Genomic DNA, 115,343 nt, shown 5'->3' on the forward strand with positions numbered 1-115,343 from the left:
ACCGCCTCGACCTCGGCCCGGAACGCACCGCCCGCCTGCTGCGCGACGCGGCCCGCGAGGCGGTGCACGAGGCGGCCCGCGGGAGGCCGGCGTGACAGGCGGCCGGGGCGGATTCATGAGACATGTCCGCAGGGACATGTCTTATGAACCTCGTGCGTTCGACGGGCGTGACGGGCGCGAGGAGCGAGATGTCCGAAAGGACATGTTGAAGAAACAGTTCCACGAGGCCACAGGCGGCCCGGCGAAGCGAGATGTGCGAAGGGACATGTCGATGGCGCAGCCCCGTCGAGTCACGGGCGGCCTGGCGGAGCTGGATGTCCGACGGGACATGTCGATGAGTCCGCATCGCCGAGCCACGGGCCTGGGCTCGAAGTCTCCGCGTCGAGACCGGCGCGCTCGCCCCCTTGTCGCTAAACCTGTCCATATGGACATGTTCGTGGGGACGGCGTGAGCGAGACGGTCGACCTGCGCCAGCTGCTGGCGATCGACATCGAGGCCGAGCTGCGCAAGCTGGCGACGGCGCAGTTGCAGGGGCCGTGGCAGCTGCCGGCGGAGCTGGTGCGGCGGTCGCTGTCGGCGGGGGCGCGCACGGTCGAGGTCGAGCTCGGGCGGGCCTCGGTGCGGGTGCGCGACGACGGGGCGGCGATCGGGCGCGAGCTGCTGCTGGCGCTCGCCGACCTGCTCGACGCCAGCGTCCAGGCCGAGCGGCGGCACCGGGCCCTGCTCGCGCTCGAGGAGGCCGGCGCGCTGGCGCTGCTGGCCCTGCCCGCGCTGCGCCCGGGGAAGGTCGAGATCGTCGCGCGCTCGCACGGCCTGGCGCGGCGCCTGGAGTACGGCGGGCAGGGTCGAGCGAACCTGTCCGAAGGGGCAGATCCGTCCGGCGGCCGCGGGACCGAGTTCGTGGTCCGCGGCGCGGAGATCGATCCGGCTCGCGCGCGCACCTACCTGGCCGACGTCGCCCGCTTCGCGCCCGCGGCGGTCCGCGTCGACGGGGCGGCGATCAGCGACGGGCTGCGCCGCTTCCTCGCGCGCGCCGACCTCGAGCTGCCGCAGTTCAAGCTGCGCGGCAGCGTGGCCCTGGCCCACCGCGGCGAGCCGGCGCGGATCTGGCTGCTGGTCCACGGGGTGGTGTCGACCCACGTGGGGGTCACGCGCGCGCCGTGCTTCGAGGCGGTGGTCGAGCTGGCCGACAAGTTCGGGGCCGGCGAGCTGACCCCCGCCGCCACCGCGGCCGACCTGCGCGAGGCGATCGCGCCCGCGCTCGAGGCGATCGTCGACGCCGGCGTGCAGCTGATGCTGGCCACCGGGGCGCGCTCGGCCAGCCTGCCGGCGACCAGCCAGGCGCGGGTGCTGCACCTGCTCCTGCAAGCGCTGCGGTCCCGTCGACGCGCGGCCGAGGTGCTGGCGCTGCCGATCGTGCCGGCGCTGGTGAGCCGCGACGAGCGACGGTACCTGCCGATCGAGAGCCTGCCGGCGCTCGCCCGGCCCGAGCCGGCCTTCGCCCTCGACCCCGAGCAGAACCCGGAGGAGTTCGCCCTGCCCGGGCCGCCCGTCCTGCTGCTCGGCACCGCCGACCGCGGGATCCTCGCCGAGCTGTTGCACCTGCGGTTCCGCTCGCCCCCGCCGCGCGGAAACGAGCACTTACCGGTCGCGGCCAACCTCTCTCGCGGCTGGCGGCGCTTCTGGCAGGCGTTCGGCGGGGCGCGGCGGCCCTTGCCGGAGTCGGCGCTGTCCCCGACCGAGCGGCAATTCCTGGCGGCCCTGCGCGCGGCCGTCCGCGGCGGCGCTGGGGCGCCCGAGCGGGTCGAGCTGTGCGCCGGCGCCGGATCGCCGCGGGTGGCCGGCGAGCCGGAGACCCTGTACCTCGGCCGCGAGCATCCCGACGTCTGGGCGGCGATCGCCGCGGCCGAGACCGGCGAGGCCTGGGTGTTCCCGGCCTGCATCGCCCTGCTTGCCGGAGTCGGCATGCCGGGAACGGCAAGTCGCGCGACGTGGGTCCGGACGTGGCATCGGCTGTTACAAGGCCGGGGATGACCCCGGTCCGCGTCGACGATCCCGACGACCCGCGCCTCGCCGACTACCGCGCGCTGGAGGCGCTCGGGCACCGGCCCGACCCGCACCACTTCATCGCCGAGAGCGAGCTGGTGGTCGAGCGCCTGCTGCGGAGCACCTGGCCGGTGGCCTCGGTGCTGACGACCGCGAGCCACTGCGAGCGCCTGGTCCCGGCCCTGGCGACCCGGCCCGAGGTGCCGGTCTACGTCGCCGACCAGGCGGTGCTGCGCGCGGCCGTCGGCTTCAACTTCCACCGCGGCGTCGCGGCCATCGGTCTGCGGCCGCCGGTCCTGCGCTGGAACGACATGTCCCCAGGGACATCTTTAAAAAATGTCCCGGAGGACATGTTGTCGGAGCCGTGCGCGCGGCCGACGTACACCGTCCTGCTCGCGCAGGGTCTGAGCGATCCGGCCAACGTCGGCGCGATCGTCCGCGCCGCCCGGGCCTTCGGCGTCGACCTGCTGCTGCTCGACCGGGCCGGGGCCGACCCCCTCAGTCGGCGGGCGATCCGCGCCGCGGCCGGGAACGTGTTCGCGCAGGCGAGCGCCGGCGTGGGGGACCTGGTCGCGGCGGTCGAGCGGCTGCGGCGGGCCGGCGCCACGGTGTACGCGGCGACCCCCGGTCCGCGGTCGCGGCCCCTCGGTGCGGTCGTGCGACCGGCGCGGTGCGTGATCCTGGTCGGCAGCGAGGGCCAGGGCCTGCCGGCGACGTTGCGCGCGGTCAGCGACGAGGAGGTCGCGATCCCGATGCGCCCGGGCGTCGACTCGCTGGGGGTCGCGGCCGCCACCGCGATCCTGCTCTACGCCCTCGCCGGGGCGCAGGGCCCGGGGTTATGATGGGCCCAGGCGAACGACATGGACGTCATTCTCAGCGCCTCCCTCGGGCTCCTGTTTTTGGTCGTCGGCACGGCTGCCGTGTTCCTGATGTACTACCTCTGGGGCTTTCCGTTCGACAAGGCCACGCGCACGAGCGCCGCGCCGCCGTCGTTGATGCGGCTCCACCGGCAGCTCGGGTGGTTCTACATCTCGATCTACATCGTCTTGATGTTCGAGATGGTGCCGCGGATGTGGAACTACCAGGTCGAGTGGCCGGCGCGGACGGTCGCGCACATGTGCCTCGGCATGGGCGTGGGCTTCATCCTGCTGGTCAAGGTGGTGATCTTGCGGTTCTTCCGCCACCTCGAGGAGTGGATGCCGGCGCTCGGGACGTCGCTGCTGGCGTGCACCGTCATGCTCGCGGGGCTGTCGATGCCGCACGCGTTCCGCGAGATGGCGCTCGCCAGCGAGATGGGCGACGTCTACGGCGACGAGAACCGCGAGCGGGTGAAGAAGCTGCTGCAGGCCGCCGAGCTGCCGAGCGAGGCGCCGGTCGACGAGCTCGCCTCGGCCGCCTCGCTGCGCGCCGGCCGGCAGGTGCTGCTCAAGAAGTGCGTCGCCTGCCATGACCTCAAGACGATCCTCGACCGCCCGCGCTCGCCGCTCGACTGGGTCGGCACGGTCGACCGCATGGTCATCAAGCCCAGCTTCAACGAGCCGATCTCCGAGTTCGAGGGCTGGCAGGTCACCGCCTATCTGATCGCCATCTCGCGCGACCTGCAGCGCTCGCTCAAGGAGCGCCGCGCCGCCGAGGAGCAGCGCGAGCAGGCCGACGCGGTCCTGGCCGCGCCGCCGCCCGGGGCCGCACCGCCGGTCGCCACCGAGCCGGCCCCGGCGCCGGCGATCGACGCCGCGGCCGCGCGCAAGACCTACGAGAGCGTGTGCAGCCAGTGCCACGAGCTGTCGGAGGTCGAGAAGGCGCCGCCCACCAGCGAGGCCGAGGTCATCGAGGTCATCCGCCGCATGGTCGACGACAACGAGATGAAGGCCACGCCGGAGCAGGTCACCCACATCGAGTTCCACATGATCAAGGTGTTCGTCCACCGCGGCTGACCGTTCGGACAGCCAAGAGACAAGGAAGGATCTCAGCACATGCAGCGCGATCTCGAGGGGCTCACCATCGTCGTCACCGGAGGCGCCGGCGCGCTCGGCGGCGCAGTCGTACAGGAGCTGGCCGACGCCGGCGCCGCGGTCGTGGTGCCGGCGATCGACGACGGCCCGGCCGAACGCGTCGCCGGCGTGCGCTACGTGCCGCGCGTCGACCTGTCCCAGGAGGCAGCCGTGGCGGCCGTCTACGACGCGCTGCCGTCGCTGTGGGCCTCGGTCCACGTGGCCGGCGGCTTCACCTGGGCCAAGGTCGAGGACACCACGCTCGCCACGCTGCAGGGCCAGTGGACGCTCAACGCGGTGACCGCGTTCCTGTGCAGCCGCGCCGCGGTGGCGAAGATCCGCGCGACCGGCAAGCAGGGCGGCCGCATCGTCAACACGGTCGCCCGCGCGGTCGCCCAGCCGGCCGCCGGCCTGTCCGCCTACACGATGTCCAAGGCGGCCGTGGCCGCGCTGACCGCCCAGCTCGCCGAGGAGCTGCGCCAGGAGGGCATCACCGTCAACGCGATCGCCCCGGGCCTCATCGACACGCCCGTCAACCGCAGGGACATGCCCGACGCCGACTTCTCGCGCTGGACGAAGCCGGCCGAGATCGCCCGCACCATCCACGCGCTGGTCTCGCCGGGGCTCGGGGTGACGAGCGGCGCGATCGTGCCGGTCTACGGTCGGTCCTGAGGGACCAGGCCTGTCGCGAAGGACAGGTCGTAAAGGACAGGCGCTCGCGCCGGTTCGTCGGCGCAGCAGAGCGCGCCGGCGGTGTTCGCCGGCGCGAGCCAGCAGTCGCCGAACCACGCCTCGTCGGTGGCCTCGGGGCCACGGCGCAGCCCGTCGCAGGTGTTGCGTCGTCCTCGATCAGGAACGAGAGCGCCAGCGCGCCCATGTTCTTGCGGCCGATGTTGAACACTGCGTCAGGCATGCTGGCGCGGAGCGGGTACTCGGCGTGGCTCGCGTGCCCGAAGGGCGGCGATGTGTTCGCCGCGGACCGCCGCGGCGACGATGCCGGCGGTCCTCGTGGTGCACTGTGGCGGGACCATGTCGACGAGCAGGCCCGAGAGGTCGACCGCGTCCGGCAACAGCTGCGGCACGCGTTCGCCGGGGCGTGGCTCGCAGGCCGCGAGCCCGGCGAGCGCAGGGGGCCGTCCTCGCAGGCGCGCGCGTGCTCGCTCGCGCAAGCGGCGAGCGCGGCCAGGAGGGCGATCCACTTCGAGCGGATGAGGCGTGCGTCCCTCGTGTCGATGCTCGCGCCGACCTCGGCCTGGCGCTCGGTCGCAGATCATTGTTTCGCGGGCATGCATGCGGATCGGTGCGCGCACGTGCGCCCACACTGTCTCTTCAGACATGTCATTCGTGCATCGTTTCCGAGCGGGCGCCCGCGTTGCGGACGTCGAACCCGGCTGCTAGCGTTCGCGCGGCTATTGGCGTCGTTTCAGCTGCAAGGAGTTCGCGACAATGGGATGGTTCAGCTCGCTCAAGGACAAGCTCAATTCGGTCATCGTGGGGACAGCCGCCGGCGAATGGGCCGTCACGGCCATGGCGGTGATGGTATTCGCCGACGGTGAAGTGGAGGCGGCCGAGATCGAGAAGGCCAAGGTGATCGCGCTGACCAACCCGGTGGTCAAGAACTCGATCGGCAGCGCCCGCGGCGAGCAGCTGTTCAAGGACGCGGTCGAGACGATCAAGATGGAGCCGGGCTCGATGATCCAGACCTATCTGGCCAAGCTCGACGCGCTGGCCCGCAAGATCGGCAGCCAGGAGGACAAGAACTTCGCGCTCGCCGGCGTGATCGCGGTCGCCTCGGCCGACGGCGAGGTCGAGCGCCCCGAGTACGACCTGCTGGTCCGCTTCAAGGCGATCCTCGGCGCCACCCTCGATCTGCCCGCCGCCAAGTGACGCTCGCGGGTCGGTCGATGCACGGACGGCCCCGGTTCGCCGGGGCCGTCGTCGTTTGGTCGAGCGAAACGCGAAACGGCCCCGGTTCGCCGAACCGGGGCCGCCTTCGTCCGCATTGTCTGCGGTTCAGTCGCGCAGCTGGACGTACTCGAACTCGACCGGCTGGCCCTCGATGCCGCGGGTGGGCGGGGCGATCCAGTTGGCGAACTTGCCCGGCTCGTGCGAGGCCTTCATGATCGACAGCAGGTAGTCGTTGTCGTTCTGGGTCAGCAGCCACTCGGGGCGGCGCTTCTCGAAGGCGTCCTTGCCGATCAGGTTGCCGCTCGGGTCGAAGGCGTGGTCGGCGTAGATGCCCTGGTGGCGGTGGAAGCGGCGGCTCGGCAGGGACAGCCGCGTGGGCGAGCCGGCCTCCTCGAGGGTGCGGTTCCACTTGCGGAGCGCGCGCTCGCAGTCGTGGACGTAGGCGTCGCGCAGGACCTCGTTCATGGCGTTGCGCATCGGCACGTCGCGCTCGGTGAGGCGGCCGTCCTCGACGACGGGCAGGCGGTAGGTGCCCTCGAGGGCGCGGTGCTCCTCGTACTTGTCCTCGCGGTAGCGGCCCTTGAGGCCGGTGGCGAAGAAGTCGGCGGCGTTGCTCGAGATCTCGCCGCCGAACAGGTCGAGCGAGTAGGTGTACCAGTAGTTGATCGTGCGCTGGATGAGGTCGAAGTCGATGCCGCCCTGGTGGCGCACGTCGCCGTTGGGGTCGAGGCGCTGCAGCTCGGCCGAGCGCTTGACGATGCGGTCCATGCCGGTCTCGCCGACGAACAGGTGGTGCGCCTCTTCGGTGAGCATGAACTCGGTGGTGCGGGCCAGCGGGTCGAAGCCGCTCTGGGCCAGCGCCGCGAGCTGGTACTTGCCGTCGCGGTCCGTGAACATGGTGAACGCGAAGAAGCTCAGCCAGTGGTCGCACGGCTGGTTGAAGGCGCCGAGGATCCGCGGCTTGTCGGGGTCGCCGCTGCGGCGCTCGAGCAGCATGTCGGCCTCGTCACGCCCGTCGCGGCCGAAGTACTTGTGCAGCAGGTAGACCATCGCCCACAGGTGCCGGCCCTCCTCGACGTTGACCTGGAACAGGTTGCGCATGTCGTAGAGGCTGGGCGCGGTGTGGCCGAGCAGGCGCTGCTGCTCGACGCTGGCCGGCTCGGTGTCGGCCTGGGTGACGATGATGCGGCGCAGCGCGTTGCGGTGCTCGCCGGGGACCTCGTGCCACGCGGCCTTGCCGGCGTCGTCGCCGCAGCGGATCAGCGACTCCTCCTGGCGCGGGTTGAGGAAGATGCCCCAGCGGTAGTCCGGCATCTTGACGTAGTCGTAGTGGGCCCAGCCGTCGTTGTCGACCGACACGGCGGTGCGGAGGTAGACGTTCTTCTGGGCGAAGTCCGACGGGCCCATGTCGTTCCACCACTCGAGGTAGTTGGGCAGCCACCTCTCGAGCGCGCGCTGCAGCTTCACGTCGTCGGACAGCCCGACGTTGTTGGGGATCTTGGCGTTGAGGTCGACGTTGTTGCTGACCATGGGATCCGTGTGCTCCAAAAACGATCGGGGGGGTACTTACACGCGGTTGAGGTCGAAGTGCGGGCGCTGGGGCTTGCCGTACAGGCTGAGCGCGCCCTCCGGTCCGGTGGCGTTGGGCCGGATGAAGATCCAATTCTGCCAGGCCGAGAGGCGAGCGAAGATCTTGCTGGTGTCGTTCTCGGCGCCGACGAAGCGCAGGTTGGCCTCCATGCCGGTGAGCGCGTCGGGCGACATGCTGGCGCGCTCCTCGATGGCGACGCGGGTGTCGTCGTCCCAGTCGATCTTGTCGAGCCGCACCGTGACGAGGCCGGCGTCGTCGGCGTCCTCGGGGCCCAGCAGCTCCTGCCGCTCGCGCAGCTCGTTCACCTTGGACGGGTCGGCGGCTAGCCTTACGGACAGGCGCGAAGGGCCATGGCTCATCGGCAATGCCCCGAAGTTCAGGGGGCCGAGGCCGACCCGCACGTCCTCGTCGTCGAGCAGGTAGAAGCGGTCGGCGGCCAGCGCCAGCTCGAGCAGGCAGCCGGCGAAGGCCGAGTCGGTGGCGTCGCCGAGGGCGAAGAACGAGCGGCTGGTGAGGTCGAGGCGGCGCAGGACGCGGGCCATGTGCAGCAGGACCTCGCTGGCGAACCAGTGGTCGCGGGCGGCGAACAGCGCCCGGTCGTGGGCGAGGACGCGGGCCGCGTCGCCCTCGGTGCGCAGGAGCACGAGGCCGGTGTCGAGCAGGTTGAAGCGCAGCCACAGCAGCGCGTCGTCGAGCTCGCGGAAGGCCCGGAGCGCCCACAGCTGGTCGCCCGCGGCGTGGATGGCGGCGCCGCCCTTCTCGACGAGCGCCACGTCCTCGGCGCTCGGGCCCTTGACGGTGACGGTGGCGGTGCGCGCGGCCGGGTCCCAGCTCAGGGTGACGTGGCGGTAGCTGCGGCGGTTCTCGCCGCGGTCCGGGGTGATCGCGCCGAGCTTGACGCCGACGTGCTCGCCGGGCCGCAGGTCGACCTTGCGCTCGGCCGAGGCCTTGGCCTTCTTGGCGACCTCCTGCTCGAACCGGCTGCGCGAGAACACCGCGTCGACGAGGCCCCACTGCAGGGCACGCTTGCCGCGCACGCCCTCGGCGGTGGTGCAGAAGATGTCGGCGCGGTCGCGCCGGACCTTGCGCTTGTCGACCACGCGGGTGAGGCCGCCGGTGCCGGGCAGCACGCCGAGCAGCGGCACCTCGGGCAGGCTGACGGCGGAGTTGCCGTCGTCCTGCAGGTAGATCTCGGCGCACGCCAGCGCGAGCTCGTAGCCGCCGCCGGCGCAGGTGCCGTTGAGCGCGGCGAGGTAGACCTGGTCGCTGTTGGCGGTCGCGTCCTCGATCTCGCAGCGCGTCTCGTTGGTGAACTTGCAGAAGTTGACCTTCCACGCGTGCGTCGAGCTGCCGAGCATGAAGATGTTGGCGCCGGCGCAGAACACGTTGTCGTGGCCCGAGGTGACGATGACGGTGCGCACCTCGGGGTGCTCGAAGCGCATGCGCCGGACGACGTCGGCCAGCTCGATGTCGACGCCGAGGTCGTAGCTGTTGAGCTTGAGCTCGTAGCCGGGGCGCAGACCGGCGGCGGCGTCGACTCGCATCAGCACCTTTGCGATCGCGCCGTCGTACTGCACCTGCCAGTGCCGATAACGCGAGGGATCGGTCTCGAATTCGACGGGGGGGTGTTGCTGCGGCGAAGCGTCCATCGCAGACAAAAAATTACATGGGCTCGTCGCTTCGTGTGCCGCACTTCGAAGTGTGCTCTCGCACGGTTCGCGAGGGGCGTGCGGTGGGCCGGGGGAGTCTCGTGGCGATCGTCGCGCGCACCTCGACGTCCTCACGGATCGTCGCAGAACCGTGTGGACGCGCACGCGTGTGCGCTCGCACAGAACGCGGAATTTCGGGCTTCAACGGTGTTCTACAGCGACGTTTTACGACTTCCATCGACGCTCGACCGGCGGTGAATGACCTGTCCTCGAGGACAAGTCGTGTGCTGACTCGCCGCGCCGCATCACGAGGTCCGAAGACGCAGCGATCGTCGCAAGCATCGCGGTCGCGAAGATGACACGCACTTCACCGCGTGCATCGGCCGCCGTCTCGCGCTGCGACATAGCCGTGTGCATCCGCACGGCGATCTGTCCCATGGGCCTGGATCTCCTCTCAAGCGCGACTTCAAGCCGCTGCGAGTGCTAGACAGGCCTCGTGCTCCGCGGCGTTCTCTTCGACCTCGACGGTGTGCTGGTCGACTCGCTGGCTTCGATCGGCGCTTGCTTCAACCACGCGTTGCAGGCGCTCGGTCGCCCGCCGCTGCCCGCGGCCTCGCTCCGGCCGCTGATCGGCCCGCCGCTCGAAGAGAGCGCGCAGTCGGTGATCGGCGACGATCCGCAGCTGCTCGCCCGCTTCATCCACGTCTATCGCGAGCGCTACGCGGCGACCGCCGTCGACGAGACGCGACCGGCCGCCGGCCTGGTCGAGGTGGTGACGGAGCTGGCGGCGCGCGTGCCCCTGGCGGTGGCGACCAGCAAGCCCGAGGTGTTCGCGCGACCGATCCTCGCCGGCCTCGGCGTGGCGCAGCACTTCGTTGCGATCTGCGGCCGCTCGCTCGCCCTCGACTCCGAACCGAAGGCGGCCGTGATCGCCCGCGCGTTGCAGTCGTTCGCCGGCCGCGCCGAGGGGCTCGTGATGGTCGGTGATCGCCGGCACGATGTGAGCGGCGCCGCGACCCACGGCATCCCGACGATCGGCGTGCTCCACGGTATGGGCAGCGAAGAGGAGCTCCGCGCGGCCGGCGCCCGCTGGCTGGCCGCCGATCTGCGCGCGCTGCCCGGGCTGCTGCGCGAGATCGAAGACCAGCTGTGAAGGATGGGACATGCCCGTAAGGGCATGTCCGGAAGAGCACGTTTGCTCGGACCCGGGGCGGGGTTTCGGGGAAAAGCGAGCTCAGCAGTACCGGTGGCGATCGGTCGTCCGCCTTCGCGGGCGTCGCGGGATCTGCCCATCGGAGCGACGAGCCGGGCCGTCATTCGCTGGCATGGGGCTGCTGTCTCTCGGGACAGCCGTGACCAGCTCGAGGCGCGAGGCCGGGGCAACGTGTCGTAGGTGGCGTCGGCCACCGGCTTGCGATCAGCGCGCGAGCTGCACGTTCAATCTGTCTCTCGGGACAGCCGCGACCAGCACGAGGCACGAGGCGGGGGCAACGTGTCGTAGGCGGCGTCGGCCACCGGCTTGCGATCGGCGCGCGAGCTGCACGCTCAATCTGTCTCTCGGGACAGCCACGCGACCAGCTCGAGGTGCGGGGTGTGGGGCAGCGTGTCGTAGGCGCGGAGGCGGCGGAGGACGTAGCCGCTGGCCTGGAGGACGGCGAGGTCGCGGACCAGCGCCTCGGCGCTGCAGCTCATGATCTGCAGGCGCGGGGCCGCCAGCCGGGCCAGCGCGGCGGACACCGCGGGGCCCATGCCGCCGCGCGGCGGGTTGGCGACCACCAGCTCGGGGACGCGACCTGCTGCCTGCTGGCGGGCGAGGAAGGCCTCGGCCGACTCGGCCGGCACGCCCAGGGCCGCGGCGCTCTCGGGGTAGGCCTCGCAGGGGACGACCTCGGCGAACTCGCGGCGCAGCAGCGCGGTGGTCACCCCGGCGCCGGCGTAGAGGTCGAAGGCGAGGGCGCCGCGGTGCGGCGCGCCGGCCTCGTCGGCGACCAGGTCGCGGTAGGCGAGCTCGGCGACGCGCGGGTTGGGCTGCAGGAAGCCGAGCGGGCCGACCTCGACGGGCACGTCGGCGAGTCTGACCGAAAGGACAGATTGTCCGCGCAACAGCACCGGCGGGTCGCCGCGCACCGCGTTGCCGCGACCGGCCTGCACGCTCCAGGCGACCCCCGCCGGGAGCTTCAAGGCGCCCGGCAGGAGCTCCGCGGCCCGGCTCGGGCGCGCGGCGGTGATGAGCGTCAGCAGGACGTCGCGGCCGTCGGTCTTGAACCAGGCGTAGCGCAGGTCGCCGGCGCCGGTCGCCTCGTCGTAGGGCTCGATCGCCAGGGCCGAGGCGGCGGCCTGCAGCTCGCGCGCGGCCGCGGCGATGCTCGGGTGGTCGACGCGGCAGTCGTCCATCGCCGCCGGCGCGTGCGAGCCGCGGTGGTAGCTGCCCACGAGGACATGTCCCGAAGCTCCGGTGACGACGCGCTTGCTCGACCACCGGTAGCCCCATTCGTCGGGGCTCGCGACCAGGGGGCCGGGGTCGAGGCCGTGGCGGTCGACCAGCGCGGCGCGCTTGAGCTCGCGCTGGGCGGCGACGTCCAGCGCCTGCAGGGGGCAGCCCGAGCACGCGCCCGCCCGCGGGGCCGCGCCGGCGTCGCTGTGCGGGCACGGCGGCGCGCGGCGGGCCGGGTGGGCCTGCAGCAGCGAGACGAGCCGCGCGTGGGCCCGCGGGGCCTGGCGCGAGGCGTGCTCGACGCGGGCCTCCACGCGCTCGCCGGGGTAGCCCCCGGGGACATGTACGAAAGTACCTGCACTTTCAGACAGCCCGTCGCCCTCGGGCGCGAGCCGCTCGAGGTCGAGGGTCAGGAGGTCGCCGGCGCGCACGCTCACTCGACCATGCCGAGGCCGGCGAGGACCTCGAAGTACTTCGGGAAGGTCTTGGCGACGCAGCCGGGGTCGCGGATCGTGACGCGGCCGGCGAGGCTGAAGGCCATGGCGACGCGGTGGTCGCGGTAGGTGTCGATCGCCGCGCCCTCGGCGATCTGCGCCGGCGGGGTGATGTCGAGGCCGTCGTCGTGCTCGACGACCTCGGCGCCGAGCTTGCGCAGCTCGGTGGCGGCGGCGGCGATCCGGTCGCTCTCGTGGTGGCGGAGCACGTCGACGCCGCGGATCCGCGTCGGCCCCGCGGCGTGCAGCGCCAGCACCGCGGCGGTCAGCGTGGTGTCGGGCATGTCCGACAGGTCGAGGTCGACGCCGTGCAGCGCACCTGTCCCGCGGACCAGGGTGATCTCCGGCCCCTGCAGCACGTTCGCGCCCATGCGCCCGAGGACGTCGCAGAAGCGGGCGTCGCCCTGCTGGCTGGTGCGGCCGAGGCCGGGCACGCGCACCTCGCCGCCGTAGATCGCCGCCAGCGACAGGAGGTAGGTGGCGGCCGAGGCGTCGGGCTCGACGTGATAGTCGCGGCCGCGCAGGGTGGTCGGGCTGACCTCGAGGACATCTTGCGCGACCCACCGCGCGTCGGCCCCGAAGTCGCGCAGGCAGGCGAGCGTCATGTCGACGTAGGGCCGCGCGGGGGTGCCCTGCTCGAGGACGACGCGCAGCGGGGCCTCGGCCAGCGGGGCGGCGAGCAGCAGGGCGGAGATAAACTGCGAGCTCGGCGGGCGGGCCAGGCGGACCTCGCCGCCGCGCAGGCGGGCGCCGACGATCTCGCACGGCAACATGTCGTCGGCGCCGCGGCAGCGGATGTCGGCGCCCTGGGCCCGCAGGGCCTGCAGGAGGCCCTCCATCGGCCGCTCGCGCATGCGCGCGCTGCCGTCGACGACGCAGGCGATCGGCGAGGCGGCGAACACCGCGGCGAGGAAGCGCGCGGCGGTCCCGGCGGTGGCGACGTCGATCGGCCGCTCCGGGTCGTCGACCCGCGGCAGCGGGCCGCCGACGCCGACCACCCGGACCTCGCTGGCGTCCTCGCTGGCCTCGCAGACGACGCCGCAGCGGGCCAGGGCGGCGCGCATGACCTGGGTGTCCTCCGAGTCGAGGCAGCCGCGCAGCACGGATGTCCCTTCGGACATGGCCGCAAGGACAAGCGCGCGGTTGGTCAGGCTCTTCGAGCCGGGCGGGGTGAGGGCGGCCACGATCGGGCCGGGCGGGGGGCGGACGCGGACTTCGCTCGTCATTTTATGACCTCGAATTCGACGCGACCCACCAGCTGGTCGTCCTCGGTGACGACGTCGATGCTCCACGGGCCGGTGCGGTCGGAGGGGATGTGGAACGAGCGCAGGGTCGAGCGCAGGCGGACGCTGCCGGGCGGCGGGTCGACGGCCGGCTCGCTGGCGCCGCGCTGGACCTCGAGGCCGCGGTGGCGCCACACGTGCAGCAGGTTGTCGCCGCGGCCGCCGGGGGTGACGACGTCGGTGAGCGCGTGCATCTCCTGGATGAGCGACTCGTGCAGGGCGCTGACGTGCATGCTGAGGCGACCGTCGGGCAAGAGCGTCGGCCCGACGGCGCCGACCGAGACGTACATCGGCACCGGCGGGATGCCGCGCCGGCCGGCGTAGGCGGCGAACACCGCCACGCCGACCGCGGCCATCAGGGCGAAGAACCACGCCGGCTTGAGCAGGTTCTTGACCGGCACGTGCATGGTGAAGAACACCACCGTCGCCAGCGCCGCCGCGGCGAGCAGGGTGACGAGCGTGCGCGTGTCGGGGAAGATCGCCGGCAGCACCAGGTTGAGGCAGGCGAACAGGATGAACAGGTAGACGACCGAGGCCGGGGCCTTGTAGCGCATCAGGACCTGGTCGAACACGACGTCGACGGTCGACAGCAGCGCCAGCAGGCCGAGCAGGTAGAGGAAGAAGCGGTTGTCGGCGTCGAGCGTGGCGGCCTTCCAGTAGAAGGGCACCAGGAAGAACAGCATGCTCTGGTAGAGGTTCTTCAGCGCCGTGGTCATCACGTAGAAGCGCAGCTTCGACTTGGCGTCGGTGACCTTGTCCTTCTGCCCGCGGCCCTGGCCGAAGTGGCGGAAGAACATCACGATCACCAGCCAGCCGGCGCACAGCAGCACGACCATCCAGCGCGCGCGCTCGTAGCCCTCGGCGGCGTACATCATGACGAACGCGCCGAAGGTCATGGCGTAGGCCGAGTGCAGCCACCACAGCAGGTGGCCGTGCTTGGCGAAGAAGGCGCGGAGCTTGGCGAAGCGCTTGACGGTGGCGATGTCGCCGACGGACATGTCCTTCGGGACATCCATCGGCACGCCCGCGTCCTCGCCGACCTGCGCCAGCTCGGCGGCGGCGAGCTGCAGCTCGGGGCTCAGCTCGGCGGTCGGCGTGGCCGCTTCGCTCGCGGGCGGGACGGCGTTCGCGTCGGTCGGCTCGGAGTTCGGTTGCTGCGGCGTCTCGGCCATCCGACTCGAGAGGATGCGCGATTCACTGGCCGGTGCCAACCGTCGGCCCCACCGTCGGCCCGGCCGTGGCGGCAGTTGCTTCGCCGGTGGCGCTGGTGGTGGCCGCGGTGGTGCTCGTGCCGTCGGTCTCGCTCGCGCCGCCGGTCTCGGGCATCGGCTCGGGGCGGTCCGTGGCCCACTGCACCCGCTCGGCCGTGAAGTTGAAGTACATCCACACGCCCTGGCCGTAGAGGCCGTGGTTGTCGATGTCGCTGAAGGTGTTCATCGCGTCGACCTGACAGCCGGCGCCGCCGGCGAGCACGTTCCACGGGACGAAGCTGATGCCGTTGGCCTGCCCGGCCGCCAGCATCGCCGTGGCCGCGGGCATGAAGCCGCGCAGCGCGCCCTGGACGAGCTTCTGCGGCTCGCCGTCGACCGCGTAGGCGGCCGCGATCTCGACCTCGACGAGGTTGAGGTCGAGCGGCAACATGCCCGTCTGCGCCGCCAGCCGCACCGGGGTGCCGGGGATCGTCTCGCTGACGAGGCACGGCGCGGCCGGCTGCGGCGGCGCGTCGTAGCTCTGGTTGAGCGAGTTGGCCTCGGTGCCGCCGCAGGCGCCGACGTCGCGGTTGAAGGCGTCGGCGTCGACGGTGTGCGTGCCGGCGACCATGCGGTCGGTGCAGTTGGTCGGCTCGCCGGCGATGCACAGCGCGGACACGTACTGCAACTTGACGACCGCGCTCTTCGGGTCGAGCGGCCGCAGCACGAGGACGTTGCTGACGTCGTAGTCGGCGATGCCCTGGGCGATGAAGCCGTTGAGGGTCGCGGTCGAGTCGGTGCACACGCCGAGCACGGTGTCGAAGGTGTAGGTGTGCGGGTCGACGAGCTCGAGCGAGGTGATCCGGAACGCGACCGGGCTCTCGGGCGGCGGGTCGGGACACACGCCCGTGTTGGCGCACAGGCCGTCGAGGTACTCGTTGCTGTAACAGCCGCCGGCGAGGCCGACCGAGAACGCCAGCGCGGCGCGCGTCAGAGCGGCGATGAGGCGGCGACGGGCGACGAGCAAGGCGGCGCCATCATAGCGAAAATCCGCGCCGCCCGGCCGCTACCGCCGATGTGTGTTGCCGCCGCTCGGCGCCTGTCGCACCATCACGTCCATGAACTCGCTTATTCCGGCGCGCCGAGGCCCAGCAGCCTGGCCGCCGCGCGTCTTTGTCAGGAATTTGTCGGCCAGGAATTTGTTCGCGCCCGCGTTGCTCGTCGCCGGGATCGCCTGCCTCGCGGGCGCGTGCGAGCTCCGCGTCCACAACGAGACCGAGACGTCTTCCGCCAGTGACACGAGCAGCACCGGCGCGACCACCGAGGGCGGCGCCCCCGAGGTCTGCCTGCGCTACGTCGACTGCTTGAAGGAGATCGACGCCGAGGCCGGGGCCGAGGCCGAGGCGAGCCACGGCGCGAACGGCAGCTGCTGGTCGGGCGACGAGGCCGCCCAGGCCGATTGCCTGGCGCTATGCGACGCGCAGCTGCGCAACTACGCCTCGGCGTTCCCCGACGTGGCCGCGTGTGAGGACGAGGGCATCGTCTCGGACGTCGAGTTCGAGATCGGCGAGGCGGTGTTCGACCCGGTCGACCCGTTCCTCGATCCCGTCTACCGCAAGCTCGAGCCCGGCGGGACGATGGCGGTGGTCCGCGGCGGCCAGGGCTTGCTCATGCTGCCGTTCGCCCTCCGCGGCAAGAACTTCGTCATCACCGAGGACCCCAACGACTGGGACAACCCGAAGATGCCGCGCGTCGACATGTGGGTCGACATCGACGGCCACAACGTCGGCTTCGGCGGCCACTTCGCCCGCCTCAACAACTACTCGGTCGGCTTCTACCCGCTGGACGACGGCATGGGCACGCTCGAGCACATGTACATCGCCATCATCGTGCCCGACGCGATCGCCGACCCGCAGACCCTCACCGGCCAGCCGGGCATCGTCCACATCGAGCTCAACACGTTCGGCGAGCCGGCGGCCATCCACGAGCTCGAGTTCACGGTGGCGCCGGAGATCCAGGGGTTCTAAGAAGAACACGCCATGACCAGCCCGGCCCGCGAATTCATCCCCGTCCACGTCGCCGTGCTGACGGTCTCCGACACCCGCACCGTCGAGACCGACACGTCCGGCCGCCTCGCCGTCGACCGCCTCACCGAGGCCGGCCACCGCGTGATCCGCCGCGCCATCGTCCGCGACGACCGCGAGGCCATCCGCGCCGCCCTGCAGGCGTTCATCGACGACCCGGAGGTCGAGGTCGTCATCACCACCGGCGGCACCGGCGTGACCCCGCGCGACGTGACCCCCGAGGCGCTCGCGCCCCTGGTGACCAAGCCGATCCCCGGCTTCGGCGAGCTGTTCCGCTGGCTCAGCTTCGCGGAGATCGGCACGTCGACGATCCAGAGCCGCGCGGAGGCGGCCCTGTGCGGCACGACCTACGTGTTCCTGCTGCCCGGCTCGACCGGCGCGGTGCGCACCGCCTTCGACAAGATCCTCCTGCAGCAGCTCGACCACCGCCACCGGCCCTGCAACTTCGTCGAGCTGCTGCCGCGGATCCGCAACGAGCGCGAGGGCTGAGCGGATGTCTTGAATAACATGTCGTAAAGGACATGTCATTGCAGGACAGGCGATGATCGGCGCTTCGCGCCCGATGGCGGAGGTCAGGCTCGCGCAGGAGAGTCGCGGCGAGCGACGCCAGAGCCGTCGTGTGTGAGCTGCACGAGCATGTCTCGGTGGACATGCTCTTCGAGACATGCTTGAAAGCGCATGCTCGTCCGGGCATGCTCCTGCGAGCATGTGCCCGAAGAACTACAGCAGCTGCTGGCCGGCGACGAGGTCGTAGACGTGGCCGGGCAGGGCGATCCGGAAGCCTGCGGCCTCGACGCGGGGGCGGTAGAGCTCGAGGTTGTCCTCGTGGTGCATGATCACGAGCTTGCGCCGGACCGCCTCGGGCAGGGCCTCGAGCTTGTCGAAGAAGCCGTGGACCTGGCCGGGGTAGTCGATGAAGGTGCAGTCGTGGAAGTAGATGCTGGTGCGCGGCTCGATGCTGTGGAGGAAGGCGGCGTCGACGGTGCCGTCGCCCGACCACCAGGCGATCCGCGGGCTCGTCGGGCCCGCGTCCTCGCCGACGTGCAGCTCGAGCGCGCAGGACGGCTTGCCGGGCACGTGCTCGTTCTCGCGGGTGACCACGCGCAGGCCGTCGACCTCGAAGGTCTCGGAGTGGTTCCACGGGTTCTTGCGCGGCGGCTCGGTGGCGGCCGGCCCGATGACGTCGAAGAAGTGCTGCAGGGTGCCGCTGCGGAGGTTGCCGCGGCCGTCCTGCAGGTAGCGCAGCGACGGCGCCAGCGTCTCCCACACCTCGTCGCGCACGGCGCTGTGCGAGATGTACTTCGGCTGCGGCCCGCCGCGGCTCGAGGCCATCACCTCGGCGTGGGTCTCGAAGTAGCGGACGAACGCGAAGTCTTCGAGGCCGAAGACGTGGTCGCCGTGGCAGTGGGTGATGATCTGGCCGTGGATGTCGTGCCAGGCGTAGCCGGCCGCGTGCAGCTGGTCGGGCGCCTGGCGGCCGCAGTCGATCAGCCAGCGCTTGCCGTCGCGGAGGGTGACCATCGAGCAGGTCGTGCCGTAGCGGCGAGAGAACGCGCCGCCCGCCCCGAACAGGCGCAGCGTGATGGTTTGACTGCTGGCGGACACGACCTTGTGGTTGTAGTGAAGCGCTCGGATGGGGCGATGCAAGCCCTCGGGCCGCGGGGCCGCGGGGACGGGCTCAGAGGGTCCAGGTGGAGCGATCGACGCCGTCGCGGACGAGGACCCCGATCGAGCTTAACTCAGCTCGCAGGCGGTCCGCCTCTTTCCAGTCTTTTTTGACCCGCGCCTCGTCGCGGAGGGCGACCTTCCGCTCGACATCGTCCACGTCGAGGCCGAGCCGCGCGGCCTTGCGAGCCCGGCGCTCCAGCAGCCAGGCCTCCGGGTCGGCGGCGAACAGGCCCAGCATGCGCGAGACGGCCGGGAAGTCGGCGAGGAAGCGCCGCAGGGTGGCCGTGCGGCCCGCGGCGGCGCCCTTCTTCTTGGCCTCGAGCAGGCGGTTGATCTCGCGCAAGGGCTCGCTCAGGGCGGCCACGGCCGCGGCAGTGTTGAGGTCGTCCCGCAGGGCCGCCGTGAACGCCGTCAACATCCCGCCCACGGCCGCAGAAACGGCGTTCTCGGGCGCGTCCTCCGACTCGGCGAGGGCGCGGCGGGCGCGCGCGAGGGTGTCGTAGACGTAGGCGACCCGCTCGTCCGCCTCCTCCAGGCCGGGGAAGCGGATGTGGGCCCGCAGGCGCTCGCGGTCGAGCGCGGCGCCGCACCCCGGGCACTGGCTGGCCTGCTGCTCCTCCGTGGCGAGCACGCGCGCGCACGCGGGGCAGGGGACCTCGACGTCGAAGTTGATGCCCGAGCGGTAGTGGACCCCGAGCAGGAACCACCGCACGGCCTCGGGCGGGTAGAGCGCCGTGACCTCGCGGATGGTGAAGAAGTTGCCGAGGCTCTTCGACATCTTCTCGCCGGCGAAGTCGACGAAGCCGTTGTGCATCCAGTGGCGGGCGAAGGTCCCCGCCCCGCACGCGCCCTGCGACTGGGCGATCTCGTTCTCGTGGTGCGGGAAGATGAGATCGCGGCCGCCGGCGTGGAGGTCGAAGGTCTCGCCGAGGTGGACCTTGCTCATCGCCGAGCACTCGATGTGCCAGCCCGGCCGCCCGGGGCCCCACGGGCTCGGCCACGCCGGCTCGCCGGGCTTCTCCGCCTTCCACAGCGCGAAGTCGAGCGGGTTCTCCTTGAGCTCGCTGACCTCGACCCGCGCGCCGGCCTGCATGTCGTCGAGGCTGCGCTTGCTCAGCGCGCCGTAGGCCGAGTAGGCGGCGACGCGGAAGTACACGTCGCCACCTGACTCATAGGCCAGGCCGCGACCGATCAAGGCCTCGATGAGGGCGATGATCTCGGGGATCGTGCCAGTGACGCGCGGCTCGACGTCGGGGCGCAGGCAGCCGAGCGCGTCGAGGTCCTCGTGGTAGGCCGCGGTGTACTTGGCGGCGACCTCGCCGGCGCTGATGCCCTCGACCTGGGCCCGCTTGATGATCTTGTCGTCGATGTCGGTGACGTTGCGGACGAAGGTGACGCGCACGTCCTGCTCCCGCAGGAACCGCACCACAGTGTCGGCGCAGATGGCCGAGCGCGCGTGCCCGACGTGGCTCAGATCGTAGACGGTAGGGCCACACAGGTAGAGGCCGATGTGTCCCGGCTCGATCGGCTCGAGCGGGCGCTTGCTCCCGCTCATGGTGTCGTAAAGAAGCAGCGTGGGCGTCGTACTCATCTCGGACGAGGCAGTGTGCCTCATGCCCGTCGCGCGCGCCACCCGGCGACCAGGCCGGCGACGTTCCAGCCGACGACCAGCAGCACCAGGCACCACATCGCCACCTCGAGCCAGCGGTCGCGCGGGCGGACGCCGACGTCGATCACATAACCCTGCGGGTCGACGACGACGGGCCGGTCGAGGCGCACGGCCTTGATGTCGCCGGGATCGAGCAAGAGCCGGCCGCCCTGCAGCGGCCGCGGGACGAGCTTGCCGTCCTGGAGGTCGAAGCCCGGCTTGGCGTTGTCGCCGGGCACGAGGCTGAACTTGCCGCCCTCGACCGTGATGTCGCTCGCAGGCACGGGGTAGCTGGTGATCCACGGCAAGATCGCCGCGCCCACGCTCGGGTCGGCCGGCTTGGCGCCTTCCGGGATGATCGCCGCCGCCGACAGCTTGGCCTGCGCCGACTCACGCTCGCCCGCGGGCAGGCGCACGTAGAAGCTGTAGAAGCGGCCGTTGCTCTGCTCCGGCGGGGCGTAGTGCGGGACGCCGAGAGCGGCCACTGCGGCCTCCGCGGCCGCCTGCGAGTCGAAGCTGCTGCGGCCGAGCTGGACCTGCACGTCGGGTTGCTCGACCACCAGAGTGACTGTGGCCTTGGTGCCGAGAGTGATGCTCTGGCCGGCGGCGTCGACGACGGTGAGGGCGTCGCCCTGGCGCTTGCCGAGGGCGTCGAGCAGCGCGGCGGCGGTGGTGTCGCGCTCCTCGACGATGCGCTCGCCGTCGAAGTGCTGCTGGATGGCGGCGAAGTTGGGCGACTCGGACAGCCGGCGGATGCGGCCCTCGAACACGCCCTCGAACTGCTGCGGCGCCGCCTCGGTGGTCCGCGGGATGGCGGCGAACAGGCTGCCGCCGCCCTCGATGATGCGGAGGTAGCCGATCGTGCGACCGCCGCCGCCGCCCTTGGGCTCGATGCGGAGGCGGGCGGCGTGCTGGACGTCGGGGGTGCCGCGGAGGACGACGTAGGTGTCGTCGAGGTCCTCGGAGAGGCCCTTCTCGACGAAGGCGGCGGCGTCGCCGAGGTCGCGGGGCTCGCTGCCCTGGAGGAAGTAGCGGACGTCGCCGAACATCCAGTAGAGCAGGTAGCCGCCGAGCGCGACCACCGCGACGTCGATGATCGGAGAGCGGCGCCGACGCGGGGCGCCGGCCATGGAATCGGACCCGGAGGGCCGGGGAGAGTCGTCTGCTGGATCCGTCGCTTCGCTCACGACAACCTCGCAAATCCAGGGCCGGAGGCCCGTGCAGCTATATCACACGTGACGTGCGGCCTGTGGGACCGTCGTCGCGGGGGGAGGTTCCCCCGTCACTGACGAAATACCCAGACTTCGCGGGTCGCCTCGATGTCGTCGCCGTCGCGGGCGGTGATGAGGATCCGGTTGCTGCCGGGCGCCAGCGGCACCCGCGCCGAGAAGTCGAGGCTGCGGGCGGCGTCGCCCTGATGCGCGGGATTGGCCCGGTAATCGAGCTTGCGCTCGACCTGGGCGGTGCCCGGTGGTTTGACTGCGACGACGACGTCGCGGACTCGGCCGCCGTCGTGGCGCGCTGTGCCGCGGATCTCCACCGTCTCGCCGGTGGCCACCGGTGCGACCGGGTCGACCTCGATCACCGGCGGCTGCACCAGCAGAGAGGGCCGCTGCGGCAGCTTGCCGCCCTGGCCCGGGGCGCCGCCGGCCTTCACGAGGTCGCTGGGCAGCCAGGCGCGCCGGCCCGGTCCGACCGCGACGGCGCTCCATCCGCCGGCGGCGCCGAGGATGTCGAGCGCGGTGCCGCCGGCGACCTCGGCGAGCTGCCGCGACTGGCCGTCGGCGGCGTTGTAGAGCCGGACCGGCTCCTCGCCGGCGATCACGCGCGCGGGCGCGGCGGTGAAGCCGGACGCGGGTGGGCCGAGCGGGACGTCGAACTTGTGGCGCACGCTCTCGCGAACGACGACGTCGGCGACGATGACCTCGAGCTCGACGGGCTTGTTCGGGTCGGCCTGCTCGCTGACGCTGAGGCCGAACGCGCCGCGCACGGTTCCCTTGGCAGGGATCTTCCCCAGCTGCAGAAAGCCCTCCTCGAGCAGCACCTGCGCGCCGGAGAGGTTGTGGATGAGGGCGCGCGCGTCGGAGCTGTCGGCGCCGCCGTCGTTGCGGATCTCGAGCGCGAGCAGGACCTGCTCGCCGGGCTGGAGGACGCCGTCGCCGTTGCCCTTGACCACGAACGGCGGCTCGCCGGGGATCGGCGGCGACTTCGGGCGCTGCGGCGCCGCGGCGGCGAGCTCGGGGTCGTCGACGATCCAGTAGTCGTAGGCGAAGCGCGGGCGCGGCAGGCCGGCGATGTCGAAGCGCACGGTCGCGGTGGCGTCCGCCGCCGGGCCCGGTTCGCCGGCGTGGAGGTCGACGCGCAGGGTGTCGACGAGGTCGGTGTGCCAGGCCATGACGTAGAGCCGCACGTCGCGGGTCACGGTCGCGCCGGGCTCGATGCGCCCGAGCAGCAGCTCGATGCCGTCGAGCTCGTCGCGCAGGCAGTCGGTGATCACGTGGACGCGCTCGGCCGGCTCGCTGCCGGTGTTGGTGACCTCGACGCGCAGGGTGAACGGCTGGCCGGCGGTGATCTTCTTGTCGTCGACGACGCGCGCGCGCAGCTCGAGCGTGGGGTCGCTGCCGGCCCCGAGCGCGCCGGTCCAGTCGATCTTGGTGGTGGCGATGCCGGCGGCGATCTTCTGATCCTCGCGGGCGGCGATCTCGCCGGTCAGCGCGGCGAGCCTGGCGGCGCGCTGCTTGCTGTCCGAAAGGCCAGCCAGCGCGTCGGCCACGTCGCGGGCGATCTGCACCTCGGGGTCGGCCATCGCCGCCGGGCCCTCGGCGGGGCGCGGCAGCGGCGTGCCCTGGCGGCCGGCGAAGTAGCGCAGGCGCGGCTCGTCGCCCGCGGCCTTGCCGGCGAACGCGGCCTCGTGCTTGGCCGAGGGCAGGTGCGCGACCTGGGTCGACTCGCGGCGGCGCTCGAACCGCTCGGTGTCGAAGTAGTTGGCGACGGCGACGATGTCGCTGAGCTCGACGGGGTAGATCGAGAGGTCGGGGCGCACGCCGACGGTCTGGATCTTGGTGTCGCGGGCGACCTGGTACTCGGCGATCGTCATCTTGAGCGCGAGCTCGCGGCCGTAGAGGTTCTGCGGCTTGAGCAGCTGGACGGTGCCCTTGCCGAAGCTGGGGCGGCCGACGACGACGCCGCGGCCGAGCGCCTTGACGCCGCCGCTGACGATCTCGGCGGCCGACGCCGAGTCCTCGTTGATCAGCGCGACCACGGCGGCGTCGGCCGGCAGGTTGACCTCGGGCGCGGCGTCCTCGGCCTCGCGGCCCATCGCCGAGCGCACGATCACCAGCTCGCCCTCGGCGACCAGCGCGTCGACGACCTCGACCGCCTGGGTGAGCAGGCCGCCGCTGTTGTCGCGCAGGTCGAGCACCAGCCCGCGCAGCGCCTCGCCCTTGGGCGTGAGGTCGGCGATCGCCTTGCGCACCTGCTCGCCGGTGTTCTCCTGGAAGGTGGAGATCTCGAGGTAGGCGATCTTGCCCGGCAGCAACGAGGCCGTGACGCTGTCGACGCGGATGATCTTGCGCGTGATCGTCAGCGTCAGCGTCTCCTGGCCGCGCTGGATCTTCACGGTCACCTTGGTGTCGACCGGGCCGCGCAGCATCAGCTGAGCGTCGGATGAGCGCAGGTTGACGGTGCTCTGCTTGTCGATCTGCAGCAGCAGGTCGCCGTCCTTGAGCCCGGCGGCCGCGGCCGGGCTGTTGGCCAGGACCTTGACGATCCGGATCCGCCGCTCGTCCTCGCGGATCTCGGCCCCGATCCCGCCGAACTGACCGCGCGTCTTGACGCCGAGATCGGTGTGCTCCTCGGGCGTGAGGAGGATCGTGTGCGGGTCGAGCGGCGCGAGCATGCCGTTGATCGCCGCGTACTCGACCTTGTGCGTCGCCTCGGCGTCGAGGCGCAGGCTCTCCTGCACGAACGCGAGCACCTCCTCGAGGCGGTCGGCGACGCTCGGGAGGTCGGTCAGGTCGGTCAGCGAGAACTCGCGGCGGAAGTCGGCGACCGTGACCGTGGCGGTGTCGCCGGCGACGGCGGCGAAGAACTCCGGCGTGTTGAGGCCGAGGTGGCGCAGGGCCTCGGCGAACTGCTCGCGCGGGTCGAAGCGCTCCTTGTCGAAGTACTCCTGCTGCACGACGTAGGCGGCCCACACGGTCAGCGGGAAGCGGCGGCGGTCGAGCTGCAGGCGGGTTGCGACGTCGATTTCCGGTGCTGCGGCGTCCTCGGCCGGTCGGGCGGCCGCCGCGGCCTCGCCGGGATCCTTCGCGGAGCACGCGCAGAGCAAAACGGAGGCGAGACCCGCGGCGAGGCGACGAGCGACCATCGGCGCTAGCATAACGTTCGGCGGCCCCAGCCGATGGCTGATGTGGGGGCCTCCGGCGCAAATCTACGAATCATCGCGACGATGATGGCTTTCGTCGCGAGCGGATCCCGCGCCTCCGGCCAAGTCACTTGAAACACTGATCATGCCCCCTGGCACGGGACAGGCATGTCAAGTTTTCTGCTTGCGCACCACGAACCTGCTCTCCCTCGTTGCGGCCGTGCTCGTGGTGGGTTGCGTCGACGCGCCCATCACTCCTGAGCACATCCTGCCCGACGGGCAACTCCGCTCCGATCTGTCGTCGTCCCAGGCCGCGTTCGCGGCCACGCCTGCTCGCCCGGTCGGGCACGCGGTCCAGGTCGCGGCCGTGCTGGCGGCGCAGGCGGCCGGGCCGCTGGTCGACGCCGCCACTTTCTCGCCCGAGGCCGGCTCGGTGCACCTGCACCTCCGCGCCGACAGCCTGCTCGAGCCGCGCCCCGTGACCTTCGTGTGGACGCACGGCGACTCGCGCGAGGAGGTCCCGGGCGTCCTCGCGCCGACCACCACGCTCGCGCTCGCGGCCAGCCATCCGCTGAACCCCGACGAGCGCGGCCGGTGGAGGGTCGAGGTGTTCACGCTGGCGGGGGACGAGCCCGCGCAACTGCTGCTCACCCGCGAATTCGAGGTTCTCTAGACGTCCTTTGCTTGGTGGCGTCGAGTCGTGCGACGCCCGCGGTCCAGGCTGGACCGCGGGCGTTTTCTATTTGCGGCCGGCGCTGGCGGCGGCGGGTTCGTGCCCGTACCATCTCCGGCCATGGAGAGCCAGCACGGCAGCATGACCCCCGAGGAGATCGACGTGTTCGCCCGCGGTCTGCACCACCTCGCCAGCGTCGACGGCATCGATCCGCGGGAGGCGGAGCTGATCGCCGACTTCCTGCGCGAGGCCGGCGCGACCATCACGATGGACGACCTGAAGGGCACCAGCTTCAGCAAGTTCGAGGCGGTGCAGGTGTTCGACAAGACCTACCTGCGCCGGATCTTCCTCAAGACCGCGATCGCCCTGGTCCACCGCGACGGGCACACCAGCGTCGCCGAGCGCCTGGCGCTCGCCGAGCTCGCCGACGTGTTCGGCCTGAGCAACGTCGAGTTCGTCGAGCTCGAAAACGAGGCCCTCAGCGCGGGCCTGGCCTGAAACCACCGGCCGCGTCACCCTCTCGAATCACCCGCAGCAGCACCGGAGCGACCATGGGCATCCTCAGCTTCATCAAGGGCCAGTTCATCGAGATCATCGAGTGGCTCGACAACACCAACTACACGCTGGTCTACCGCTTCCCGGACGACGACCACGAGATCAAGAACGGCGCCAAGCTGGTCTGCCGCGAGAATCAGGCCGCGATCCTCATCAATGAGGGTCAGCTCGCCGACGTGTTCGGCCCCGGCACGCACACGCTCAGCACGCAGAACCTGCCGATCTTGTCGCGCTTGAAGGGCTGGAAGTACGGCTTCAGCAGCCCGTTCAAGGTCGAGATCTACTTCGTCAACCTGCGCCAGTACGTCGACCAGAAGTGGGGCACGGCCAACCCCGTGCTCATCCGCGACCCCGAGTTCTCGGTCGGCGGCCGCCCCGGTCGCGTGCGGATCCGGGCCTTCGGCTCGTACAACTTCAAGATCTCCGACCCCGGCGTGTTCTTCAAGGAGATCGTCGGCACCCAGGGCCTGACGACCACCGACTCGATCGCCGAGTACCTGAAGCGCCAGCTCGTCAGCAAGTTCACCGTCGCCGCCGGCAAGAGCGACCTCAGCGTCGCCGACATGGCCGCGCACTACAACGTGCTCGAGAACGCGGTGAAGGGCGACCTCGCCGAGGAGTTCGGCAAGCTGGGCCTCACCCTCACCAGCTTCGTGATCGAGAACATCTCGCTGCCGCCGGAGATCGAGAAGGCGCTCGACGCCGCGGCGGCGCAGGCGGCTCGCGGGGTCGACAACACGATGGCCTGGGAGGGCCTCAATGTCATGCGCGACGCGGCCCGCAACCCCGGCGCCGGCGGAGCGTCGTCGGCCGGCATGGGCATGGGCATGGGCATGGGCATGGGCCAGATGATGGCCCAGATGATGGGCGGCATGGCCGGCTCCATGAACCCGCAGCAGCAGTTCCATCAGCCGCAGCAGCAGCAGTTCCAGCAGCCGCAGCAGCAGCAGCAGGCGCCCGCCGACGACAACAGCCTCGAGGCCAAGCTGCGCAAGCTCAAGGCCGCGTTCGAGGCCGAGCTCCTCACCGAAGAGGAGTACAAGGCCAAGCGCGCCAAGCTGCTCGAGGCCTTCTGAGCGCCCGCGCTCCCTCGGGGCCTGCGGCGCGCGCCGCAGGCCCGCCGCGCGTGTTCCTGGTCGGGACCGACACCGACTGCGGCAAGACCACCCTCGCGTGCGCGCTCCTCCGCGCCGGCGCGGACGCGGGGCTGCGCGTGCTGCCGTTCAAGCCGGCCGCCAGTGGACCCTCAGGCCCCGCGGGCGACCCCGAGCGGCTGGCCGCCGCCAGCGACCTCGGCGTGACTGCCAGCGAGATCTGCCCGCTGCGCTACGCCGAGCCGCTGGCGCCCGGGATCGTCGAGGATGCGGGCGCCTTCGTCGGCGGGTCGCAGCTGGATGTGCGAAGAGACATGCTGCAAGAAACAGGGTCGATCGGGCATGTCCGAAAGACCATGGAGTCACTCGAGGCGACGCACCGGCCCGACGTGACGCTGATCGAGGGCGCGGGCGGCCTGTGGGTGCCCATGCCCGGCGGGACCTGGCTGCCGGCGTGGGTCGCCGGGCTGGGCGGAGCCCCGGTGGTGGTCGGTCGCCTCGGCCTCGGCGGGGTCAACCACGCGCTGCTGACGATCTTCGCCCTCCGCGCGCTGGGCCTGCCGCCGCGCGGCTTCTTCCTGGTCGACACGCACGGGATGCCCGACGCGGCCCGCACCCACAACCCGGCCGTGATCGGGGCCGCGAGCGGGCTGTCGTGCCTGGGCGTGATGCCCCACGCGGCGACGAGCACGTCGTGGTTGAGCGCGGACGCGTGGACGCGCATGACTGCGACGTGAAGCTCACGCCGCGAGCGCGTGTGGCCGGGCGTGTACGCGTGAACTCGGACGACGACGGCGTGAAGACACGCGACCTGGCGAGGTCACGTGGCCGCTCGGCGGCGGTGCTCGGCCGGGGAAGGTCGAGCTTGGTGTGTCCTCGAGGACATGTCGTTCAAGACATGTCGTTCAGGGCAGGTTCCTCGCGGGCCGCTAGAATTGCCCGCGGAAGATCAGGCTGCCGGGGCCGATGCCGAGCTGGCGGACCCCGCGGCGAGCGGCGCGCTTGTCACCGGCGTCGGTCTTGGGCCGGGAGTTGACGAGGATGACGGTGCCGAGGGTGAGGAGCGCGGCGCCGGCGAGGGTGGCGGCGACGCCGTACCACTTGGTGTTGAAGAGGTACTTGCACTCTTTCTCGCCGGTGATGCCGGGGTTCATCACGTTCTCGCCGGCGCAGTCGAACGAGTAGTTGCGACCGTCGAGGGCGGTGAGGGCGATGCCGCCGCCGATGCCGAGGATGCCGACGGCGATCGAGGCGTAGCCCCAGCGCTTGCCGGGCAGGCGGCTCGGCAGCTTTTCCAGGGAGTACTGCAGCTCCTCGCCGACGCCCTCGACGAAGGTGACCTCGCGCTCGAGGGCGATGAAGCCGTCCTTGCTGATCCGGATGACGTGCTTGCCGGGGACGACGGGGCGGCCCAGCGGGGTGGTGCCGGCGATCTCTCCGTCGATGGTGACGAGCGCGCCGGGCGGGTCGGTCTGCAGCTTGAACGAGGCTGGCCCTTTGGCCAGGGCGTCGAGCTTGAGCCGCAAGGTGGCGGCGGCGGAGTCGATGAGGCCGCTGGCGTCGACGACGCCGCAGATCTCGCAACCATCCTGGGTCGCTGCGATCCGCTGGCCGTCATTGCCGTTGAACAGGTCGACGTGGACGTTGTAGTCGCGGTCGCGCACGCTGATGGCGGCGCGGACGATGTAGGCAGCGCCGGTCTTGGTGGCGATCGACTTGTAACAGACGGCGTTGTCGCAGGTGCCGGCGCCGCTGTCGGCGGCGACGACCTGGTCGGGCGTGAGCACGGTGAAGTTGCCGCGCTGCAGGCCGCTGATGAGCGACTGCGTGAGCGAGTTCTGGTCGGTCTCGCTGAGCGAACCCTCGACCACCAGCGGCAAGATCGCCAGCTTGGCGCCCTGCTGCTCGGCGCCCTCGCCAGGGGCCGCGAACGCCAGCGCGGGCCGCGGGGCCGCTGCCGCGACCTCACCGATCCCCGAAGTGCTGAGGCACACACTGGCGGCCATCGCCACCGCAAGGCTCCGTCGCGCGAGGTCCATCTCCTCCCGAGGCTATCACGCTTGACCTGAGACCCTCCACCATCCCACCCTGAGCAAGCCCCGTTGACCCCCCTCCGCACCGCTTTGCTCGTCGCGTCGCTCGCGTTCGCGCCCGCATGTCCGCAAGAGCCCGCCGCGGACAGGCCGCCTCCGCAGCCCGCGCAGACCCCCGCAACTGCGCCCGAGCCGTGGCTGTACGCCCCGGCCCTGCGTGACAGCATCCCCGCGGATCTCGCCGTGCGCCCGGTGTTCGAGCTCGCGGACGGTCGGCGTGGGCGGGCGGAGATCGGCGTCGCCGTCGCGAGGCCGGGCGCGGCGCCTCGGCTCGAAGTGTGGGAATTCAGCCAGAACAACCCGCGTGAGCGGCTCGAGCGGGTCGGCGAGGCGCGCGAGCTGGTCGCCCTCGACGCGCCTCGCGACGCTCGCGGTCAGCTCGATGCGATCCGCACGGCGATCGCCCGCCCCAGCAACGAGTTCGTCCGCATGCGCGGCCTCGACGGCGAACCGGAGGCGATCGTCGCCGAGTTGCAGCGCATGGCGGCGACGGTGCGCGACGCGGCCGCGAGCCCCGAACAGCGCGCGGAGGCCCTGGCCGGCCTCACCCGCGCGCTCGACGATCACCTGCTGTTCACCGAGAACCGCCTGCCCGAGCTGCTCGCGGCCCTCACCGGCACGCTCGAGGTCGCCGCGCGCGAGCCCGTCGGCGAACGCCGCGTGATCGTGACGCTGCGCGAACCACCGCACCGCCTGACGTTCGCCCGCACCGGCGAGCGCTGGGCGCTCAGCGACCTGCAGCTCGCAGCGCCGACGAACGAGGCGAAGACCCCCGCGCCCTGACGCCGGCGAGCGCCGCGCCGGTTCGGGCGGCGAGGCGATGTCGACGGCGCGATCGCTGGGCCCGTGCGCCTCGTCCTGGCCGTCGAATCGGCGCTCCCCGACCGGTCCGCGGCTGCTCGGACTGTTCAAAAAAGATGTCTGAGAGAACATGTCGGACCTGGCAGAGCTCATACGCGGTCTCGACCGGGCTCTTTCATATGTCTTGAAGGACGTGTTACGCGTGGGCGTAGCTTCTTTGCTCGCAGGCGAAGCCATGGACCTTCGCCGTATCCGCCCCGGCATGCGGCCATGGCCGGTCTCTTGTCATATGTCTTAACGGACATGTCACGAGAGGCCGGTCGTCCTGCGCCGCCCCGGTGCCGCGGCCGAACGACATGTCGAGCGCCGCGCAGCTCGCACTGTCGGAACATGTCTCAAGGGACATGCGGAACGCCGGATGCAGAAGCATGCCCTGAAGGACAGCAGGAGGTCCGGGATGGTCCGGACGTACGCCGCTCGCGGCTGCCTTACTCGGCGTCGGGGTCGGCGGCGCCCGCGGCGGAGCCGTCGCCGACGGCGCCCTGGCGCATGTACTTCTCGACCGCGGCCTCGTGCTCGGCGATCGTTTTGGAGAACTGGTGGGTCTTGTCGTTGCGCGACACGAAGTACAGGAAGCGCGACTTCTTCGGCGCCAGCACCGCCTCGAAGGCCGACTTGCCGGCGTTGGTGATCGGCCCCGGCGGCAGGCCCTCGTGCGTGTACGTGTTGTACGGGTTGTCGGGGTCGCGCAGGTGGATCCGGCGGATCCGTCCCTCGAACTTCTCGCAGGCGGCGGACTTCTTCACCGGCGCGGTGCAGCCGTAGATGATCGTCGGGTCGGTCTCGAGCCGCTTGGGCTGGAACGACTGGAAGCGCAGGCGGTTGAGGAACACGCCGGCGATGAGCGGCCGCTCGTGCTTGGCGGCGGTCTCCTTCTCGACCAGCGAGGCCATGATGATGATCTCGCGGTCGCCCCAGCCGAGGGTCTTGCGCAGCTCCTCGAGCGCCTCGCGGTGGCTGCGCTTGAGGTTGTCGTACACCTTGCGGTGCTGCTCGACCATGCGGCGGATGACCTGCTCCGGCGTGGCCGCGGTCGGGAACTTGTACGTGTCGGGGTAGAGGTAGCCCTCGACGCTCTCGCCCTCGATCCCGAGCTCCTTGAGCAGGGCAGGATCGCGCATCGCGGCGAGGATCACCGAGGCGTCGCCGTAGCCGGCCACCGCGAGGATGTCGGCGACCTCGAGGATGTTGCGGCCCTCGGGGATCGTCACGCGCGTCTCTTCGGTGCGCTGGGCCCGGACCAGCTCGGCGAGGACCTGCTCCGGCGTCATGTCGCCGCGGAAGGTGTGCGCGCCGGCGGTGATCTTGCCGGCGGCGCCGCGGTGGAGCACGAACAGCTTGAAGTAGAGGCCCTCGTCCTCCGGGATCACGCGGGCCTCGAGCAGCTGCGTCAGCACCTGCGGGAAGCTGGCGCCCTTGGCCACCTCGAGCGCGATCGGCTCGGCGCTGCCGACCCCCGGCCGCTCCGGGTAGTCGATCACGCGCTGGTACGTGCGCGACAGCCACAGGCCGCCGATCACCAGAGTGACCGTCACCACCGCCAGGGCGACGTACTGCGCCCATCGTGAGCGCCGCGGTCGCCACCACGGCAGGCGCTGGCGCTTGCTCGCTGCGCTGGGGGCCTGCGTCATGTGCCTGTCTCTCCGGACATGTCCTTACGGCGCTGGCCTTCGAGCCAGCCCTGGAGGATGAACTGGGCCGCGGCGGCGTCGATGACCTGCTTGCGGCGCGCGCGCGAGACGTCGGCCTGCAGCAGGGCCCGCTCGGCGCCGGCGGTGCTGAAGCGCTCGTCCCAGGTCCACGCGCGGGGCGAGCCCGGGAGCTCCTTGAGGAGCGGCTCGAGGACGGCGAGGAAGCGCTGGACCTGGCGGGCGCGGTGGCCGACGGAGCCGTCGAGCTCGAGCGGGAGGCCGACGACGACGTCGCTGGCCTCGAGGGTGCGGGCGAGCGCGGCGACTGCGGCGGCGTCTTCGGCGTGACCGCGGCGAGTGAGGACCTCGCGCGGACTGGCGATCGTGCCGCTCGGGTCGGACACGGCGACGCCGATCGTCTTGCTGCCGACGTCGAGGCCGAGGGCGCGCATGCCCCGGGTTTCTAGCACAGCGGGGCCTGCTCCGGGCAATTTCACGAGCTTCGGCCCGATCTTGCGCGGGCTCACCGCACACTCGGGGGAGGCCGGTCTTGCGCGCGGCTGGTCGGGGGGTCGATGCTCCGCCGCATGCTCGATCAGGTCCCGCACGCGCCGCAGAAGCTGCCCGTCTTCGGCCACATGGCCGCGCTCATGGCCGGGGCGCCGTGGGACGTGACCGAGCGCTGGCTGCGAGAGCGCGGGCCGACGGTGCGGCTGCAGATCCCCGGCGCCAGCTACCTCGTGACCTCGGACCCCGAGTTCATCCGCCACGTGATCGTCGGCGCCGCCGACAACTACGTCAAGGATCTGCGCGCCATGGGCGCCTTCCTCGACATCCTCGGACATGGCCTTTTGACCAGCGACGGCGAGCTGTGGAAGCGCCAGCGGGCGGTGCTGGCGCGGGCGTTCCGCATCGAGGCGCTGCGCAACGTCGCCGAGGCGTCGATCCGCGCGGTCGACCGGCTCGGCGCGGTGCTCGACGCGCACGCGCGCAGCGGCAGGCCGGTCGACATCGGCGCGCAGATGCGGCGGCTGACGCTGCAGGTGATCGCGGAGGCGACGCTGCAGATGCCGCCGCACCAGAGCGACGACGTGCTGCCGCGGCTGTACGAGCCGCTGGTGGAAGAGGCCAACAAGCGGGTCTGGCAGCCCTTCCGCGGCTACCTGCCGATGCCGGCGAAGTTCCGCTACGACCGCTCGCTGGCCCAGCTCGACGCGTTCTTGCTCGGCAAGATCCGCGCGCGCCTGCAGGCCCGGCGCGCCGACCCTCAGGCCCGTCCGGCCGACATGCTCGACATGATGCTCATCAGCCTCGACGACGGCGGCTGGACCGACGACAGCGAGCGCCTCGTCAGCGACGAGCTCAAGACCATGCTGTTCGCCGGCCACGACACCTCGAGCGCGATGCTGACGTGGACGCTGCACGCGCTGACGCAGCAGCCGGCCGAGCTGGAGCGCCTGCGGGCCGACGCGGCGACCGTGTGGAAGGGCGAGGGCATGCCCGACTACGAGCAGCTCAAGCGGCTCGACTTCGCCGGGGCGTGCCTCAAGGAGGCGCTGCGGCTCTACAACATCGTGCCGATCGTCGTGCGCGAGGCGGTGGTCGACGACACCTTCGGCGCGCTCGTCATCCCGCGCGGCACCAAGGTGATGATCCACATGCAGGCGCTGCACAAGGACCCGCGCCACTGGCCCGAGCCCGAGGCGTTCCGGCCCGACCGCTTCCTCGGCGACGAGCCGGTCGGCCACCGCTGGCTGCCCTTCATCGCCGGCCCGCGCAGCTGCGTCGGCCAGCACTTCTCGCTGCTCGAGGCGAAGATCGTGCTGTCCCGCCTGGCGCTGCGCTACGACTTCGAACCTGTCCCCGGGAACAGCGACGCGCGTCATCGCTTCAACATCCCGGTGGGCCCGCGCGGGAGCATCCGCATGCACGTGCGGCCGCGGGCGTAGCGGGCCTCGCGGACATGTCGGGCGCCGGCGCTGCGCCACGACTTCGAGCCTGTCCCCGAGGACATGGAGCCCCCCCCGGCGAGCATCCGCATGTACGTGCGGCCGCGGGCGTAACTGGCCCTGCGGACATGTCGGGCGCCGGCGCTGCGCCACGACTTAGAACCTGTCCCCGAGGACATGGAGCCCCGACGAGCATCGCACGCGCGTGCGGCCGCGGGATTATCTGTCCTCGCGGACAGGTTAGATCGGTGCCACAGGTTAGAACCTGTCCCCGAGGACATGGGCGCGCGCCACCGCTTCGACACCCCTGTGACCCCTGCGGACGAGCATCCCCGCGCTCGTCCGGTCGCAGGCGGGCGCCGCGGGCGTCGACGGCCTCGCGGACATGTCTCGGCGGGGCGCGGGCGATCGCCTTCGTCGAGCTCGCAGCGCTCGCGGCGGATGGCGAGAGCGAGCCGGTACGGATGTGCTCGCGGGCGTGCCACGAATGGGAGGCGAGCGAATGCCGGGACGCCGGCGTTGCCTGTATGACGGGACATGTCGGGACAGCGCGGGCCACCGATACGGCGAGCGAGGGGCGGGGAGCGCCGGGGCACCGGCGTAACCTGTCTGATAGGACATGCCGGGACAGCGGGCCACCGATACGGCGAGCGAGGGGCGGGGAGCGCCGGGGCGCAGGCGTGACCTGTCTGATGGGACATGCCGGAACAGGGCGGTCGCCGATACCACGACCGCGGATGTCCTCACGGGCATGCCATCGACGGACGCCCTTATGAGCTGTCCCGAGGGACATGCGCCGCTCGCAGACGCCACCTGACACGGAAGACAGGTCGCGCGCTCGGGACGGCCCCGAGGGGCTGGATCGCTCGAGCCGCGGGCTGGCGAGCTCTGCCGGGCGCAGGCGTCCGCGGAGCGGCCGGAGGTCCGGCGGGCTCGGCCGGGGCGCCGTATCCCATGTCCCGGGGGACAGGTACATCGATCGGACAGGATTCGCGGGGGGCGAGGGCGGTCATCCTGTCTCAAAGGGCATGTCCACCTTCGACGCTCGTCTCGTCGCGTCCGCACGCGCGGAGCTCCACGCGCGAGTTGCGGGCGCGAGCGCGGGCGCGAGCTTGCATATCGCTACCAGGACCCACCATGTGCTGAAGCGACGCGCATCGACAGATCTGCGGGAGCTCCGCTATGCAGGACGGGTCTATGTCGATACGCCGTCGAAGCGTCCTGCACGGCCTCGGGATCGGTCTGGTGGCCGCCCCCTTTTTAAATCTTCTGTCGGCGCCGAGCACTCGGGCCGAGGGTGGGCCGACGGCGCGGCGGCTGATCGTGTTCTTCAGCCCCAACGGCACGATCCCGCAGCACTGGAAGCCGAGCGGGACCGAGACCGACTTCGCCTTCCCGGCGGGGTCGATCCTCGAGCCGCTGGCGGACATTCAGGACCGGCTCATCGTGGTCGAGGGCCTCGACTTCTTCGGCGCCGACAACCACGAGGGCGGCATGGCGGCGATGTTGACCGCCAGCGGCACCGCCTCCGACGAGTCGGGCGGGATGTCGATCGATCAATTCGTGGCCCAGCAGATCGGTCAGGACACTCGCTTCGCCTCGCTCGAGTTCGGCGTCCAGACGTCGGCGTGGGGCGGCGGGGTGCAGACGCGCATGTCGTACTCGGCCCCGAAGGAGTGGGTCACGCCCGACGACGATCCGGCCCACGTGTACGGCCGGCTGTTCGGCGACTTCATGGGCGGGGACGAGGCCGCGGCGGCGCTGCGGGCCCGGCGTCAGCGCGTGGTCGACCTGCTGGTCGACGAGGCCAGCGCGCTGCGCGGGCGGCTCGGCAGCGAGGAGCGGCCCAAGCTCGACGCGCACCTCGACGCGCTGGCCAAGGTCGAGAAGGGGTTGATGGGCGCTGTTGGCTGCGGCCTGCCCGACGCGCCGATGGGTGGGGGTACGCAGGACAACGCCAACTTCCCGGCGATCACGACCGCGCAGATCGACATGATGGTCGCGGCGCTGGCGTGCGACATGACGCGGGTGGCGTCGCTGCAGCTGTCGCACACCGTCAGCCCGACGGTGTGCTCGTGGCTCGGCGTGGCCGAGGGGCATCACTCGCTGTCGCACATCGACGACTCGAACCAGGCCGGGGTGGCGCAGTTCGTCCAGTGCGAGCGGTGGATGGCCGAGCAGTTCAAGTACCTGGTGGAGAAGCTGGCGGCGACGCCCGAGGCCGACATGCAGGGCTCGATGCTCGACAACTCGGTGGTGCTGTGGGCCAAGGAGATGGGCGACTCGCGGCTGCACACCTGCGCCGGCGTGCCGTTCGTGATCGCCGGCGGCGCTGGCGGGCGCTGGCAGACCGGGCGCTACCTCAAGTTCAACGGCGAGTCGCACGGCAAGCTGATGGTCTCGCTGTGTCAGGCGCTGGGTCTGACCAATGAGACCTTCGGCAACCCCATGGTCGGCAACGGCCCGCTTCCGGGTCTGGTGTGAGGAGGACGACCATGCGCAAGCTTCACCCGAGCGACCTGGCGATCTTCCTGAGCCTCGCCGCCTGTCAGAACAACGGCGGCGGCGCGGTCACCGACGGCGACGGCGACACCGCGGGCACCGGCACGAGCATGAGCAGCGGCGACGTCGACCCCACCGACGGCGGCGGCGGCTGCCCGAGCGACGCGCAGTTCTTCGAGACTCGCGTGTGGGCGCCGATCCTCAGCAAGACGTGCATCACCTGCCACAACCCGGACGGGCTGGCCAAGGACACGCGGATGGTCCTCCAGGCCGAGGGCGAGGAGGGCTGGCTCGAGCACAACTTCGCGGCGGCCAAGGAGGTCGCGCTCGACGACGACGGCGGCACGTCGATCCTGCTGCTCAAGCCGACCAACCAGCACCCCGACATGCACAAGGGCGGGATGGTCGTCACGCCCGACACCGAGGCCTACGACGCGCTGGCGGAGTTCGTCGCCCGCAGCCAGGGCACGTTCTCGTGCACCGCGCCCGACGGCGAGGGCGCGGCCGGCTGCGACGAGGGCGGCGCGGGCGTGCGGCGGGTGCGACGGCTCAGCCACGTCGAGTACAACCGAACCCTCGTGGCGGTGCTCGGCGGGCCGACCGACCTCGGGCTCGGCTTCGCGGCCGACACCGTGGTGCAGGGTTATACGAACAACGCCGGGGCGCTGGTGGTCTCGGGGCTGCTCGCCGACCAGTACCGCGACGCGGCCGAGAAGGTCGCCGACCAGATCGTCGCCGACCTGCCGGCGCGCCTCGGCTGCGACCCGCAGGCCGACGGCGAGGAGGCGTGCGCGCACGACTTCATCGCCCGCTTCGGCAAGCAGGTGTACCGAAGGCCGCTCACCGCCGACGAGCAGGCGCGCTACGAGCTGCTGTGGAAGGAGGCCGCGGCGATCGAGAAATTCGCGGGCGGGATCCGCTGGACCATCGCGGCGATGTTGCAGTCGCCCGGGTTCCTCTACCGCACCGAGCTCGGCGAGCACGCGGGCGAGGGCATCTATCAGCTCACGCCGTACGAGCTCGCCAGCGAGCTGTCGTACCTCATCGTCGGCGGCCCGCCCGACGACGAACTGATGGCCGCTGCGGATGACGGGACCTTGAAAGATCTGGACGTGCTGCGGATGCAGGCCGCCCGCCTCCTCGCCAGCGCCGACGCCGACGCCACCCTGCATCGCTTCGTCGACGAGTGGCTGCACATCGATCGCCTGCGCACCGTGCCGCGCGACGCGATGCTGTACCCGGAGCTGACGCCGCAGATCCGCGAGGCCATGCTGGGCGAGACGCACCGGTTCGTCGGCGACGTGTACCGCAGCGGCGGTTCGCTGGCGGAGCTGCTGACCGCCGACTACTCGTTCATGACCGACGAGCTGGCGAGTTACTACGGCGTCGAGGCCGGCGCGGGCGAGCCCGACCTGGGGGGCTTCAAGCGCGCCGACACCGGCTCGGCCGCGGGCCTTCTGGTTCGAGGGGCGGTGATGACGACGCACGCGCTGCCGACGTCGTCGTCGCCGATCCACCGCGGCAAGCTGGTGCGCGAGCGACTGCTGTGCCAGGACATGCCGCCGCCGCCGCCGGCGCTCGACACCTCGCCGCCGCCGGTCGACCCGAGCCTGAGCACGCGCGAGCGCTACACCCAGCACTCGGCCGATGCGACCTGCGCCGGCTGTCACTCGCGCATCGACCCGATCGGCTTCGGCTTCGAGGGCTACGACGCGGTCGGTCGCACGCGCACGATGGACGGGATCCACGCGATCGACGCGAGCGGGGAGATCCTCCTCACCGACAACACCAACGGCAGCTTCGACGGCGCGGACGAGATGGCGCAGCTGCTGGCGGGCAGCCCCGACGTCGAGGCCTGCTACACGCTGCAGTGGGCCCGCTACGCCGTCGGCTCGGCGGCGGGCAGCGAGCTGCAGTGCGTGCAGGACGACCTGACGGCCGCGTTCGTCGAGGCGGAGGGCCGGCTCGACAGCCTGGTGCTGGCGCTGGTCGGCACGCGGTTCTTCCGCGAGCGCGGCGGGGCGCCGAGCGGCGACGGCGACCCGACGACGGGCGGCGATCCGACGACGGGTGGCGATCCGACCACCGGCGACGAGACGACGACGAGCGGCGGCACGACCACCGGCGAGCCGGAGCCGGGGCCGATGACGTCGCCGGGCATCGACGTGCAGGTGACGCAGGACTCGAAGTGGGAGCAGGGCGAGTGCAACTCGGTCACGGTGATCAACACGACCGACGCGCCGATCGTCTGGCAGGTCGTGCTCGGCCTGCAGGGCACGATCCAGAACGCGTGGAACGCCAAGTACATGCAGGACGGCACGCACCTGGTGTGGACCGGCGAGGCCTACAACGCCGAGGTCGCGGCCCAGGGGACGACGAGCTTCGGCTTCTGCATCCTCTACTGAGGAATCAACGATCGACCATGGTCGCGTAGCGCCCAGGCTCGCGGTCGTGGTCGACGCGCGTGACGATCGCGTCGGGACCGTCGGCCCGATCGACGGCGAGCACGCCGTCGAGGTGGTCGAGCTCGTGCTGCAGCAGCTCCGACTCGTTGCGAGGAAGACGCTCGCGCAGATGGAGCCGCCCCTCCTCGTCGAGGCTTTTGATGGAGATCGATGTCCACCGCCGGACCCGCACGAGCAGCTCTGGAAAGCACATGCAGTCGTCCCAGAGGGTGAAGGTCTCGTCGCTGTGCCGCACGATCTCGGGGTTCACGAGGGTGCGTGGGCCGTCGCCGAGGTTCATGGCGACGAGGCGCAGGTCGATGCCGAGCTGCGGCGCCGCGATCGCGCGACCGAAGCCGTGCTCGGCGCGGAAGTCGGCGAGCGCGCGATGGAGGCGCGCGACGGCCTCGGGAAACTCGGGCGCCGCGAGGTCGACGGGGCGGGCGATCGCACGCAAGCGCGGGTCGCCGAGGCGGAGGATCGCGGACACGCGAGGACCATCGCACGTCGCGACACCAAAGGAGGTGTCGCGCCTGCCCAGCGGGTGGCGACTGCGGGCGAGGACGTCGCGGGGACGGGAGCGGCGCTCGATTCGGCGTCCTGCTGCGCGCGAAAAAAATCGTGTCACGCCGCGCCAGGGCTGCCTCGTCATGCCGGGGAACCAGGAGAACTCGACATGACCCCGCATCTCGTCGTCATCGGCACCGGTTACGCTGGCCTGCTCGCCGCCCTTCGGGCTTCGCGGATCGCCCGCGGCCGCGTCGCGGTCACCCTCGTGGGTGCCAGCGATCAGCTCGTCGAGCGCGTCCGCCTCCACGAGCAGGCGGCGACCGGCCGCAGCGTCGCGCGCCCCGTCGCCGAGCTGATCGCAGGCACGGCGGTGCGCTTCGTGAAGGCGCGGGCGCTCGAAGTCGCGCCCCGGCGGCTCGTCACCGACACCGGTGTGCTCGAATTCGACCGCGCTATCGTGTGCACCGGCGGCGCGGTCGACCTCGAGCTCGTGCCTGGCGCGCGCGAGCACGCCCTTGCCATCGACGGCGACCGCATCGTCCGGCTGTTCAGCGAGGCGCGGCGCGTTGCCGAGCGCGGCGGCCGGCTTGCCGTGTGCGGCGGCGGTCTCACCGGCATCGAGATCGCCACGGAGCTGGCCGAGGCGCTGCCTGGCCTGCGGGTCGAGCTGGTCTCGGCGAGCGAAATCGCGCCGGCGCTCGGCCCCAAGGCACGCGAGCACGCGCGGGCAGCCCTGAAGCGCCTGGGCGTGACGGTGCGGGAGGGGGTGCGGGTCACGGCGGTGGCGGCCGACCACCTCGACACGGAGGCCGGGCGGATCGACTTCGACCTGTGCGCCTGGGCGGCCGGCTTCCGGGCGGTGCCGCTGCTTGCCGGGCTCGGCTTGCCGATGGCGGCCGACGGGCGGGTGATCGTCGACCGCGAGCTCCACGCCCGGCCGGACCTGCTGGTCGCGGGCGACGCTGCGGCCTTCGCGGTGGCCGGCGGCGGCTGGCTCGCGGCCGGCTGCAAGACCGCGATGCCGATGGCGGCGCACGCGGCCGACACTGCGGTGGCCGAGCTGACCGGCGGCGCCGCCAGCGGGTTCCGGTTCGCCGACCCGGGGTACTGCGTGAGCCTGGGGCGGCGGGATGGCATCGTGCAGCTCATGGACGCGGCCGGGCGGCCGGGGGAGCGGATCGTGACCGGACGAGTGGGGGCGTGGCTCAAGGAGCGGGTGTGCCGCTACACGGTGATGGCGCTGCGGGCCGAGCAGCGGCGGCTGCTGGCGTACCGCTGGAAGCGCGGGCCGTCGCGGTCGCTGGTGGCGGTGGAGGCGGTGCAATGAGCCCCGACGACGCGGCGGAGCTGTTCGGGGCCCATCGTTCGCGGCTGTTCGGGCTGGCGTATCGCATGCTCGGCAGCGCGGCCGAGGCCGAGGACGTGCTGCAGGAGGCGCACGTGCGCTGGCAGGCGGCCGAGCACGAGACGATCGAGGCGCCCGGCGGGTGGCTGACGACGGTCGTCTCGCGGCTGTGCCTCGACCAGCTGAAGTCGGCCCGCACGCGGCGCGAGGCCTACGTCGGCACATGGTTGCCCGAGCCGCTGCCGACCGAGCGCCTGGCGGAGTCGCCGGATCTGGAGTCGATCTCGCTCGCCTTCCTCGTCCTGCTCGAGGCCCTGAGCCCGCTCGAGCGGGCCGTCTTCGTGCTGCGCGAGGTGTTTGATTACGACTTCGCCGAGGTCGCCGCGATCGTCGGCCGCGAGGAGGCGGCGTGCCGGCAGCTGGCCCACCGGGCGCGCGAGCACGTGCGCTCGAAGCGGCCGCGGTTCGCCCGCTCGCGCGAGCAGCACGAGCAGCTGCTGGGGGCCTTCCTCGGGGCGATCGCCCAGGGCGACCTCGACGGGCTGCAGCGGCTGCTCGCCGACGACGTGGTCGCCTGGTCGGACGGCGGCGGGCGGGCGCGGGCGGCTCGCAACCCGGTGTTCGGGCCCGACCGCGTGGCTCGCTTCATGATCGGGACCGCCAAGAAGGGCGGCGCCCACGGCACGCTCTCGCTGGTGGAGATCAACGGCTGGCCGGCCGCGGTGCTGTGGGACGACGGCGTGGCGCTGGCGGCGATCTCGATCGAGACCGACGGCCAGAAGATCCACTCGCTGCAGCTCCTCGTCAATCCGGACAAGCTGGCGGCGCTGCACTGATGATGTCTGTTCGGACATGCCTTAAAGGGCATGTCCGGATGGACATGTTTTATGAGGCATGCGCGGGGGCCAGCGTGGCGGCTCCCCTCGCCGTGCAGTCGGCTCGCTTCCGTGCCGCTGACTCGAGGCGTCCAGATTCTTATGCCTTCTGAGGGCATGTTCGGGAGGACATGTTTTAGGAGACATGCGCCAGCGCGACCGCGAGGGCGCGGCGGCCCAGGGCGTGGAAGGCCGGGTCGGCGTGGCGCTCGGCCCAGGCCAGGGTGGCCGCGGCGTGGAGCGCGAGCAGGACGTCGAGGCGGGCGGCAGCGTCGGTCGTCAGCGGACCGTGAGCTGCCAGGAACGCCTCGGCCAGGTCGGGGCGGTCGAACCAGACCTCGGCGCGCAGCTTGACGAGGTCGGCCTCGGGGGCGTCGAGGCGGGCGTGCTCGAAGTCGAGGACGTGGAGGTCGGCGCCGGCGAGCAGCCAGTTGTCGGGGGTGAAGTCGCGGTGGCACGGGACGCGGCGCACGCCGGCGAAGGCGTCGCGGCGGGCGGCGAGGCGCTGGAGGCCGTCGCGTTCGCCCGGGGAGAGGAGGCCGCGGGCGCGGGCGTGCCACTCGGCGAGGCGGGCGGCGACGGCGTCGACGAGCGGCATCGGGTCGTCGTCGGCGACGGGGAGCTCGTGGAGGGCGCGGAGGAACCGGCCGGCGGCCGCGTGGGCCACGGGGGCGAGGGCGGGGTCGTGTGTCCCGAGGGACAGGCGCTCGCCGGGCGCGGCGGTCAGCGCGAGGACGCGAGCGGCGGGGTCGCAGGCGAGCAGCGCCGGGACGCGGACGGCGCCGGCCAGGCTACGTGGCCCGGGAGACAGCTCCTTTTCGCGATCCTTCGGCTCCTCCGACCTGGATGTCCCGAGAGACAGATGCGCCGCGACGGCCGGCAGCCAGTCGCGATAGGCGCGCAGCTCCTGCTGGAACGGCCGCGGGTGGCGGTGCCGCTTGAAGACGAGCTGCCCCGCGGGCCCGGTCGCCCGCCAGACCGTCGCGCTCTTCGAGTGCTCTTTCAGACATGTCCAGGAGAGCATGCTCTCCGGGACATCCGCGAGGAGCCGCGAGGCCAGCGCGCGCAGCTCGGGGGGCACGCGTCACCGGCGGCGCAGGCTGGCCATGCTGACGCGGCTCTCGCCGCGGGTGAACAGCCACAGGCCGAGGACCAGCACCAGCACCGAGAACAGGCCGCAGACGGCGCCCCACAACATGTACGAGCCGCCGAGGGCGGCGGCGATGTGGGCCGAGTCCGACGGCATGACGCCGGCGGTGGTCTGGGCGCTGGCGGTGAACAGGTAGTCGGCGCGGGAGAACACGCTGAGCGCCAGCTGCACGGCCAGGAACACCAGCGCGGTCTGGGCGACCTGGCCGCGGGCGCGGAGGGCGAGCCCCAGCAGCAGGAGGCCGACGCCGCCGATGTACCAGAAGCCGAACGCGTTCTCGACGACGAGGGCGACGGCCGCCAGGAAGCCGAGGCCGAGCAGGCCGAGCACGAGGCGCGCCACCCGCTCGCGCCGCGCGAGGGCGAAGCAGACGCCGGCGACCACCGCCGGACCAATCAGCCCGCCGGCGGCGACGATGGCCTGAAGGGCAGGTCCTTCGGGACCTGCATGAACGGCCATGCCGGAGCCGTCGGGCCACAAGTAGAAGGCCTGGAACGAGCCGCCGGTCGCCAGCGCCGCCAGACCGTGGCCGAGCTCGTGGGCCAGGGTCGACAGCAGGAGCAGCGGATAGATGAGCAGGCCGCCGAACGGGACGGCATACAGAAGGAGGGTGATCGCGGCGCTGGCGACGAGGACGCCGCGGGCCCGCCGGGTGACCCGGGCCTGGTCGTGGGCTCTGGCGAAGGCGCGCGCTGCGGAAGACATCGCAGCCCAGCGTAGCATGGCGGCTCCAGCGCGCCCGCAGCAGCGGCGAGAGGGCCCGGCGTGGGCAGGAGCGGCTGTCGCGGCGAGGAGTGAAACTCGCGGCGAGGCTCCGGGGTCGCGCGACGTGGCGCGCAGCCGTGAGCTTCTTCGCCGAGGCTCGACGCGCGTGCAGCCATGGCTTCTTCGCGCCCAGCACGCTCATGTCGCCGCAGAGCGCGGGGCTGCTTCGCCACGGTGTCGAGGACGTTCGTGTGGCCGACTCGGCGCTCCGTCGCGGCTCCTTCGTAGCGAGCACGCGGCCCTCATTCGTGAATTTTTTCAGGCGACCGACTCGAGCCCGCTCATGTCGCGAGCTCTCAGCCGTAAGCTTCCTCGGCGCGCACCGACTCGAGCACGATCGCGTCGCCGAGCAGGGCGGCCTTGTAGAGGGTGTGCGCGAGCATCTGCGGGCACTCGCGGACGATCACCGGGCCGCGGGCCGCGGCCGCTCGCAGGCGATCGACCCACGCGAGCACGACCTCGGGGGCGTCGGCGTCGACCTCGGACAGGTCGAACACCTGCGGCGCGCCCGTCACCGCGGCGGGACCCCGAAGCGCTGCAGGAGCTCGGAGATCGGGCGGTCCATCACGTCCCAGAAGTCGTGGCGGCGCGTGAAGTCCTCGCCGGTGGCACGCCCGCGCTCCTGGGCCGCGAGGATCCGCTCGGGCACGAAGCTGAGGCCGTCGGTGTCGCCCACGCGGACGCCCACTGCGTGCTGCAAGAGCACCAGGAACAGCGCGCTCGCGGGGTCCTCGCCGCGCAGGCCGGCGATGAAGGCCAGGGTCTCGAGCTCGCCCTGGAGGTCGCCGTCGTAGCCGGCCAGGATGTGGGTGATGTCGTGGTGCACCAGCGCCTCGGGCACGCCGCCCAGCTCGCCGGCGAACGCGAACTGACGCTCGCGGTAGTACCGCCACAGCTCGCGCCCGAGAGTGCCCTCCGGCAGCAGGCCGATCCGTCGATAGCGCCAGGCGAGCTCGCTGTTCTCGCGGGTCTTCGGCAGCGCGAGCAGATCCTCGGTGAAGAAGTTGAGCACGCCCTGCCAGCCCTGGGCCGCGTACAGGGTGCCGGCCTGCGGCGAGCCGAGCCGCCGCTGCAGCTCGTACTGCGTGCGCTGGCGGTGCCCCTGCACGAGCCCGTGGAACACCTGCAGCGCGTTCTCCTCGATGCCGAGCGCGGTGCGGAACGCCGACAGCACGCGCCACTCCTCCGGCGAGACCTGGCCGTCGACGATGCCCATCACCAGGCAGGCCTTCAGGGCCATGAGCCGACGCTCCGGATCGACGACCGCCGCGGCCAGCTCCTCCGGCGCGAGCGTCGTCGCGGCGTCCGGGCCGCCGTCGACGCCGAGCAGCTCGGCCGAGGCGGAGAGCAGCGCCTGCTCCTTGATCGCAAACATGCCGTCGGCCATCGCCACGGTCTTCAAAGCCCGGAGAACGGCATTCGCCTCGTCGGTCGTGAACGGGAACAGCGCGGCCATGGCGGGGCCCACGCTACCAGGCCGGCCCCGCAGCGCAAACCCTGGGCGCGGCGGACCGGCGAGAGGTCGGTCGCTCGCCGGCAGAAGATGAACGCGACGTCATAGCCACCGCCGTGACCCGCCCGACACGCAGCGGGCCGAGCGCCGCGATCGCGGTCGAGCTCGCGGCCCCCCGCCCCGGGGTCGAGCGGAGCGGCTCCTCAGGCCGGCGGACGACCGCCCGGTCCGGACACCCATTTTCCCCCGTTCAAAAAATCAAGAGAACGTCGGGGAGATCGAGCACAGCAGCGAGCGGGGAACCGTGAGCGCAGGCAGTACCGGAGCGCGCGAGCGAGGAGCAGGGCGGAGGGCGCGGGCGAGCGCAGCAGGATCTGCGGCGGCCGCGGGTCGACGTGCCGCTGTCGCCGCGGCGGACCACCTGCGCGTCGCTCGAGGCGGCGGTGGTGGTGTTGACGATGGGTCTGCGGCTCTGCGCGGAGCGGTGGCGCGGCCGGGTTGCTCCGGCCGTGCGGTGTGGCGGGGGCCGGGGTGGCCACGCTCGGCGCGCTCGCCTCGCGCCGGCGCTGGGCGTGGCCGGTCGGGCTGGTAGACCGGGCGCTGGCGGTGCTGCTGGCGCTGTGCTCAAGTGAAGTTCGAGCCCCAAGGCCATGCACCTCATCGCCTGGTCGATCCCCGTCTTCGTCGCCTTGATCGTCCTCGAGTACTGGCTCGCGCGACGGGCCCGGCGCGATCTCTATCGCCTGTCGGTGTCGGTCTCGGACGTCGGCTGCGGCGTGGTCGAGCAGATGTCCGGCGTGCTGACCACGGCGGCGTTCGTGGGGCTCTACTTCCTCGTCTACGAGGGGCGCCTCGTCGACCTCGACCCGCACGCGGCGACGACCTGGCTGCTGGCGATGGTCGGGGTCGACCTCGTCTACTACTGGTGGCACCGCGCCAGCCACGAGGTCGGGCTGCTGTGGGCGACGCACGTGGTGCACCACCACAGCGAGGACTACAACCTCGCGGTCGCGCTGCGCCAGGGCATCTTCACCGCCGGGCCGCTGATCGTGTTCGGGCTGCCGCTGGCGCTGCTCGGGGTGCCGCCGCTGCTGTTCTTGATGAGCAAGGCGATCAACTCGCTGTATCAGTTCTGGATCCACACCGAGCTGATCGGCCGGCTCGGTCCGGTCGAGGCGGTGCTCAACACGCCGCAGCACCACCGCGTCCACCACGCCGTCAACCCGCGCTACCTCGACAAGAATTACGGCGGGATCTTGATCGTCTGGGACCGGCTGTTCGGGACGTTCGCGCGGCTCGACGAGGCGCCCGTGTACGGCACGACCCACCGACTGCGCAGCCTCAACCCGCTGTGGGCGCAGTTCGAGCACTTCGTCGAGCTGGCGCGGGGGCTCGCCGCGGAGCGGGGTCTTTCGAACAGGATGCGGGTGTTGCTGGCGCGCCCGGGCTGGAGGTCGCGCGGTCCTGCTGCCCCGTTGACGCGCGCGGAGCTGGCGGCGCGGGCCGCCGCGCGCTTCCACGCGCCTGTCTCTTCGGTCATGGCGGCGTACATCCTGCTGCAGGCGGTGGGGATCGTCGCGGCGACGATGGTCGTGCTGATCGCCGCCGACGGGTGGCCCACCTGGCTGGCCGCGCTCGCCTGCGCGACGGTGATCGCCGGCGCGGTCGCCCTCGCCGGCCTGGCCGAGCGCCGCCGCTGGGCGCTGCCGCTCGAGGTGGGCCGGCTGGTGACGACGCTGGCGGTGGCCAGCCTGGTGCTCACGCGCGGGTGAGCCGCGTGAGGACTGCCGCACAGGGACATGTTCAAAAGAACATGTCCTTGTAGAAATGTCATGAAGGACATGCCCTCGAGGGCATGTCCTCGAGTTCACTTCGCGGTGCGGACGCGCTCCATCGCCTGTTTGGCGGGGGCGAGCAGCTGGGGCTCGGCGCCGGCGCGGGCGGCGAGGATCTTCGCGCGGGTGGAGTCGCCGGCGGCCTCGGCGGCGAGGGCGAGGACGACGAGGGTGTCGACGGGGCCCTTGGCGAGCGGGCCGTCGTTCATGTTCTTGAGGGCGCGGTCGCTGAGGCTGCGGGCGCGCGGCTTGTCGCCGGCCGCGGCGGCGCGCAGGGCCTGGCCGCCGAGGGTGAGCGGGTGGAGGGGGGCGATCGCGGCGGCGCGGTCGAGCGCGTAGTCGCGGTTCGGCGCGTCGGCGGTGACGGCCGCGAGCATCACCAGGCGCGCGGCCGGGTCGTAGCTCATGCCGTCGATCGCCAGGCCCTCGCGCAGCAGCGCCTTCTCGCGCGCGACGTCGCCGTCGCGGCGGGCCAGCTCGGCCAGGCGGATGATCGGCTCGATCGACTCGGGGCGGAAGCCGCGGGCCTTGTCGTAGTGCTCGGCGGCCTGCTTCCAGCTCTGGCCCTTCATCAGCACTTCGGCCAGGGTCATGCGCGGGACGTAGCCGTCGCCGCGGCCCTGGATCAGCTGCTGCAGGTCGCGCGCGGCCGCGGTCATGTCCTTCTTCTGGGCGTGGGCGACAGCCTGGGACAGCAGCTTGTCGCGCTCGTCGGGCTTGTCGCCGCGGCTCTTGGCCGGCTCCCAGCCCTTGATTTTGCTGTCGAGCTGGCCGAAGAGCCAGGTCTCGAAGTCCTTCTCGACCACGGCCAGCGGCTTGCCGAGGTGGCGCTCCATCAGCACCTCGGTGGTGCCGCCCTCGCCGTAGCCCTTGAGCATGGCGATGAGGCGCGGCAGGCCGTAGGTCTCGCCGAGGTAGCGGACGGCGTAGGCGGCGGTGGTGTAGGCGACCTCCATGGCCTGGGCGCTGCCGGCCCGCAGGAACGCCAGCTCGAGCTCGGACAGGCGGCGCAGGGTGCCCTTGCGGCGGGCGACGGCCAGGAGCTCGGCGCTCTCGCGGGCCCACGACGGGTCGGCGAGCTCGGACTCCCACTCGGACAGGCCCTCGGTGAACCACCGCGGGACGCGGCCCTTGCTGAGCTGGACGGCGTAGACGTGGGCGAGCTCGTGCCACACGACCTGGTGGAAGTTGTGGGTGCCGCCGTAGGGGCCGAGGGCGGTGATGAGGCGGCCGAAGCAAACGCCGACGGCGCCGAGGCTGGGGACGCCGATCGTGCGGACCGAGAAGTCGCTCGGGTCGGCGAACACCTCGATGCGCAGCGGGGTCGGGCGCAGCGAGTAGCGCTTGTCGAGGGTCTGGCGGGCGCGGGCGATGATCGCCAGCATGTCCGGAGAGACATACTCCTGGTCCTCCTTGAGGAGGCGCAGGCTGAGGTCGCCGTCGCTGACGTCGGTGTAGAGCGGGTCGATGCGCTGGTCGTAGAGGTCGAGGGTGTTGCGGGTGCGCTCGTTGAAGCGGTCGCGCTTCCACGCGGCCTTGAGCGCGGCCCGGCCCTCGGTCTCCTTGCCGAGGCGCAGCAGGTTGAGGCCCATCGCCGACTGCACGTAGGCGTTGTCGGGCGCCCGCTTGGCCGCCTCGTCGAGGACCGCACCTGTCTGTTCGTACATGTGCATCGACACCAGCAGGTCGGCCAGCGCGAGGTAGAACGGCAGCGGGTTGCCGGCGGCGGCCTGGTCGCGCAGGCGGGCGTAGGCGGCCTGGTCGTCGCGGGCCAGCGCGGCGCCGGCGAGCACCGCCAGCGCGTCGGGGTGGCCGGGGCTGGCCGCCAGCATGTCGCCCTGGGCCCGCGCGGTCGCCTCGTCGCGGCGGCCCTCGACCAGCGCGACCTTGGCCAGCACCCCCAGCGCCTCGGCCTGGCGCGGGTTGACCTGCAGCGCCCGCTGGGCCGCCTCGCTCGCGGCCGCCAGCCGCAGCTCCTCGAGGTGCGCCGCGGCGACCCCCGCCAGCGCCTCCGCGTGCCACGCGTCGCGCCGCAAGATCTGCTCGTACGTCTCGATCGCCTCGGCCGCCGCGTACTTCTCGCGGAACATCGCCCCTCGCAGCAGCAGCGCCCGGTCGCGCAGGACGAACGCGGGCTCGAGAGAAGCTGTCTCGAGAGGCAGCTTCTCCGCCTCGCCCAGGACCATGTTGGCGTCGTGGAACGCGCCCGTCGACCCGCGGGCCAGCGCCGCCCGGGCCACCGCCACCAGCTCCTCGGCGGTCTTGGCCTTGCCGGCGTCGTAGGCGTCGTACAGCTGCTCGCGCAGGGCGACCGCCTTGGCGTCCTTCTCCTGCCCGGCGGCGACCAGCAGGCTGAGCAGCTCGCCGCGCGCGGCCAGCTCGGCGGGGTCCCCGGCGGCCTTCTGCAGCAGCGCGAGCGCGCCGGCCTGGTCGCCGCGAGCGGCGAGCAGACGCGCCAGCAGGCGCAGCCGCGCGGGGCTCGGCTGGCCGGCCTTGAGGTCGAGCGCGGCGGCGGCGAGGTCGGTGGCGCCGGTGGCCAGGTGAGCGTGGGCGAGCGCGAGGCGGACGCGCTCGTCACCTGGCCTTTGGCGCAGGGCGCCGGCGAGGAAGGCCGCCGCGCCCTCGGGGTTGCCCCGCTCGAGCGCCGCGAAGGCGCCGGCGAGATCGTTCACGACGACGGGCTCGGGCCGCTTCGCCGGCGGCTCGGCGACCGGCTCGTCGCCCTCTTCGGGGACCTCGAGGCCGCCCAGCTCGAGCGGCGGCGGAGCTGTACGTTCGGACAGGTCAGAGCTCGCGGGCGGCCCCGCGGGCGGCGGGGCCGTGCGGCACGCGGCGGTGGCGGCGGCGAGGACCGCGAGCAAGCGCACGGGCCACGCGGCACGCGGACGGGACGACCATGAGCGCGGCATGCGGGCGGGAATTGTGCGAGCCGCGCGGGGCCGTGTCAAAGGAATCCGGGGGCTCTGCTATGCTGGCGCGCATGGCAGCCAGCAGCAGCAGTCACACGGCCTACCCGAGCGAGGTGTACGAGTCCTTCGACGCCTTCATGCAGCAGGTGATCAAGGACACCTACGAGCGCGGGGCCAAGCGGCCGGAATTCGTGGCCCTGGTGCTGGCCTCCGGCGAGCTGCTGCCGATGGCCTGGGGCAAGATGAAGAAGAGCGGGATCCGCGAGCTCGCCGTCGGGGTCGGCGGCGTCGTCGCCCTCCGCTACGGCCTGGCGTACATCGTCAGCGGCCCGATCGGCGTCGCCCTCACCGGCTTCACCGTCGCCGCCATGGTCTCGTTCTTCTGGCAGAACCAAAAAGAAGTCCTGGCCCGCCGCAAGCCCTACAAGCAGCTCATCAACGACACCCGCGAGAAGTACGAGGACATCCAGGCCCGCTACCACGACGGCGTCTACGACTCGGGCGAGCGCGCGCTGATGGTCGAGGGCCTGCTGCGGCGCATGGTCGCGCAGATCGAGGCGCCGCTCGAGGAGCCGGCCAAGGCCTCGTCCTGAGCGCGGCGATTTCGCTCGTAGCTGTCCCGAGAGACATGTCCTCGCGTGCGCGAGGGCGCGCCGGCGCGCGGCGCGACGCGGGCGACGACGGCTGGTAATCGCCCGCGAGGTGCGCGACACGAGACTCATGCCGCAGCGCGTCACGCACGTGCCGTCTCACCTGCCGCTCCGCGAGGGCCGCGACCAGTACCTCGAGCGCAACGGCTTCTCGATGGCCGAGTACTCGTCGCCGGTGTTCGCGTTCGACCTGTTCGGCCGCACCCTGCGCCTGCCGAACCCGCCGGCGCGCCAGAGCGTGGTGGCGCTGCACGACCTCCACCACGTGCTCACCGGCTACGGCACCGACCTCGCCGGGGAGTCGGAGATCGGGGCCTGGGAGCTGCGCGCCGGCTGCAACACGCGCTTCTTGTGGATGATCAACCTCACCGCGGTGATGGGCGGGCTGTTCGTCGCCCCGCTGCGGACGCTGCGGGCGTTCCGCGCTGCAAAGGGCCAGCGCACCCTCTACGTCGACGGACGCGACGTCGAGGCGGTGCTGAAGATCCCGATCGCCGAGCTCCGCCGGCAGCTGGGGATCCCCGCCGGCGGTCACACCGCCGCGCCCTGAGACCGCGAAGTCCGGGCTACACTCCGCGCCCGCCCATGTCCTCCGCGTCACCGCCTCGCCCCGCGCGTCAGCAGCTCTGGACCGTCCAGGAGGTGCTGAAGTGGACGGAGGAGCGGTTCGAGCGCGCGGGCTTCGGCGAGGCCCGCGCGGACGCGCAGCACCTGGTGGCGCAGGCGCTCGGTTGTACGCGCATGCAGATCTTCCTCCGCTACGACGCGCTGGTCGACGACGACCAGCGGGCCGCGCTGCGCGAGCTCATCCGCCGCCGGCTCGCCCGCGAGCCGGTGGCGTACATCGCCGGCAAGCGCGGCTTCCACGGCCTCGGCCTCGAGCTCGCGGTCGACCGTCGCGTGCTCATCCCGCGGCCGGAGACCGAGCACCTGGTCGACTGGTTGCTCGAGCTGCTGCCGCCGCCGCCGCCGCCCTACCCGCTGCACGTGCTCGACGTCGGCACCGGCTCGGGGGCGATCGCGCTGGCAGTCAAGCACGCGCGCCGCGACGTCGACGTCACCGCGGTCGACGTCTCGCCCGACGCCCTCGCGGTCGCGCGCGAAAACGCGGCCAGGCTCGGCCTGCAGGTCGCGTTCGTCCGCGGCGATCTCCTGCGCGGCGTGACGGTCCCGGCCGGCGGCTTCGCGGCCGTCGCCGCCAACCTGCCCTACATCGCCTCGCCCGAGATCGCCGAGCTGCAGCCCGAGGTCCGCGACTACGAGCCCCGCCTCGCGCTCGACGGCGGCCGCGACGGCCTCGACCTGGTCCGCCGCTTGGTCGACGAGTGCGCGGGGCCGGGCGTGCTGGTGCCCGAGGGGCGGCTGTTCCTCGAGATCGGGCTCGGCCAGGCCGAGGCGACCCGCGAGCTGCTGCTGGCGCGCGGCTACCAGGCGGTCGAGATCCGCCGCGACGCGGCCGGGATCGACCGCGTCGTCAGCGGCGCGGCGCCGATCCGCTGACGAACTGGCGGCCCGGTCGCCGCTCTCCTATCCTGTCGCGGATGGCCTCTCGTCCGCGCGCAGGTGGCCGCAGGCCGGCCGAGCCGCGCGCGGCCGCGCTGATGCTCGGGCTTGTCCTTTTGGACATGTCCTGTGCGACAGGGACCGAGAAGATGGTCCGCCGCGCGGTGCCGGCCGGGATCGACGAGACCCTGAACACGCTCGAGGACCCGAAGGTCCGCAAGCGCATCGACGACCTGCTCGACCTGCCCGAGGTCCAGCAGGCGGCGCGCGACCTGGCCGAGCAGGTCGCGGCCGGGGCGTTGGACGGCCTCACCGACGCGCAGCGCGTGGCCAAGGTCCAGCAGCTCAGCGCGGACTACGTCGGCGCGCTGTCGAAGGCCGTCGGCCAGGGGCTGCGCGAGGACGTGAGCCCCGCGGTGGTCGACACCACCCGCCGCGCGGTCGAGCAGGCGCTGCAGTCGGCGCTGTCGCCGGCGACCCGGCAGGGCGCGGCGAACATGGCCGAGGCGCTGACCCGCCGGACGTTGACGACGCTGAGCGAGGGCCTGCGCGACGAGCTCGGGCCGGCGACGCAGACGGTGCTCGAGCGCAACGTGGGCCCGGCGATCCAGCGCGTGGTCGAGGACAACGTCGGGCCCGCGCTGCGCCACACGATCGAGAAGGACCTCGCGCCGGCGCTGCGCGACGCGTTGAACAACGAGCTCGCGCCGGCCGCAGGACGGGTGTCGCGCGAGGTCAGCCGCGAGGCGCTGCTCGGCGCGGTCGATGCCCTCGAGGTGGTCGAGACCGACCCGCACTACCAGGAGTTCCGCGAGCGCTTCTGGGGCCGCATCGACGGCACCCTCAACAAGGGCGCCCGCATCGGCGAGACGATCGCGTGGATCCTCGCGCTCATCGTCGTCATCCTCGGGCTCCTGCTGGCGCGCGCGATCGCGGTCCGCCGCCGCGAGCAGACCGAGCGCGAGCGCAGCGAGCGGATGCTGCTGGCGATCCTGCAAGAGCTGAAGCAGGGCGGGGAGGTGAAGGTCGAGCAGGTGGTCGACCACGTCCGCGCCCGCGACCCCGACCTCGCCCGCTCGAGCTCCCTCAACGAGATGGTCCGGCGCGCGATCGCCATCAGCCGCGACCTGTTCGACGGCCGCCCCGATCTCGACGGCAAGCCCGACTCGCCCGAGCAGCGGTGAAGTCCGCGGCCGCGAGCATGTCCGAAGAGACATGCGCCGCGACCGGCGAACGAAGCGCGAGGAGAGCTGTCTTGAGGGACAGGCGCTCTGAACGGAGGCGCAGTGAGCTGTCTCGAGAGACAGGCGTCTGCAGACGTCGACCTGGCGGAGATCGAGCTGGCCGAAGAGACATGCGGTCGGCCGCGCGCGCGACCGTCGTCTAGTATTGGATAAGAATGAATAAAAAATAAATTCCATTCTTACCCGGAGATAGACGCTCAAATATTGGAAATTACGAGGAACCATCCCTCGTCGTGGCCTTCGGTCCGCCGCCTGCTCAAGGGGTCGGACAAGGAGCCCGTCATGGTCAACCTCTCCATCTTCACCACCCGCAAGGCCGCTCCCGTCGCCGACGCGGTGAACGAGGCCGGGGGTCGGGCGTACGCCCTGAGCGACAAGCACGCGCTGGCGCAGTACGCCGCCACCGGCTGCCTGAACAACACGTTTTACACGAGCGGCCAGGGCCAGCTCGACGCGGTGCGGGCGCTCGTCGCCAAGGTGGACGCCGAGTTCGTGGCGAAGACGGCCGTGTACACGCGGCAGCACAGCCACATGAAGGACATGCCGGCGCTGCTGCTGGCGGAGCTGGCGAGCCGCAACGGCGAGGCGCTCGAGAAGGTGTTCGGGCGGGTCTGCGACAACGGCAAGATGCTGCGCAACTTCGTGCAGGTCGTGCGGTCGGGCGCGACCGGGCGGCGCTCGCTCGGGACGCGGCCGAAGCGGCTGGTGCGGCGCTGGCTCGAGCGCCGCAGCGACGCCCAGGTGCTGGCGGACTCGGTCGGCAACGACCCGTCGCTGACCGACGTGCTGCGGATGGTCCACCCCAAGCCGGGCGACGACGGCCGCAGCGCGCTCTACGGCTACCTGCTCGGCCGCCCGCACGACGCGGCGAAGCTGCCGGCGTGCGTCCGCGCCTTCGAGGACTTCAAGGCCGGCCGCACCGACGAGGTGCCCGACGTGCCGTTCCAGCTGCTCACCGGGACGCCGCTGCGCGAGAGCGCGTGGCGAGCGATCGCCGCTCGCGCCGGCTGGCAGATGCTGCGCATGAACCTCAACACCTTCCTGCGCCACGGCGTGTTCGACGACGCGGCGCTCACCAAGGCGCTCGCCAAGAAGCTGGCCGCGCCCGACGAGGTGCGGAAGGCGCGGGTGTTCCCGTATCAGCTGCTCATGGCCTACAAGCAGGCCGACGCCGCGGTGCCGAAGAAGATCCGCGACGCGCTCCACGACGCCATGGAGGCGGCGCTCGACAACGTGCCCGAGGTCCAGGGTCAGGTCTACGTCCTGCTCGACGTCTCGGGATCGATGCACTCCCCGGCCACGGGGTACCGCAAGGGCGCGACCACGGCGGTGCGCTGCATCGACGTGGCGGCCCTGGTCGCCGCGGCGTTCGTGCGCAAGAACCGTGACACCCAGGTGATCCCGTTCCACGACAAGGTCGTGCCGTGCAAGATCGACGGCCACGACAGCGTCCTCACCAACGCGCAGCGCCTGGCGAAGCTCCCGTCCGGCGGCACCAACTGCGCGGCCCCGCTGCAGGAGCTCAACCGCCGCAAGGCCAAGGGTGACCTGGTGATCTTCGTGTCCGACAACGAGTCGTGGATCGACACCCGCAGCACGTACCGCCGCGGGACGCAGGTGATGGAGGAGTGGCGGACCTTCAAGGGCCGCAACCCCAGGGCGCAGCTGGTCTGCATCGACGTCCAGCCGGGCGCGACCACCCAGGCACCTGACCGCAAGGACATCCTCAACGTCGGCGGCTTCTCCGACGACGTCTTCTCGCTCATCGCCGCGTTCGCGCGCGGCGGCCTCGCGGGCGAGCACTGGGTCCGCGCGATCGAGGCGGTCACCCTGTGAACGCCTGACACCTTGGCCGCGAATGCCGGGCGAGCATGCATCGGGTCCGCCCACCCATGGTCGCAGCCGCTTTCTTCGGGCCTCGAATGCCGAAGGGACTACATTTCCAACGGTGAGCCGCCGGTTCGACTCCGGCTCGCCCCGCGAGGGGCGGTAGTTCAACGGACAGAACGCACCGAGTTCGTCTCTTCAATTCCTCGTCGAAGCCCACCTTCTCCGGGCCCTGAATGCCGGAGGGACTACATTGTTAACGGGAAGGTCGCCGGTTCGAATCCGGCCCGCTCCGAACCCATGGAGCGGTAGCTCGGCGGTAGAGCGAACCGAAGTCGTCTCTTCAATCCTTCGTCAGGACCCACCTTCTTCGCACACACGACTTTTGGACTCCGAATGCCCGGAGAGACTACATCTTAAGGAGATCGAGGTCGCTGGTTCGAATCCAGCCCGCTCCACTCATATGGGGCGGTAGCTCAGCGGTAGAGCGCGCACGTCTCTTCGACCCTCGTCGGAGTCCACCTTTCCTCTCTCATGCACCGATTCGGGCCTCGAATGCCCAGCGGGGACTACATTTTTAATGTCGAGGTCGTCGGTTCGAGTCCGACCCGCTCCACTCGTACGGGGCGGTAGCTCAGCTGGTAGAGCACGAACGTCTCCGCAACTTTCGTCGAGGTCCACCTTCTTTGGCTGCGAATGCCCGGCGGGACTACATCTTTTCCCGATCCACGTCTCGCCGAATCCTCGTCGCAGCCGCCTTCTTCAGGGTCGCGAATGCCGAAGTGACTACATGGGACCACGAGGTCGCTGGTTCGAATCCAGCCCGCTCTCCGGAGCGGTGGCTCGGTCTGGTAGAGCGCGTGGTGAGACGTCACTTCCCCCTCGTCGCGACCCGCCTTTTCTGCGCGCGCGTCAGCGGTAGATCTTCGCGCGCGCGGTGGTCTCGCGGACGACCTCGCCGGCGTCGTCGCGCAGCTCGGCGAGCGCCCGCACGCGGTGCGGCGGGCTGAACGATTGACCGCAGTGAGGGCCGCCGCAGATCCACGCGTCCAGGGTGGCGCGATAGACCTTCGACAGGCGCTCGCAGTGCGGGCACGCGAGCGGCTGCACGAGGTGGGCGTACAACTTCTTCGACCGGACCGGCGACGGCAGCGGCGACGGCACGGCCGGCGGCGGGCCGGGGCTCGTCGGCTTGCGCATGGCCACGAGCACGAGGTCGTCGCCGGGGAAGATCCACACCCAGCGCGCGGCGTCGAGGAAGCCCGACAGGGCGTAGGCGTCCTCCTCCACGAGGCGAAACGACATCGGCTGTCCTTGCGGACAGATCTGCGCGCGGGTGAGCAGCGCGGCGAGGGCGGCCGCCATCGGCTCGGACGGGTACGGGATGGCCCTGCCCGACGAGAAGTGCACGACGAAGCCGCGCGGCGAGATCTCCGTGTCGGTCTCGCTGGTGAAGAGGACGCGCAGCATCTCGGCGACGCCCTTCGGCCGCGGCCCCGGCGGCGCGCCCTGCAGCACTGCGAGGACCCGCGGGAAGTCGACCGGCGGATCGTTGAGCGTCATGTCAGCCGAACTCGCTCTCGACGTGGCGTACGTGCGCGAGCGCGGCGTCGGGCGTGGTGGCCTGACACAGCTGAGCGACGGTGTCGGGCGTGGCCAGCCGCGCGGCGCGGGCGAGCAGCTCGAGCGGCGCCTGCCCGCCGCCGACGATCACGAGCAACATCTGCAGCGGGAGGTCGTCGGGCGTGGCGACCTGGAGCGGCCGGGCGAGGGTGACGAGCGCGGCGACCGGCCGGATGTGGGCGGCGAGGGCGTGCGGCACTGCGACGCCGTGACCGATGCCGGTGGGCGACTCGCGCTCGCGTTCGCGGATCTCGCCGGCGATCGCGGCGGCGTTGAGGCCGGGTGCGGCGTTCGCCAGGCGCACCGCGGCGACGTCGATGGCGTCCCCGAGGTAGCTGCACGACAGCTTGAGGAGCACCCGCTCCGGCGCGAGCAGCTCGTGCAGGCGCGGCGCGTCGGACCGGGAGGCGCTCCGCGCCGGGAACTCGGCCGCGAGGAAGGCGTGCACGCGCGCCAGCTGGGCGGCGTTGAGCTTGCGCCGCGCGATCTCGAGGAACAGGTAGCTGGCCGAAGGGACATCTTCGAGGTAGCGGGCGACGAACGGCGAGACGCGCTGGGCCAGGTCGATGAGCAGCGTCGGCGGCAGGTCGAGGGCGCGGGCGATGGCCATCAGGCGATCGGGCGTGGGGGCCTGGTCGTGGCCGTTCTCGACCCGGCTGAGGTACGCGCTCGAGACGCCGATCTTCTGCGCGAGGGCGCGGAGACTGACGCCGGCGTCGACGCGGAGGAGGCGGAGGGTGGCGCCGAAGTGCATGGGGGGTACGCAGGAGACAGGATGATGCGGCGAAATTCTAGGCGTGCGCGACCGCGTCGGTTTGCGGCTCGGTGAGCGGGCGCGGGCGCCGTTGCGCGGGCTCGGGCCGCTCGCGGTGATGCACGACCAGGAAGGAGTTCGGGCAGAGCGTCATGATCTGGTCGGGCGACAGCGGGGCAGACCCGAGCACGACGAGATCTTGCCCCTCTGCCGCCTTGACGACCAGGTCGACGGCCTTGTTGCCGTCGTCGATCGCCTCGACGATGGTGACCCGGTCGGCGGCCATGTCCTTGAGGAAGGCGTCGATGTGCGGCGCGTCGGCGTTGCGGAAGCGGATCCGCAGGACGGTGACCTCGGCGCCGACGGCGAAGGCCATGCGCCGCGCGATGCGGACCGCGACCTCGTCGTGGGGCGAGCCGCAGAACGGCACCAGCACGCGGCGCACGGCCCCGAGGTCGCGGCTGACGAGGACGGCGACGTCGGCCCGAGCGTCCTTGATGACGTCGTGGACGGTGCCGCCGAGGAAGGCCTGGCCGAACAGGGTCTTGTGCCAGCCGAGCAGGATCAGGTCGACGTCCTTGACCTCGGCGACGCTGCAGATGTCGCGCGCGGGCTCGCCGGAGACGAACGACATCGGCCGCACGCTGAGGCCGTGGTCGCGGCTGCGGGCGAGCAGCGGCTCGAGGGCGCCGGGGCTCTCGGCGTTGTCTTCCTCCTCGAGGAGGGTCGAGGTGCGCTCGGCCGGCCGGTGCAGCTGTAGGCCGTAGAGGCGATCGGAGGCGGTCTGCTTGCCGATCAGCGCGCCGGCGACCTGAGCCATGCCGGGGCCGGAGCGGTCGAACGCGACGCACATCAGGACGCTGAAGCCCTCGGGCAAGGTGACGCGGGTGTCAGGCTGCGGCGGCTCGGCCAGCTCTCGCGCCAGCAGCTCCGGCGGGTAGACGACCTGCAAGATCGGCGTGGTCATGAAGGTGGTGACCAGCGCCATCAGCACCATCATCGTGAACAGGGTCGGCGAGATCACCCCGAGCTCGAGGCCGATGTTGAGGACGATCAGCTCCATCAGGCCGCGGGTGTTCATCAAGATCCCCAGGGCCGCCGACTCGCGCCAGCCGAGGCCGGTCCAGCGCGCGGCGACGTAGCTGCCGCCGAACTTGCCGAGGCAGGCGACGAGGACGATGAGGAGGCACTGGATCCACGCCTCGGGGGTGTTCAAGAGGCCGATCTGGGTGCGCAGGCCGCTGAGCGCGAAGAAGGTCGGCAGCAGGACGATGACGACGATGTCCTCGAGCTTCTCGGCGAGGATGCGCGCGAAGCCGCCTTCGCGCGGGATGATCGCGCCCATCAGGAAGGCGCCGAACAGGGCGTGGATGCCGATCAGCTCGGTCGCCCAGGCCGACAGGAACAGCAGGACGAAGGTGACCGCGACGACGTTCTGCGTCAGCCCCTCGCGGCCGGTGCCGCGCGCCGCCATGCGGGCGAGGAACGGCCGCACGAGCAGCAGCATCGCCAGGGTGTAGCCGACGGCGAGGATGGTGGTGACCACGGCCTCGGTCAGCGCGGTGGCGCGGACGATCGAGACGACGAAGGCGAGGATGCACCACGCGGTGACGTCGTCGACCGCGGCGCAGGTGATGGTGACCGCGCCGACCTTGGTGCGCAGCAGGCGACGTTCGGTGAGGATGCGCGCCAACACCGGGAAGGCGGTGATGCTCATCGCCGCGCCCATGAACAGGGTGAACGACGAGAACGCGACGCCCTGGGGCATGAGCGTCGGGTAGATGTAGAGCGCGAGCACGGCCCCGAGGGAGAACGGGACGATGATGCTCGTGTGACTGATGAGCACCGAGGCGCGGCCGCGGCCGCGGAGCATGCCGAGGTCCATCTCGAGGCCGACCAGGAACATGAACAGGATCAGCCCGACCTGGCTGAGCATGCCGAGGATCCCCAGCGAGGCCGCGGGGAACAGCGCGGCCTTGACGTCGGGCGCGACGAGGCCGAGCAGCGAGGGCCCGAGCAGGATGCCGGCGACGACCTCGGCGATCACCAGCGGCTGGTGGATCTTCCGGGCGACCACGCCGAGCACGCGCGCGGTGGTGATGATGATGACGAGCTGGGCGATCAGCAGGCAAAGCGGGCTATGGAGGAGAAACGCCATGAAGCCTCGGTCGTCGGTGGATTAAGTGATCGCTTATCACCGGCTCGCCGCGGCCGTCAATCAGGGACGATGCCCCCCTACTGGCGCCGCGAGCGCTAGACGGGGTGCACGTTGTAGCGTCCCCGGAGCTCGGCGAGCGGCACGTCGAGGGCGCGTGCGTAGTCGAAGAAGGGCCAGGGCGCGCTCATGCGACGGGCGCGGCCGATCGCGCGGAGCACCCGCGGGAGCGCGCGCAGGGTGCCGAGGCCCATCTGCCACCAACCGATCTGTTCGATGAGGCCGGCGATCTCCGGGTTCTTGAGGTAGGAGGCGTAGCGCCGCAGCGGGACGTCCGAGCCGAAGATCGTCCAGGTGTCGGCGACGGCCTCGTCCTCGACCGTGGTGGTGAGGCCGAACAGGACGTGGCAGGCGTCGTGGGCGCGGATGAACTCCCGCAGCTCGCCGTCGCCGGGCGGCAGGAGGCCGGGGTTGGCGGCGGCGAACTCTTCGAGGCCCTCGGCGAGGGTGAGCGGGCTGGCGGCTGCGAGGTAGGCTGGCTTTTGGGTCATGTCACTCCGAGCTGCCGCGGGCGGTCGCGGCGAGGTTGCGGCCGGTCGCTCGCCGGCGGTGACGGTGTGTTCTTCGAGACATGTCCTTGAATGCACATGGATCGCGAGGGCGGGCGCGCTGGAGGTCGCCCGCTATGGAGGCGACGAAGGGGTCACGTCGCGCGGCGCGGGGGCGATGGCTCGGGCGCGGCGAGGCGCGCGACGAGGTCGACGCAGCGGTCGGGCAGCGCGGCGAGCTCGTCCGGCTGCAGTGGGTCGGTGCGGGCGAGCAGCCAGCGGTCGACGGCCTCGCCGACGCCGGTGACGAGGTGAGCGAGGAGCTCGAGCGGGAGGTCCGTGCGCACCGCGCCGACGGCCTGGCCCTGGCGCAGCAGCTCGGCGGTGAAGTGCTCGATCTGCCGCGAGCGCGCGGCGACTGCCCGGCCGGGCGCCGACTCGCCGCTGGCGCCCAGCAGGCGCTTGGCCAGGCCGGCGACGTGCGGGTCGGCGAGGAAGAACGCGACCATCCGCGCGCACAGGGCCCGCAATTCGCGCCAGAAGCCGGCGGCGTCGGCGAACTCGCCCGGCCGGCCGATGGCCGCGGCTGACCTTTCGGCCAGGTCGGCGACGACTGTGAGGAGCAGGTCCTCCTTGTTGTCGAAGTAGTAGTACATCGCGCCCTTGCTGGCGCCGGCGCGGGCGATGATGCGGTTGTAGCTGGCGCCCTCGAGCCCGGCGCGCGCGAACTCCTCGGCCGCGGCGGCGAGGATCGCTGCGCGCCGCTCGGGCGCGAGGGTGGTGAAGCGCGGCAACGGCATGCGTTCGACCGATGGGTTAGACCGACTGGTCTATTGGTTAGCGCGGCCGGAGGAGGGCGTCAAGGCGGGTTCTCGAGGTGCCGCGTCGGCGGGCGATGGCGCACAGAGCGGCGTCGACCCGGCCGAGCGCGGCGTGGACGAGCGCAACCGACGGGGAGGCGAAAGGCGGTCGATCGGCGTGGCACGGTCTGTCCCTTGGGACATCCTCGGTCGCCGGCGCTCGAAGTCTCGGCGCTCGGGTCGAGCAGCCGCAGCGCCGTCCGTCCCGGCGATCTCCCGCTCAGGCAACGGCCCGAGCAGGTCGACCTGCGGCGCGCTCCCTCGGCGCTTGACTCGGCGAGGTCTTGCGCGAACATCGCGAGGTGTTCTTCGCCGATCTGGCGCCCTACGATCATGTGCGCGAGTTGCCGGGGGTCGTGCACGTCGGCTGGCTGGCTGTGGGGCAGCCGTTTACGCGGGGGTCGGTGACGCCGGGCGTGCTCGACAAGCTGCGGCTGGCGGAGCGCGACTGGCGGGTCTGCCAGACCCGCGGATTTCATCCCTGTGAGCTGTGTGGCCAGGATGAGGAGGATTGCACCGCGGAGCAGCGCTGGCTCGCGTCCGCGGAGATCTGGCTGCGCGGGTCGTCCGGGATCATCTACTCCGCGCCGACGCTGATCGTTCACTACGTCTCCGAGCATCAGTACCGACCGCCGGAGGAGTTCCTGCAGGCGGTGGACGCGTGGCAGCCCGGGGGCGACGGGTGGGACCCGCGGGCGGTCTCGGAGCGGCTGTTCGAGGAGAGTTCTCGGGCCATGCGGCCGACGCCGAGGAAACGAGCGAGGAAGGCACGCAGTGGCGAGCGAGCGTGACGCCGAGCGGGCGCGGCTCGCGGCCGACCTCGCCAACGCGGACGCCGCGGTGGCGGAGATCGAGGCTTTCGGCGCGCCGGACCGCGGCTGCTTGCGCCGCGGCGGGCTGCTGTCGCTCGACGATCGCGGCTCCGGTTACATCGTCTCGTGCCCGACTGCGAACTGCTTGCGGCTGACTTTTCGCGGGGGTCTGAAACGAGGACATGTCCTGAAGGACATGCGACCGCGGCGCCGCGAATCCACGCCTGTGTCCGAACGGACATGCTCGATGAGTCAGCTCAGACGCTCGCGGTTGTCGGCGCGCTGGGGCCGTGCCGCCGGCGTACATGTCTGAACGGACATGCTCGATGAGTCCGCTCATCCGCTCGCGGTCCCCGGCGCTCTGGGGCCGCGCCGCCGATGCAGCTCAGCCCGGCGCGTTGGGGGCGGCGGCCTTGGCCTCGGTGACGATCGCTCGCGCGGCGTCGATGGTGGTGGCGGCGCGCATGCGGACCATGGCCTCGCGGTTCTTGGCGTTCTGGGCCGGGCTGACGCCGAGCTTGGCGGCGTAGTCGTCGCTGTAGACGGCGAGCCACCAGGAGGCGGCGCCGCGGATCTTGGGGACCAGCGGGGTGCGATCGAGGCCGCTGAGGTCGGCGAGGGCGAGGTCGGCGTCGGTGAGGTCGGCGCTGGCGAGGTCGCACTGGGCGAAGTCGACGCCGTTCAGGTTGGCGCTGCCGAGCTGGGCCTGCTTGAGCACGGTCTTGCGCAGGCTGGCGCGCGTGAGGTCGGCGCGCACGAGGTTGGCGTCGCTGAGGACGGCGTCGACGAGGATGGCGTCGACGAGCTTGGCGTCGGTGAGGTTGGCGCCGCTGAGGTCGGTGCGCGCGAGCTGGGAGATCGACAGGTCGGCGAGCGCCAGGTTGGCGCCGGGGAACTTGGCGTCGTAGAGCGCGGCCTGCTGGATGTTGACGCCGGGCAGCTGCAGCTGCGGCAGCTCGGTGCTGTGCAGGTCGACGTGGGCGAGGAAGGCGCGCGACAGGTCGATCTCGCTGACGTCGACGTTGACCGCCGAGAGGTAGCGGAGGATCTGCTCCTGCTCGGGGCTCTTCACCTCCTCGGTCACCTTGTTCTCGACCGGGTCGACGCCCTTGTACGGCTGCAGCTGCGAGACCGTGGCGGTGATGAGGAGACGTGTCCCTTGGGTCAGGTTCTTGCGACCGTCGTCGCTCGTGCCCTTGCCCGGGTCGTTGGCGATGGCGGCGAACACCTCGCGGGCGGTGGTCTGGCGCCGGTCGGCGATGCTGAGGGCGATCTCGACGGCCTGGCGCGTCGTCTCGAACTCGAGCTGCTTGATCGTGAGGTTGGTCTGGACCTTGATGAGCTCGTTCTGCTCGGTCATCCGCTCGACCTGCATGAAGGAGGTGAGGAACACTGCGAAGCTGATCGCGCTGCCGAGCACCGCGAACAGGGCCGACAGCGCGGCCATGCGGAAGAAGGCGGCGAGGCCGAGGCCGGCGACCTCCTCGACCGCGGGGCGCAAGCGACGGAGGCGCTCCCAGAAGCTCGGGAGGTGGCTCATGTCGCGCTGGAGGACCACCACCGCGAGCTCGTCGCCGAGGCCGGGCAGCTCGCTGCCGGCCTGGCGCAGCATGTCCAGGCCGTGTCGTTGCAGGCGCTTGCGGCGCGCCTCGAACAGGTAGTGGCCGACGACTGCGCCGAAGATCAGCGCCGCGAGCACGAGCATCAGGCCGCTGGCGATGTACCAGGCGGCGTCGAGCTTGAGCGCGACCCCGCCGAGCAGCGCCAGCACGACGCCCACGGCCATGCCCTTGATCATCGACGGTTCGGTGAACCACAGGACCAGGCGCACGATGGGGTTGCGCGACGGGCGGAACGGGGGCGGCGACGAGGGCGAGGTCACGGGCTGCGGCTTGGTCATCGCGGGCTCGGGGCGGGGCGCACTATAGCTGGTCGCAGGGGCGCGGCGTATCATCCGCGGGTGGCGGACGACGACGCGACGCGCGACAGCCTCTGCGGATTCCCACCGGTGACGCTCGCCGACTGGCGTGAGCTGGCGACCCGCGAGCTGGGGGGCGCGTCCACCCAAAAACTCGTGACGCGCACGCCCGAAGGGCTCGAGCTGGCGCCGCTGGTGACTGCGGAGGACGTCGGGTCGGCGGTGCCGCGCGCGCCGCTGCTGGCACGAGCCCGCCGCGGCTGGGCCATCGCCCAGGAGTACCGGCAGATGCGGGCCCGCGAGGCCGGCGCGGCGGCGGCCGAGGACCTGTCCCGCGGGACAGATGCGGCATGGTTCGTGCTCGACGAGGTCCTCGCAGCCGGCGTCGGTGAGGCGAGCGGACGCGAGGTCGCGGACGGCGCGGGGACGGCGGCCGCGAGCGAGGGCGCGGGGACCGGAGGCGGTGCGACGAACGAGGGCGCGAGCGAGGCCGCGGTCGCGGGGAGCGAGGGCGCGGGGACCGGACGCGGTGCGACGAACGAGGACGCGAGCGAGGCCGCGGTCGCGGGGAGCGAGGGCGCGGGGACCGGACGCGGTGCGACGACGGAGGGCGCGAGCGGGGCCGCGGTCGCGAGGAGCGAGGGCGCGAGCGGGCGCGAGGTGGCGGGGCGCGGGCGTGCGGGGGCCTTCGGGAGCGGGCGAGGCGTCGAGGCGAAGGCGCGCGCCGGGGTGGTCGTCGGCGAGGCGGCCGACGTCGCGGCGCTGCTCGCGGGGGTCGACCTGGCCCGGGCCGAGGTGGTGATCGACGCCGGGCTGCGCGCGCTGCCGGTGGCGGCGGCGCTGGCGAGAGAGGCGGAGCGGCGCGGGGTCGCGCTCGCGCAGCTGCGCGGGGCGGTCGCCGGCGATCCGCTGGCGCTGCTGCTCGCGGTCGGTGAGATCGGCTGGTCGATCGAGCATGTCTATCAGGACATGGCCGAATTGACAGGTTGGGCGCGGGCCCGGGCGCCGGGGCTGCGCACTGCGCTGGTCGACGCGACGCCGTGGCACGAGGCCGGGGCCAGCGCAGCCGACGAGATCGCGGGGGCGCTGGCGGCCGCGCTCGAGCACCTGCGCGGGCTCCAGCGCGCGGGCGTCGAGGTCGACGCGGCCGCGGAGGCGCTGGTGTTCGTGCTGGCGGTCGGGCGCGACCTGCCGCTCGAGCTGGCCAAGCTGCGGGCGACGCGGAGCCTGTGGGCGCGCGTGGCCGCGGTCTGCGGCGTCGGTCCCAAAGGACAGGTGATGCGGCTGCACGCGCGGGCGTCGCGGCGCGAGCTCAGCAACCTCGACCCGTGGGTCAACCTGATCCGCGCGACCACGGAGGGCGTCACCGCGGCGCTCGGCGGGGCCGACTCGCTGGCCCTGCCGGCCCTCGACGAGGGGCTCGGCGAGCCGTCGGAGCTGGGACGCCGGCTCGCTCGCAACACGCAGCTGCTGCTGCGCGACGAGTCCCACCTCGGCGCAGTGCAGGACGCCGCCGGCGGAAGTTTTACAATTGAGCGCACGACCGACGCGCTGGCTCGAGCGGCGTGGCCGCGGCTGCAGGCGATCGAGCGCGAGGGCGGGCTGCTGGCGTCGCTGCGCGCGGGCGCGGTGCAGGGGCGAGTGGCCGCGGCCGTGCAGGCGCAGGCGCAGGCGGTGGCGACGCTGCGGCTGCCGATCGTGGGCGCGAGCCGGTACGCGGCGCGGCCGATGGGCCCGCCGCTCGGACCGCAGGCGGTGAAGCAGGTCGGCTCCGCAGGAGCAGGGGCGAGCGGGAGCGATTCGGCTCAAGCGGGCGGCGTGAGCGGCAACGTGGGGACGAGCGAGGCCGGTGCGAGTGACTCGGCGGGCGCGAGAGGATCTGGCGACGCGAGTGATTCGGCGGGCGCGAGCGGCTCTGCGGAGACGGGCTCTGGCGACGCGAGCGATTCGGCGGGAGCGGTCGGCGGCGCGAGCGATTCGATGGCGCGCGCAGCGGCTCTTCATAAGATCCTGTCGCAAGGTACATGGCCGGATGCACATGTGCTTTGGAGCATGTCCGAAGTGCAAGCAGCGATCGCCGCCGGGCGCGGGCTCGTCGGGCTGAGGCGGCCGGGGCCGGGCTCGCGGGTGACGCCGCTCTCGCGCGGGCGGCTCGCGGAGCCGTTCGAGGCGCTGCGGACCCGCGGGGAGGCGCTGGGCTCGCCGAGGGTGGTGCTGGTGCCGTTCGGGACCGCGAGCGAGGTGCGGCCGCGGGTCGAGTACGCGCGGGCGTACTTCCCGGTCGGCGGCTTCGAGGTGGTCGAGGACGAGGCGACCGAGGAGGTCCAGGTGGCGGCGGCGCGGTTCGCCAACCGCGGAGCCCGGGTCGCGGTGATCTGCGGGACCGACGCCCGCTACGCGACCACGGTGCCGGAGCTGGTCCCGGGGCTGCGGGCCGCGGGCGCGCGGGTGATCGTTCTGGCCGGTCGGCCCAAGGACCAGTGGGAGGCGCTCGCGGCCGCGGGCGTCGATGTGTTCATCGCCGCGGGGGCCGACGCCCTGGCGGCGCTCGGCGCGGTGCAGCAGCGCCTGGAGGTGCTCGCGTGACGACGACACGGCCGTTCCCCGACCTCGCGCAGCTCCGCTACGACGAGCTGCCTCAGGTGGCTCTTCAGACAGGTCCCGAAGGACAGGCATGGTCGACGCCGGAGGGCATCGCGGTGCCGCCGGCGTACGGGCCGGAGGCGCTGCAGGCGATCGAGCCGGCCTGCCTGCGCACGCTGCCGGGGCTGCCGCCGTTCACGCGCGGGCCGTACGCGACGATGTACACCCAGCGGCCGTGGACGATCCGCCAGTACGCCGGGTTCTCGACCGCGGAGGAGAGCAACGCCTTCTACCGCCGCAACCTCGCGGCCGGGCAGAAGGGCCTGTCGATCGCGTTCGACCTGGCGACCCACCGCGGCTACGACTCCGACCACCCGCGCGTCCTCGGCGACGTCGGCATGGCCGGGGTGGCGATCGACTCGATCCTCGACATGCGGGTGCTGTTCGCCGGCATCCCGCTCGACCAGATGTCGGTGTCGATGACGATGAACGGGGCGGTGCTGCCGATCCTCGCGCTCTACGTCGTCGCCGCCGAGGAGCAAGGAGTGCGGCCGGCGCAGCTCAGCGGGACCATCCAGAACGACATTTTAAAAGAGTTCATGGTCCGCAACACGTACATCTATCCGCCCGAGCCGTCGATGCGGATCGTGGCGGACATCTTCGCCTACACGGCGAAGCACATGCCGCGCTTCAACAGCATCAGCATCTCCGGCTACCACATGCAGGAGGCCGGGGCGACCGCCGACCTCGAGCTGGCCTACACCCTGGCCGACGGGCTCGAGTACGTGCGCACAGGCGTGCGCGCGGGGCTCGACGTCGACGCGTTCGCGCCGCGGCTGTCGTTCTTCTTCGGCATCGGCATGAACCTGGCGATGGAGGTGGCGAAGCTGCGGGCGGCGCGGCTGTTGTGGGCCAAGATCGTGCGCGGCTTCGGGGCGAAGAGCGACAAGAGCCTGGCCCTGCGCACCCATTGCCAGACGTCGGGGTGGAGCCTGGCAGCCCAGGACCCGTACAACAACGTCGCCCGCACCTGCGTCGAGGCGCTGGCGGCGGTGCTCGGCGGGACGCAGTCGCTGCACACCAACAGCTTCGACGAGGCGCTGGCCCTGCCGACCGACTTCTCGGCGCGGATCGCCCGCAACACCCAGATCTACCTGCAAGAAGAGGCCGGGGTGTGCCGCACGATCGACGCGCTCGGCGGCAGCTACTACATCGAGTCGCTGACGCACGAGCTGGCCGAAAGGGCATGGTCCTTGATTCAGGAGGTCGAGTCGCTGGGCGGGATGGCCCAGGCGATCGTGCAGGGCCTGCCGAAGCTGCGCATCGAGGAGGCGGCGGCGCGGACACAGGGGCGCATCGACAGCGGGGCGCAGGCGGTGATCGGGGTCAACCGCCAGCGGCTGGAGCGGGAGGAGCCGCTCGAGGTGCTGGTGGTCGACAACTCGGCGGTGCGCGCGGCCCAGCTGGCGCGCCTCGAGGAGCTCCGCCGCGGGCGCGACGAGGCGGCGACACAGGCCGCGCTCGCGGCCCTGGCCCGCTGCGCCGGCGACGGCCAGGGCAACCTGCTGGCGCTGGCGATCGACGCGGTGCGCGCGAAGGCGACGGTCGGCGAGGTCAGCGCGGCGCTCGAGCAGGTGTGGGGCCGCCATCAGGCGGTGACGCGGACGATCCGCGGCGTCTATAGTGCGGCGGTGGACGACGACCGTAGTGTCGCGCGCGTGCAGGCGAGGGCCGAGGCGTTCGCCCGCGCGGAGGGCCGCCGGCCGCGGCTGCTGGTGGCGAAGATGGGCCAGGACGGGCACGACCGCGGCGCCAAGGTGATCGCCACCGCGTTCGCCGACATGGGCTTCGATGTCGACATCGGCCCGCTGTTCCAGACGCCCGCCGAGACGGCGATGCAGGCGGTCGAGAACGACGTCCACGTGGTCGGCGTGTCGTCGCTGGCGGCCGGCCACCTGACTCTGGTGCCGCAGCTGCGCGCGGAGCTGCAGCGGCTCGGCCGCGACGACATGATGGTGGTCGTCGGCGGCGTGATCCCGCCGCAGGACGTCGCCACGCTCGAGGCGATGGGCGTGGCCGCGGTGTTCGGCCCGGGCACGGTGCTGACGAGCGCGGCCGAGGCGATCATCGACGAGCTGGCGCGCCGCCTCGGCCACGCGGACTGAGGCGCGCCCGAAGAGTTCAACTCCACCTCGTGGAGCTCGACCGTCCTCGTCCGCTCGAGCGTCGGCATCCGGCGCGCGACGTCCATGACCGACGCGCGAGCGAGCTCGAGCCCGGCTCCGGTGGCCTCGGCTGGACCCGAGCTTCGAAGCGATGCTCCACGACGCCGAGCGACCGCTCGAGGTCATGCAGGTAGACACTGACAGCACGAGCGTCTTGGACCTCGGGTTCGGCCTCCGCTTCTTCTGGCCCAGGCTTCGGCGCCGTCAGCGTCGATTCGCAGCGCGAGCATGCCGCGCGCGGCGCTTGGCCGCGCACGATTCGATCGGTGTCACGACGGTTGCGGAGCGTGTTGCAGGGCAGCTCGAACGCCTGCGCTGGATCGCCGCGCCGTACCCGCCCGCGGAGAGCGTCGCCGGCACGCTCGTGCCCTCCTGAGAGTCCGATCGAGCGCCGGCGGCGAGTGCGGCGAGGTCCGCTTTGACCAGTGCTGCGACCGGGCGGAGACCCTTCCCTGGCCGAGGTCGCGAATTCAGAACATGTCCTTGAGAGCATGTTGTGCGGGTGTTGACAGCGATCGCGCGGGTTGCAAGAGTGCGCCGGCCATGAGCACGGCCATCGGGATCGATCTGGGGACGACGCGCTGCACTGTGGGGATCTTCGAGCACGGTCGGGCGTCGGCGCTGCTGCAGGGCAAGGGCGTGATGGTGCTGCCGGCGGCGGTGGCGATCGACGGCGAGGGCGCGGTGGTGGTGGGCGACAGGGCCCGGCGGATGGCGCTGCTGCGACCCGACGGCAGCCAGCTCTACGTGCATCGGCTGCTCGGGCGCCGCTTCGAGGCGGTGACGCCGGGGGTGTGGCAGCCGCAGGCGCTGGTGCGGGCGGAGCACGGCGACGCGTCGGTCAAGTACGGCGACCACTCGCTGCTGCCGCAGGCGCTGGTGGCCGCGCAGGTCGCCGAGGTGCGGGCCGTCGCCGAGGAGCAGCTCGGCGAGGCGGTGACGCACGCGGTGGTGACGGTGCCGGTCCACTTCGGGGACGCGCAGCGGCGGGCGCTGCTGCACGCGTGTCGGCTCGGCGGGCTTGAGGTGCGGCGGTTGATTCACCCGACGACCGCGGCGGCGCTGCTCTACCAGGCCGAAAGGACAGGTGTCGAAGACGAGGTGATCGTGGTGGTCGACGCCGGCGCGGGCGGGGCGAGCTGCGCGGTGGTGGAGATCAAGGAGCGCGAGGTGGCGGTGCTGGCCCAGCGGGGGCTCGCGCTCGGCGGCGAGGACATCGACGGGCGGATCGCCGAGTGGCTCCTGAGCGAGCGCGGCGAGGAGGGCGGCGACGCCGAGCTGGTGCGCTCGCGGGTCCGCGACGCGGCGGAGAAGGCCAAGATCGCGCTGTCGGAGCGCAAGGACGTCGAGGTCCACCTGCCGTTCCTCAGCGCCGACGAGGCGGGCCCGAAGCACCTGGCGGCCAAGTTGACGCAGGCCCGGCTCGAGAAGCTGGCGGGCGACGTGGTCCAGCGGATCGCCGGCCTCGTGGCCAGGGTGTTCGAAGAGTCAGGTGTCGCCCATGACCGCGTCGGCGACGTCATGCTGCTCGGCGGGTCCAGCCGGATCCCCGCGCTGCACGAGAAGGTCGAGGCGATCTTCAAAAAAATTCCGTCGAGCAAGCTCGACGCGGTCGACACTGTCGCGCGTGGGGCGGCAGTCCTCGCCGGACTGCTGGCGTCGCGTCACCCGGAGGTGCGCGTGCACGAGGCGCTGGTGCAGCCGCTGGTGGTGCGGCTGTCGGGCGGCGAGGTGCAGACGCTGCTGACGGCGCGCGCGGCGGTGCCGGCCGAGACCGCGGTGGTGCTGAACACGCCGGGCGACGGGCGGGCGTCGGCGGAGGCGCGGGTCTACCAGGGCGACCGCGGGGCCGAGGAGGATGACCTTTTGGCCAGCTTCGTGGTGACGGGCCGGCCCGAGATCGAGGTCAAGCTGCGCGTCGACGACAACCAGGTGCTCGAGCTGTCGGTGCGCGAGCTGCTGCGCGGCAAGGAGGCGCGGCTGCACGTGCGCGAGCGCGGGGGGATCGCCGAGGAGCAGCTGACGGCCATGGTGGAGGCGGCGCGCGAGCGCGAGGCCGCGGCCCGGCTCGAGCGCGAGGCCCACGAGCGGCGCACGCGGCTCGAAGGGATGGTCCAGCGCTGCGAGCGGATCCTCGGCGAGCAGGACAAGCTGGCGCCCGAGGTGCGCGCGACCGTGGAGGGCGGGCTGCGCGACGCCCGGGCGGTGCTGGCCGGCGGCGACCCGGAGCTGGTGCGCACCGCCATCGACGGGCTGGCCGCGCTGCTGCAGCCGCTCGGCGGCGAGTGGGCGGCCATCGCCGCGCCGCCGCCCGCGCGCGCCCGCCTGCAGCCGGTCGTGGCCCCGCCGCCGACGCGCGTGCGGGCCGAGGCGGCCAACGCGATCGAGGACGTGGGCGAGGTCGTCGAGGACGACGACGAGTAGCTTCTCACTGGGACATGTACCCATGCGCATGTCCGTGGATACATGAATTTTCGGGCATGTCGAAAAGGTCATGTTAATAACCTTCGAGGGCCGAAGGCAGGCGCCGTCAGCGGCGACGGGCGAGCCACGCCTGCGTCGGTTCTGCTCGCGGCTGACTGAACTGTCCTCGGGGACGGGCGCTCGGCGCCGGTGAACTGCGGACCGAGCCTGCCTGCGTCGGCTCTGCTCGCGGCTGATGGGCCGGCCCTCGGGGACGGGCGCTCGGCGCCGGCGGGCCGAGCCACGCCTGCGTCGGCTCTGCTCGCGGCTGACTGGCCTGTCCTCGGGGACAGGCGCTCGGCGCCGGCGGGCCGAGCCGCGCCTGCGTCGGTGCGGCCTGGCGGATGACCGGCCTGTCCTCGAGGACAGGGGCTCAGGGTTGGCGGGCGACGAACGCGAGGGCGCCGCTGCGCATGCGCCGGCCCTGATCGCCCGTGAAGATCTGGCGCGGGCCCTGGCGGCACGAGCACATGAGGTTCTGGTGCGAGGTGTCGTGCTCGAGGCCGAACAGGTGGCCGAGCTCGTGGACGAAGGTGGTGGCGGGGGCGTCGTTGCTGACGATGAGGTACTCGCGGTTGCGCATCTTGCCGAGCAGGCCGCGGTAGCGCCAGTGGAGGCCGCGGACGCTGCGGTCGGCGCGGAGGGCCCCGCCGAGCTCGAGGTTGCCGACGAGGAAGACGTGGACGGTGCCGTCGGGCGGGGCGTAGGCGGCGAGGTGACGACGGTCGCGGCGGTGGCGGATCGAGGCGAAGCCCTCGGGCAGGAGCTCGACGCGGGCGACGTAGACCTCGATGCCGGAGGCGCGCAGGGCCTCGTTGGCGCGCCACACGGCGCGGTTGAGGCGGCGCAGGTCGAACACGACCTTTTCAGCGCCGGTGGCGACGTGGATCGTCAGCGGCAGGCGCACGAGCCGGGCGCCGGCGCGGAGGTCGGGCTGCGACTCGCCGCGGATGTCGGGGACGACGTGCTTGTCGGCCGCGTGCGCCGGCGTGAACGCCAGCGCGGTGACGAACAGGACCGCCAACGCTGCGAGGCGCGGACCGACGAACCGACCGAGACGCGAGCCCAGGTTCACCCGAGGATCGACAGTACCCGAATCGCAGCGGAAAAAAACTGCGCGGTGCGCACCGAGGGGTGCGAAGCACATCGCGCGGGTGATCGCGAGCATGCAGCGAACGGAGACGCGGGGCTCCACGCGATCACGGCTGTCCGGCTTCGGGACCGGCGCCTCACCGAGACAGCGACGTCATACCTGCCTTGCAGACCCGGAAGGTCGGCGCGAGGCCGCCAGAGAGGCGTCGCGCACGCGGCTTCGCCTGCAGAGGCGCGCGCGTGCTGCTATCTTGCAGCGGAAGATGCTGCAGTTCGGAGAGCGGGCCGCGAAGGCCCCGGAGTTCGTCCCCGACCCCGAGACCCGCACGTGGCTGGCGCAGAGCCTCGCCGCAGTGGTCGCCCACCTGGGGCCACCCGCGCGCAAGCAGCAGTGGGTGTCCGAGTCGCCGCTGAAGAAGGCCTCGCCGCCGCGCGACCTCGACGCGCTGTTCGACCTGGTGTGCGCGGCGCAGGAGCACATCGGCCAGGGCGACGTCGAGATCACGCTGGCGCCGCCGGGGGCAGGCTCTGCGGCAGTACCGCCGGGTTTCAAGGTGCTCGGCGATCCGTCCGGTCACTTGCTTCACACCTTCGTGCGCGGGTCCGAACTCGCGCTGGTGGTGATGCCGCAGGTGTTCCGCGCGCCGGCGCTGCTGCTCGGCAACCTGGCCCGCGAACTGGGACGGATCGGCTTGTGGATACAACCGACGCCGTCGCCGGCGCTCGAGCAGATCGACGGCGAAGCCGCGGCCGAGCTGGCGGCGATCTCCCTCGGCCTCGGCGTGTGGGTGGCCAACGGCGCCTACATGTTCGAGAACGCCTGCTGCGGCGGCGGCTGCGGGATCGACCTGCGGAACATGAAAGCCGGTCTGTCGCTCCCGGAGGCCAGCTACGCCCTCGCCCTCGACGCCCACCGCAAGGGCCTGTCCCGCCGCGCGGCCGCCAAGCAGCTCGAGCCGACGCAGGAGACCGCCTTTAAAAAGTGCTTCGAGGCGTGCGCGAGCGACGTGATCGCGGCGCTGCCCCCCGCGCGCGAGCGGCCGGCGCTGCGGGCTTGATGGCCGAAGGGGCATGTCCGGGAGGACATGTCCCGGAAGCAGGACGGCGAGCTGTGTCGCTCGCCGGAGGTCGCCTCGTGTGATGGCCGAAGGGACGCGTCCGAGGAGGACGACGGCTCGCGGCTGTCCGTGGGGGTGACGGCCGCAGTCCGGGAGTGGGCGGTCCCGGAAGCGGGGCGAGGCGCTGCCGCTTGCGGATGACCCGAAGGACAGGTCCTACGGGACAGGGACCTTGATCAGGGTGTAGTGGGCGTTCTCGTAGGCGACCTGGCTGCCGGCGCGGAGGTCGGGCGGGAGGGAGCTCTTGGCGCGGGCCCCGTGGCCGCCGGTGGTGATGATCCAGACGTTGCGGCCGTGGCCGCGGTTGGCGTCGACCAGCTCCGCGAGGGTCTCGCGGTCGGCCTCCTTCTGCACCCACACCGCGCCCTTGGTAAAGAAGGTCTCGCCGCGGTAGTAGAACCACCAGCTGGCCAGCGGGTCGTCGGGGCCGCGGTGGTCGTAGTAGTGGCGGATCGCCGAGCGCTGCGACCAGTGCTCCGACACCGCGGGCAGGTAGCTGTTGAGCGTGTAGTGCAGGGTGATGAAGCCGGCCAGCAGCATGGCGACCAGCGCGGCCCGCTGGCGGCGGGCGGCCCACAGCGCGAGGCCGAGGGCGAACGGCAGGGCGCAGGCGACGAGGCCGGTGGTCTCGGGCGCGCCGTTGCGCCACATGTGATCGTAGAGGTAGGTCGTGAGGTGGGTGATCCACGCCGGCTCGACGATGGCGTCGCGCAGGACGAGCGCCAGGAGGACGGTGCCGAGGCCGGCTGCCGCCCACGCCAGCTTGCGGTCGCGCGCGGCCGGGGCCGGCTCGCTCAGCCACAGGCCCAGCAGCAGGGCCAGCGGCGGCAGGGCCGGGAGGAGGTAGTGGTAGTACTTGGTGACGCTGGTGGTCAGCAGCGCCAGGGTGGCGCAGAACCACAGCAGGGCGAACCGCCACAGCTCCGACGAGGCCGGCGCCGGGGGTTCGCCGGAGAGGCGGCTGGCCGGAAGGACATGGCTTTGCGGACCTGTCGGTTGCGCCATGTCGCTCGGGGCATGTCCTGAAGTATCGTCGGCGCGCAGGCGGCGGGCGGCGGCCCACAGGGCGGCGGGCAGGGCGGCGGACCACGGGAGGGCGGCGACGCCGAGGGTGCGCAGGTAGTAGGCGAAGCCGCCGACGGCCTGGTCCTGCTCGCCGCTGCCGAAGCGGGCCAGGTTGTTGACGATGATCAGCTCGTTGAGCCACGGGTCGCCGCGGTAGATCCACATGGCGTGGTGCCACGGCAGCGAGGCCAGCGCGAACAGGAGGACGCCGGTCAGCGGGCCGCAGCGCCACAGGTTGGCGACGGTGAGGCGGCCGCTGACGAGCAGGTGCAGCAGCACGAGCAGGCCGACGAGGCCGGGGCCGATCATGCCCTTGCCGACCAGCGAGACGCCGGCCGCGAGGTAGAGCACGCCCATCCACGCCTGCGCGCGCGTGCGCCAGCGGAGCGTCCGCAGCAGCACCAGCAGGGCCACCGCGGCGTAGCCGAGCATGACCAGGTGGATCTTCACCAGAGTGGCGAAGTTCGGCACCCCGGGCTTCTTCACGAAGCGCGACACGCGGGCGACGGTGTGGTCGCTGCTGACGTGGAGGTCGAGGGCGACGATCGGGGCGACCACCGCGAGCAGGAAGAGGACGAGGAAGCCGAGGTAGGCCCGGTCCCACGGCAGCTCCCAGCGGGCGACGGCGGCCAGGCGCGCGCGCCAGCCGGTCGGCGCGCGCCGGGCTGGCGAAAGGGACAGGTCGGCCGCGCGCGGCGCAGAGGCGGACGCGGCCGCCGCCGGCGAAGGGGACCGATGCGCTGGCGAAAGAGACAGGTCGACCGCCGGGGCGGCGCCGCTGGCTGGCGGAAGGGACAGGTGATTCGCGGTGGTCGGGTCCGTGGCTGGCGCAAGGGACAGGTCGGCCGCCGGGGCGGCGCCGCTGGCTGGCGGAAGGGACAGGTGAGTGGCGGCGACGGGGTCCGTGGCTGGCGCGAGGGACAGGTCGGCCGCCGGGGCGGCGCCGCTGGCTGGCGGAAGGGACAGGTGAGTGGGCGCGGCGGGGTCGGTGGCTGGCGCGAGGGACAGGTCGGCTGCGCGGGCTGCGGAGGCGGATGCGGCAGGGGCGCGCGGGAGATCGGACACCTCGCCCTGGCGCGAGAGATCGGTCGCGTCGGCCGGCGCGGCTGTCGGCGCGGACAGGTCGGTGTCGGCTCGCGTGGGCGATGCGGCTGTCTCTCGGGACAGGATGGTGCGCCCGGAGGCGTCGGCGCGGTCGCTCGCCGGCGCGCCCGCGGTCCCCGCACCTGTACTCGCGGACAGATGGTGACGCGCGTCGATGGAGCCTGTCTCATCGGACATGTCTGAAAAAACATGACCGTTCGGGGCGTCGCCGAGGTTCACGAATCGGGCGCGGAGGCGGCGCGGGAGGAGGGTGACGAGGGCGCGGCGGCGCAGGGGCCGGTCGGGCCGCAGCCAGGCGAGCGCCCAGGCGGCCATGGCGAGCGTCACCGGGGCGACGAAGAACATGTCGGTCAGCGCCTGACGGCTGACGATCGCCCACTGCGGCATGGTGACGAGGGCGAGGGCGGTGTAAAACCCGGCGCGCACCGGCTGACCGGCGTCCACCGGACGGGCGGCGGCGAGCAGGCGAGCGCACGCCCAGCCGAGGAAGACCGCGCAGGCCAGCCCCGTGAGCATGCTCGGCAGGCGGATCGCCAGCTCCGGCCAGGGGGCGCGCACCATCTCGTCGGGCGCGGCGCCGAGGCCGACGCCGAGCAGCTTCATGCTCAGCGCCATCAGCCAGAACGGCAGGGCCGGCTTGGACCAAAAGGTGTTCTCGGCGTTGCCGTCGGGCCCGACTCCGGGCTTCCACCACAGGTCGAGCGGGTCGTTGCGCAGCAGGATCTGTCGCGCCACCTCGCCGTAATGCGTCTCCCACGGATCCCACGGTCCGCAGGCGGCGAGCGACCAGGCGCTCAGCGCGACGACGGCGAGGGCGGCGAGTGCGAACAGCGCCCAGGTCGGCGGGCGAAAGGCGGGTCCGGGAGCCACGAGCGGGAGAGTCGTACCAAAGCCGCGGCCGCCGGTGTAGCCTGGCGCGCGTGACCATGTCCGTCGATGACGTGCGGGCCGCGGCCGAGCGCCTCGCCGGGAGAGTCGTGAGGACGCCGGTGCTGCGCTCGCCGGCCCTCGACGCGCTGGCCGGGGCGGAGCTGTGGCTCAAGGCGGAGTGCCTGCAGCGGATCGGGGCGTTCAAGGCGCGCGGGGCGCTGCACGCGGTCGGGCGCATGAGCCCCGAGACCCGCAGCCGCGGCGTGATCACCTTCAGCTCCGGCAACCACGCGCAGGCGGTCGCCCTGGCCGCGCGCGAGTTCGGGGTGCCGGCGACGATCGCCATGCCGGTCGACGCGCCCGCGGTCAAGGTCGCAGGCGTGCGCGCGCTCGGGGCCGAGATCGTGTTCGCCGGCACGACGTCCGAGGAGCGGCGCGCGGCCGCGCTCGCGGTCCGTGAGCGCACCGGCGGGGCCATCGTCGACCCGTTCGACGACGCCGACATCATCGCCGGCCAGGGCACCGCGACGCTCGAGCTGGTCGAGGAGGTCCTGGCCCGTGGGTCCAAGCTCGACGCGCTGGTCGTCCCGGTCGGCGGCGGCGGCCTCATCGCCGGCGCGTGCCTGGTGGCCGAGGCCGCCGACATCGCCGTCTACAGCGCCGAGCCCGGCACCTGCAACGCGCTCGCCCGGAGCCTCCGCGCCGGCGAGCGCGTGGCCGTGCAGCCGGGCTCGACCCTGGCCGACGGCCTCAAGCCGGTCCGCGTCGGCGAGCAGAACTTCGCCGTCGCCAGCCGGGTGGTCCGCGGCAGCTTCGAGGTCGACGACGACGCCCTCGGCCGCGCGCTGGTCGCCCTGCTGCTGCACGCGAAGGTGCTGGTCGAGCCGTCCGGCGCGGCCGGGCTGGCGGCGGCCCTGTCCGGGGCCCTGCGCGGCCGCCGGGTCGGGGTCCTGCTGTCGGGCGGCAACGTCGAGCCGTCCCTGGTCGCCGAGCTGCTCGGCCGCCACGCGGGGCAGGCGTGAACTTCGGGACAGGTCATGAAGGACATGACTCGAAGGACAATGTTTAATCGGACATGTCTCTTGGGGCATGTCCTGACGTGCGCGCTGGCGTGCGGGCGGCCCGGCGAGCAGGCGCGGCCGCGCCCGGACGCGCCCGAGCAGCCGGCGCCGACCGAGGTGAAGGAGGCGCCGCCACCCGAGCCGACGCCCGCCGAGCTGGCCGCCGAGGAGGCGCGCCGGGCCGAGGCCGCCGCCCACAGGGTGGTGTTCGCCGACCGGATCACCTTCGGGTACGTGCTGCTGCTACCCGGGCCGCCCGGCCCGGCCCCGACGCGCGAGGAGCTGCAGGCGATCGTGCGGCGGATGTTCGCCGAGAGCGTCGACGACCCGGAGGTCGCGCAGCTGCTCGACCTCGTGGCCACGCCGCCGCGCGCGGACATGAGCGCGCTGCGGGGCCCGAACGAGGCTGTCCCGAAGGCCAGCCACGAGGAGCCGCTCGACCCCGAGGCGGCGGCCCGGGTGTGGGCGACCACCGACCTGCTCGGGCTCGAGATCGAGGCGCTGCCGGCCGCGGCGGTCGAGCCGAAGCTGCTCGCCGACCCCGAGCTGACGCGGGCGCTCGAGCCCGAGGAGCGCGCCAGCCTGCCCGAGCGCACTCAGCTGGTGCTGCTGCGCGCGCTCTATCGCAACCAGAACGGGGTGCGTGGGCTTCGGCTTCTGCAGGCGCTGGTCCGGGCCGTGGCGGCCGACACCGGCGCGCTCGTGCACGACCCCGACACGCTCGAGACGGTCGGGCCGGCGGCGTTCGCCGCGCGGCGGCTGCAGGCCAGCCTCGGCAACATCGCCGACCAGGTCGCAGTGGTCCCGTTCATCGATCCCCGACAGCCCGATGCGGTCCGCCTCACGACCCGCGGCATGCGTCGCTTCGGCAGCGTCGACCTCGAGCTCGACGGGCTGGAGCGCGACCTGCCGGCGCTGCAGCAGGCGACCTACTTCCTGCACGGGCTCGGGCTGGTGATGGTGCGGCTGGGAGAATTCGACCGCTCGGGCTTCGCGGTCGAGGCCCCTGATGTGATCGGGCTGCACTATCGTGACTGCGTCGACGCCTACGCCGGCCAGGTGGCGCTGCCGCGGTGCAGCGCGTGTCCGGAAGAGGTGGAGATCCACCTCGTGGAGCGCCCGGCCGAACCGCATGACCCACCCGGACACGTGGTCGCGCGGATCGTCGCGCCGCAGGCCATCAGCGGCCGCCCCGACTACGATCACATCGCATGGATCCGCGCCGCCATAGGCCGCGTGCTCGGGCGCCCCGCGAGCTGACGCCGGTCTGCGCTCGCCGGGGCCGGTCCTCTCGCCGCTGCGGGTTGGCGCGTCGTAGCGAGGCCCGATATACTGAACTCGGGCCGAGTTCGGCCTCTTGAGTTCACGCTTCGCCGAATCCCGCTCCCAGGGGTTCGGTCGGGCCCTCGGGCCCCGGGCCTCGGCCCCCCACTGAATTACTCCTTGTCTGAGGTCGCCATGCCCTCTCTTCGCGGGTCCCCCCCTGCGTGTTCGCCAACCCCTGCTGCTGTTCGCCTCGCGGACGCAGTTCACCGCGAGCATGGGTCGCGGCGGCCCGGGCGGCCCAGCCTCGGCGCCGCGCTGGGCCTGTGGGCGCTGGTCGCCGGCTGTTCGTCGGCCGCCGACCTCGCCGCTTCGCAGGGCGGCGGGACCGACACCGACACTCTCGGCGGCCTGGCCTCGGGCGGGTCGTTGACCGCGTCGGAGAGCGACTCTGACGGCGGCGAACCCACCACGGGGGCGTCGGGCCCGGGCGGGACCACCGAGGCCGGCGAGACCGAACCGGCCACGACCTCGGAGACCGGCGAACAGCCGGCGCCGCCGTCGGACGAGCCGGCGCCGCTCGACGAGAAGGACCCGCAGAACGTCCCCGAGGAGGCCCTGTGTGGGCCCGATCCGACGACGTGGCGGCTGGCGGCGCGCGAGCCCGACGCGATGTCGTCGCCGGCCCACGCGCGCGAGGCGATGCTCGGGCAGTGGCCGTCGCTGACGAGCGTGGTCATCCGCCCGTGGGAGTTCCTCAACTACTACACGTTCGCCTACCCGCTGGCGCCGCCGGAGCAGCTGCTCGCCGGGGCCCAGCTGCGCGCGAGCAAGGATGACCTCGGGGACATCTTCGAATTGCAGGTGGCGATCCGCGGCCCCGAGCTCAAGAAGGCCGACCGCCCGCCGGTGCACCTGACGCTCGCGCTCGACAACTCGGGCTCGATGGAGGGCAAGGCGCTCGAGCTGCTGAAGACCGCGAGCCACGTGCTGGCGGCGGAGCTGCGCGCGGGCGACACGGCGGCGGTGGTCAGCTGGAACATGGCCGACGCGCCGCTGCTGCCGGTGACGATGGTGACCGGGCCGAACGACTCCAAGCTGCTGGCGGCGATCGACGAGTTCGACGTCGGCGGCTCCGCCGAGCTGACGCAGGCGCTCAGCGCCGGCTACGCCCAGGCCGACAAGGCGTATGTCCCGAAGGACATCAACCGCCTGGTCCTCATCAGCGACGGCGGCGCGACCGCGACCCAGGACGACCTCGAGGAGATGGCCAAGCGCGCCGGCGACGTCCCGAACAAGACCGGGGTCCACGCGATCGGCGTCGGCGTCGGCGACCCGGGCCTGTTCCGCAGCGGCCTCATCGACGCCATCGGCGTGGCCGGCGCGGGGCCGTCGATCTACGTCGGCAGCGCCGCGGCGGCCGAGACCCAGCTCGGCAAGCGCTTCCTCAGCCTGGTCGGCCTGACCGCCTCGTCGGTCGACGTCCGCATTACCCTGCCTCCGGGCCTCGAGCTCGTGTCCGAGTCGCAGGCCGACAACGAGACGATCGCCCAGGACCACGTGACCGCGGCGCCGACCGACAACTCGGTCGTCCACCGCCGCCTGCGCCCGTGCGCCGACGACCTCGACATGAGCGGGGCGCTCCAGGTCGAGCTCCACTGGGTCGACGCGGTCACCGGCGAGCCGAAGAAGACCACCGCGGAGTGGAAGCTGACCGAGCTGCTGTCCGGCGAGACGACCTGGCTGCAGAAGGGCGAGGCTGTGCTGGCGTACGCGGCGGCGCTGCGGGCGATCCAGTACTACGCCGGCGACACGGTGGCGATCGAGACGGCGTGGGAGCGGCTCGAGGCGGCGAAGAAGGCGCTGCCCGACGACCCCGAGCTGGTGGAGATGGGCCAGGTGCTCGCGGCGCTGCAGGAGCCGTAGTAGGATCGCGCGGCCATGGACGCCGCGCCGCCGCTCGTGTGGATCGACCTCGAGATGTCGGGCCTCGAACCCGACCGCTGCCAGATCCTCGAGATCGCGGCGATCATCACCGACGGGGACCTCAACATCGTCGCCGAGGGCCCCGACCTCGTGATCCACCAGCCCGACGAGGTGCTCGAGGCGATGGACGAGTGGTGCACCCGCCAGCACGGCAACAGCGGCCTGACCGCGGCGGTCAAGGCGTCGACCGTGGAGCTCGCCGAGGCCGAGGCGCAGGTGCTGGGGCTGATCCGCGCCTACTGCCCGCCCGGCAAGTCGCCGCTGTGCGGCAACTCGATCGGCCACGACCGCCGCTTCCTGGTCCGCTACATGCCCGCGCTCGCCGGCTACCTCAGCTACCGCAACATCGACGTGTCGTCGATCAAGGAGCTGGTCCGCCGCTGGTACCCCACCGTCAGCGCGCCCGCCAAGCGCGAGACCCACCGCGCGCTCGACGACATCCGCGAGTCGATCGCCGAGCTCCGGTTCTACCGCGAGCACGTGTTCCGCTGAGCCGCATGCGCACGGCGGGCTTCAAGCTCCATTACTTCCTGCTGTACGCGGTGGTCGGGGCGTACCTGCCCTATGTGCCAGTATTCTTGGGACATGACCTGAAGTTACCGGACAGCCAGATCGGCTGGATCACCGGCGCCTACGGGCTCGCGGTCCTGCTCGCGCCGCCGGTGATGGCGGCCCTGGCCGACCGCAAGGTCCCCGGCCGCACTCTGGTGGCGATCGGCTACTCGCTGTCGTGCGCGGTGCTGCTGGCGTTCGCGTGGGCCGACGGGTTCGCGGCGTCGCTCGTGCTGTCGGCCGCGTTCGGCCTGGCCTACACGCCGATGACGCCGCTGCTCGACGCGCTCGCGTTCACCGAGATGGCCCGCACCCGGGCCGCCGGCGCGACGCCGCCCGACTACGGGGCGCTGCGGGTGTGGGGCAGCCTCGGCTTCATGGCGCCGGCGTTCGTGCTGTTCGCGTTGATGTACTCGGGCGCCGCCGGCGGCCGCGCGGCGATGCTGACGGGCGCGGCCGCGGCGGCGCTGGCGGCCGTGTGCGCGCCGCTGCTGCCGCGCGTGCTGCCGGAGCCGCGCAGTTCGGCGGCGGTGCCCACGACCGCGGCGTGGGCCGAGCTGCGGCGCCCGCCGACGTTCGCGCTGGTCGGGCCGCTGGTGTTGTTGTTCGCGTCGATCAGCGTGTTCTACGCGTTCTACCCGCGGCTGGTGGTCGAGGTGGGGATCGATCCGGCGTGGGTGGGCCTGGTGTCGAACCTCGGGGTGCTGTTCGAGCTGCCGTGGATCTTCCTCGCGCCGGCGATCCTGCGCCGCACGAGCGTGCGCTCGTTGATGCTGTTCGGCGCGGCGTGCATGGCCGGACGCATGGCGCTGCTGTTCGCCGCGGCGTCGCCGACGACGGTGCTGGCGACCCAGATCTTGCACGGACCGGTGGTGATGAGCCTGTACCTGCTGCCGCCGATGGTGCTCGATCACAAGGCGGCGCCCGACTTCCGCAACTCGGTGCAGGGGCTGTACGCGGCGCTGTGCTACGGCGCGGCGCGGTTCGTCGGCTCGGGCGCGGCCGGCCACGCGGCGGAATTCGGGCTCCAGTGGGCCTTCGCGCTCGCGGCCGCGTTCGCGCTCGCGGCCGCGCTGTGGTTGTGGCTGGCCTGGCGCGATCCCGCGGTCGAGACGGCGTTGCGCGGCTCGCGGTAAGCTCGCGCCCATGGTGCGTCCTGAAGACGCGGACGAGAAGGACCCCGAAGGGGGCGGCTCGGCCGCGTCATGCTGCACCGTTCCAGCGGGTGAGAGTCCCGTCCGGGTAGGCGCCGGAGCGCCCGGTAGCAGGCCCCAGGTACGGCGAGAGATCGTCGTGGCCCGAGCGGGGCGTCAAGTGCCTCTACGGAGGGAGCAAGAACGCGGGCCGCAACATGAAGTGAAGCCTGCAGCCTCGACAGAGAAACAATGGGGGAGCCGAGCCGCTCATGCCACGGCGAAGGCCACGTCCACCGCGCAGACATCCGGAGTAGAAAGCGCGGCGGGTCCTCCCGGGGTAGGGGGCGCAGCACGCGTTCAAGGAGCGATGCGGAACAGGAGAGGCCCGTCTGCACGGCCCATGTCGGGGCGAAGCGACTCGTATAAGCCGAAGGCGAAGTCGAGCGCTGTGCAGCGGGAGTCCGAGGGGGTCGTAGTACCGATGATGGTGGCGCAGAACAACGCCGCCGGAGGGAAGGGCCCCTGGGGTGGTCGTGTCGGAGAAGAAGGTAAGCGCGAGGGCATGGCCTGCAGGACAGGTCCCAACAACCCCATGCGGCGTAGGCCGCGTGACAAAGTGCGAGAACTTCGACGCCGACTGTGGGCCGCAGCCAAGCGGCATCCGGGAAGACGTTTCCATGCGCTGTACGACCGCATCTCCAGGCGTGACGTCCTGAGGGAAGCATGGAGGCGGGTGAAGAAGAACAGGGGGGCAGCGGGGGTCGATGCCCAGACGCTGTCCGAGGTGGAAGAGCTCGGCGTCGATCGCTTTCTCGAAGAGATCGGTGCAGAGCTCGAGGCGGGGACGTACCGACCGAGCGCGGTCATGCGGCGGTACATCCCGAAGGCGGACGGGAAGAAGCGGCCGCTGGGGATCCCGACAGTCCGGGACCGAGTGGTGCAGATGGCGGCGAAGCTGGTGCTGGAACCGATCTTCGAGGCGGATTTTCTTCCGTGCTCGTACGGCTTTCGGCCCAAGCGCAGCGCGACGCAGGCGCTCGAGCGACTGCGGGTGCTGGGAGCACGAGGTGGAAACCACGTGCTCGATGCCGACATCCGCGACTACTTCGGCAGCATCGATCACGAGCGGCTGATGAAGCTCGTCGAGATGCGGATCTCGGACAGACGGGTCCTCAAGCTGGTACGGCAGTGGCTCGAAGCCGGTGTGATGGAAGATGGCGAGGTGACGGCGATGCTCTCGGGGACACCCCAGGGCGGCGTGATCTCACCGCTGCTGTCCAACATCTACCTCGCAGTCCTCGACAAGCTGTGGCAGCGACGACACGCCCACCTGGGCGAGCTCGTGCGCTACTGCGATGACTTCGTGATCCTCTGCAGGACCGCGAAGGCGTGCGAGGCGGCCGAGGCCAGGGTCCGCGAGATCCTGCGACGGCTCAAGTTGGATCTGCATCCCGAGAAGACGAGGCGGGTCGAGCTGAGCCGGGGACGGCAAGGCTTCGACTTCCTCGGCTGCCACCTGCGCAAGCGCATGTCCGGGCCGATCTGGGAGAAGGAAGGCCGAAGGGTGTACTTCCTCCAGCGCTGGCCCTCACAGCGCAGCATGACGCGGGTGCGGCAGCGCGTGAAGGAGCTGACCGGCAGCAGCCGCAACGGGGTCAAGGATGTGCGGGTGATCGTCCGCGACATCAACCCGGTGCTGCGCGGCTGGGGCAACTACTTCCGCACCGGGAACGCCGCGGCGAAGTTCAACCAGATCGACACGTACGTATGGCGCCGGCTCACGCACTTCATGGTGCGGCGCAAAGGCCGACACCTGCGAGCCAACGACGTCGAAGGTTGGACAAGCGACTTCTTCCACAACCACGGGCTCCACCGACTGCGTGGGACCGTGCAGTACCCGGAGGCCGCGTAATGCGACGGCCCGAGAGACCACCCGTAAGCCGTGTGCGGGAAATCCGCACGCACGGTTTGAAAGGGGGTCTTGCCCAACTTCTCCGCTACATGCGGAAAGGAAAGTAGGATCTACCAATGCGACGACTCGCGCTCGTGGTGGCCCTCGCGGCCGCGTGCAAGCCCGCCCCCGCCACGACGACGACGCCCGAAAAGTCCGCCGCCGCGGCTCCGCGCGCGGTCGACGAGGAGCTCGCCGCGGTCGCCGATCGCCTCGACCCCGGGCCGCAGCCGCCGCTCCACGAGGTGCTTCCGACCTGGCTCAAGGGCAAGGTCGAGGCGGTGCTGACCGGCGACCCGAAGTCGAAGAAGGTGATGGCCGAGGCGCGCGAGGCGATCACGGCGTGGGACAAGGTCAACAGCCAGGACCCGGCGGCGATGTTGCAGACCACGCTGGTGTTCGCGCGCGGGCTGATCCTCGCCGAGCGGGCGGTGACGGCCGGCAGCGACGACCCGGAGCTGCTGGCGGCGCTGACGAAGGCGTACCGCGTGGTCCACAGCCTGCGGATGCTCCAGCGCAGCGCGCTGTTCGGGCAGATGTTGCACCTGGGGGTCGAGCTGGCGCGCAAGGAGGCGCAGGTCGAGGCGCGGCAGATCGAGGAGGTGGTGGCGGCGCTCGGCCAGGCGGTCCAGCGGGCGCCGGCGTTGCACATGCACGCGACCGCGCGGATGCTGCGCGAGCACCCGAACCACCCGGAGGTGCCGGAGGTGCTGGTGCGCGCGAGCCAGGCGAAGGTCGAGGCGCAGCAGTACGCGGAGGGGGTGGCGCTGCGCCGGCTGGCGATCGAGCGCAAGGGCGAGCGCGCGACAGGCAGCGACTTCGCGGCGCTGATGGGGGTGTGCCACTCGGCGCTCGACCCGGCCTGCGCCGAGGCGGCGCGGAAGGAGGCCGAGGCGCGCGGGCCCGGCGAGCCGGGCGACGACAAGGCGGCGGCGTTCAAGAAGCGCCTGGCCGACCTCGACGCGACGCTGGCGAAGGTGCGGCGGGCGCTGGAGCTCGAGCAGGCGACCGAGCTCGCAGCGCAGCTCGAGCGCGGGCACCTGCTGGCGAACCTGGACCGCCTGAGCGACGCGCAGAAGATCTTCGCGGCGCTGGCCGCGGCCCACCCGAACGACGCGCGGCCGCAGACGGGGCTGGGCGTGGTGGCGATGCAGCGCGACTTCGACTTCGTCGGCGTGACGCGTCACGTCCGCGCGGCCCGCAAGATGGCCAACCACGATCGGCTCTACTACGAGGTGGCGCTGGGCACGGTGCCGCCGATGATGCTCGCCGAGGCGATGGCCGAGCTGGCGCAGACGTCCGACGTGAAGCTGACCGACCTCGACGCGCGCTTCGACGAGGTGCTCGAGCTGGCCCGCGGCTACCGTGCCCACGACCCGGCCCGCGCGGCGTTGCTCGAGCTGCTGTTCACTCTGGCGCGCGAGGCGGTGCCGAAGATCCTGGCCAAACAGCGCGAGGCGGCGCTGGCGGTGGTGCGCAAGCTGCCCGACAAGGCGATGGCGCTGACGCGCAAGTTCCCCGAGTCGCGCGACGCCTGGCGGCTGGTGTTCTCCAGCTCGCGGCTGGCCGCCGACCCCCGCAAGGCGCGGCTCCTGGCCGACGCGCCGCTGCCGGCGTCGCTGCAACAGGACCCCGACCTGCGGGTGCAACAGGTCCGCGCGCAGCTCGACGCCGCGCTGATGTGGGAGGACGGCGAGCTGCTGCTGACGGCGGTCAAGTCGGCGATGAGCCTGCCGGCCGAGGTCGACGCCGACACCGCGGCGATCATCCGCGCGACGGTCGACGCGATCGCCGGCCGCGAGGGCGAGAAGGCGTCGCTGCAGCGGGCGATCGACGCGTTCGCGGCGCTGGCCGAGCGCAAGACCGGCAAGGACCAGGCGCTCGCGCTCAACAACGCGGCGATGGCGGTGGCTTTCTCCGGCGACATCCCGGCGGCGATGTCGATCCTCGAGCGCGCGGCCCAGGCCGACAAGGAGGACGTGACCGCCTTCTACAACATGAGCGCCCTGGCGTACCGCATGCAAGCCCGCGAGGGCCTGGCCGAGGTGTTCGCCAAGGTGGCAGGCGCCTCGACGATCGCCGGCATCCGCCTGAACTCGCGCGCGTTCCTGGTGACCCTGGCCGACGCCGGGCAGGGCGACGTGGCCGTGACCCGCGAAGAATTCGCGGCCAGCCTGGCCAGCGAGGAGGACGGGGAGTTCCGCGGCCGCGTCCCGCTCGGCCGCTGGGGCGTCGTCGAACAGGGCGAGTTCAAGGTGTCCCTCGGCTACTCCACCGCCCTGGGCCTCATCATCCTCGACGAGGTGGTGCCCCGCTGGTGGCTGGTGGTGCCGGCCCCGGCGATGGACTCGCTGCTGGCCGCGCGCGCGAAGGGGACGAAGAAGGGCGAGAAGCCGGCGAAGGGCGAGAAGCCGGCGAAGCCGTGAGGACCGATCCGGGAGGGTCGACCGAACGCCGATAGACCATGAGGACATGTTTTAAAGAACATGTCCCATGGACCGAGTCATTCGGCGAGGGAGTCGGTCACGCGTCGAGGCGCAGGCCCGGAAGCGGGCCGTCGCCGTCCTCACCAAAGCTGGTGTCGGGCAGGCCGAGGGCCTGGAGGATCGAGACGTAGAGGCGGGCCAGCGGCGTACCTGTCTCGTAGACCAGGTGGCGGCCGCCGCCCCACAGGTCGTCGCCGCCGGCCAGGAGGACGGGCATGTCGTGGTGAGTGTGGCTGTTGCCGTCGCCGACGTCGCTGCCGAGCAGGACGACGGTCGAGCGCAGGAGGTCGCCGTCGCCGTCGGGGGTGTCGGCGAGCCGCTGCAACAGCCGCGCGAACTGGGCCGCCTGCCAGGCGTCGACCTGGCGCAGGCCGGCGATCTTGCCGGCGTCACCTGCATGATGGGACAGGTCGTGATGGCCGCCCTCGACGCCGAGGAAGGAGTAGGCGCGGTTGCTGGCGGCGTTGCCGAGCATGAAGGTGATCGCGCGCGTGCGGTCGCAGGCGAGGGCAAGGACCATGAGCTCGGTCATCATGTCGACGTGGGCCGGGAAGTCGGCCGGTTCGCCGGGCGGGCTGGCGGCAGTGCACGCGCCGAGCCCCGCGGGCGCATCGACCTGGCGCTCGAGCGCTCGCAGGCCGTCGAGGTAGGCGTCGAGGCGCACGCGATCGCCGGCGCCCAGGTCGCTCTCGAGGTCGCGGACGTCGGCGAGCACGACGTCGAGGACCGAGCGCCGCGTGGCCCGCCGCTGGGCTCGCGCGGCAGCACCGGCGCTGGGATCGTCGCCGGCGAGGAGCACGTCGAAGGCGAGCCGCGGGGAGGTGAGCTTGGGCAGCGGGGTGGTCGGGGAGGACCAGGAGACCGATCGGTGATAGGCGCAGCCGAAGCCGATGTCGCAGGCGCCGAACGAGCCGCCGCCCTCGCAGCCGAGCTGCAGCGAGGCCAGCGGGGTGGCGCCGGCGCTCGCGGCGGCGTAGCGCTGATCGAGCGAGACGCCGACGTGCAGGTCGACCTCGGACCGCCGGGCCGTGCGGGCGGTGAGGAACGCCGCCGTGCCGGAGGCGTGCGAGCCCGGCAGCTCGGGCAGGCCGGGAGTGTTGGCGAGGCCGGAGAAGACGATCACGCGATCCTTCACGGGCGCGAGCGCGGCGAGGGACGGCGAGAGCTGCAGATCCGGATCGGGCGCGGGGAACCAGGCGTCGCCGCGCACGCCGTTGGGCACGAAGTAACACAGGAGCCGCCGCGGCCGCACCGGCCCGGCCGCGCGCGCGGACGGACGCAGGACGTCGAGGAAGGGCAGGCCGACCGCGACCGCGCCGCCGGCCAGCAAGGCCCGGCGCGAGAGGGCGTGACGCGTGGCGGACTTCATGCGGGCTCCTGCGCGAGGACAGGTGAATTACCTGCACTTGAGGACAGGTTGATGAGAGACAGTGCGAGGACCGGAAGCGTGGTGAGCTCCTGCGAGGCGAGGGCAGGCGAAGGACCTGAACTCGAGGACATGTCGATGGCGCCTTGGCGTGGAGACAGCGAGAGGGCGTGACGCGTGTCGGGCTCCTGCGAGGCGAGGGCAGGCGAAGGACCTGAACTCGAGGACAGGTTGATGAGGTCTCGGTGTGGAGGCCGCGAGAGGGCGCGACGCGGGGCGGGCTTCATGCGGGCTCCTGGGCGCGGCGAATGCGAAATGGGTCGCTCTGGACCACCGCGACGAGCAGCGCGACCAGGTCGCGGCCGGCGGCGACGAACTGCGAGTGGATGTCCTCGAGGACAGGCTGATCTTCGGTCACCAGGGGGCGGCCGAGCGCGTAGGTCAGCACCTTGGTGGCGACGCACCGGGTGAAGCGGGGGTCGCCGGCGAGGATCGGGGCCAGCTCGCGGACGTCGGCGAAGCGCTCGCCGGTGGGCAGCTGGCCGGCGGCGTCGATGAGCTCGCCGTGCTCGCTGCCGCGCCAGGCGCCGATGGCGTCGAAGTGTTCGAAGGCGAGGCCGATCGGGTCGAGGATCGCGTGGCAGCCGGCGCAGGCCGGATCGGCGCGGTGCTGCTCGAGGCGCTCGCGGGCGGTGCTGGCCTCGCTCTCGGCCTGCGCGGCGGCCTCGGGCGGGGGCGGAGGCAGGGGTGAACACAACAGCTGCTCGAGCACGAAGCGGCCGCGGCGGGTCGGCGAGCTGGCGAACGGATAGGCGAGCACGGTCATCAAGCCGGGCTCGGTGAGCAGGCCGCGGCGTTTGTGCGGCTCGAGGTCGATGCGCGTGAACTCGTCGACGCCCAGCTCGTCGGGCAAGTAGTAGAGCGCGGCGAGCTCGGCGTCGACGTGGGCGTGGCTGTCGAGCAGGAGGTCGCGGAGGTCGCGGCCGGGGACCAGGAACTCGCGGAAACGCCGGCGCATGGCCTCGCGCATCGAGTCGCGCACTGCGTCGTCGTAGCGCGGGTAGCGGTGGGCGTCGCGGAAGATGTCGTCGAGGCCGCGGAAGTACAGCCACTGGCCGGCGAAGCCGTCGACGAAGCCGGCGGCGCGCGGGTCGGCGAGCATGCGCGCCACTTGCTCGGCGAGGGTGGCCTCGTGTTGCAATCGGCCGACGGCGGCGAGGGCGAGCAGCTCGTCGTCGGGCGCGCTGCTCCACAGGAAGTAGGACAGGCGCGCGGCGAGGGCGTAGTCGTCGAGCCAGTGCGACTCGCCCGGCGCCCCGAGGTCGCGCTCCCAGCGGAAGGTGAAGTGCGGCGAGAGCAGGGCGGCCTCGAGGACGAGGCGCAGGCCGGCGTCGAGCTCGGCGGGGTCGACGAGCGCGAGGTAGCGGTCGAGCTCGGCGCTCGACGGCGGGCGACGCCAGGCGCGGGTGAGCAGGGACTCGACGATCGTGCGCAGACACGGCGCGGGATCGGCGGGGTCGGGCGTGCACACCAGCAGGGCCGCGCGGGCCGACCCGGAGCGCAGCGCCGCGTCCGCGAGCGATTCTGCCGAGTGTTGGAAGATCTGGACCAGCAGGGAGGAGGGCGGCCCGCCGGTCGCGACAGTGTCGAAGCCGAGCGCGGGCGCGTCGACCGGGAACTCGCGGGTGAGCGTCGCCTCGACCCCCAGGACGTCGCGCACCGTGCTCGCGTACTCGAACGCGGTGAGCCGACGGACCATGGCCTCGGGGACAGGTGGCGCGACGGGCTCGGGCGCGCACGCGCTCAGCGCGAGCGCGCCGAGCAGCGCGCGGGGGAGGCCGGTCGCGGGTCGCATGGCGCCTCTTGCCTCTCCCCAGGCGATCAGGCGTGACGACGGCGGCGCCACGGGGCGAACAGGGCGAACAGGGCCAGGCCGAGCAGGTCCGAGGCGCCCGGATTGGCCGAGCAGCCGCAGCCTTCCTTGTCGCCGCTGTTGTTGCTGCCGTCGCTCTCGCCTCCGGTGGGATCGGTGTCGCCCGCGGTGGCGTCGGTGTCGGTGGCCGGCTCGGGCCCGCTGGTCGGGGAGCTCGTGGCCTCGGTGGGGGAGCCGGTCTCGGTGTCGGAGCCGGTCTCGGTGTCGGAGCCCTCGGTGGCGCTGCCGCTCTCCTTGACCTCGATCATGATCTCGTGGCGGTCGAAGAACACGACGCCGTCGTCACCGACGGCCGCCAACTTGTGCATGCCGGGCGCGACGGTCGCCTCGATCGTGCACGGCGGCTCTGCGGGACAGGTGGCGATCTCGACGTCGTCGACTTGCAGCGAGACGTCGAGCGGGCCGGCCCAGCCCTCGTGCTCGATGGTGACGGCGATGACGGCGTCGGGCGTGCCGTCGAACACTGCGCCGTCTTCCGGCGAGACGATGACGACCGAGGGCGGATCGAAGTCGGTGTCGCTGGTGGTGACGAGCTCGGCGGCGGAGGCCGGCGCGGCGAGCAGGAGGAGCGCGGACGAACCAAGAATAAACGAACGCATGCACGAGGGGGGTAGCCCGCCGACCAGGGGCGGTCAAGTGTGACAGCGGTGCCGCGGTCACGCGCGCCGGCGCGGCACCGCTGTCACATGCCTCAAGAGGCAGGTCGCGCGCGCGGCCGGCCACGGCCTCGTGGACCTGTCAGGGGTGGGGCAACGCGAGCGGGCGAGGCGAGCGTGGGCGCGGGTGATATGTCCCCGGGGACATGTTTACGCGGGTCTTCGCCCGCGGACGCGCGCGTGGTCGAGCGCGAGTGCAGCGCATCGCTGCGCTCTCGTCGGTGGTCGCCCGATTCGCGTATGAGCGCTCGAGTCGCCGCAGGTGCGGAGCGGCCCGACTTCAGGCGAGACGGTGGCGGCAGAATCGAAGAGAACATGGCCAAAGGGCCATGTCGAGCAGAGCCGGGATCGCCGGTGCCGGTGAACGGACGCGACCTCGCTTGCCGTGAGGGCGTCGTCCTCGGTGGCCGAGTGAACGGACGTGACCTCGCTTGTGTCCGGGCCGTCGTCTCGGTCGCCGATCGAACAGACGCGATCGTCCTCGGTCGCCGGGTGAACGGACGCGGTCTCCCTTGTTCTGGTTGGCCGGTCGAACGGACGCAATTTCGGCCGCCGTCACGGCTGTCGTCCTCGGTGGTCGGTCGAACGGACGAGACCTCGCTTGCCGTCCTGGCCGCCGTCCCCAGGATCTCGAGGCGACCGAGGTCGAGCGAGCCGCCGCCGCCGCGGCGAGGCGGCGGCGAGTCGTGCTGACCTTCGGGACAGGTCAGTTCGGGTCGGGCTTGATGGTGTCGGGGCCGCTGGCGGGCAGCTCGGGCAGCTTGATGTAGTCCTGGTCGATCTTGCCGGTGAGGCTGTCGAGGAAGGCGATCAGGTAGGTCTTCTCCTCGTCGGACAGCTTGCCCTTGGCGAGCTGGTACTCGGCCATGACGTCGAGGGCGTCGCCGAGCTCCTTGGCCGAGCCGTCGTGCAGGTAGGGCGCGGTCTTGGCGACGTTGCGCAGGCCGGGGACCTTGAACACGTTCTTGTCCTCGGGCTTGTTGGTGATCTTGAAGCGGCCGACGTCCTTCGTCTCGTAGGGCTTCACCGCGCCGAGCTTCTGGTACATCGTGCCGCCGAGCGTCGGGCCGGTGTGGCAGCTGACGCAGTTGAGCTCGATGAACAGCTCGAGGCCGCGGAGGGCGTCGGAGTTGAGCGCGGTCATGTTGCCGTTCAAGAAGTCGTCGAACGGCGCGGGGGTGACGAGGCCGCGCTCGAAGGCGCCGATCGCCAGCGAGATGTTGCGCGGGTTGCAGGGGTCGGCGTCGCCGGGGAACGCGGCCTTGAACAGGTCGGCGTAGCCGGGGACGGACTTGACCGAGGTGACGCACGCGGCCTCGTCGGCCAGCGCCATCTCGACCGGGTTGGTCACCGGCTTGAGCGCCTGGTCCTCGACGTCGGTCGCGCGGCCGTCCCAGAACTGGGAGATGTGGAAGGCGGCGTTGTAGACGGTCGGCGTGTTGCGCTCGCCGCGTTGCTTCTTGTGGCCGGGCGAGGTGGCCTCGTGGTCGATGCCGTAGTCGTCGAGCTTGTGGCAGCTGTTGCACGACAGGTCGTGGTTCTTCGACAGGCGCGTGTCGTAGTAGAGGATCCGGCCCAGGGCGACCTTTTCGAGGGTGATCGGGTTGGCGGCGGACTCGGCCGAGGCCGGCAGCGGCGCGAAGTACTTCTTCGCCGTCTCGAGCAGCTGCGCGGCCGAGGGCACCGGTCGGCTCGCCTTTTTCTTCGGCGCCTCGGACTTGCTCTCGGTCTTGCTCTGGGCGGAAGGTGTCGGGGCGGACTTGCTGGCGCCTCCCTCGCAGCCGGCTGCCGCGAGAGCGGCCCCGAGCAGGAGCAACGGGCCAGAGCAGGGAACTGGTAGGGGACGCTTGCGACGAACCATGACTGTTGCGACCATAGCGCACCGTGACCACCTTTTCGCGCATTCTGCAAACTGCGACCCTGGCGCTTTTCGGGGTCTCCCTGACAACCATGGCGGCGTGCGGCGGGGGCGGTGACGGCGCCGAGAACCGCCTGCCGCTGACCAATCGCGTGTGGCTGACGCACGTGCCCAAGACGGTCGACGACTCCGTCGGCGCGCTGGTGGTGTTCGAGGCCAAGGGCCGCCGCCAATTCGGGGCGCTGTACAAGGGCTCGCTGCTGCGCGGGAGCTTCGAGCTGTTCGAGTGGCAGCCCGACGAACAAGACGGGCGCGCCCGTATGCGCCTGTTGCAGGACGACAAGTCCGTGAAGATCCGCACCGAGTCGTGCGAGCCGGACGCGGGCCTCGACGCCTGCATCATGCTGCACGGCGATCCGCTCGGAGTGGTGCGCTACCAGTCGAAGCGGATCTGGGGCCTGCGCGGGCGCCCGGCCATCTCCAGCCCGCTCGAGCTCGACATCGCCGGCGACGTGCGCGCGCTGCTGGCCGCCGACCCCGAGCTGGCGGCGCTCCTGTCCGAAGAGACATGAGTACTCAAGGGCATGTTCTGTAGGACAGGTCCACAACGACAGGTCGGTCGGGCGTGAGCGGCGTCGCGGCGCTGCTCGACCGGCTGGTCGCGCAGTTCGAGGGGCCCTACGACTTCCTGCGCGAGCTGGTGCAGAACGCCCTCGACGCCGGCAGCGACCGCGCCGAGGTGGCGCTCGACGTCCACCCGGGCGAGTCGGGCGACCCGGACGAGGTGGTGTTCGAGCTGCGGGTGGCCGACGCGGGCTCGGGGATGGACGAGGCGGTCGTCGACGGCGGGCTGACGCGGCTGTTCGCGTCGACCAAGGCCGACGACCGGACGATGGCCGGCGGGTTCGGCATCGGCTTCGTCAGCGTGTTCGCCTGGCAGCCCGACGCGGTGGTGGTGCAGACCGGCCGCGCCGGCGAGGCGTGGGAGCTGACGTTCTACGCCGACCGCCGGTTCGACAAGCGGCCGCTCGCGGAGCCGTTCGAGGGCACGACCGTGACGCTGCTCCGCCGCGGCCGCGGGTCCGAGCGGGCCCAGATCGCCGAGGCGGTGCGCGACAGCCTGTGGCGCTGGTGCCGGTTCTGCCGGCTCGAGCTGTCGTTCGAGGACGTGGCCGGCGGCGAGGGCCCGGAGCTGATCCAGGACGCACCGGCGCCGCCGGGGGCGCTGGCGGTGGTCGAGGCCCAGGCCGACGGGGCGATCCACGTGGCGTTCGCGGTCCCGCCCGCGGCGGTGATGCTGCGGCGCGGGCTGGTGCTGTCTCAAGGGACAGCCGCCGATCTGCTGGCCGACCTGCAGCCGCCGCCGGGGCCGACGCTCGAGCACCTGCAGGTGTGGGCCGACTCGCCCAACCTGCGCACGACGATGGCGCGCGACAAGGTGGTCGACGACCCGGGCCGCGCGGCGGTGCTGGGGAGGATCGCGCAGGCGATCGCGGGGCTGCGCGAGCGCCTGGTCGAAAGGACAGCCGAGGCGGCGGCGGAGCCAGGGCCGTGGACGCGCGCCCGCCACGACCACTACGCGTACCTGCACGCGCACCTGGCCCGCGAGCGCGGCCACCTGGGCGCGGAGCTGGCGGGCCGCGCCGTGCTGCGCGACCTGGCCGGCGAGCGCGCGCTGTCGCTGGCGCAGCTGCAAGCGCTGGCGCGGCCGCTGCTGTGGGCGCCGCTCGCGGCCGGCGAGGGGGCGACGAAGGAGTTGCTGGCGGCAGCGGCGGCGGCGAACGTGCCGGTGCTGGCGGCGGACAGCGGGGACCTCGAGTGGCTGGGGAGCCTGGTCGAAGGGACAGGTCTGACGATCGCCGAGCTCGGGCGCGGCTGCGCGCTGGTCCGCGAGGCCGCGGACGAGGCCGAGAGGCTGCGAGCGACGGTCGAGGCGGGACTGCAGGCCGCGGGGGCGCCGGTGCGGCTGAGAGTCGGAGATGGTGACGCGGGTGAGCCGCCGCGCGGCGGGGTGGGCGTCGAGCTCGGCCGCGGGGCGGACGGGGTGCTGGTCTTGTGGACAGGTCAGCCGGTGGCCGCGGCGTGCTGGCGCGCGGCGCCGCTGTGGCTCGACGCCGGCGAGCCGCTGCTGCGCGCGGCGGTGAAGAGCCACGCGGCCGAGCCGCGCGCGGCCTGTCGCGGGCTGGCGCTGGCCATCCGCGCGCAGCTGGTCGATGCGCCGGCGCCGGAGCGGGTGGCGGAGGCGATCGACGCGGCGCTCGCGGGCGCGAAGTGAGCGATCCGCCGCGGCCGGCCATGATCGTGCGATCCGTGCGGTCGTGACACCGCGCGAGTGGAGGTGTCCTTTGGGACATCCTCGGGCATGTTCATCGCCGGGCGCGCCGGGCCGGTGAATAGAGGCACGGCCGTGACCGGCCGCTGGCGAAATGGCGCGTCGACAAGCCGCGATGAACCAGCTAATGCGAAGATCGACCGGACGCCGACCGCGGCGCGGCGACGGCCTGGTCGGAATGGAGTGGGTCATGGGGAAAAAAGATCATTGTTGTGTGCATGCGTCGGATCTGCGCGACTTCACGATCGACGCCGGGTTCGGCGGGCCGTTCACGGTCTACACGGTGCCGGCGGGCAAGATCTTCGTCGTGTGCTCTTGGACCAACTACACGGCGCAGACCGAGGCCTGGCTGCGTCGCAGCGGGACGCGGGTGACGTACACGCACGTGGCGCAGCTGAACTCGTACGACCACAAGACGTATCCGTGCGGGATCGCCTTCCGGGCCGGCGACACCGTGGAGATCGAGGCGGCGGGCGGCATTCGCTCCACGGGTACGAAGTCGACGATTGAAGGCCGGACGTCGGTGGCCCGGCGCGAGGAGGCGCGCGAACATGGCTCCGGGGACATATGATTGCCCGGCAGCGGCCTTCGCTGACAGGGGGTCGGCGATCTGGCGCGTTGCGTAAGGTCGCGTCCGTGCGGGCGTGCTGCGTCGCGCGGGCGTGCGACAGTCGGACATGTCGAACCGGGAGACGGACTTGAACACGACGACTCGTGCGGCCATCGTCGGCGCTTTCTTGGTGGTCGCGGTGGATTGTGGGCCGGAGTCGGCGGCGACGACCGAGGCGACCACCGAAGTCACCACCGAGAGCACCGGCGCGGCGACCGGCCCGGACGGCACGAGCGAGGCGCCGACGACGTCGGGGACGCCGACGACGGGGGACACGGCGACGGGGGATACGACGACGGACGCAGCGAGCGCGGGGACGACGGACGCGAGCACCACGACCGGCGGAGAATGTTTGTCGTTCGACGACGACGACCCGACGGATGGGGATATCGTGACGCAATTCACTTGCGGCCACGCCGAGGTGCTGTGCCCTTCGGACGCGCCGCTGTTCTCGTACGAGGAGGGGCCCGACTGGGACGATACCGCCACGACCGACGACCTGGCGCGGGTGCATTGCGTACTCGAAGCGCTGCGCGACCGCACGCCGGGGCAGGTGAACTACACGCTGGCATGGCCGGTGCTCGGGTCCGATACCGGGTCGCTCGAGATCGTCGGCGACTTCTTGATCGCGCGGCGGGAGGTCGCCAATGACTTCAATTATCTGTACCGCGAGGTCGTGCTGTGGCTCGAGCCGCCCGAGGTGTTCGCGGCGTGCCGGGCGAAGAACACGGCCAGCGCGGCGTGGCAGTGCCTGCGGCCGTACATCGACACGGACCCGCTGCAGCTGGAATGCGTGACGGCGCCGCTCGGCTGCGAGTGATCGGAGGCGGCGAGCGGAGGCGCCTCCGGTGCTCGTCGAGCGCCGACTCCGCGAACGCGGCGGCGCGAGGCGTTGCACCGACGCGAGTTCGCCGCGGATCGCGTGCGGGCGCGCGCCGCCTCGTACGAAGAGACCGCCCGACGCTGCGGCGGGAGGGCGCGGGGTTGCGGTAGACTCGCGGCCGTGCCGGCGCGGCGAACGGGACGAGCGCTCGCGGGGAGGCCCGTGATGAGCGAGGTGCACGCGAGCGTGGCCGCGGCGCGGTGGACGGGGATGAGCGAGGCGTACGCGAGCGTGGCCGCGGTGCGGCGGACGGGGACGAGCGCTCGCGGGGAGGCCGGCGGATGAGCGAGGTGCACGCGAGCGTGGCCGCGGCGCGGCGGACGGGGACGAGCGCTCGCGGGGAGGCCCGCGGATGAGCGAGGTGCACGCGAGCGTGGCCGCAGCGCGGCGGACGGGGACGAGCGCTCGCGGGGAGGCCCGCGGATGAGCGAGGTGCACGCGAGCGTGGCCGCGGCGCGGCGGACGGGGACGAGCGCTCGCGGGGAGGCCCGCGGATGAGCGAGGTGCACGCGAGCGTGGCCGCGGCGCGGCGGACGGGGACGAGCGCTCGCGGGGAGGCCCGCGGATGAGCGAGGTGCACGCGAGTGTGGCCGCGGCGCTGTCGCGGATCCGCCGGGCCGAGGGGGATGCGGGGGCGCTGCGCGCGTTCACGGTCGCCCGCACCGAGGCGGTGCTGCGCCTGCGCGAGCTGCCGCGGCCGGGGGCGTGGCACTTCACCCTGCCGCTGGTGCGCGCCGCCAACGCGGTCGCCCGCGGGGCCCGGGGCTTCGCCCGCGAGCGCGAGGACGGCGAGCTGCGGACGTTGACGTTGACGTTCTCGACGGCCGGCTTCGACTACGCGGCGGTCGACCTGCGCGGGCTGGTGCTGGCGGCGGCGGAGGGCGATTCGGACATGTCCGATGGGGCATGTTCGGAAGGACCGGTGGCGAGCTGGCGCCGGCTGGTCGGGGCGGGCGTCAACGAGGCGCTGGCCGGCGCGCCGGTGGCGGTCGAGGTGCGGACGGCGGCGGGGGCGGTGCGATATGTCCGTAAGGACAGCCACGCGGCCGGCCAGGACCCGTACGGCGAGCAGCGGTCGGCGGGGCGCTGCCTGCCGCAGTCGTTCGAGGTCGAGCTGCAGTGGCCGCGGCCGGGCTTCGGGCGCCGGCTGACGAGCTGGCTGGCGCGCCAGGCGGGGGCCGAGGCGGCGCTGACGGAGCTGTGGCTGGCGGCGCTGCCGGGGGCGGAGCCGAGCCAGACTGCGGGCAAGGGGATCGAGCTGGGGCGACCGCTGCCGGGGCTTGAGGTGTCTCTCGGGACAGCCGAGGCTCCGGTCGGGACGTGGGGGTGGGCGCCGGAGCAGGGCGGGCCGTGGCTGGTGCGCGAGGGGGTGCGGATGGTGTCGCTGGCGCAGGCGCTGACCCGCCTGGGGCTGACGCCCGCCGAGTTCGCGGGGTGGATCGATTGCCCGCGGGTGCGGTTGACCGCCGACGAGGCCTCGGTGGCGCTCGACGCCGGCTGCGAATTGCTGGCGGCGTGGCTGCTCGACGCGCGCGCGCACAGCTTCCCGGACAAGAGTCAGGCGGGCTTCACGGTGCAGTGGCCGAGCGAGCTGCGCCACGTGCCGACGCTGAGCGGAAGGCCGGCGCCGATCGAGCAGGTGGCCCAGCGCTGCCGCCAGGGCCGCGACCTGGTCTACGCGTGGCCGCACCAGGCCGAGTCGGTTGCGCCGGCGATCCGCGCGCGAGTGTACGCGCTGTGGCCGTCGGAGCTGGCGCTGCTGCAGAAGGCGATCCCCGAGGCGCGACCGGTGCCGGCGCGGGCGCTCGGCGAGAGCCCGCAGTTCGAGCGAGCTGACCTTTCGAACCTGTTCAAAAGCGCATTGCCCTTGGTGCAGGTGACGATGGGCGCGGAGGCGAGCGCGACCACGGCCGCGGGCGGGCGGGTGCAGGTGACGCTGGAGGCGTTCGTGCACCGGTTCCCGTCGGCGGAGGAGGGGGCGATCGCGCTGCTGTTCCACGAGCGGCGGCTGGCCCACGTGCGCGAGGCGGGGCGCACGATCGCCGGGGTGACCCTGGTGGCCAGGCTCGACGGCGAGACGGCCGAGGCGCTGACGATCGACGGGCTGCGGGCCGAGAAGGGGCTGCTGACGGCGATCGCCGAGAGCTGCCGGGCGGCGGCGCTGCGGGTCATGGACCGCCTGCTGGCGCCGGCGCTGGCCCACGAGAGCCCGTGGGAGCTGCCGCTGGTGCGGGCGCAGGCGGGCGCGCTGACGGGGGCGGCGCTGGCGGTGCGCTACCGGCCGCGGCGCGAGGCGAGCGGCGCGGAGGCGGCGGAGCTGGCGTGGGACGAGTCGCCGCTGCTGGCGCTGACGGTCGGACACGACATGGCCGGCCACGCGGTGACGCTGCAGCAGGCGCTGGTCCGCTGCCGCGAGGTCGGCGGGATCGTGGTCGAGGATCCGAAGCAGCGCTGGACGACCTTCCGCTCGCCCGACCCGCGCCACGAGCCGTGGGCGCTGAGCCGCGAGGGCCGGGCGCTGTGCGAGCGGGTGATGGGCGAGGCTGTCCTCTGGGACATGCCGACGACGCCGGAGGGCCACCTGCTGCCGGGAGCGGCGGCGGCTCAGCGGCGCCTGGTCCTCGGGCCAGGTGCGATCGCGCAGGCGCTGGGCTCGGCGCGGCCGCCGTGGGAGCGCGCCGAGCTGCGGGCCCACCTGCTGGTGGCGGAGGCGCTCGGGCTGGCGGTCGCCGAGGTGGTCGACGCGCCGCTGTTCGTGCGCTACGACCCGCGCACGCTCGAGCCGGTGCGCATGGTGTCGCGCTCCGACGCGCGCTCCGAGGGGCTGGGGCTGCTGCCGCCCGGGTCGGGCACGCGCGCGCTGGCCGGGCCGGCGCTGCTGGTGACCCCCGGCGAGGCGCGGCTGCTGCACGCGGCCGGTCACCCGCTGGCGGCCGGGTCGACTGCGACCGCGACGACCAGCGCGCGGTCGAGCCGGGCGCCGGTGCGGCGGGCCGGGGGCGCTCCGCAGTCGCTGGCGGTGCTGCCGGTGGCCGACGCGCTGTGCCTGGGGGCGCTGCGCGTGGAGCCGCGGCCGGCCAAGATCGCGGTGTGGGGCGGGGGGCTGCACATCAACGACCTCGACCTGCCGCCGCCGCTCGACTGGATCGGCGGGCGCCTGGCGCTGACCCGCGAGGGCGCCCGGGCCGGCAGCGAGCGCCTGGCGGCGCAGGTGAAGGGGCTGGCCCGCGAGGTCGTGCGCACGGCCCTGCGCGAGCGGCTGCTGCACGCGCCGGGATCGCCGCAGCGGGCCGGGCTCGACGCGTTCCGCGAGCGCTGCGCGGCGCCCGGGTCACCTGTCGCGGAGGGCATGCGCGATCGGGCAGGTCTCGAGGGACATGCTCTCGCGGACATGTGCGCGCAGTCGCTGAAGCGGCACCCGCTGCGCCGGCTGGCCCCGGGGCCGCGCCGGTTCGAGGAGCTGCTGCGGCAGGCGCTGGTGCGGCCGGTGGCGATCGAGGGGGCGTTCCTGTCGTGGCAGGCGGCCCGGCTCGGCAACGTGGAGGGCCGAGCGTGGTCGATCGAGCTCGGACGCCGCAACGCGGAGGTCCAGGCGGCCCTGGCCGACGACGCGCCGCACGACGCGCTGTTCGCGGCCGCGGCCCTGGCGCTGGCGCAGCTGTTCGCGGAGGCGCGCGCCCGCGGGGTGCCGGCGTCCGGGCTTCCCGAGGAGCTGGTGGCCGGGTATCGTGTCCTCGCCTTGCTGTACGCACATGTCCCTTGAGTCATCCATGGAACACGCCTCCAACCGCGAGTGGCTCGCCGCCGAGCCGTTCACTCTGGCCCTGTCGGCCGGGTTCTTCGGCTTCTTCGCCCACACCGGGGTGCTGCAGGCGCTCGAGGAGGCCGGGCTGGCGCCGCGGCGGATCGTCGGGGTGAGCGCAGGGGCGCTGGCCGGCGGGCTGTGGGCGTCGGGGCTGTCGGCGACCGAGCTGGCCGACGAGCTGCTGCGCCTGCGCCGGGTCGACTTCTGGGACCCGGGGCTGCCGCTCGGCGGGCTGCTCAAGGGCGGCAAGTTCGCGGCCAAGCTGCGCTCGCTGCTCGACGACCGCGGGGTCCGCCGGGTGGAGGACTGCCGGCTGCCGTTCGCGGCGGTGGTCTACGACGTCGCGTCCCGCCGGGTCCGCTCGGTCGACCGCGGTGCGCTGGGGCCGGCGATCCAGGCGTCCTGCACCGTGCCGCTGATGTTCCGCCCGCTCCGCCACGAGGGCCGGCTGCTGCTCGACGGCGGCGTGGCCGACCGCCTGGGCCTGTGCGCGCTCCAGCCCGGCGAACGGGCGCTCCACCACGCGCTCCGCTCGCGCAGCCCGTGGCGCGGGCTGTCGGCGGAGGTCCCGAAGGGCCTGTCCGAAGGGCCAGGTCGCAAGGTGCTGATGGTCGACGACCTGCCGCGCGTGACGCCGTTCCGCCTCGACGCGGGGCCGGCCGCGCTGCGCCGCGGGCACGCGGCGATGACGGCGTGGCTGGCGGCGCGGAGCTGAGCGCGAGATCTACTCCTGTCCTGAGAGACAGGTCTCTTCATGGGGCTCGCGTGGCAGCGAGCCTCACAGCATTTACTGGGCGTCCGAGAAGCTCGCGCGCTCGTCGGGAGGAGGAAATAGCCGTTCATGCAGCGCACAGCGCAGGGAGTGCCTCCATGCTTCATCGTACGGCTCGCCTCCCGAGTCGATCCGGAACGCGCCGTACAGGCGCCTCCCGAGGCGCGACTCCCAGAACCAGACTTCGGCCAGCAACCTCGGTGGGTGAACGGACTTGGTTTTGACCAGGTAAGCCACCGCGGTGAGGGGATCCTCGCCGCCGAGCGCCCAACTGCCGAGCAGCAATGGCTCACCGAAGTACTCGAAGTCGGGATGCAGTTCCGGATCGAGATGGACGATGGGCCCCTGGTGAACAACGACAGTAGCTTCCGATACAGCGACTCTCATGGCCGCAACCCCGCATAGCAAACCGCAACGGGCGCGTCCACAGCGTGGGAGCGTGAATCGTACGAGCTGAATCCGATGCTTGTGTGCGGTGGCGGTGACGGGCGGTGCTGGCCGATGGTGTCAGTCGTCGGCTTCTTCTTCGCGGGCCTCGGCGGCGGCCAGAGCGGCGGCGGCCTCGCGCTGGCGGTGGATCTCCTCGAGCTCGGGGGCGAGGGCTTGCTCGTCGAGGCCGCGGCGGGCGGCGGCCCAGCGGGCGGCGTCGTGGACGCGCGGGTCGGGCTCGAGCAGGCCGGCGGCGAAGGCGTGGCGCTCGTCGGGGTCCGGCTCGCCGGTGCGGTTGCCGAGCGCGAGGAGGGCGTTGCGGCGCATGAGCCGGTGGGGGATCCGCCTCAGGGCGGTGTGGCGGACGAAGCCGCGGTACTGGGCGCCGCCGAGCGCGGCCATGGCGGTGACGGAGGGCGCGGGCCTCGGCGCAGGGGGGAGCCAGGCGACGCTGGGGATCCGCGCGTTGCGGCCGAGGCCTGCGTTGTAGGGGCAGACCTCCTGGCACACGTCGCAGCCGGCCAGGCGCTCGCCGAACTTTTCGGACATGTCCCTTGAAACATGTCCGCGGTGCTCGATGGTGAGGTAGCTGAGGCAGCGCCGCGGGTCGAGCTGGCCGGGGGCGTCGAAGGCCGCGGTCGGACAGGCGTCGAGGCAGCGGGTGCAGGCGCCGCAGGCGTCCCACGGCGGGTTCGCGGGCGCGGGCGCGGGATGGTCTTCGGGCCAGCCGGCGGTGCAGAGGAGCTCGCCGAGGAGGACGTAGCTGCCGAGGCCGGGGACGATCAGGCAGCCGTGCTTGCCGAGGAAGCCGAGGCCGGCCAGGGCGGCGGCGCTGCGCTCGAGGACGGGCTTGGTGTCGACGCAGATCAGGCTGCGCACGCCCGGCAGCTCGGCGTGCAGGGCGGCCTCGAGGGCGATCAGGCGCTGGTGGACGACCGTGTGGTAGTCGCGGCTGCGCGCGTAGCGGGCGATCGGGCCCGGCTCGCCGCCGTAGGGCACGGCCGCGACGAGCAAGGTGCGCGCGCCCGGGAGCATGCCGGCAGGATCCTTGCGCAGGTCGACGGTGCGCGGGATGAAGTCCATGTCGCCCGCCTTGCCGGCCGCGACGTAGGCGTCCAGCGCGGCCCGGGCCGGGGCGAAGCCGGGGTGGTCGAGGCGGACGACGCCGAGCCGCAAGAGGCCGTTGGCCTCGGCCACGGCCGCGAGGCGGGCGAGGATCGCGGGGGTCAGATTGCGAGGAACATCCTCGGCAGGAGAACCGGGCGCGGGCGGCTCACTCGGCGGGCTCGCGGGCAGGATGTCCTCGGGGACAGGCGCGGTGAGGCGGGACGATGGGCTGTCCTGGGGGGCGAGCGTGGCGAGGTGGGGCGATGGGTTGTCCTCATGGACAGGTGGAGCGCGACGAGGCGATGGGATGTCCCTGGGGACAGGTGTTGCGACGGAGGACGATGGGCTGTCCTCAGGGACAGGATTTGAGAGGTGCGGAGACTGGCTGTCCTCAGGGGCAGGTGTTGAGAGGTGCGGAGACTTGCTGTCCTCAGGGACAGGTGTTTCGACGGGCGGAGACTGACTGTCCTCAGGGACAGGTGTTGCGAGGTGCGGAGACTGGCAGTCCTCAGGGACAGGATTTGAGAGGTGCGGAGACTTGCTGTCCTCAGGGACAGGATTTGAGAGGTGCGGAGACTGGCTGTCCTCAGGGGCAGATGTTGAGAGGTGCGGAGACTGGCTGTCCTCAGGGACAGATGATTTATGGCTCCGCGGGGCGGGTGGCTCGCTCGTCTCGCCGGTCGCGGTTCCGTCGCTGTCCTTCAGGACATGCGCGGGGCGCCGTTCGCCGGCCGGGGGGTCGCCGGGGCGCGTGGGGCCGTCCTTGGGAGGAGGTTGATTCACGGCGCCTCTGGCGGGCGGGCGGGCGCGAGGTCGAGGCGTTGGAGGAGATCGTAGACGATGCGGGCCGTGGCGCCCCACAGCGGGGGGGTGTGGATCTGGAACTCGTGCAGCTCGTAGCGCTGGCCCTGCCACTCGCGCTCGCCGGCGAAGCGGTAGACGGCGGGGTCGGCGACGCGGCGGATCGCGGGGGTCAGGACGGCGGTGACCTCGGCCTCGGCGTGGGTGGGCACGAAGGGGCCGTCGACCAGGCCGACGAAGGGGATGATGACGTAGCCAGTGGGGACCGGGACGGGGTTCAGGCGGCCCAGGATCGTGACCCGCCCCGGCGGCAGGGCGACCTCCTCCCAGGCCTCGCGCAGGGCGGTGGCCACCAGGTCGGGGTCGTCGGGGTCGGGCTTGCCGCCGGGGAAGGCGAGCTGGCCGGGGTGGTGGCGCAGGTTGCCGGCGCGCTCGATGAGGAGGAGGCGCGGGCCGTCGCCCGGGGTCGCCTCGACGAGGAGCGGGGCGAGCACGGCGGCGTGGCGGAACGGCGCGGGATCGGGCAGGGGGCCGTCGATCGCGTCGAGCCGCAGGCTGAGGTCGCGCGGGAGGGAGTGCACGCGCGCGAAGTTTGGCACATCACCAGGCCGGCGGCCGCACCGGGCGCCCGCCCTGCACGACCAGCGCGGGCCGCTCGAGCAGGCGGATGTCGGCCAGCGGGTCGCCGTCGACGACCACGAGGTCGGCGATGAAGCCGGCCTTGACCTGGCCGAGGTCGCGCAGGCCGAGCAGCTCGGCGCCGCTGCGGGTGGCGGCGACGATCGCGTCCTTCGGGGCCATGCCGAGGTCGACCATGACCGAGAACTCGCGGGCGTTGTCGCCGTGAGGGAAGACGCCGGCGTCGGTGCCGAAGGCGATCTTCACGCCGGCCTTGGCGGCGCGGGCGAAGCTGTCGCGCATGCGCGGGGCGATGAAGCGGGCCTTGGCGGCGACGTCGGCCGCGAGCTTGCCGCCCTCGGCGGCCTGCTCGATGACGCGACCCACGTAGACGGTGGGCACGAGGAAGGTGCCCTTCTTCTTCATCAGCGCGATCGCCTCGGCGTCGAGGAGGCTGCCGTGCTCGATGCTGTGCACGCCGGCGCGCACCGCGTCCTTGATGCCCTCGGTGCCGTGCGCGTGGGCGGCGACCTTGCGCCCGGCGCGGGCGGCCTCGTCGACGATCGCGACCAGCTCGGCGGGCGTGAGCTGCGGGTCGCCGGCGCCGTCGCCGGAGCTGAGGACGCCGCCGGTGGCGCAGACCTTGATCACGTCGGCGCCGAGCTTGATCTGGTGGCGCACGGCCTTGCGCGCCTCGTCCGGGCCGTCGGCGATGCCGGCGCGGAAGTCGGGCGGGTCGCCGAAGACGTCGGGGCGCAGGCCGTTGGTGTCGTCGCAGTGGCCGCCGGTGATGCCGATCGCGTGGTTGGCGGCGACGATCCGCGGGCCGGTGACGCGGCCGGCGTTGATGGCGTCGCGCAGGCTACGGATGGCGAAGGTGCCGCCGACGTCGCGCACCGTGGTGAAGCCGGCCAGCAAGGTGGCGCGCGCGTGGGCGACGCCGCGCAGGGCGAGGTCGGCGTCGGTCTCCTGGACCTCGCGCATGACGCCCTCGGCGTGCGAGGGGGCCATCTCGCTCAGCAAGTGGGTGTGGGCGTCGATGAGGCCGGGCAGGAGGGTGCGGCCGCCGAGGTCGATGACCGCGGCGCCGGCGGGGGTGGCGAGGCCCTTGCCGATCTCGGCGATCCGCCCGTCCTTGACGAGGACGTCGACGCCGACCTGCGGGGCGCCGCCGCTGCCGTCGATGAGCCGGGCGTTGCGCAGCAGCAGGGCCTCGGTGTCGGCTGTCTTCAGGGACATGTCACCGGCGCGCACGACCGGGGCGTCGCGCTCGGGGACCGGACAGACGGCCGCCGGCGTGGTCGGCGGCGCGGGGCTCGCGGCGCAAGCGGTGAAGAGGGCGCAGACGAGGAGCGGGCGGGGCGACACGCGGCGATGATGCCACGCCCGAGGGGGCTCGACGCGGGCGACCGGCGCGGCGATAGTCGCGGCCGGATGGCGACGCCCCCCGAAACCGAGTGGCCCTACGCGGTGTCCGAGTTCGAGTGTCATCGCTGCGGCAACTGCTGCCGCGGCGACGGCGACGTGGCCCTGACGGCCGACGACGTGGCGCGGCTGGCGGCGCACGCGGGGCTCGAGGTCGAGGCGTACGTGGCCCGCTACACCTGGCGGCGCGAGGACGGGGCGGTCTGCCTGATCGACCAGGGCGACGCGCTGCGCTCGTGCGTGTACCTCACGCCCGAGAACACGTGCCAGGTGCATGCGATCAAGCCGACGCAGTGCGTGGGCTTCCCGATGAAGTGGCGGCCGAGCGACGCGCTCGAGATCTGCGCCGGGCTGCGCGCGGCGGCGGGGTTGCCGTACCCGACGCGGCGGACGATGAACCGGCGCACGGGGTGACCGGTGGCCCGCAAGCAGGACCTCGAGGCCGCAGCGGTGGCGCCGCTGTTCTGGCTGTTCGCTCTGGTGTTCGCGGCGATGGTGCTGTCGCGGTTCGACGGCTTCGCCGGGCAGGTGCCGGTGCAGGCCCACGCGGCGCTGCTGTGGGCGAGCTTCCCGCTGCTGCTGGTCGCCGGCGCGCTCGAGGGGCGCATCACGTACGGCGAGCACACCCGGCGGATGCCGCTGTGGATGGCGATCGACTCGCGGCCGGTGCGCTACACGTTCGCCCTGGCGCTCACCTACTTCGGGCTGGTCGCGCTGCAGGCGTTCGACGTGTCGCTCGGGGTGGTCGACCCGCGCGCGCCGGCGGAGTGGCCAGCGACGCAGCGGTTGGTGTGGTTCCTCGGGTTTTCGTTCGGCATGAGCTTCGCCAACTATCTGGCGGCAGCGGGCGTGCTGATCCCGGCGCTGCGCGTGCTGACGGCGCCCTTTTCGCGCCTGCCGGCGCCGCTCGGCCTGGGCCTGCTCGTGGCGCTCGGGCTCGGCCTCGCGGCGGCGGCGTTCGAGCTGCTCGCCCACGGACCGCAGCTGCGCGCCGACGTGGCCGAGACAGCGGCGCGCGTGTGGCAACCGGAGTAGCCGGCGGCAGCGCAGATCGCTGGCGACGGGTGTTGCGGCGTGGATCGTTGTTCGGATGAATAATTGAATAATTTCAAGGAGAAGCGTGACGGCGCGGGGCTTGTACAGGGTGGCGGCATCGGGTCCAGCAGCGGACCTCAAAAGGATCTATCGCCATGTCGTTCATCACCCGTATTCGCACGCTCACCTTCACCGCCCTCACCGCCGCGATCGTCGTCGCGCCCGGCTGTGACGATGCCGCGACATACGAGGCGCTCGGCGTGACCGCCCTCGACCTCGAGGGGATGTCCGCCGAGGAGCTGGACGCGCTCGACGCGGAGCTCGACCTGGCCGAGGAGCGGCTGGTGACCCACCGGCCGCACAAGCGCCCGGAGGGCTTGAAGGAGCTCCGCAATCCGCTCGTGTTCACTCACACGGAGGGTCTCGGCGCCCGCGAGGGGCTGACGATCCGGCCGCGCCCGACGCACGATGGCGAGGTCCCCGCCCCGGCTTCGAACGCGCTCGCGGCCGAGCCCGACGAGCTCACGCCGTGTGACACGCACGGCGAAGTTGTCGAGTTCGCCGCGGAGTGAGCAGACACCTTCTCCACCTCACCAAAGCGTGAGGTCGCACGCCCCCCGGACCGCGCTACGTTCGCGCCGGGGGGCGTGTCTTGACCGCATCATCGAGTTCGGCAAGCGTTAGCCCTGGCGCACGCGCGGACGAGGTGAAGCGAGTGGTGGTGATGACGACGCTCGGGGTCGATGCCCTGGTGGTGCTCGGTTGGCGCGAATGGATCGCGTTGCCAGATCTGGGGATCGGCGCGCTCAAGGTCAAGGTCGACACCGGCGCCCGTACCTCGGCCCTGCACGCGTTCGGCGTCGAAAAGCTGCCCAACGCCAGAGTCCGCTTCCGCGTCCGCCCGCACCAGAACGACGACGACGACGAGGTCGTCTCGGAGGCGGCGCTGGTCGACGAGCGCGTGGTCCGGACGTCCGGCGGCCACAGCGAGCTGCGGCCCGTGGTGCACACGCTCGTCAAGGTCGGAGCGCACGAGTTCGGCGTCGAGCTGACGCTGTCGAACCGCTCGCTGCTCGGCTTTCGCATGCTGCTCGGGCGCGAGGCGGTGCGCGGGCGCTTCCTCGTCGATCCCCAGCGGAGCTACTGCTGCGGTCACAAGCTGCGGAGGGTGTCGTGAAGATCGCGATCTTGTCGCGTGACGCGTCGCTGTACTCGACCAGCCGCCTGCGCGAGGCTGCCGAGCAGCGCGGGCACGAGGTGCAGGTGGTCGACTATCTGCGCTGCTACATGAACATCACGTCGAGCCGACCGCACGTGGTCTACCACGGCTCGGACCTCATGGACGTCGACGCGATCATCCCCAGGATCGGGGCGTCGAACACGTTCTACGGGACGGCAGTGGTCCGCCAGTTCGAGATGATGGGGGTGTTCACGCCGAACCGCTCACAGGCCATCTCGCGCTCGCGCGACAAGCTGCGGTCGATGCAGATCCTGGCCGCGAAGGGCATCGGGCTGCCGATCACCGGGTTCGGCCACTCGATCAAGGACATCGAGGGCCTGCTCGAGGTGATCGGCGGACCTCCGGTGGTGGTGAAGATGCTCGAGGGGACGCAGGGCATCGGCGTGGTCCTCGCCGATACGCCGGCGGCGGCGCGCAGCGTGATCGAGGCGTTCCGCGGGCTCGACGTCAACATCCTGGTGCAGGAGTTCGTGAAGGAGGCGGAGGGCGCCGACATCCGCGCGTTCGTGGTCGGCAACCGCGTGGTGGCGGCGATGAAGCGCCAGGGGGCGCCCGGCGAGTTCCGCTCGAACCTCCACCGCGGCGGCAAGGCGACCAAGATCAAGCTGACGCCGAAAGAGCGCTCGACGGCGGTCCGCGCGGCGGCCATCCTCGGCCTCAAGGTGGCGGGCGTCGACATCCTCCGCAGCCGCCGCGGGCCGGTGGTGCTCGAGGTCAACTCTTCGCCGGGGCTCGAGGGGATCGAGCGCACGACCGAGATCGATGTCGCGGACTCGATCATCGCTTACATCGAGCGGTCGGTCGGGGGGGCGGACAAGAAGAGCGAGACGGCTAGCCCTTACTGACCGGGTCGGTCGATTGGAGGGCCTTCGGCGCGGAGGGCCGGGTGGGGCTTCGGCGCGGAGGGCTGGTGGGGCTTCGGCGCGGAGGGCTGGTGGGGCTTCGGCGCGGAGGGCTGGTGGGGCTTCGGCGCGGAGGGCCGGGTGGGGCTTCGGCGCGGAGGGCTGGTGGGGCTTCGGCGCGGAGGGCCGGGTGGGGCTTCGGCGCGGAGGGCTGGTGGGGCTTCGGCGCGGAGGGCTGAGTGTGGCGCTTCGCGAATTGCCGACTGCGCCTCGCGGGGGGTCCGGGGAAGGGTCGGCGACGAGTTCAGCGTCTGCATGGCCGCTCGTTCCTCGCGTCCATGCTGCCTCGTATTCGTCGCCGACCCTTCCCCGGACCCCTGGCACGGCTGCAGCCGTGAGAGGCCGCCTCGCCGTCGTGGGCTCCGATGTGAGGATGTCCGTCGATGCAGATCGCCGGCGGCTGTTCGACGGCCAGGGCTGGCCGCCGAACAGCCGCTTTCTCGCGTCCATAACGGCGTGGCATTGCAGTGCGACGAACTCATGCGGCGGCGCGACGGCCTCGTGGCCTGCGTGGCAACTTCGTGGACGGCCTCGTGCTGGCGCGATCCGACGGTGTTGCGTTTCGCCGCGACGACCCCGCGCGACGACTTCGTGCAGCGGGCGATGAGCTGGCACGTTGCGACGACCTTGCGTTTCGCCGCGACGACGTCGTGCGCCGGGGCGATGAGCTGGCACGTTGCGACGACCTTGCGTTTCGCCGCGACGACTTCGTGCAGCGGGGCGATGAGCTGGCACGTTGCGACGACCTTGCGTTTCGCCGCGACGACGGCGTGCAGCGGGGCGATGAGCTGGCACGTTGCGACGACCTTGCGTTCCGCCGCGACGACGTCGTGCAGCGGGGCGATGAGCTGGCACGTTGCGACGACTTTGCGTTCCGCCGCGACGACGTCGTGCAGCGGGGCGATGAGCTGGGTCGTTGCGACGACCTTGCGTTCCGCCGCGACGACGGCGTGCAACGGGGCGATGAGCTGGCACGTTGCGACGACCTTGCGTTCCGCCGCGACGACGTCGTGCAGCGGGCGATGAGCCGGCGCTTTGCGACGACCTTACGCGGCTCCGCGTGGCGACCTCGCGCGACGACGTCGTGGTCGGTCGGCGGAGAGCTCGCTACCATGGCTGGCCCGCATCAAGGCACGCGTGAAGCATAGGCGCGCGGTACTATGTCTTATAGGACATGTCATGAGACATGCTCGGAGAACCATGTGCGACCCAAGCACGAAGCCCGCGGATGGGGTCGTCCGTCGGCCTTTCGTGGCGCCGAAGAGCCGGAGCGGCTCGGGGCTGGGCTCAGCTCGCCGATCGTCGGGGCGACGTAGCTGCCGAGGTAGCGGCCTCGTGGTCGGTCGGCGGAGGGCTCGCGACCATGGCTGGCCCGCATCAAGGCACGCGGTGAAGCAGAGGCGCGCGGTACTATGTCGTATCGGTCATGTCGCATGAGACATGCCCGGAGAACCATGTGCGACCCAAGCACGAAGCCCCGCGGACGGGGTCGTCCGTGGGGCTTTCGTGGCGCCGAAGAACCGGAGCGGCTCGGGGCTGGGCTCAGCCGCCGATCGTCGGGGCGACGTAGCCGCCGAGGGTGAAGGCGATGATCAGGGCGAAGATGACCAGCGACTCGATGAAGGCGAGGCCGAGGAGCATCGGGACGAGGACCTTGCCGGCGCTGTTCGGGTTGCGGCAGATACCCTCGAGGGCGGCCGCGACGGCGCGGCCCTGGCCCAGGCCGCCGCCGAGGGCGGCGAGGCCGATGGCGATCGCCATGGCGAAGCCGTAGATCGAGCGCTCGGAGCCGGAGGTCTCGGCGGCGCCGGGAGCGGCGAGGACGATCGCGGGGACGAGGAAGGTGAACAGGAAAGAGGCGATCTTGGTGATGTTGCGCATGGGACAGCTCCGAAACGGCCAGGGCCGCGAGGACAGGGGCTCAGTGCTCTTCGGCGTGCTCGACGGCGAGGCCGATGAAGATGATGGTCAGCAGGGTGAAGACGAGGGTCTGGACGATCGCCACGACCGTACCCAGCAGGAGGAACGGCAGCGGGACCAGCAGCGGCACCATCAGGGCGACCACGCCGACGACCTTGTGGTCGGCGACGATGTTGCCGGTGAGGCGCAAGGACAGCGAGACCGGGCGGGCCAGGTGGCTGACGATCTCGATCGGCAAGAACAGGAAGAACAGCCAGGGGAAGCCGCCGATCTTCGGCCCGAGGAAGTGGGCGAGGTAGCCGAAGCCGTTCCGCACCACGCCGGCGACGTTGTAGACGATGAAGACGATCAGCGCGAAGACGAGGTTGGTCTTCAGCGTGTCGGTCGGCGGCAACATGCCCGGGATCAGGCCCTGGATGTTGCAGACGAAGATGAACAGCGCGAGCGTGCCGGTGAGCGGGAGGAACCGCTTGGCGTCCTCCTCGCCCATGACGTCGGCCGAGAGGTTGTAGACCGCGCCGACGAAGCCGTCGACCATCGCCGCCAGGCCGAAGCTGCGCGGGGGAATGACGCCGCGCGAGCTGTCCTGCAGGCTGGCGCGGTAGCGCAGCGCGGCGATGATCAGGAACACGAAGGCGAGGACGGCCCCCGCGACGTGCACCAGCGTGAAGTGCGTGGCACCGAAGATCAGGAACGCCTTGTCACGGGCCAGATGCTCGGCGGCGCTGGACTCCAAGTGCGCCCAGAATTCGGGCATCAGGAGCGTGTACCAACTGTCGTGATCACCCATGTTCAGGCGTCCGGTTCGGGATCGTCGCGGGAGAGGTCGGCGCGGCTCTGGAGAGCCGCCAGGCAGAAGGCGGCCAGTGCCGCCAGGACCCCTGCTGCGAGCCCCTCAGGTCGGCCGGGCATGTACCAAAGGACGGCGACGGTCGCAAGAGCAGCGACCGGCCAGCGCACCAGTGCAAGCACCGCTCCGCCGCCGCCGCCGGCGTGGCGCTGCGGGTCGGCCCGGACCTCGGCCACCAGCCGCACCACGGCCCGCGCGAGCGAGGCGAGGTTGACGAAGCCGATCAAGGCCCCGGCGACCACGCTCCACGCCTGCTCCGCGCCCGCCAGCGCGGCCGCCGAACCGGCCGCGATCGCGGTCAGCGTGAGCGTCCACAAATACACGCGACGGCGTACGAGATCCCAGGTGTCGGCGCGCACGACTACCGGACCTCGGGATCGTCAGTCGACTCGTGACTTTGCCCCGCAGCCCGCTCCTCGGCCTCGATGCGGGCGCTGAACTTGCGGGCCGTGCGGACGACCGCGAGCCCGGCCGCGCCGATGCCGACGCCCAGGCCGATGTACGTGGTCCACGGGGCCCAGTGCGTGACGTGGCGCTCGAGCCACATGCCGCCGAACGCCCCGATGGCGATCGCCACGGCCATCTCGATGCCGACCGAGCCGGCCTCGGCGAGCTGGAACCACCGCGCCTGCTTGAGCAGGGGCTCTCTCTTGCGGCGGCGTTCGACCATGGCGACAGACCTCCTCGCTCGCTAACCGAAGCGACGGGCGACCGCGGCGAAGGCGGCCTCGGCGGCCGCGAGGGTGTGCTCGATCGCCGCGGCGTCGTGGGCGAGCGAGACAAAGCTGGCCTCGAATTGCGACGGCGCCAGGTAGACGCCGCAGGTCAGCATCTCGCGGTGGAACTCGCCGAACGCGCCGAGGTCGCTGGCCTTGGCGTCGTCGTAGTCGTGGACCTCCCCGGCGCGGAAGAACCCGGTGAACATCGCCCCGACGCGGTTCATGACCACGGGGACGCCGGCCTTGGCGGCCCGGGCGGACAGGCCGGCGGCCAGGGCGGCAGAGGTCGCTTCGAGCGCCGCGTACGGGTCGTCGCGGGCCAAGATCTGCAGGGTGGCGAGCCCGGCCGCGACTGCGACCGGGTTCCCGCTGAGGGTGCCGGCCTGGTAGACCGGGCCCAGCGGGGCGACGTGCTGCATGATGTCGCGGCGGCCGCCGTAGGCCCCGACCGGCATGCCGCCGCCGACGATCTTGCCGAGGCAGACGAGGTCGGGGGTGACGCCGTAGCGCTGCTGGGCGCCGCCGAGGGCGACGCGGAAGCCGGTCATGACCTCGTCGAACACCAGCACCACGCCCTCGCGGGTGCACAGGTCGCGCAGCGCCTGCAGGTAGCCGGGCTTCGGGGGCACGCAGCCCATGTTCCCGGGGACAGGTTCGACGATGACCGCGGCGACGTGGCCGCGGTGCTGCTCCAGCACCTGCTCGACGGCGTCGGCGCTGTTGAACGGGACGGTGAGGGTGTCGGCGACGGTGGCCGCGGGCACCCCCTCGGAGCCGGGGATGCCGAGGGTGGCGGCGCCCGAGCCGGCGGCGACCAGCAGGAAGTCGGCGTGGCCGTGGTAGCCGCCGTCGATCTTGACGATCTTGCTGCGGCCGGTGAAGCCGCGGGCCAGGCGCAGGGCGCTCATCGTCGCCTCGGTGCCCGACGAGACCAGCCGGACCATGCCGCCCTTCAGCGCCGGGACCAGCCGGCACAGCAGCTCGGCGAACTCGACCTCGCCGGCCGTACATGCCCCGAAGGACAGGCCGTCACGGGCGGCGCGGCAGACCGCGTCGACCACCTCGGGGTGGGCGTGGCCGAGGATCGCCGGGCCCCAGGTGCCGACGTAGTCGACCAGAGTGACGCCGTCCTCCGTCAGCAGGTAGGGCCCGCGGGCGGCGCGGATGAACGGCGGGTCGCCGCCGACCGCCTTGAACGCCCGCACCGGGCTGTTGACGCCGCCGGGGATGACGAACTGGGCGGCGTTGAAGAGGGCCCGGCTGTTGGCGCCGGCCCGGCCGTCGCCGGGGATCTGGGTCCAGAACTCGGGCGTGGTGCTCATCGCTGTCCTCGGGGCCAGGTGCTAGAGAACATGTCTGCAGGGGCAGATTACTCTTCGCCGCCCTCGTCGCCGGTGGGCTCGTCGCCGGCGGGCTCGTCGCCGGCGGGCTCGTCGCCGGCGACCGGCTCGACGGCCTCGCCGGCCTCGCCGGCCTCCTCCTCGCGGTCGAGGATGCGCTCGATGGCGACCACGCGCTCGTCCTCGCCGGTGCGGATGATGCGGACGCCCTGGGTGTTGCGGCCGATCTCGCTGATCGAGGCGGCGGTGGTGCGGATGACCTTGCCGCGGCTGGTGACGACCATGACGTGGTCGTCGGCCTCGACGCGGAGGGTGCCGACCACCGGGCCGTTGCGCTCGGTGACCTTGATCGTGATGATGCCGAGGCCGGCGCGGTTCTGGACCTTGTAGTCGGAGGCGGCGGTGCGCTTGCCGTAGCCCTTGGCGCACATGGTGAGGATCGAGCCCTCGCTCTCGGGTTCGAGCACGGTCATGCTGACGACCGCGTCGCCCTCGCGCAGGTCCTGGCCGCGCACGCCGCGGGCGGTGCGGCCCATCGGGCGCACGTCGTCCTCGGTGAAGCGGATCGCCATGCCCTGGGCCGAGGTCAGCATGATCTGCTGCTTGCCGTTGGTCAGGCGGGCGTCGATCAGCTGGTCGCCGTCCTCGATGGTGACGGCGATGATGCCGGTCGAGCGGATGTTGGCGAACTCGTCGAGCGCGGTGCGCTTGATGTAGCCCTGCTGCGAGCACATCACCACGTAGAAGTGGCCGCCCTCGAGGTCCTCGTCGCGGTACGGCACCATGCCGAGCACGCGCTCGCCGTCGCGCAGGTCGAGGAAGTTGACCAGCGCCTTGCCGGCGTGGTCGCGGCGGCCGGCCGGCAGCTCGAACACGCGGGTGCGGAACACCCGGCCGGTGTTGGTGAACATCAACACGTGGGCGTGGGTGCTGGCCTCGAACAGCTCGACCACGAAGTCGGCGGCGTCGCGGCCGACGCCGCCCTTGACGCCGGTGCCTCCGCGGCCCTGCACCCGGTACTCGCCCACGGGCAGGCGCTTGATGTAGCCGTTGTTCGTCAGCATGACGATCATCGGCTCGTCGGCGACCAGGTCGATCGGCTCGATCTCCGACTCGTCGTCGACGATCTCCGTGCGGCGGTCGTCGCCGTACTCATCGCGGATGCCGACCAACTCGCCGCGGATCACCTGCATCAGCATCGCGTCGGAGGCGAGGATGCTCTGCAGGTAGGCGATCGTGGCGGACAGCTCCTTGTACTCGCCCTCGACCTTCTCGCGCTCGAGGCCGGTGAGCCGCTGCAGGCGCATGTCGAGGATCGCCTTGGCCTGGTTGGGCTTGAGGTGGTACGGCTTGCCCCTGGCGGCCTCGACCTCGGCCTCGGGCCGGCCGCAGCGGGCCAGGAAGCCGGAGAAGCCGTGCAGCGGCTCGGCGCACAGGGCCTCGCGCGCGGCGTCCGGGTCGGGCGCGGCGCGGATGATGGCGATGATGCGGTCGATCGCGTCGATGGCGACGCCGATGCCCTCGACGATCTCGCGCCGCTCGGCCGCCTTGCGCAGCTCGTAGCGCGAGCGGCGGGTCACCACCTCGCGCCGGTGGTCGAGGAAGTGCGTCAGGCACTCGTGCAGGCTCAGCACCTGCGGCCGACCGCCGGCGATGGCGATCATGTTGACGCCGAAGCTGACCTGCAGGTCGCTGCTCTTGTAGAGCGAGTTGAGGACGACCTGGGCCGAGGCGTCGCGCTTGACCTGAATCCAGATCCGCATGCCCGTGCGGTCGGAGTAGTCCTGCAGGTCGCTGATGCCCTCGAGCTTCTTCTCGCGCACCAGCTCGGCGATGTGGCTGATGAGCCGGACCTTGTTGACCTGGTAGGGGATCTCGTGGACGATGATCGCCTCGCGGCCCTTCTCGTCCTCCTCGATCGTGCACTTGGCCCGCAAAGTGAGGCTGCCGCGGCCGGTCGCGTAGGCCTGGCGGATGCCCGCGCGGCCGATGATCTGACCGCCGGTCGGGAAGTCCGGGCCGGTGACGATCTGCAGCAGCTCACGCGGGGGCAGCTTGGGGTCGTCGACCAGGGCGATGCAGGCGTCCACGATCTCCCGCAAGTTGTGCGGCGGGATGTTGGTCGCCATGCCGACGGCGATGCCGACCGCTCCGTTGAGGAGGAGGTTCGGGATCTTCGTCGGCAGGACCGTCGGCTCGAGCTCCTTGTCGTCGTAGTTCGGCGCCCAGCTGACGGTCTCCTTGTCGAGGTCGGCCAGCAGCTCCGAGGTGAGCCGCTTCATGCGGACCTCGGTGTAACGCATGGCCGCCGGGGCGTCGCCGTCGATCGAGCCGAAGTTGCCCTGGCCGTCGACCAGCGGGTACCGCATGGCGAAGTCCTGGGCCAGGCGGACCAGCGCGTCGTACACCGAGGCGTCGCCGTGCGGGTGGTACTTGCCGATGACGTCGCCGACGACGCGCGCCGACTTCTTGTAAGGCTGCGCGTGGGTGTTGCGCAGCTGGTCCATCGCGTACAGCACCCGGCGGTGAACCGGCTTGAGGCCGTCGCGCACGTCCGGCAGCGCACGCGAGATGATGACGCTCATCGCGTAGTCCAAGAAGGAGCTACGCATCTCGTCTTCGATGTTGATCCCCGTCTTCTGCTCGCTCGCCATACGCCGTGAGGGGCGGGAGGATAGCGCGGGCGGTCCGACGCGGCTACGCGCTTTTGCCGGCCGCCGCAGGCCCCGGCGGCGCCCCCCGCGCCCCGCCAATGCCCGGCCCTCCAGCGCCTTCGCAGGGGCCCGCAGCGGCGGTCCGTGAAAGCGCCGTCGCAGATGCGCCGCCTCACGAAGCGCGCCAGCGCCTGCGGGCGGGAAATTCACGCGTAGTCACGGACTTTTGCCGCGCGGGCGCGA

Annotated in this window: 92 protein-coding genes and 1 tRNA gene (1 of these 93 running past the window's edge); 51 read left to right on the forward strand and 42 right to left on the reverse strand. The window is 72.1% G+C overall.

The window, feature by feature from the left end:
* The 6 genes from O0S08_RS50180 to O0S08_RS50205 all read left to right on the forward strand — a co-directional run.
* Window positions 1-95, forward strand: the end of a protein-coding gene (locus tag O0S08_RS50180) for a sacsin N-terminal ATP-binding-like domain-containing protein (RefSeq protein WP_269036691.1). The gene continues 2,860 nt to the left of window position 1, outside the view; only the last 95 of its 2,955 coding nucleotides appear in the window; its start codon lies beyond the left edge, outside the window; it ends in the stop codon at window positions 93-95.
* A 352-nt stretch (window positions 96-447) separates the two neighbouring features.
* Window positions 448-2,034 carry a hypothetical protein gene (locus tag O0S08_RS50185; protein WP_269036692.1) on the forward strand — a complete coding sequence of 529 codons (1,587 nt, stop codon included), beginning with the start codon at window positions 448-450 and terminating at the stop codon, window positions 2,032-2,034.
* On the forward strand, window positions 2,031-2,888 hold the full coding sequence (locus O0S08_RS50190; protein ID WP_269036693.1) for a TrmH family RNA methyltransferase: 858 nt from the start codon (window positions 2,031-2,033) through the stop codon (window positions 2,886-2,888). Before O0S08_RS50185 ends, O0S08_RS50190 begins: the two co-directional genes overlap by 4 nt.
* A gap of 18 nt (window positions 2,889-2,906) precedes the next feature.
* Window positions 2,907-3,980 (forward strand): hypothetical protein, encoded by a 1,074-nt coding sequence (locus O0S08_RS50195; protein WP_269036694.1) that lies wholly within the window; start codon window positions 2,907-2,909, stop codon window positions 3,978-3,980.
* 39 nt (window positions 3,981-4,019) lie between these two features.
* Window positions 4,020-4,709, forward strand: coding sequence for an SDR family NAD(P)-dependent oxidoreductase (locus O0S08_RS50200; RefSeq protein WP_269036695.1), 690 nt, complete (start codon window positions 4,020-4,022; stop codon window positions 4,707-4,709).
* Between the two features lie 774 nt (window positions 4,710-5,483).
* Window positions 5,484-5,924 carry a TerB family tellurite resistance protein gene (locus O0S08_RS50205; RefSeq protein WP_269036696.1) on the forward strand — a complete coding sequence of 147 codons (441 nt, stop codon included), beginning with the start codon at window positions 5,484-5,486 and terminating at the stop codon, window positions 5,922-5,924.
* A 126-nt stretch (window positions 5,925-6,050) separates the two neighbouring features.
* On the opposite strand, the gene boxB is transcribed toward O0S08_RS50205, so the two are convergent.
* The 3 genes from boxB to O0S08_RS50220 all read right to left on the reverse strand — a co-directional run bounded on the left by boxB (window position 6,051) and on the right by O0S08_RS50220 (window position 9,623).
* A complete protein-coding gene (boxB, locus tag O0S08_RS50210; protein ID WP_269036697.1) occupies window positions 6,051-7,475 on the reverse strand; it encodes a benzoyl-CoA 2,3-epoxidase subunit BoxB in 1,425 nt (474 codons plus the stop codon).
* A gap of 36 nt (window positions 7,476-7,511) precedes the next feature.
* On the reverse strand, window positions 7,512-9,185 hold the full coding sequence (gene boxC, locus O0S08_RS50215; RefSeq protein ID WP_269036698.1) for a 2,3-epoxybenzoyl-CoA dihydrolase: 1,674 nt from the start codon (window positions 9,183-9,185) through the stop codon (window positions 7,512-7,514).
* A 225-nt stretch (window positions 9,186-9,410) separates the two neighbouring features.
* The gene (locus O0S08_RS50220) at window positions 9,411-9,623 is read right to left on the reverse strand and encodes a hypothetical protein (protein ID WP_269036699.1); all 213 of its coding nucleotides are present in this window, start codon (window positions 9,621-9,623) and stop codon (window positions 9,411-9,413) included.
* Window positions 9,624-9,681: 58 nt separating this feature from the next.
* On the opposite strand from O0S08_RS50220, the gene O0S08_RS50225 reads away from it, so the two are divergent.
* A complete protein-coding gene (locus tag O0S08_RS50225) occupies window positions 9,682-10,338 on the forward strand; it encodes an HAD hydrolase-like protein (RefSeq protein ID WP_269036700.1) in 657 nt (218 codons plus the stop codon).
* 392 nt (window positions 10,339-10,730) lie between these two features.
* On the opposite strand, the gene O0S08_RS50230 is transcribed toward O0S08_RS50225, so the two are convergent.
* Genes O0S08_RS50230 through O0S08_RS50245 form a run of 4 tightly spaced genes read right to left on the reverse strand, consistent with a single transcriptional unit; the run spans window position 10,731 to window position 15,613 of the window.
* Window positions 10,731-12,050 (reverse strand): class I SAM-dependent RNA methyltransferase, encoded by a 1,320-nt coding sequence (locus tag O0S08_RS50230; protein ID WP_269036701.1) that lies wholly within the window; start codon window positions 12,048-12,050, stop codon window positions 10,731-10,733.
* Window positions 12,051-12,052: 2 nt separating this feature from the next.
* Complete coding sequence (aroA, locus tag O0S08_RS50235; RefSeq protein WP_269036702.1) at window positions 12,053-13,339, reverse strand: 3-phosphoshikimate 1-carboxyvinyltransferase; 1,287 nt, start codon at window positions 13,337-13,339, stop codon at window positions 12,053-12,055.
* A complete protein-coding gene (locus tag O0S08_RS50240; protein WP_269036703.1) occupies window positions 13,336-14,568 on the reverse strand; it encodes a DUF5924 family protein in 1,233 nt (410 codons plus the stop codon). Before O0S08_RS50240 ends, aroA begins: the two co-directional genes overlap by 4 nt.
* A gap of 22 nt (window positions 14,569-14,590) precedes the next feature.
* Complete coding sequence (locus tag O0S08_RS50245; protein WP_269036704.1) at window positions 14,591-15,613, reverse strand: hypothetical protein; 1,023 nt, start codon at window positions 15,611-15,613, stop codon at window positions 14,591-14,593.
* A gap of 187 nt (window positions 15,614-15,800) precedes the next feature.
* Here O0S08_RS50245 and O0S08_RS50250 point away from each other — a divergent pair, with 187 nt between their 5' ends.
* Window positions 15,801-16,613 (forward strand): hypothetical protein, encoded by an 813-nt coding sequence (locus O0S08_RS50250; RefSeq protein WP_269036705.1) that lies wholly within the window; start codon window positions 15,801-15,803, stop codon window positions 16,611-16,613.
* A gap of 12 nt (window positions 16,614-16,625) precedes the next feature.
* Window positions 16,626-17,159, forward strand: a complete 534-nt coding sequence (gene moaB, locus O0S08_RS50255) for a molybdenum cofactor biosynthesis protein B (RefSeq protein WP_269036706.1) — start codon at window positions 16,626-16,628, stop codon at window positions 17,157-17,159.
* Between the two features lie 231 nt (window positions 17,160-17,390).
* Here the strand turns inward: moaB and O0S08_RS50260 are convergent, their stop codons facing one another.
* The 4 genes from O0S08_RS50260 to O0S08_RS50275 all read right to left on the reverse strand — a co-directional run bounded on the left by O0S08_RS50260 (window position 17,391) and on the right by O0S08_RS50275 (window position 24,355).
* Complete coding sequence (locus O0S08_RS50260; RefSeq protein ID WP_269036707.1) at window positions 17,391-18,275, reverse strand: MBL fold metallo-hydrolase; 885 nt, start codon at window positions 18,273-18,275, stop codon at window positions 17,391-17,393.
* A 73-nt stretch (window positions 18,276-18,348) separates the two neighbouring features.
* Window positions 18,349-19,929, reverse strand: coding sequence for a cysteine--tRNA ligase (gene cysS / locus O0S08_RS50265; RefSeq protein WP_269036708.1), 1,581 nt, complete (start codon window positions 19,927-19,929; stop codon window positions 18,349-18,351).
* Between the two features lie 20 nt (window positions 19,930-19,949).
* On the reverse strand, window positions 19,950-21,068 hold the full coding sequence (locus O0S08_RS50270; RefSeq protein ID WP_269036709.1) for a hypothetical protein: 1,119 nt from the start codon (window positions 21,066-21,068) through the stop codon (window positions 19,950-19,952).
* Between the two features lie 200 nt (window positions 21,069-21,268).
* A complete protein-coding gene (locus O0S08_RS50275) occupies window positions 21,269-24,355 on the reverse strand; it encodes an MXAN_5808 family serine peptidase (protein WP_269036710.1) in 3,087 nt (1,028 codons plus the stop codon).
* A 181-nt stretch (window positions 24,356-24,536) separates the two neighbouring features.
* Here O0S08_RS50275 and O0S08_RS50280 point away from each other — a divergent pair, with 181 nt between their 5' ends.
* The 4 genes from O0S08_RS50280 (at window position 24,537) to bioD (ending at window position 27,411) form a co-directional block, all read left to right on the forward strand.
* Window positions 24,537-25,025: a hypothetical protein gene (locus O0S08_RS50280; protein ID WP_269036711.1), complete on the forward strand. Its 489-nt coding sequence runs from the start codon at window positions 24,537-24,539 to the stop codon at window positions 25,023-25,025.
* 120 nt (window positions 25,026-25,145) lie between these two features.
* Complete coding sequence (locus O0S08_RS50285) at window positions 25,146-25,523, forward strand: tellurite resistance TerB family protein (RefSeq protein ID WP_269036712.1); 378 nt, start codon at window positions 25,146-25,148, stop codon at window positions 25,521-25,523.
* Window positions 25,524-25,576: 53 nt separating this feature from the next.
* The gene (locus tag O0S08_RS50290) at window positions 25,577-26,656 is read left to right on the forward strand and encodes an SPFH domain-containing protein (protein WP_269036713.1); all 1,080 of its coding nucleotides are present in this window, start codon (window positions 25,577-25,579) and stop codon (window positions 26,654-26,656) included.
* Window positions 26,657-26,706: 50 nt separating this feature from the next.
* The gene (bioD, locus tag O0S08_RS50295) at window positions 26,707-27,411 is read left to right on the forward strand and encodes an ATP-dependent dethiobiotin synthetase BioD (RefSeq protein WP_269036714.1); all 705 of its coding nucleotides are present in this window, start codon (window positions 26,707-26,709) and stop codon (window positions 27,409-27,411) included.
* A 192-nt stretch (window positions 27,412-27,603) separates the two neighbouring features.
* On the opposite strand, the gene O0S08_RS50300 is transcribed toward bioD, so the two are convergent.
* Window positions 27,604-28,680 (reverse strand): PEGA domain-containing protein, encoded by a 1,077-nt coding sequence (locus tag O0S08_RS50300; protein WP_269036715.1) that lies wholly within the window; start codon window positions 28,678-28,680, stop codon window positions 27,604-27,606.
* Window positions 28,681-28,776: 96 nt separating this feature from the next.
* Here O0S08_RS50300 and O0S08_RS50305 point away from each other — a divergent pair, with 96 nt between their 5' ends.
* Window positions 28,777-29,550, forward strand: a complete 774-nt coding sequence (locus O0S08_RS50305; protein ID WP_269036716.1) for a hypothetical protein — start codon at window positions 28,777-28,779, stop codon at window positions 29,548-29,550.
* Between the two features lie 506 nt (window positions 29,551-30,056).
* Here O0S08_RS50305 and mltG read toward each other — a convergent pair.
* Together mltG and ruvX are read right to left on the reverse strand one after the other, a co-directional pair.
* Entirely contained in the window at window positions 30,057-31,259 is a 1,203-nt protein-coding gene (gene mltG / locus O0S08_RS50310; RefSeq protein ID WP_269036717.1) for an endolytic transglycosylase MltG, read from the reverse strand.
* Window positions 31,256-31,711, reverse strand: a complete 456-nt coding sequence (ruvX, locus tag O0S08_RS50315; RefSeq protein ID WP_269036718.1) for a Holliday junction resolvase RuvX — start codon at window positions 31,709-31,711, stop codon at window positions 31,256-31,258. The genes mltG and ruvX overlap by 4 nt, the downstream gene beginning before the upstream one ends.
* 135 nt (window positions 31,712-31,846) lie before the next feature.
* Between ruvX and O0S08_RS50320 the strand changes: the two genes are divergently transcribed.
* The 3 genes from O0S08_RS50320 (at window position 31,847) to O0S08_RS50330 (ending at window position 38,115) form a co-directional block, all read left to right on the forward strand.
* Window positions 31,847-33,208, forward strand: a complete 1,362-nt coding sequence (locus O0S08_RS50320; protein WP_269036719.1) for a cytochrome P450 — start codon at window positions 31,847-31,849, stop codon at window positions 33,206-33,208.
* Between the two features lie 1,197 nt (window positions 33,209-34,405).
* Window positions 34,406-35,692, forward strand: a complete 1,287-nt coding sequence (locus O0S08_RS50325) for a DUF1552 domain-containing protein (protein WP_269036720.1) — start codon at window positions 34,406-34,408, stop codon at window positions 35,690-35,692.
* 11 nt (window positions 35,693-35,703) lie between these two features.
* Window positions 35,704-38,115 (forward strand): DUF1592 domain-containing protein, encoded by a 2,412-nt coding sequence (locus O0S08_RS50330; protein ID WP_269036721.1) that lies wholly within the window; start codon window positions 35,704-35,706, stop codon window positions 38,113-38,115.
* A gap of 4 nt (window positions 38,116-38,119) precedes the next feature.
* On the opposite strand, the gene O0S08_RS50335 is transcribed toward O0S08_RS50330, so the two are convergent.
* Entirely contained in the window at window positions 38,120-38,842 is a 723-nt protein-coding gene (locus tag O0S08_RS50335; protein ID WP_308477877.1) for a peptide deformylase, read from the reverse strand.
* On the opposite strand from O0S08_RS50335, the gene O0S08_RS50340 reads away from it, so the two are divergent.
* Together O0S08_RS50340 and O0S08_RS50345 are read left to right on the forward strand one after the other, a co-directional pair.
* The gene (locus O0S08_RS50340) at window positions 38,831-39,991 is read left to right on the forward strand and encodes an NAD(P)/FAD-dependent oxidoreductase (RefSeq protein WP_269036722.1); all 1,161 of its coding nucleotides are present in this window, start codon (window positions 38,831-38,833) and stop codon (window positions 39,989-39,991) included. The two genes, O0S08_RS50335 and O0S08_RS50340, sit on opposite strands and share 12 nt — an antisense overlap.
* Window positions 39,988-40,845 (forward strand): RNA polymerase sigma-70 factor, encoded by an 858-nt coding sequence (locus tag O0S08_RS50345; RefSeq protein WP_269036723.1) that lies wholly within the window; start codon window positions 39,988-39,990, stop codon window positions 40,843-40,845. Before O0S08_RS50340 ends, O0S08_RS50345 begins: the two co-directional genes overlap by 4 nt.
* Window positions 40,846-41,020: 175 nt before the next feature.
* On the opposite strand, the gene O0S08_RS50350 is transcribed toward O0S08_RS50345, so the two are convergent.
* From O0S08_RS50350 to O0S08_RS50365, 4 genes are all read right to left on the reverse strand, one after another.
* Window positions 41,021-41,965, reverse strand: a complete 945-nt coding sequence (locus tag O0S08_RS50350; RefSeq protein WP_269036724.1) for an aminoglycoside phosphotransferase family protein — start codon at window positions 41,963-41,965, stop codon at window positions 41,021-41,023.
* Window positions 41,966-41,968: 3 nt separating this feature from the next.
* Window positions 41,969-42,739: a M50 family metallopeptidase gene (locus O0S08_RS50355; RefSeq protein ID WP_269036725.1), complete on the reverse strand. Its 771-nt coding sequence runs from the start codon at window positions 42,737-42,739 to the stop codon at window positions 41,969-41,971.
* A 356-nt stretch (window positions 42,740-43,095) separates the two neighbouring features.
* Window positions 43,096-43,314, reverse strand: coding sequence for a hypothetical protein (locus O0S08_RS50360; protein WP_269036726.1), 219 nt, complete (start codon window positions 43,312-43,314; stop codon window positions 43,096-43,098).
* Window positions 43,311-44,255 carry a hypothetical protein gene (locus tag O0S08_RS50365; protein WP_269036727.1) on the reverse strand — a complete coding sequence of 315 codons (945 nt, stop codon included), beginning with the start codon at window positions 44,253-44,255 and terminating at the stop codon, window positions 43,311-43,313. The genes O0S08_RS50360 and O0S08_RS50365 overlap by 4 nt, the downstream gene beginning before the upstream one ends.
* 647 nt (window positions 44,256-44,902) lie before the next feature.
* Here O0S08_RS50365 and O0S08_RS50370 point away from each other — a divergent pair.
* Window positions 44,903-46,024, forward strand: a complete 1,122-nt coding sequence (locus O0S08_RS50370) for a sterol desaturase family protein (RefSeq protein ID WP_269036728.1) — start codon at window positions 44,903-44,905, stop codon at window positions 46,022-46,024.
* Between the two features lie 95 nt (window positions 46,025-46,119).
* On the opposite strand, the gene O0S08_RS50375 is transcribed toward O0S08_RS50370, so the two are convergent.
* Window positions 46,120-48,954: a tetratricopeptide repeat protein gene (locus O0S08_RS50375; RefSeq protein ID WP_269036729.1), complete on the reverse strand. Its 2,835-nt coding sequence runs from the start codon at window positions 48,952-48,954 to the stop codon at window positions 46,120-46,122.
* A 113-nt stretch (window positions 48,955-49,067) separates the two neighbouring features.
* On the opposite strand from O0S08_RS50375, the gene O0S08_RS50380 reads away from it, so the two are divergent.
* From O0S08_RS50380 to O0S08_RS50405, 6 genes are all read left to right on the forward strand, one after another.
* Entirely contained in the window at window positions 49,068-49,589 is a 522-nt protein-coding gene (locus tag O0S08_RS50380) for a hypothetical protein (RefSeq protein WP_143140227.1), read from the forward strand.
* A gap of 127 nt (window positions 49,590-49,716) precedes the next feature.
* On the forward strand, window positions 49,717-50,196 hold the full coding sequence (locus O0S08_RS50385; RefSeq protein WP_269036730.1) for a hypothetical protein: 480 nt from the start codon (window positions 49,717-49,719) through the stop codon (window positions 50,194-50,196).
* Between the two features lie 35 nt (window positions 50,197-50,231).
* Window positions 50,232-51,146 carry a peptide chain release factor N(5)-glutamine methyltransferase gene (gene prmC / locus O0S08_RS50390; protein ID WP_269036731.1) on the forward strand — a complete coding sequence of 305 codons (915 nt, stop codon included), beginning with the start codon at window positions 50,232-50,234 and terminating at the stop codon, window positions 51,144-51,146.
* A gap of 125 nt (window positions 51,147-51,271) precedes the next feature.
* Window positions 51,272-52,333, forward strand: coding sequence for a hypothetical protein (locus O0S08_RS50395; protein ID WP_269036732.1), 1,062 nt, complete (start codon window positions 51,272-51,274; stop codon window positions 52,331-52,333).
* A gap of 342 nt (window positions 52,334-52,675) precedes the next feature.
* Window positions 52,676-54,229: a TROVE domain-containing protein gene (locus O0S08_RS50400; protein ID WP_269036733.1), complete on the forward strand. Its 1,554-nt coding sequence runs from the start codon at window positions 52,676-52,678 to the stop codon at window positions 54,227-54,229.
* A gap of 456 nt (window positions 54,230-54,685) precedes the next feature.
* Window positions 54,686-54,836: transfer RNA gene (locus O0S08_RS50405), tRNA-Lys, on the forward strand.
* A gap of 296 nt (window positions 54,837-55,132) precedes the next feature.
* Here O0S08_RS50405 and O0S08_RS50410 read toward each other — a convergent pair.
* The 5 genes from O0S08_RS50410 to O0S08_RS50430 form a co-directional block, all read right to left on the reverse strand.
* Window positions 55,133-55,783 (reverse strand): hypothetical protein, encoded by a 651-nt coding sequence (locus tag O0S08_RS50410; RefSeq protein ID WP_269036734.1) that lies wholly within the window; start codon window positions 55,781-55,783, stop codon window positions 55,133-55,135.
* A 1-nt stretch (window position 55,784) separates the two neighbouring features.
* Window positions 55,785-56,597, reverse strand: coding sequence for a helix-turn-helix domain-containing protein (locus O0S08_RS50415; RefSeq protein ID WP_269036735.1), 813 nt, complete (start codon window positions 56,595-56,597; stop codon window positions 55,785-55,787).
* A gap of 37 nt (window positions 56,598-56,634) precedes the next feature.
* Window positions 56,635-58,755, reverse strand: coding sequence for a cation:proton antiporter domain-containing protein (locus O0S08_RS50420; protein ID WP_269036736.1), 2,121 nt, complete (start codon window positions 58,753-58,755; stop codon window positions 56,635-56,637).
* A gap of 95 nt (window positions 58,756-58,850) precedes the next feature.
* Window positions 58,851-59,303, reverse strand: a complete 453-nt coding sequence (locus O0S08_RS50425) for a hypothetical protein (RefSeq protein ID WP_269036737.1) — start codon at window positions 59,301-59,303, stop codon at window positions 58,851-58,853.
* A gap of 152 nt (window positions 59,304-59,455) precedes the next feature.
* On the reverse strand, window positions 59,456-60,100 hold the full coding sequence (locus O0S08_RS50430) for a TetR/AcrR family transcriptional regulator (protein WP_269036738.1): 645 nt from the start codon (window positions 60,098-60,100) through the stop codon (window positions 59,456-59,458).
* Between the two features lie 362 nt (window positions 60,101-60,462).
* Between O0S08_RS50430 and O0S08_RS50435 the strand changes: the two genes are divergently transcribed.
* Window positions 60,463-60,951, forward strand: a complete 489-nt coding sequence (locus tag O0S08_RS50435) for a DUF7919 family protein (RefSeq protein ID WP_269036739.1) — start codon at window positions 60,463-60,465, stop codon at window positions 60,949-60,951.
* Window positions 60,952-61,357: 406 nt separating this feature from the next.
* Here O0S08_RS50435 and O0S08_RS50440 read toward each other — a convergent pair whose 3' ends face one another.
* A complete protein-coding gene (locus tag O0S08_RS50440; RefSeq protein WP_269036740.1) occupies window positions 61,358-62,872 on the reverse strand; it encodes a pentapeptide repeat-containing protein in 1,515 nt (504 codons plus the stop codon).
* Window positions 62,873-62,932: 60 nt separating this feature from the next.
* Here O0S08_RS50440 and O0S08_RS50445 point away from each other — a divergent pair, with 60 nt between their 5' ends.
* From O0S08_RS50445 to O0S08_RS50460, 4 genes are all read left to right on the forward strand, one after another.
* Window positions 62,933-65,476 (forward strand): methylmalonyl-CoA mutase family protein, encoded by a 2,544-nt coding sequence (locus tag O0S08_RS50445; RefSeq protein WP_269036741.1) that lies wholly within the window; start codon window positions 62,933-62,935, stop codon window positions 65,474-65,476.
* Window positions 65,477-65,523: 47 nt separating this feature from the next.
* Window positions 65,524-67,638, forward strand: a complete 2,115-nt coding sequence (scpA, locus tag O0S08_RS50450; protein WP_371879589.1) for a methylmalonyl-CoA mutase — start codon at window positions 65,524-65,526, stop codon at window positions 67,636-67,638.
* 151 nt (window positions 67,639-67,789) lie between these two features.
* Complete coding sequence (locus O0S08_RS50455; protein ID WP_269036742.1) at window positions 67,790-68,074, forward strand: hypothetical protein; 285 nt, start codon at window positions 67,790-67,792, stop codon at window positions 68,072-68,074.
* Window positions 68,075-68,241: 167 nt separating this feature from the next.
* Window positions 68,242-70,122, forward strand: a complete 1,881-nt coding sequence (locus O0S08_RS50460) for an Hsp70 family protein (protein ID WP_269036743.1) — start codon at window positions 68,242-68,244, stop codon at window positions 70,120-70,122.
* Between the two features lie 412 nt (window positions 70,123-70,534).
* Here the strand turns inward: O0S08_RS50460 and O0S08_RS50465 are convergent, their stop codons facing one another.
* Complete coding sequence (locus O0S08_RS50465; protein WP_269036744.1) at window positions 70,535-71,236, reverse strand: M12 family metallo-peptidase; 702 nt, start codon at window positions 71,234-71,236, stop codon at window positions 70,535-70,537.
* A 280-nt stretch (window positions 71,237-71,516) separates the two neighbouring features.
* Here O0S08_RS50465 and O0S08_RS50470 point away from each other — a divergent pair, with 280 nt between their 5' ends.
* Complete coding sequence (locus tag O0S08_RS50470; RefSeq protein WP_269036745.1) at window positions 71,517-72,311, forward strand: hypothetical protein; 795 nt, start codon at window positions 71,517-71,519, stop codon at window positions 72,309-72,311.
* A 216-nt stretch (window positions 72,312-72,527) separates the two neighbouring features.
* Here O0S08_RS50470 and O0S08_RS50475 read toward each other — a convergent pair whose 3' ends face one another.
* Window positions 72,528-75,410 (reverse strand): ArnT family glycosyltransferase, encoded by a 2,883-nt coding sequence (locus O0S08_RS50475; protein WP_269036746.1) that lies wholly within the window; start codon window positions 75,408-75,410, stop codon window positions 72,528-72,530.
* A 56-nt stretch (window positions 75,411-75,466) separates the two neighbouring features.
* On the opposite strand from O0S08_RS50475, the gene O0S08_RS50480 reads away from it, so the two are divergent.
* From O0S08_RS50480 to O0S08_RS50510, 7 genes are all read left to right on the forward strand, one after another.
* Window positions 75,467-76,432: a threonine ammonia-lyase gene (locus O0S08_RS50480; RefSeq protein WP_269041928.1), complete on the forward strand. Its 966-nt coding sequence runs from the start codon at window positions 75,467-75,469 to the stop codon at window positions 76,430-76,432.
* A 24-nt stretch (window positions 76,433-76,456) separates the two neighbouring features.
* Window positions 76,457-77,731, forward strand: coding sequence for a hypothetical protein (locus tag O0S08_RS50485; protein ID WP_269036747.1), 1,275 nt, complete (start codon window positions 76,457-76,459; stop codon window positions 77,729-77,731).
* Between the two features lie 198 nt (window positions 77,732-77,929).
* Window positions 77,930-79,660: a vWA domain-containing protein gene (locus O0S08_RS50490; RefSeq protein ID WP_269036748.1), complete on the forward strand. Its 1,731-nt coding sequence runs from the start codon at window positions 77,930-77,932 to the stop codon at window positions 79,658-79,660.
* Window positions 79,661-79,675: 15 nt separating this feature from the next.
* On the forward strand, window positions 79,676-80,212 hold the full coding sequence (orn, locus tag O0S08_RS50495) for an oligoribonuclease (RefSeq protein ID WP_269036749.1): 537 nt from the start codon (window positions 79,676-79,678) through the stop codon (window positions 80,210-80,212).
* Window positions 80,213-80,217: 5 nt separating this feature from the next.
* Entirely contained in the window at window positions 80,218-81,408 is a 1,191-nt protein-coding gene (locus O0S08_RS50500; RefSeq protein WP_269036750.1) for an MFS transporter, read from the forward strand.
* A gap of 592 nt (window positions 81,409-82,000) precedes the next feature.
* Window positions 82,001-83,320, forward strand: coding sequence for a group II intron reverse transcriptase/maturase (gene ltrA, locus O0S08_RS50505; RefSeq protein WP_269041881.1), 1,320 nt, complete (start codon window positions 82,001-82,003; stop codon window positions 83,318-83,320).
* A 116-nt stretch (window positions 83,321-83,436) separates the two neighbouring features.
* The gene (locus tag O0S08_RS50510; protein WP_269036751.1) at window positions 83,437-85,785 is read left to right on the forward strand and encodes a hypothetical protein; all 2,349 of its coding nucleotides are present in this window, start codon (window positions 83,437-83,439) and stop codon (window positions 85,783-85,785) included.
* A 97-nt stretch (window positions 85,786-85,882) separates the two neighbouring features.
* Here O0S08_RS50510 and O0S08_RS50515 read toward each other — a convergent pair whose 3' ends face one another.
* The 4 genes from O0S08_RS50515 to O0S08_RS50530 all read right to left on the reverse strand — a co-directional run bounded on the left by O0S08_RS50515 (window position 85,883) and on the right by O0S08_RS50530 (window position 91,484).
* The gene (locus tag O0S08_RS50515; protein ID WP_269036752.1) at window positions 85,883-87,214 is read right to left on the reverse strand and encodes a DUF1552 domain-containing protein; all 1,332 of its coding nucleotides are present in this window, start codon (window positions 87,212-87,214) and stop codon (window positions 85,883-85,885) included.
* A gap of 280 nt (window positions 87,215-87,494) precedes the next feature.
* A complete protein-coding gene (locus O0S08_RS50520; protein ID WP_269036753.1) occupies window positions 87,495-89,066 on the reverse strand; it encodes a DUF1592 domain-containing protein in 1,572 nt (523 codons plus the stop codon).
* Window positions 89,067-89,092: 26 nt separating this feature from the next.
* Window positions 89,093-89,743, reverse strand: coding sequence for an MYXO-CTERM sorting domain-containing protein (locus tag O0S08_RS50525; RefSeq protein WP_269036754.1), 651 nt, complete (start codon window positions 89,741-89,743; stop codon window positions 89,093-89,095).
* Window positions 89,744-90,506: 763 nt separating this feature from the next.
* Entirely contained in the window at window positions 90,507-91,484 is a 978-nt protein-coding gene (locus O0S08_RS50530) for a cytochrome-c peroxidase (protein ID WP_269036755.1), read from the reverse strand.
* 266 nt (window positions 91,485-91,750) lie between these two features.
* On the opposite strand from O0S08_RS50530, the gene O0S08_RS50535 reads away from it, so the two are divergent.
* The 6 genes from O0S08_RS50535 to O0S08_RS50560 all read left to right on the forward strand — a co-directional run bounded on the left by O0S08_RS50535 (window position 91,751) and on the right by O0S08_RS50560 (window position 100,003).
* Entirely contained in the window at window positions 91,751-92,230 is a 480-nt protein-coding gene (locus O0S08_RS50535) for a hypothetical protein (protein WP_269036756.1), read from the forward strand.
* Window positions 92,231-92,283: 53 nt separating this feature from the next.
* Window positions 92,284-93,933, forward strand: coding sequence for an ATP-binding protein (locus O0S08_RS50540; RefSeq protein WP_269036757.1), 1,650 nt, complete (start codon window positions 92,284-92,286; stop codon window positions 93,931-93,933).
* Window positions 93,934-94,204: 271 nt separating this feature from the next.
* On the forward strand, window positions 94,205-94,561 hold the full coding sequence (locus tag O0S08_RS50545) for a hypothetical protein (RefSeq protein ID WP_269036758.1): 357 nt from the start codon (window positions 94,205-94,207) through the stop codon (window positions 94,559-94,561).
* A 127-nt stretch (window positions 94,562-94,688) separates the two neighbouring features.
* Window positions 94,689-95,420 (forward strand): hypothetical protein, encoded by a 732-nt coding sequence (locus O0S08_RS50550; protein WP_269036759.1) that lies wholly within the window; start codon window positions 94,689-94,691, stop codon window positions 95,418-95,420.
* Window positions 95,421-96,048: 628 nt separating this feature from the next.
* The gene (locus O0S08_RS50555; RefSeq protein WP_269036760.1) at window positions 96,049-99,246 is read left to right on the forward strand and encodes a hypothetical protein; all 3,198 of its coding nucleotides are present in this window, start codon (window positions 96,049-96,051) and stop codon (window positions 99,244-99,246) included.
* A gap of 7 nt (window positions 99,247-99,253) precedes the next feature.
* Window positions 99,254-100,003, forward strand: coding sequence for a patatin-like phospholipase family protein (locus O0S08_RS50560; protein ID WP_269036761.1), 750 nt, complete (start codon window positions 99,254-99,256; stop codon window positions 100,001-100,003).
* A 72-nt stretch (window positions 100,004-100,075) separates the two neighbouring features.
* On the opposite strand, the gene O0S08_RS50565 is transcribed toward O0S08_RS50560, so the two are convergent.
* The 4 genes from O0S08_RS50565 to O0S08_RS50580 all read right to left on the reverse strand — a co-directional run bounded on the left by O0S08_RS50565 (window position 100,076) and on the right by O0S08_RS50580 (window position 104,383).
* Window positions 100,076-100,447 carry a hypothetical protein gene (locus O0S08_RS50565; RefSeq protein ID WP_269036762.1) on the reverse strand — a complete coding sequence of 124 codons (372 nt, stop codon included), beginning with the start codon at window positions 100,445-100,447 and terminating at the stop codon, window positions 100,076-100,078.
* A gap of 120 nt (window positions 100,448-100,567) precedes the next feature.
* Window positions 100,568-101,686 (reverse strand): tRNA epoxyqueuosine(34) reductase QueG, encoded by a 1,119-nt coding sequence (queG, locus tag O0S08_RS50570; protein WP_269036763.1) that lies wholly within the window; start codon window positions 101,684-101,686, stop codon window positions 100,568-100,570.
* A 689-nt stretch (window positions 101,687-102,375) separates the two neighbouring features.
* Window positions 102,376-102,978, reverse strand: coding sequence for an NUDIX hydrolase (locus O0S08_RS50575; RefSeq protein WP_269036764.1), 603 nt, complete (start codon window positions 102,976-102,978; stop codon window positions 102,376-102,378).
* A gap of 19 nt (window positions 102,979-102,997) precedes the next feature.
* Window positions 102,998-104,383, reverse strand: coding sequence for a metal-dependent hydrolase family protein (locus O0S08_RS50580; protein WP_269036765.1), 1,386 nt, complete (start codon window positions 104,381-104,383; stop codon window positions 102,998-103,000).
* 66 nt (window positions 104,384-104,449) lie between these two features.
* Between O0S08_RS50580 and O0S08_RS50585 the strand changes: the two genes are divergently transcribed.
* The 6 genes from O0S08_RS50585 (at window position 104,450) to O0S08_RS50610 (ending at window position 108,765) form a co-directional block, all read left to right on the forward strand.
* On the forward strand, window positions 104,450-104,854 hold the full coding sequence (locus O0S08_RS50585) for a YkgJ family cysteine cluster protein (protein WP_269036766.1): 405 nt from the start codon (window positions 104,450-104,452) through the stop codon (window positions 104,852-104,854).
* 3 nt (window positions 104,855-104,857) lie between these two features.
* Complete coding sequence (locus O0S08_RS50590; RefSeq protein ID WP_269036767.1) at window positions 104,858-105,475, forward strand: hypothetical protein; 618 nt, start codon at window positions 104,858-104,860, stop codon at window positions 105,473-105,475.
* A 155-nt stretch (window positions 105,476-105,630) separates the two neighbouring features.
* Complete coding sequence (locus O0S08_RS50595; RefSeq protein ID WP_269036768.1) at window positions 105,631-106,047, forward strand: hypothetical protein; 417 nt, start codon at window positions 105,631-105,633, stop codon at window positions 106,045-106,047.
* A 152-nt stretch (window positions 106,048-106,199) separates the two neighbouring features.
* Entirely contained in the window at window positions 106,200-106,652 is a 453-nt protein-coding gene (locus O0S08_RS50600) for an ATP-dependent zinc protease family protein (RefSeq protein WP_269036769.1), read from the forward strand.
* Window positions 106,649-107,560 carry a 30S ribosomal protein S6--L-glutamate ligase gene (gene rimK, locus O0S08_RS50605; protein ID WP_269036770.1) on the forward strand — a complete coding sequence of 304 codons (912 nt, stop codon included), beginning with the start codon at window positions 106,649-106,651 and terminating at the stop codon, window positions 107,558-107,560. Before O0S08_RS50600 ends, rimK begins: the two co-directional genes overlap by 4 nt.
* A gap of 578 nt (window positions 107,561-108,138) precedes the next feature.
* Entirely contained in the window at window positions 108,139-108,765 is a 627-nt protein-coding gene (locus O0S08_RS50610) for a hypothetical protein (protein WP_269036771.1), read from the forward strand.
* A 394-nt stretch (window positions 108,766-109,159) separates the two neighbouring features.
* Here O0S08_RS50610 and O0S08_RS50615 read toward each other — a convergent pair whose 3' ends face one another.
* From O0S08_RS50615 to gyrA, 6 genes are read right to left on the reverse strand one after another with little or no spacing between them, the layout of a single operon-like run.
* On the reverse strand, window positions 109,160-109,498 hold the full coding sequence (locus O0S08_RS50615; protein ID WP_269036772.1) for an ATP synthase F0 subunit C: 339 nt from the start codon (window positions 109,496-109,498) through the stop codon (window positions 109,160-109,162).
* Between the two features lie 40 nt (window positions 109,499-109,538).
* Window positions 109,539-110,294 (reverse strand): F0F1 ATP synthase subunit A, encoded by a 756-nt coding sequence (gene atpB / locus O0S08_RS50620; RefSeq protein ID WP_269036773.1) that lies wholly within the window; start codon window positions 110,292-110,294, stop codon window positions 109,539-109,541.
* 35 nt (window positions 110,295-110,329) lie between these two features.
* Entirely contained in the window at window positions 110,330-110,746 is a 417-nt protein-coding gene (locus O0S08_RS50625; RefSeq protein WP_269036774.1) for an ATP synthase subunit I, read from the reverse strand.
* Between the two features lie 2 nt (window positions 110,747-110,748).
* Entirely contained in the window at window positions 110,749-111,057 is a 309-nt protein-coding gene (locus tag O0S08_RS50630) for an AtpZ/AtpI family protein (protein ID WP_269036775.1), read from the reverse strand.
* 21 nt (window positions 111,058-111,078) lie between these two features.
* Complete coding sequence (gene hemL / locus O0S08_RS50635; protein ID WP_269036776.1) at window positions 111,079-112,428, reverse strand: glutamate-1-semialdehyde 2,1-aminomutase; 1,350 nt, start codon at window positions 112,426-112,428, stop codon at window positions 111,079-111,081.
* A 47-nt stretch (window positions 112,429-112,475) separates the two neighbouring features.
* The gene (gyrA, locus tag O0S08_RS50640; protein WP_269036777.1) at window positions 112,476-115,100 is read right to left on the reverse strand and encodes a DNA gyrase subunit A; all 2,625 of its coding nucleotides are present in this window, start codon (window positions 115,098-115,100) and stop codon (window positions 112,476-112,478) included.
* Between the last annotated feature and the right edge of the window lie 243 nt (window positions 115,101-115,343).

Origin of the sequence: Nannocystis punicea, from assembly GCF_026965555.1 — a bacterium.
In the GTDB taxonomy this organism is placed as follows: domain Bacteria; phylum Myxococcota_A; class Polyangia; order Nannocystales; family Nannocystaceae; genus Nannocystis; species Nannocystis punicea.

Bases quoted from the DNA above. Each gene is read 5' to 3' on its own strand.
- mltG (WP_269036717.1), bottom strand. From the start codon at position 31,259: ATGACGCAGGCCCCCAGCGCAGCGAGCAAGCGCCAGCGCCTGCCGTGG.
- O0S08_RS50585 (WP_269036766.1), top strand. From the start codon at position 104,450: ATGGCGACGCCCCCCGAAACCGAGTGGCCCTACGCGGTGTCCGAGTTC.
- O0S08_RS50420 (WP_269036736.1), bottom strand. From the start codon at position 58,755: ATGGCGTTTCTCCTCCATAGCCCGCTTTGCCTGCTGATCGCCCAGCTC.
- O0S08_RS50290 (WP_269036713.1), top strand. From the start codon at position 25,577: ATGGGCATCCTCAGCTTCATCAAGGGCCAGTTCATCGAGATCATCGAG.
- O0S08_RS50240 (WP_269036703.1), bottom strand. From the start codon at position 14,568: ATGGCCGAGACGCCGCAGCAACCGAACTCCGAGCCGACCGACGCGAAC.
- O0S08_RS50320 (WP_269036719.1), top strand. From the start codon at position 31,847: ATGCTCGATCAGGTCCCGCACGCGCCGCAGAAGCTGCCCGTCTTCGGC.
- O0S08_RS50220 (WP_269036699.1), bottom strand. From the start codon at position 9,623: ATGGGACAGATCGCCGTGCGGATGCACACGGCTATGTCGCAGCGCGAG.
- O0S08_RS50330 (WP_269036721.1), top strand. From the start codon at position 35,704: ATGCGCAAGCTTCACCCGAGCGACCTGGCGATCTTCCTGAGCCTCGCC.
- O0S08_RS50565 (WP_269036762.1), bottom strand. From the start codon at position 100,447: ATGAGAGTCGCTGTATCGGAAGCTACTGTCGTTGTTCACCAGGGGCCC.
- O0S08_RS50200 (WP_269036695.1), top strand. From the start codon at position 4,020: ATGCAGCGCGATCTCGAGGGGCTCACCATCGTCGTCACCGGAGGCGCC.
- O0S08_RS50385 (WP_269036730.1), top strand. From the start codon at position 49,717: ATGCCGCAGCGCGTCACGCACGTGCCGTCTCACCTGCCGCTCCGCGAG.
- orn (WP_269036749.1), top strand. From the start codon at position 79,676: ATGGACGCCGCGCCGCCGCTCGTGTGGATCGACCTCGAGATGTCGGGC.
- O0S08_RS50285 (WP_269036712.1), top strand. From the start codon at position 25,146: ATGGAGAGCCAGCACGGCAGCATGACCCCCGAGGAGATCGACGTGTTC.
- O0S08_RS50410 (WP_269036734.1), bottom strand. From the start codon at position 55,783: ATGACGCTCAACGATCCGCCGGTCGACTTCCCGCGGGTCCTCGCAGTG.
- O0S08_RS50340 (WP_269036722.1), top strand. From the start codon at position 38,831: ATGACCCCGCATCTCGTCGTCATCGGCACCGGTTACGCTGGCCTGCTC.
- cysS (WP_269036708.1), bottom strand. From the start codon at position 19,929: ATGAGTACGACGCCCACGCTGCTTCTTTACGACACCATGAGCGGGAGC.
- O0S08_RS50195 (WP_269036694.1), top strand. From the start codon at position 2,907: ATGGACGTCATTCTCAGCGCCTCCCTCGGGCTCCTGTTTTTGGTCGTC.
- moaB (WP_269036706.1), top strand. From the start codon at position 16,626: ATGACCAGCCCGGCCCGCGAATTCATCCCCGTCCACGTCGCCGTGCTG.
- O0S08_RS50455 (WP_269036742.1), top strand. From the start codon at position 67,790: ATGCTCCACGACGCCGAGCGACCGCTCGAGGTCATGCAGGTAGACACT.
- O0S08_RS50345 (WP_269036723.1), top strand. From the start codon at position 39,988: ATGAGCCCCGACGACGCGGCGGAGCTGTTCGGGGCCCATCGTTCGCGG.
- O0S08_RS50335 (WP_308477877.1), bottom strand. From the start codon at position 38,842: ATGCGGGGTCATGTCGAGTTCTCCTGGTTCCCCGGCATGACGAGGCAG.
- O0S08_RS50355 (WP_269036725.1), bottom strand. From the start codon at position 42,739: ATGTCTTCCGCAGCGCGCGCCTTCGCCAGAGCCCACGACCAGGCCCGG.
- O0S08_RS50300 (WP_269036715.1), bottom strand. From the start codon at position 28,680: ATGGCCGCCAGTGTGTGCCTCAGCACTTCGGGGATCGGTGAGGTCGCG.
- ltrA (WP_269041881.1), top strand. From the start codon at position 82,001: ATGCGGCGTAGGCCGCGTGACAAAGTGCGAGAACTTCGACGCCGACTG.
- O0S08_RS50190 (WP_269036693.1), top strand. From the start codon at position 2,031: ATGACCCCGGTCCGCGTCGACGATCCCGACGACCCGCGCCTCGCCGAC.
- hemL (WP_269036776.1), bottom strand. From the start codon at position 112,428: ATGAGCACCACGCCCGAGTTCTGGACCCAGATCCCCGGCGACGGCCGG.
- aroA (WP_269036702.1), bottom strand. From the start codon at position 13,339: ATGACGAGCGAAGTCCGCGTCCGCCCCCCGCCCGGCCCGATCGTGGCC.
- boxB (WP_269036697.1), bottom strand. From the start codon at position 7,475: ATGGTCAGCAACAACGTCGACCTCAACGCCAAGATCCCCAACAACGTC.
- O0S08_RS50510 (WP_269036751.1), top strand. From the start codon at position 83,437: ATGCGACGACTCGCGCTCGTGGTGGCCCTCGCGGCCGCGTGCAAGCCC.
- O0S08_RS50430 (WP_269036738.1), bottom strand. From the start codon at position 60,100: ATGCCGTTGCCGCGCTTCACCACCCTCGCGCCCGAGCGGCGCGCAGCG.
- O0S08_RS50615 (WP_269036772.1), bottom strand. From the start codon at position 109,498: ATGCGCAACATCACCAAGATCGCCTCTTTCCTGTTCACCTTCCTCGTC.
- atpB (WP_269036773.1), bottom strand. From the start codon at position 110,294: ATGCCCGAATTCTGGGCGCACTTGGAGTCCAGCGCCGCCGAGCATCTG.
- O0S08_RS50275 (WP_269036710.1), bottom strand. From the start codon at position 24,355: ATGGTCGCTCGTCGCCTCGCCGCGGGTCTCGCCTCCGTTTTGCTCTGC.
- O0S08_RS50395 (WP_269036732.1), top strand. From the start codon at position 51,272: ATGTCCTGTGCGACAGGGACCGAGAAGATGGTCCGCCGCGCGGTGCCG.
- O0S08_RS50595 (WP_269036768.1), top strand. From the start codon at position 105,631: ATGTCGTTCATCACCCGTATTCGCACGCTCACCTTCACCGCCCTCACC.
- O0S08_RS50600 (WP_269036769.1), top strand. From the start codon at position 106,200: ATGACGACGCTCGGGGTCGATGCCCTGGTGGTGCTCGGTTGGCGCGAA.
- O0S08_RS50555 (WP_269036760.1), top strand. From the start codon at position 96,049: ATGAGCGAGGTGCACGCGAGTGTGGCCGCGGCGCTGTCGCGGATCCGC.
- O0S08_RS50490 (WP_269036748.1), top strand. From the start codon at position 77,930: ATGCCCTCTCTTCGCGGGTCCCCCCCTGCGTGTTCGCCAACCCCTGCT.
- O0S08_RS50485 (WP_269036747.1), top strand. From the start codon at position 76,457: ATGACTCGAAGGACAATGTTTAATCGGACATGTCTCTTGGGGCATGTC.
- O0S08_RS50365 (WP_269036727.1), bottom strand. From the start codon at position 44,255: ATGGCCGCGCTGTTCCCGTTCACGACCGACGAGGCGAATGCCGTTCTC.
- O0S08_RS50370 (WP_269036728.1), top strand. From the start codon at position 44,903: ATGCACCTCATCGCCTGGTCGATCCCCGTCTTCGTCGCCTTGATCGTC.
- O0S08_RS50630 (WP_269036775.1), bottom strand. From the start codon at position 111,057: ATGGTCGAACGCCGCCGCAAGAGAGAGCCCCTGCTCAAGCAGGCGCGG.
- O0S08_RS50520 (WP_269036753.1), bottom strand. From the start codon at position 89,066: ATGCGACCCGCGACCGGCCTCCCCCGCGCGCTGCTCGGCGCGCTCGCG.
- prmC (WP_269036731.1), top strand. From the start codon at position 50,232: ATGTCCTCCGCGTCACCGCCTCGCCCCGCGCGTCAGCAGCTCTGGACC.
- O0S08_RS50380 (WP_143140227.1), top strand. From the start codon at position 49,068: ATGGCAGCCAGCAGCAGCAGTCACACGGCCTACCCGAGCGAGGTGTAC.
- O0S08_RS50460 (WP_269036743.1), top strand. From the start codon at position 68,242: ATGAGCACGGCCATCGGGATCGATCTGGGGACGACGCGCTGCACTGTG.
- boxC (WP_269036698.1), bottom strand. From the start codon at position 9,185: ATGGACGCTTCGCCGCAGCAACACCCCCCCGTCGAATTCGAGACCGAT.
- O0S08_RS50205 (WP_269036696.1), top strand. From the start codon at position 5,484: ATGGGATGGTTCAGCTCGCTCAAGGACAAGCTCAATTCGGTCATCGTG.
- O0S08_RS50560 (WP_269036761.1), top strand. From the start codon at position 99,254: ATGGAACACGCCTCCAACCGCGAGTGGCTCGCCGCCGAGCCGTTCACT.
- O0S08_RS50515 (WP_269036752.1), bottom strand. From the start codon at position 87,214: ATGAAGTCCGCCACGCGTCACGCCCTCTCGCGCCGGGCCTTGCTGGCC.
- O0S08_RS50535 (WP_269036756.1), top strand. From the start codon at position 91,751: ATGGCGGCGTGCGGCGGGGGCGGTGACGGCGCCGAGAACCGCCTGCCG.
- O0S08_RS50470 (WP_269036745.1), top strand. From the start codon at position 71,517: ATGCTGCAGTTCGGAGAGCGGGCCGCGAAGGCCCCGGAGTTCGTCCCC.
- gyrA (WP_269036777.1), bottom strand. From the start codon at position 115,100: ATGGCGAGCGAGCAGAAGACGGGGATCAACATCGAAGACGAGATGCGT.
- O0S08_RS50480 (WP_269041928.1), top strand. From the start codon at position 75,467: ATGTCCGTCGATGACGTGCGGGCCGCGGCCGAGCGCCTCGCCGGGAGA.
- O0S08_RS50500 (WP_269036750.1), top strand. From the start codon at position 80,218: ATGCGCACGGCGGGCTTCAAGCTCCATTACTTCCTGCTGTACGCGGTG.
- O0S08_RS50425 (WP_269036737.1), bottom strand. From the start codon at position 59,303: ATGACCCAAAAGCCAGCCTACCTCGCAGCCGCCAGCCCGCTCACCCTC.
- O0S08_RS50525 (WP_269036754.1), bottom strand. From the start codon at position 89,743: ATGCGTTCGTTTATTCTTGGTTCGTCCGCGCTCCTCCTGCTCGCCGCG.
- O0S08_RS50400 (WP_269036733.1), top strand. From the start codon at position 52,676: ATGGTCAACCTCTCCATCTTCACCACCCGCAAGGCCGCTCCCGTCGCC.
- O0S08_RS50440 (WP_269036740.1), bottom strand. From the start codon at position 62,872: ATGACCAAGCCGCAGCCCGTGACCTCGCCCTCGTCGCCGCCCCCGTTC.
- ruvX (WP_269036718.1), bottom strand. From the start codon at position 31,711: ATGCGCGCCCTCGGCCTCGACGTCGGCAGCAAGACGATCGGCGTCGCC.
- O0S08_RS50325 (WP_269036720.1), top strand. From the start codon at position 34,406: ATGTCGATACGCCGTCGAAGCGTCCTGCACGGCCTCGGGATCGGTCTG.
- O0S08_RS50415 (WP_269036735.1), bottom strand. From the start codon at position 56,597: ATGCACTTCGGCGCCACCCTCCGCCTCCTCCGCGTCGACGCCGGCGTC.